The sequence below is a fragment of the Oryzomonas rubra genome (assembly GCF_008369015.1).
Lineage (GTDB): Bacteria > Desulfobacterota > Desulfuromonadia > Geobacterales > Pseudopelobacteraceae > Oryzomonas > Oryzomonas japonica.
In genome coordinates this window covers 115344-221410 of record NZ_SRSD01000009.1, presented here as the reverse complement: position 1 = coordinate 221410, position 106067 = coordinate 115344, and the positions used below count along the sequence as shown (strand labels likewise).

The 106067-nt window shown below is 60.5% G+C and carries 100 protein-coding genes, 1 tRNA gene and 3 riboswitches (1 of these 104 only partly in view); of the genes, 66 read left to right on the top strand and 35 right to left on the bottom strand.

Annotated elements, in window-relative coordinates:
• Positions 1-252: 252 nt before the first annotated feature.
• Together ET418_RS18205 and ET418_RS14945 are read right to left on the bottom strand one after the other, a co-directional pair.
• Positions 253-411, bottom strand: a complete 159-nt coding sequence (locus tag ET418_RS18205) for a hypothetical protein (RefSeq protein WP_188055602.1) — start codon at positions 409-411, stop codon at positions 253-255.
• Between the two features lie 25 nt (positions 412-436).
• Positions 437-1504: a threonine aldolase family protein gene (locus ET418_RS14945; protein WP_149308903.1), complete on the bottom strand. Its 1068-nt coding sequence runs from the start codon at positions 1502-1504 to the stop codon at positions 437-439.
• Between the two features lie 167 nt (positions 1505-1671).
• Between ET418_RS14945 and ET418_RS14940 the strand changes: the two genes are divergently transcribed.
• The gene (locus ET418_RS14940) at positions 1672-2553 is read left to right on the top strand and encodes a L,D-transpeptidase (RefSeq protein ID WP_149308901.1); all 882 of its coding nucleotides are present in this window, start codon (positions 1672-1674) and stop codon (positions 2551-2553) included.
• Between the two features lie 38 nt (positions 2554-2591).
• Positions 2592-3023, top strand: coding sequence for a hypothetical protein (locus ET418_RS14935; protein WP_149308899.1), 432 nt, complete (start codon positions 2592-2594; stop codon positions 3021-3023).
• Here ET418_RS14935 and hemB read toward each other — a convergent pair whose 3' ends face one another.
• Positions 3024-3998, bottom strand: coding sequence for a porphobilinogen synthase (gene hemB / locus ET418_RS14930; RefSeq protein WP_149308897.1), 975 nt, complete (start codon positions 3996-3998; stop codon positions 3024-3026).
• 261 nt (positions 3999-4259) lie between these two features.
• On the opposite strand from hemB, the gene ET418_RS18570 reads away from it, so the two are divergent.
• A complete protein-coding gene (locus ET418_RS18570; RefSeq protein WP_149308895.1) occupies positions 4260-5483 on the top strand; it encodes an OmpA family protein in 1224 nt (407 codons plus the stop codon).
• Between the two features lie 107 nt (positions 5484-5590).
• On the opposite strand, the gene ET418_RS14920 is transcribed toward ET418_RS18570, so the two are convergent.
• From ET418_RS14920 to ET418_RS14910, 3 genes are all read right to left on the bottom strand, one after another.
• Entirely contained in the window at positions 5591-6853 is a 1263-nt protein-coding gene (locus tag ET418_RS14920) for a lactate racemase domain-containing protein (protein WP_149308893.1), read from the bottom strand.
• 144 nt (positions 6854-6997) lie between these two features.
• Complete coding sequence (locus ET418_RS14915) at positions 6998-7243, bottom strand: YtxH domain-containing protein (protein ID WP_149308891.1); 246 nt, start codon at positions 7241-7243, stop codon at positions 6998-7000.
• A 161-nt stretch (positions 7244-7404) separates the two neighbouring features.
• Positions 7405-10380, bottom strand: coding sequence for an NAD-glutamate dehydrogenase domain-containing protein (locus ET418_RS14910; protein WP_149308889.1), 2976 nt, complete (start codon positions 10378-10380; stop codon positions 7405-7407).
• A gap of 217 nt (positions 10381-10597) precedes the next feature.
• Here ET418_RS14910 and cobO point away from each other — a divergent pair, with 217 nt between their 5' ends.
• From cobO to ET418_RS14895, 3 genes are all read left to right on the top strand, one after another.
• The gene (gene cobO, locus ET418_RS14905; RefSeq protein WP_149308887.1) at positions 10598-11125 is read left to right on the top strand and encodes a cob(I)yrinic acid a,c-diamide adenosyltransferase; all 528 of its coding nucleotides are present in this window, start codon (positions 10598-10600) and stop codon (positions 11123-11125) included.
• Between the two features lie 173 nt (positions 11126-11298).
• Positions 11299-11703 (top strand): cobalamin B12-binding domain-containing protein, encoded by a 405-nt coding sequence (locus ET418_RS14900; RefSeq protein ID WP_149308885.1) that lies wholly within the window; start codon positions 11299-11301, stop codon positions 11701-11703.
• Between the two features lie 161 nt (positions 11704-11864).
• Positions 11865-12581 (top strand): SDR family oxidoreductase, encoded by a 717-nt coding sequence (locus tag ET418_RS14895; RefSeq protein ID WP_149308883.1) that lies wholly within the window; start codon positions 11865-11867, stop codon positions 12579-12581.
• Positions 12582-12660: 79 nt separating this feature from the next.
• On the opposite strand, the gene ET418_RS14890 is transcribed toward ET418_RS14895, so the two are convergent.
• The 8 genes from ET418_RS14890 to ET418_RS14855 form a co-directional block, all read right to left on the bottom strand.
• Complete coding sequence (locus tag ET418_RS14890) at positions 12661-13014, bottom strand: toxin-antitoxin system HicB family antitoxin (RefSeq protein ID WP_149308881.1); 354 nt, start codon at positions 13012-13014, stop codon at positions 12661-12663.
• Positions 13011-13217, bottom strand: a complete 207-nt coding sequence (locus ET418_RS14885; protein ID WP_218043402.1) for a type II toxin-antitoxin system HicA family toxin — start codon at positions 13215-13217, stop codon at positions 13011-13013. Before ET418_RS14885 ends, ET418_RS14890 begins: the two co-directional genes overlap by 4 nt.
• 220 nt (positions 13218-13437) lie before the next feature.
• Positions 13438-13842, bottom strand: coding sequence for a hypothetical protein (locus ET418_RS14880; protein ID WP_149308877.1), 405 nt, complete (start codon positions 13840-13842; stop codon positions 13438-13440).
• 191 nt (positions 13843-14033) lie between these two features.
• Positions 14034-14939, bottom strand: coding sequence for a hypothetical protein (locus ET418_RS14875; RefSeq protein WP_149308875.1), 906 nt, complete (start codon positions 14937-14939; stop codon positions 14034-14036).
• A gap of 100 nt (positions 14940-15039) precedes the next feature.
• Positions 15040-15387 carry a DUF2845 domain-containing protein gene (locus tag ET418_RS14870; RefSeq protein ID WP_149308873.1) on the bottom strand — a complete coding sequence of 116 codons (348 nt, stop codon included), beginning with the start codon at positions 15385-15387 and terminating at the stop codon, positions 15040-15042.
• Positions 15388-15604: 217 nt separating this feature from the next.
• Positions 15605-16402: a cytochrome c3 family protein gene (locus ET418_RS14865; RefSeq protein ID WP_149308871.1), complete on the bottom strand. Its 798-nt coding sequence runs from the start codon at positions 16400-16402 to the stop codon at positions 15605-15607.
• A 17-nt stretch (positions 16403-16419) separates the two neighbouring features.
• Positions 16420-17523: a cytochrome b gene (locus ET418_RS14860; protein ID WP_149308869.1), complete on the bottom strand. Its 1104-nt coding sequence runs from the start codon at positions 17521-17523 to the stop codon at positions 16420-16422.
• Between the two features lie 16 nt (positions 17524-17539).
• Positions 17540-17959, bottom strand: coding sequence for a QcrA and Rieske domain-containing protein (locus ET418_RS14855; protein WP_149308868.1), 420 nt, complete (start codon positions 17957-17959; stop codon positions 17540-17542).
• A 247-nt stretch (positions 17960-18206) separates the two neighbouring features.
• Between ET418_RS14855 and ET418_RS14850 the strand changes: the two genes are divergently transcribed.
• From ET418_RS14850 to ET418_RS14755, 19 genes are all read left to right on the top strand, one after another.
• On the top strand, positions 18207-18722 hold the full coding sequence (locus ET418_RS14850; RefSeq protein WP_149308866.1) for a MarR family winged helix-turn-helix transcriptional regulator: 516 nt from the start codon (positions 18207-18209) through the stop codon (positions 18720-18722).
• 90 nt (positions 18723-18812) lie between these two features.
• On the top strand, positions 18813-20147 hold the full coding sequence (locus tag ET418_RS14845; RefSeq protein WP_149308864.1) for a dicarboxylate/amino acid:cation symporter: 1335 nt from the start codon (positions 18813-18815) through the stop codon (positions 20145-20147).
• Positions 20148-20225: 78 nt separating this feature from the next.
• Positions 20226-21503 (top strand): acetate kinase, encoded by a 1278-nt coding sequence (locus ET418_RS14840; RefSeq protein ID WP_149308862.1) that lies wholly within the window; start codon positions 20226-20228, stop codon positions 21501-21503.
• 260 nt (positions 21504-21763) lie between these two features.
• Entirely contained in the window at positions 21764-23191 is a 1428-nt protein-coding gene (locus ET418_RS14835; RefSeq protein ID WP_149308860.1) for a sigma-54-dependent transcriptional regulator, read from the top strand.
• 275 nt (positions 23192-23466) lie between these two features.
• Positions 23467-25188: a cytochrome b/b6 domain-containing protein gene (locus ET418_RS18455; RefSeq protein WP_246153116.1), complete on the top strand. Its 1722-nt coding sequence runs from the start codon at positions 23467-23469 to the stop codon at positions 25186-25188.
• A gap of 35 nt (positions 25189-25223) precedes the next feature.
• Positions 25224-26141: a hydrogenase 2 operon protein HybA gene (hybA, locus tag ET418_RS14820; RefSeq protein WP_149308858.1), complete on the top strand. Its 918-nt coding sequence runs from the start codon at positions 25224-25226 to the stop codon at positions 26139-26141.
• A gap of 2 nt (positions 26142-26143) precedes the next feature.
• The gene (hybB, locus tag ET418_RS14815) at positions 26144-27460 is read left to right on the top strand and encodes a Ni/Fe-hydrogenase cytochrome b subunit (RefSeq protein ID WP_149308856.1); all 1317 of its coding nucleotides are present in this window, start codon (positions 26144-26146) and stop codon (positions 27458-27460) included.
• 29 nt (positions 27461-27489) lie between these two features.
• Positions 27490-27879: a hypothetical protein gene (locus tag ET418_RS14810; RefSeq protein WP_149308854.1), complete on the top strand. Its 390-nt coding sequence runs from the start codon at positions 27490-27492 to the stop codon at positions 27877-27879.
• A 70-nt stretch (positions 27880-27949) separates the two neighbouring features.
• Entirely contained in the window at positions 27950-28270 is a 321-nt protein-coding gene (locus tag ET418_RS14805) for a hypothetical protein (RefSeq protein ID WP_149308852.1), read from the top strand.
• Between the two features lies 1 nt (position 28271).
• A complete protein-coding gene (locus ET418_RS14800) occupies positions 28272-30161 on the top strand; it encodes a V-type ATP synthase subunit I (RefSeq protein WP_246153115.1) in 1890 nt (629 codons plus the stop codon).
• A gap of 52 nt (positions 30162-30213) precedes the next feature.
• Entirely contained in the window at positions 30214-30426 is a 213-nt protein-coding gene (locus ET418_RS14795; RefSeq protein ID WP_149209253.1) for an ATPase, read from the top strand.
• A 155-nt stretch (positions 30427-30581) separates the two neighbouring features.
• On the top strand, positions 30582-31145 hold the full coding sequence (locus ET418_RS14790; RefSeq protein WP_149308850.1) for a V-type ATP synthase subunit E: 564 nt from the start codon (positions 30582-30584) through the stop codon (positions 31143-31145).
• A 3-nt stretch (positions 31146-31148) separates the two neighbouring features.
• Complete coding sequence (locus tag ET418_RS14785; protein WP_149308848.1) at positions 31149-32111, top strand: V-type ATPase subunit; 963 nt, start codon at positions 31149-31151, stop codon at positions 32109-32111.
• Positions 32108-32431 carry a V-type ATP synthase subunit F gene (locus ET418_RS14780; RefSeq protein ID WP_149308846.1) on the top strand — a complete coding sequence of 108 codons (324 nt, stop codon included), beginning with the start codon at positions 32108-32110 and terminating at the stop codon, positions 32429-32431. The genes ET418_RS14785 and ET418_RS14780 overlap by 4 nt, the downstream gene beginning before the upstream one ends.
• A gap of 67 nt (positions 32432-32498) precedes the next feature.
• Entirely contained in the window at positions 32499-34115 is a 1617-nt protein-coding gene (locus ET418_RS14775; RefSeq protein WP_149308844.1) for a V-type ATP synthase subunit A, read from the top strand.
• Positions 34116-34140: 25 nt separating this feature from the next.
• Positions 34141-35463 (top strand): V-type ATP synthase subunit B, encoded by a 1323-nt coding sequence (locus ET418_RS14770; RefSeq protein WP_149308842.1) that lies wholly within the window; start codon positions 34141-34143, stop codon positions 35461-35463.
• On the top strand, positions 35460-36080 hold the full coding sequence (locus ET418_RS14765) for a V-type ATP synthase subunit D (RefSeq protein WP_149308840.1): 621 nt from the start codon (positions 35460-35462) through the stop codon (positions 36078-36080). Before ET418_RS14770 ends, ET418_RS14765 begins: the two co-directional genes overlap by 4 nt.
• A 137-nt stretch (positions 36081-36217) precedes the next feature.
• Positions 36218-36293, top strand: a tRNA-Asn gene (locus ET418_RS14760).
• A gap of 888 nt (positions 36294-37181) precedes the next feature.
• Positions 37182-38744, top strand: a complete 1563-nt coding sequence (locus tag ET418_RS14755; protein ID WP_188055600.1) for a sensor domain-containing diguanylate cyclase — start codon at positions 37182-37184, stop codon at positions 38742-38744.
• A 50-nt stretch (positions 38745-38794) separates the two neighbouring features.
• Here the strand turns inward: ET418_RS14755 and ET418_RS14750 are convergent, their stop codons facing one another.
• From ET418_RS14750 to ET418_RS14740, 3 genes are all read right to left on the bottom strand, one after another.
• Positions 38795-39706 (bottom strand): L,D-transpeptidase family protein, encoded by a 912-nt coding sequence (locus tag ET418_RS14750; RefSeq protein ID WP_246153114.1) that lies wholly within the window; start codon positions 39704-39706, stop codon positions 38795-38797.
• Positions 39707-39933: 227 nt separating this feature from the next.
• Positions 39934-40236 (bottom strand): Lpp/OprI family alanine-zipper lipoprotein, encoded by a 303-nt coding sequence (locus tag ET418_RS14745; RefSeq protein ID WP_149308834.1) that lies wholly within the window; start codon positions 40234-40236, stop codon positions 39934-39936.
• Between the two features lie 79 nt (positions 40237-40315).
• Positions 40316-41635 (bottom strand): L,D-transpeptidase family protein, encoded by a 1320-nt coding sequence (locus tag ET418_RS14740; RefSeq protein ID WP_149308832.1) that lies wholly within the window; start codon positions 41633-41635, stop codon positions 40316-40318.
• 120 nt (positions 41636-41755) lie between these two features.
• Positions 41756-41832: riboswitch (cyclic di-GMP riboswitch) on the bottom strand.
• Positions 41833-41977: 145 nt separating this feature from the next.
• Positions 41978-42054: riboswitch (cyclic di-GMP riboswitch) on the bottom strand.
• Positions 42055-42406: 352 nt separating this feature from the next.
• Here ET418_RS14740 and ET418_RS14735 point away from each other — a divergent pair.
• The 3 genes from ET418_RS14735 to ET418_RS14725 all read left to right on the top strand — a co-directional run bounded on the left by ET418_RS14735 (position 42407) and on the right by ET418_RS14725 (position 45558).
• Complete coding sequence (locus tag ET418_RS14735) at positions 42407-43111, top strand: GntR family transcriptional regulator (RefSeq protein WP_149308830.1); 705 nt, start codon at positions 42407-42409, stop codon at positions 43109-43111.
• Between the two features lie 171 nt (positions 43112-43282).
• On the top strand, positions 43283-44878 hold the full coding sequence (locus ET418_RS14730) for an acetyl-CoA hydrolase/transferase C-terminal domain-containing protein (RefSeq protein ID WP_149308828.1): 1596 nt from the start codon (positions 43283-43285) through the stop codon (positions 44876-44878).
• A 68-nt stretch (positions 44879-44946) separates the two neighbouring features.
• A complete protein-coding gene (locus ET418_RS14725) occupies positions 44947-45558 on the top strand; it encodes an acetate uptake transporter (protein ID WP_149308826.1) in 612 nt (203 codons plus the stop codon).
• A 237-nt stretch (positions 45559-45795) separates the two neighbouring features.
• On the opposite strand, the gene ET418_RS14720 is transcribed toward ET418_RS14725, so the two are convergent.
• From ET418_RS14720 to ET418_RS14705, 4 genes are all read right to left on the bottom strand, one after another.
• Positions 45796-46599, bottom strand: a complete 804-nt coding sequence (locus ET418_RS14720) for an efflux RND transporter periplasmic adaptor subunit (protein WP_246153113.1) — start codon at positions 46597-46599, stop codon at positions 45796-45798.
• Positions 46600-46732: 133 nt separating this feature from the next.
• On the bottom strand, positions 46733-46933 hold the full coding sequence (locus ET418_RS14715) for a DUF1656 domain-containing protein (protein WP_149308822.1): 201 nt from the start codon (positions 46931-46933) through the stop codon (positions 46733-46735).
• On the bottom strand, positions 46923-49109 hold the full coding sequence (locus tag ET418_RS14710) for an FUSC family protein (RefSeq protein ID WP_149308820.1): 2187 nt from the start codon (positions 49107-49109) through the stop codon (positions 46923-46925). The genes ET418_RS14715 and ET418_RS14710 overlap by 11 nt, the downstream gene beginning before the upstream one ends.
• On the bottom strand, positions 49106-50530 hold the full coding sequence (locus tag ET418_RS14705; protein WP_274596137.1) for an efflux transporter outer membrane subunit: 1425 nt from the start codon (positions 50528-50530) through the stop codon (positions 49106-49108). Before ET418_RS14705 ends, ET418_RS14710 begins: the two co-directional genes overlap by 4 nt.
• Before the next feature lie 345 nt (positions 50531-50875).
• Here ET418_RS14705 and ET418_RS14700 point away from each other — a divergent pair, with 345 nt between their 5' ends.
• The 5 genes from ET418_RS14700 to ET418_RS14680 all read left to right on the top strand — a co-directional run bounded on the left by ET418_RS14700 (position 50876) and on the right by ET418_RS14680 (position 57746).
• Entirely contained in the window at positions 50876-52429 is a 1554-nt protein-coding gene (locus tag ET418_RS14700) for a sigma 54-interacting transcriptional regulator (RefSeq protein WP_149308816.1), read from the top strand.
• A gap of 240 nt (positions 52430-52669) precedes the next feature.
• Positions 52670-54196, top strand: a complete 1527-nt coding sequence (locus ET418_RS14695) for a B12-binding domain-containing radical SAM protein (protein WP_149308814.1) — start codon at positions 52670-52672, stop codon at positions 54194-54196.
• Positions 54197-54307: 111 nt separating this feature from the next.
• Complete coding sequence (locus tag ET418_RS14690; protein ID WP_149308812.1) at positions 54308-54919, top strand: TetR/AcrR family transcriptional regulator; 612 nt, start codon at positions 54308-54310, stop codon at positions 54917-54919.
• 65 nt (positions 54920-54984) lie between these two features.
• The gene (gene shc, locus ET418_RS14685; protein WP_246153112.1) at positions 54985-57135 is read left to right on the top strand and encodes a squalene--hopene cyclase; all 2151 of its coding nucleotides are present in this window, start codon (positions 54985-54987) and stop codon (positions 57133-57135) included.
• Between the two features lie 176 nt (positions 57136-57311).
• Positions 57312-57746, top strand: coding sequence for a hypothetical protein (locus ET418_RS14680; RefSeq protein WP_149308810.1), 435 nt, complete (start codon positions 57312-57314; stop codon positions 57744-57746).
• Positions 57747-57801: 55 nt separating this feature from the next.
• Here the strand turns inward: ET418_RS14680 and ET418_RS14675 are convergent, their stop codons facing one another.
• Entirely contained in the window at positions 57802-58239 is a 438-nt protein-coding gene (locus ET418_RS14675; protein ID WP_149308808.1) for a thioredoxin family protein, read from the bottom strand.
• Between the two features lie 258 nt (positions 58240-58497).
• Here ET418_RS14675 and ET418_RS14670 point away from each other — a divergent pair, with 258 nt between their 5' ends.
• The gene (locus tag ET418_RS14670; protein WP_149308806.1) at positions 58498-59031 is read left to right on the top strand and encodes a hypothetical protein; all 534 of its coding nucleotides are present in this window, start codon (positions 58498-58500) and stop codon (positions 59029-59031) included.
• Between the two features lie 79 nt (positions 59032-59110).
• Here ET418_RS14670 and ET418_RS14665 read toward each other — a convergent pair whose 3' ends face one another.
• Entirely contained in the window at positions 59111-59713 is a 603-nt protein-coding gene (locus tag ET418_RS14665; RefSeq protein ID WP_149308804.1) for an OmpW family outer membrane protein, read from the bottom strand.
• Positions 59714-59807: 94 nt separating this feature from the next.
• Positions 59808-59884: riboswitch (cyclic di-GMP riboswitch) on the bottom strand.
• Positions 59885-60047: 163 nt separating this feature from the next.
• On the opposite strand from ET418_RS14665, the gene ET418_RS14660 reads away from it, so the two are divergent.
• The 4 genes from ET418_RS14660 to ET418_RS14645 all read left to right on the top strand — a co-directional run bounded on the left by ET418_RS14660 (position 60048) and on the right by ET418_RS14645 (position 63989).
• Positions 60048-60488 carry a FecR family protein gene (locus ET418_RS14660; protein WP_149308802.1) on the top strand — a complete coding sequence of 147 codons (441 nt, stop codon included), beginning with the start codon at positions 60048-60050 and terminating at the stop codon, positions 60486-60488.
• Entirely contained in the window at positions 60488-61120 is a 633-nt protein-coding gene (locus tag ET418_RS14655; protein WP_149308800.1) for an OmpA family protein, read from the top strand. The genes ET418_RS14660 and ET418_RS14655 overlap by 1 nt, the downstream gene beginning before the upstream one ends.
• Positions 61121-61131: 11 nt before the next feature.
• Entirely contained in the window at positions 61132-63150 is a 2019-nt protein-coding gene (locus tag ET418_RS14650) for a CHASE2 domain-containing protein (RefSeq protein ID WP_149308798.1), read from the top strand.
• 65 nt (positions 63151-63215) lie between these two features.
• The gene (locus ET418_RS14645) at positions 63216-63989 is read left to right on the top strand and encodes a glucose 1-dehydrogenase (protein WP_149308796.1); all 774 of its coding nucleotides are present in this window, start codon (positions 63216-63218) and stop codon (positions 63987-63989) included.
• A gap of 64 nt (positions 63990-64053) precedes the next feature.
• Here ET418_RS14645 and ET418_RS14640 read toward each other — a convergent pair whose 3' ends face one another.
• Positions 64054-64398, bottom strand: a complete 345-nt coding sequence (locus tag ET418_RS14640; RefSeq protein ID WP_149308794.1) for a hypothetical protein — start codon at positions 64396-64398, stop codon at positions 64054-64056.
• Positions 64399-64634: 236 nt separating this feature from the next.
• Between ET418_RS14640 and ET418_RS14635 the strand changes: the two genes are divergently transcribed.
• From ET418_RS14635 to lhgO, 7 genes are all read left to right on the top strand, one after another.
• The gene (locus ET418_RS14635; protein ID WP_149308793.1) at positions 64635-65033 is read left to right on the top strand and encodes a PilZ domain-containing protein; all 399 of its coding nucleotides are present in this window, start codon (positions 64635-64637) and stop codon (positions 65031-65033) included.
• Positions 65034-65109: 76 nt separating this feature from the next.
• A complete protein-coding gene (locus ET418_RS14630; protein WP_149308922.1) occupies positions 65110-66825 on the top strand; it encodes a transporter substrate-binding domain-containing protein in 1716 nt (571 codons plus the stop codon).
• A complete protein-coding gene (locus ET418_RS14625; protein ID WP_149308791.1) occupies positions 66822-68243 on the top strand; it encodes a sigma-54-dependent transcriptional regulator in 1422 nt (473 codons plus the stop codon). Before ET418_RS14630 ends, ET418_RS14625 begins: the two co-directional genes overlap by 4 nt.
• Positions 68244-68300: 57 nt before the next feature.
• On the top strand, positions 68301-69104 hold the full coding sequence (locus ET418_RS14620) for a sulfite exporter TauE/SafE family protein (RefSeq protein WP_246153111.1): 804 nt from the start codon (positions 68301-68303) through the stop codon (positions 69102-69104).
• Positions 69101-69427: a DUF1634 domain-containing protein gene (locus tag ET418_RS14615; RefSeq protein ID WP_149308787.1), complete on the top strand. Its 327-nt coding sequence runs from the start codon at positions 69101-69103 to the stop codon at positions 69425-69427. Before ET418_RS14620 ends, ET418_RS14615 begins: the two co-directional genes overlap by 4 nt.
• A gap of 45 nt (positions 69428-69472) precedes the next feature.
• Positions 69473-69994, top strand: a complete 522-nt coding sequence (locus ET418_RS14610) for an FUSC family protein (protein ID WP_149308786.1) — start codon at positions 69473-69475, stop codon at positions 69992-69994.
• A 12-nt stretch (positions 69995-70006) separates the two neighbouring features.
• A complete protein-coding gene (lhgO, locus tag ET418_RS14605) occupies positions 70007-71230 on the top strand; it encodes an L-2-hydroxyglutarate oxidase (protein WP_246153110.1) in 1224 nt (407 codons plus the stop codon).
• A 145-nt stretch (positions 71231-71375) separates the two neighbouring features.
• On the opposite strand, the gene ET418_RS14600 is transcribed toward lhgO, so the two are convergent.
• The 5 genes from ET418_RS14600 to ET418_RS14580 all read right to left on the bottom strand — a co-directional run bounded on the left by ET418_RS14600 (position 71376) and on the right by ET418_RS14580 (position 74873).
• Positions 71376-71699 (bottom strand): hypothetical protein, encoded by a 324-nt coding sequence (locus ET418_RS14600; protein ID WP_149308784.1) that lies wholly within the window; start codon positions 71697-71699, stop codon positions 71376-71378.
• Complete coding sequence (locus tag ET418_RS14595; protein ID WP_149308782.1) at positions 71686-71979, bottom strand: BrnT family toxin; 294 nt, start codon at positions 71977-71979, stop codon at positions 71686-71688. The genes ET418_RS14600 and ET418_RS14595 overlap by 14 nt, the downstream gene beginning before the upstream one ends.
• A 110-nt stretch (positions 71980-72089) precedes the next feature.
• Entirely contained in the window at positions 72090-72395 is a 306-nt protein-coding gene (locus tag ET418_RS14590) for a YciI-like protein (protein ID WP_149308780.1), read from the bottom strand.
• Positions 72396-72509: 114 nt separating this feature from the next.
• Positions 72510-73148: a hypothetical protein gene (locus ET418_RS14585; RefSeq protein ID WP_149308778.1), complete on the bottom strand. Its 639-nt coding sequence runs from the start codon at positions 73146-73148 to the stop codon at positions 72510-72512.
• Between the two features lie 198 nt (positions 73149-73346).
• The gene (locus tag ET418_RS14580) at positions 73347-74873 is read right to left on the bottom strand and encodes a B12-binding domain-containing radical SAM protein (RefSeq protein WP_149308919.1); all 1527 of its coding nucleotides are present in this window, start codon (positions 74871-74873) and stop codon (positions 73347-73349) included.
• A 436-nt stretch (positions 74874-75309) separates the two neighbouring features.
• On the opposite strand from ET418_RS14580, the gene ET418_RS14575 reads away from it, so the two are divergent.
• The 4 genes from ET418_RS14575 to ET418_RS14560 all read left to right on the top strand — a co-directional run bounded on the left by ET418_RS14575 (position 75310) and on the right by ET418_RS14560 (position 80119).
• A complete protein-coding gene (locus ET418_RS14575; RefSeq protein ID WP_149308776.1) occupies positions 75310-76638 on the top strand; it encodes an anaerobic C4-dicarboxylate transporter in 1329 nt (442 codons plus the stop codon).
• 114 nt (positions 76639-76752) lie between these two features.
• On the top strand, positions 76753-76968 hold the full coding sequence (locus tag ET418_RS14570) for a hypothetical protein (protein WP_149308774.1): 216 nt from the start codon (positions 76753-76755) through the stop codon (positions 76966-76968).
• A gap of 117 nt (positions 76969-77085) precedes the next feature.
• The gene (locus ET418_RS14565) at positions 77086-78783 is read left to right on the top strand and encodes a methyl-accepting chemotaxis protein (RefSeq protein WP_149308772.1); all 1698 of its coding nucleotides are present in this window, start codon (positions 77086-77088) and stop codon (positions 78781-78783) included.
• A gap of 286 nt (positions 78784-79069) precedes the next feature.
• A complete protein-coding gene (locus tag ET418_RS14560; protein WP_149308770.1) occupies positions 79070-80119 on the top strand; it encodes an acyl-CoA thioesterase in 1050 nt (349 codons plus the stop codon).
• Positions 80120-80150: 31 nt separating this feature from the next.
• Here ET418_RS14560 and sixA read toward each other — a convergent pair whose 3' ends face one another.
• Entirely contained in the window at positions 80151-80684 is a 534-nt protein-coding gene (gene sixA / locus ET418_RS14555) for a phosphohistidine phosphatase SixA (RefSeq protein ID WP_149308768.1), read from the bottom strand.
• A gap of 303 nt (positions 80685-80987) precedes the next feature.
• Here sixA and ET418_RS14550 point away from each other — a divergent pair, with 303 nt between their 5' ends.
• The 9 genes from ET418_RS14550 (at position 80988) to ET418_RS14515 (ending at position 88405) form a co-directional block, all read left to right on the top strand.
• On the top strand, positions 80988-82190 hold the full coding sequence (locus tag ET418_RS14550) for a PP2C family protein-serine/threonine phosphatase (protein ID WP_149308766.1): 1203 nt from the start codon (positions 80988-80990) through the stop codon (positions 82188-82190).
• Complete coding sequence (locus ET418_RS14545; protein WP_149308764.1) at positions 82187-82795, top strand: ATP-binding protein; 609 nt, start codon at positions 82187-82189, stop codon at positions 82793-82795. The genes ET418_RS14550 and ET418_RS14545 overlap by 4 nt, the downstream gene beginning before the upstream one ends.
• Before the next feature lies 1 nt (position 82796).
• A complete protein-coding gene (locus ET418_RS14540; protein ID WP_149308762.1) occupies positions 82797-83111 on the top strand; it encodes an STAS domain-containing protein in 315 nt (104 codons plus the stop codon).
• A gap of 15 nt (positions 83112-83126) precedes the next feature.
• Positions 83127-83276: a hypothetical protein gene (locus tag ET418_RS18200; protein WP_188055596.1), complete on the top strand. Its 150-nt coding sequence runs from the start codon at positions 83127-83129 to the stop codon at positions 83274-83276.
• Positions 83277-83466: 190 nt separating this feature from the next.
• Positions 83467-84423, top strand: coding sequence for a methylmalonyl Co-A mutase-associated GTPase MeaB (gene meaB / locus ET418_RS14535; RefSeq protein WP_149308760.1), 957 nt, complete (start codon positions 83467-83469; stop codon positions 84421-84423).
• Entirely contained in the window at positions 84420-85187 is a 768-nt protein-coding gene (gene cbiQ / locus ET418_RS14530) for a cobalt ECF transporter T component CbiQ (protein WP_149308758.1), read from the top strand. Before meaB ends, cbiQ begins: the two co-directional genes overlap by 4 nt.
• Entirely contained in the window at positions 85184-86032 is an 849-nt protein-coding gene (locus ET418_RS14525) for an energy-coupling factor ABC transporter ATP-binding protein (RefSeq protein WP_149308756.1), read from the top strand. The genes cbiQ and ET418_RS14525 overlap by 4 nt, the downstream gene beginning before the upstream one ends.
• 71 nt (positions 86033-86103) lie before the next feature.
• Entirely contained in the window at positions 86104-87576 is a 1473-nt protein-coding gene (gene rfaE1 / locus ET418_RS14520; RefSeq protein WP_149308754.1) for a D-glycero-beta-D-manno-heptose-7-phosphate kinase, read from the top strand.
• A gap of 88 nt (positions 87577-87664) precedes the next feature.
• Positions 87665-88405 (top strand): PleD family two-component system response regulator, encoded by a 741-nt coding sequence (locus ET418_RS14515; protein WP_149308752.1) that lies wholly within the window; start codon positions 87665-87667, stop codon positions 88403-88405.
• Between the two features lie 146 nt (positions 88406-88551).
• On the opposite strand, the gene ET418_RS14510 is transcribed toward ET418_RS14515, so the two are convergent.
• The 5 genes from ET418_RS14510 to ET418_RS14490 all read right to left on the bottom strand — a co-directional run bounded on the left by ET418_RS14510 (position 88552) and on the right by ET418_RS14490 (position 97561).
• Positions 88552-89538, bottom strand: a complete 987-nt coding sequence (locus ET418_RS14510) for a peptidylprolyl isomerase (protein WP_246153108.1) — start codon at positions 89536-89538, stop codon at positions 88552-88554.
• Positions 89539-89635: 97 nt separating this feature from the next.
• Complete coding sequence (locus tag ET418_RS14505) at positions 89636-90577, bottom strand: peptidylprolyl isomerase (RefSeq protein WP_149308750.1); 942 nt, start codon at positions 90575-90577, stop codon at positions 89636-89638.
• 104 nt (positions 90578-90681) lie between these two features.
• A complete protein-coding gene (locus ET418_RS14500) occupies positions 90682-93258 on the bottom strand; it encodes a putative bifunctional diguanylate cyclase/phosphodiesterase (protein WP_149308748.1) in 2577 nt (858 codons plus the stop codon).
• Between the two features lie 105 nt (positions 93259-93363).
• A complete protein-coding gene (gene mfd / locus ET418_RS14495; RefSeq protein WP_149308746.1) occupies positions 93364-96864 on the bottom strand; it encodes a transcription-repair coupling factor in 3501 nt (1166 codons plus the stop codon).
• A 130-nt stretch (positions 96865-96994) separates the two neighbouring features.
• Positions 96995-97561: an MXAN_5187 C-terminal domain-containing protein gene (locus ET418_RS14490; protein WP_149308744.1), complete on the bottom strand. Its 567-nt coding sequence runs from the start codon at positions 97559-97561 to the stop codon at positions 96995-96997.
• Between the two features lie 240 nt (positions 97562-97801).
• Between ET418_RS14490 and ET418_RS14485 the strand changes: the two genes are divergently transcribed.
• From ET418_RS14485 to ET418_RS14450, 8 genes are all read left to right on the top strand, one after another.
• Positions 97802-98611 carry a pyruvate, water dikinase regulatory protein gene (locus ET418_RS14485; protein WP_149308742.1) on the top strand — a complete coding sequence of 270 codons (810 nt, stop codon included), beginning with the start codon at positions 97802-97804 and terminating at the stop codon, positions 98609-98611.
• Between the two features lie 61 nt (positions 98612-98672).
• Positions 98673-99344: a response regulator gene (locus ET418_RS14480; protein ID WP_149308740.1), complete on the top strand. Its 672-nt coding sequence runs from the start codon at positions 98673-98675 to the stop codon at positions 99342-99344.
• Between the two features lie 118 nt (positions 99345-99462).
• Positions 99463-100881, top strand: coding sequence for a DegQ family serine endoprotease (locus ET418_RS14475; protein ID WP_149308738.1), 1419 nt, complete (start codon positions 99463-99465; stop codon positions 100879-100881).
• A gap of 55 nt (positions 100882-100936) precedes the next feature.
• The gene (locus tag ET418_RS14470; protein ID WP_149308736.1) at positions 100937-101908 is read left to right on the top strand and encodes a 4Fe-4S binding protein; all 972 of its coding nucleotides are present in this window, start codon (positions 100937-100939) and stop codon (positions 101906-101908) included.
• 132 nt (positions 101909-102040) lie between these two features.
• Positions 102041-103210, top strand: coding sequence for a recombination-associated protein RdgC (rdgC, locus tag ET418_RS14465; RefSeq protein WP_149308734.1), 1170 nt, complete (start codon positions 102041-102043; stop codon positions 103208-103210).
• Between the two features lie 3 nt (positions 103211-103213).
• Positions 103214-104227, top strand: coding sequence for a GTPase ObgE (gene obgE, locus ET418_RS14460; RefSeq protein ID WP_149308732.1), 1014 nt, complete (start codon positions 103214-103216; stop codon positions 104225-104227).
• A 205-nt stretch (positions 104228-104432) separates the two neighbouring features.
• The gene (gene proB / locus ET418_RS14455) at positions 104433-105554 is read left to right on the top strand and encodes a glutamate 5-kinase (RefSeq protein WP_149308730.1); all 1122 of its coding nucleotides are present in this window, start codon (positions 104433-104435) and stop codon (positions 105552-105554) included.
• Between the two features lie 12 nt (positions 105555-105566).
• On the top strand, positions 105567-106067 hold the 5' portion of the coding sequence (locus tag ET418_RS14450) for a hypothetical protein (RefSeq protein ID WP_218043400.1). It continues 105 nt past the right edge of the window; only the first 501 of its 606 coding nucleotides appear in the window; it begins with the start codon at positions 105567-105569; the stop codon falls past the right edge of the window.

Sequence of the window (106067 nt, the reverse complement as noted above, 5' to 3'; positions counted from 1 at the left end):
GCCGATGATACTGCACGGGTAGCTGTGTGGGAAAGTAGGTCGCCGCCGGGAATAATTAAAAACAACGAGCCCTTCAGGATCATACCTGAAGGGCTCGCTTGCGTTTGGACTCACGGAAATCGTGAATGGTGAATCGCGAATGGTGAATCGTGAATGGTGAATCGTGAATGAGGTCAGGCCAGGTCTTCATTCACGTCTCACTATTCACCATTCACAGACTCTTCTGTCATTCTCAGACTTTATTTCCAGCCACTAGTAAATGATGATGTAACCGTGGGATTCCGCTATGCTGCGAACCTCGTCCTTATCCTTGAGCGTGTAGCTCTTCCCCTCCAGCGTGAAGAGGTAGCCACCCTTGCCGTCCGGCACCGCATCCTCCAACAGCGCCTCGAATGTCGCCGTCTTGACCATGATCTCCTCCCTCGTGTCCTCTATATTACTGTTCCCCGCAGGCTTGCCGGACCGCTGCGACCAGGTTGCGCACATCCTGCTCCGTGGTCAGCCAAGAACACATGAAGCGGGCGCCGCCGGTGCCGATGAAGGAATAGAAGTGCCACCCCGCCGCACGTAGCGCCGCGGTCGCTTGTTCCGGCATCTCCGTAAAGACCGCATTGGCTTGACAGGGGTACATGAGGCGCACGCCGGGGACCCTGGCCAGTTCGTCGGCCAGCAGCCGGGCTTGGCGGTTGGCGTTCTCTGCGTTGCGCAGCCAGGCCCCGCTCTCCAGCATCCCGATCCAGGGGGCGGAGATAAAGCGCATCTTTGAGGCCAGTTGCCCGGCCTGCTTGCAACGGTACTCGAACTCCTCGGCAAGCAGTCGGTCGAAGAAAACCACCGCTTCGCCGATGGCCATGCCGTTCTTGGCCCCCCCAAGGCAGAGTACATCGACCCCAGCCTTCCAGCTCGTTTCCGCTGGGGTTACGCCCAGGGTTGCCACGGCGTTGGCAAAGCGGGCTCCATCCATGTGGACCCGCAGGCCGTGGGAGTGGGCCAGGTCGCAGGCGGCGCCGATCTCGCCGGGCGTGTAGACGGTTCCCAGTTCCGTCGACTGGGCCATGCTCAAAACCCGCGGCTTGGGATAGTGGATGTCGCTGCGCCGGGTGATGGCAAGCTCAACCGCATCCAGGTCCAATTTGCCGTTGATGCCGTTAGTGTGCAGGATCTTTGTGCCATTGGAAAAGAACTCCGGTGCGCCGCACTCGTCGGTCTCGATGTGGGCCATGTCGTGGCAGACGATGCTATGGTATGAACGGCACAAGGATGCCAGGGCCAGTGAATTGGCCGCTGTGCCGTTGAAGACGAAGAACACCTGGCAGTCGGTCGCGAACAGGCGGCGGATGCTTTCGCAGGCGCGCTCGGTCCAGGCGTCGTCGCCATAGGAGGAGACATAACCGTGGTTAGCCTCCTCCATGGCGTGCCAGGCCTCTGGGCAGATACCGGCATAGTTGTCGCTGGCGAATTGGTTGAATAACGGTTGCGAGGTGTGCTGGTCGTCCGATGGCATCTCGTCCTCCTATAAACCGCCTGTCTGGTGTGCTTATGAAAACTAAATAGCATGGAGAGCCGGCGTGCCGCCAGAGATTTATTGTCCAACAAACAGCAAGGGGTTGAATATCTGGCGGCAAACGAATATTATAAGCATTTTACGTTTCAAGAATGGAAGGATTTCCCATGCATCCCAGCCGAATGCGACTTTCTCACAAGATCGTCCTGGTGTTCATTTTTACCTCCCTGCTGGTGGGGTTCACCGTACTGCGTACCCCCTCCGAAACCAGCGAGCCGGGCGCTTCGCCGGCCGACAAGGCGATGGAGGACCTCTCGCGGGTGGAGTACCCCAGTCTCAAGAACATCAAATGGCATCCCCATTTCATCCAGCCGAATCAGACCTTGGAATCGCTCTTTGGAAATGACTGGATTTGGGTAGCGCGCTTCAATCGCATTGACCGGCGTCACGTGTATCCCGGCATGACGATTAAGGTACCGGACAACATTGCCGATATCCGTGGCTATACGCCGCTGCCGCGCTTCTACGAACCTGCCCGGAGCCACGACAAATATATCCTTGTGGACCTTACCGAACAGTGGCTGGGCGGCTATGAACACGGCAAACTCGTCATATCCGTTCCGGCCGCCACCGGCAGGGCCGAGGCGCCGACCCCCACGGGGCAGTTCCGCATCAGCGCCCGGGATCAGAACCACACCTCGTCCCTCTACAAGACCCAGAACGATGAGGAACAGTATCCCATGGACAACGCCATGCGTTTTCATGTCGACGAGAAGAGCATTGGCTACTGGATTCATGCCCGGGACCTTCCGGGTCGCCCCGCCTCCCACGGCTGTATCGGGCTCTATGACGAGGCGATGCAGAAACGGGTCTTCGGGGCCCCAGACAAGCCGGTGTTGCTGGATTCTGAAAAGGTGTATGCGTGGGCCGTGGGGGAGGCGGATTACGAGGACGACAGCGGCAACCTTGAGGAGCTGGAAGACGCGCCGGCGGTCGAGATCCGCGGAGAGTTGCCGCGGTATCTGCCCCAGAGTCCGTTCCGGCGGTAGCACTTTGGCAGAGGATAATCCTGAAAGCGGGGGGTAACATGATGCGGATGATTATTACGGCTTTGGTATTGTTGGGCCTGGCGACGCCTTCCCTGGCGGCCAAGGTTTATCTGAAGGATGGCGGGGTAATCGGTGCGCGGTCGGTCTGGCGTTCCCCGGGTAAGGTTCATGTGCTGGTCAACCGGGATACCCTGACGGAGTATGCGCCGTCCGAGATCGACATGAAGCGGACCTTTCCCCGGCGGCACCATGTCGTGCGCCGCCACCCCCATGCTGTGATCCCGCATAAGGGAACGGCCGCCGTCGTGCCAACACAGGCGGCCGTACCGCAGAAAAAAACCGGCACGGGCATTTCGCTGCCGTCGCTGCCGACGAAACTGCCGGAGATGAGCCCCCCCTCTCTTGGTGGAAAAGAGGAGGGGACCATCAGGAAACAGAAGAGAGAGATGCAGGAACGGCTGAACGAATAGCTACTTCTTCAGCCAGCGGGCCACATCCTTGGCGTGGTAGGTGATGATGATGTCGGCGCCCGCGCGCTTGAATCCGAGCATGGTCTCCATGACAACCCGCTCCTCGTCGATCCAGCCATTCAGAGCGGCGGCCTTTATCATGCTGTACTCCCCGGAGACGTTGTACACCGCCAGGGGCAGGTTGTAGTCGTTGCGCAGGTCCCGCAGGATATCGAGATAGGGGAGACCGGGCTTGACCATGATGATATCGGCCCCCTCCTCGATGTCCGCCGCCGCCTCGCGCAGCGCCTCGAGCCGGTTGGCCGGATCCATCTGGTAGGAACGGCGGTCGCCGAACTGGGGGGTCGAGTCTGCCGCCTCGCGGAAGGGGCCGTAATACCCCGAGGCGTATTTCACCGCATAGCTCATGATCGGGATTGCATCGTAACCGTTGTCGTCCAGGATCTCGCGAATGGCCGCCACCCTGCCGTCCATCATATCCGAAGGCGCCACCATGTCGGCGCCTGCCTGGACATGTGAAAGCGCTTCCTTTGCCAGGAGTTCCAGGGTTGCGTCGTTGTCCACGTCGCCGTCCTTGATGATGCCGCAATGGCCGTGGTCGGTGTATTCGCACATGCATACGTCGGTGATGACCGCCAGTCCCGGCACCTCCTTCTTCAACGCCCGAATCGTCTCCTGGATGATGCCGGTATCCGAGTAGGCATCGCTGCCCACAGCATCCTTGGTCTCCGGGATTCCGAAAAGTATCACCGCCGGGATGCCCAGGGCGTACACCTCGCGGGCCTCCACAACGATATCGGCGATAGACTGCTGATAGATGCCCGGCATGGAGGATATCTCCTTCCGCGGGCCGTTGCCGAATGCTGAAAACATGGGGTAAATCAGATCGTTCACCGACAGGCTCGTCTCGCGGACCATCCTGCGGAATATCTCGCTGCCGCGAATCCTGCGTGCCCTGAACTGGGGGAAAAACATGGTTGCCTCCCTTTCCTCGACAAGATGTATCTGGAAATAATACTGCAACGTCCGGTCATAATGCAAGCAGCACGACTCGCCAACTGGTCCGGCAACGAAAAATAATCCTATCTTCTTGCCATGTGGCGGTTTTACGTTACAATCAGTAGAAATGAACACTGCGGTGTAAAAGATTGAAATTGTCTTTTGTGTTGTGTCACACCGCAGTTGGTGGTAAACAATACCGTGCTATTAAGAATGCTATGAAAGGAGAGTACATTTATGAGAAAAAGACTTGCATTGGTTGTGGTCGGTTCCATAGCAGCACTTGCAACAGCCGCATCAGCCGGAAACAAGGAGGGGGCGTTCTCCCTCTCCCCCGTGATCGGTGGCTACACCTATGACGGTGTGCAGCATCGCGACACCACCCCGGTGTTCGGCGCCCGGCTCGGCTACAACTTCACCAAGGCGTTCGGCGTGGAGGGGCTTTTCGACTACGCGCATACCGAGTCGACCAAGTCGGAAAAGAAATTCGACATGTACCGCTACGGCGGCGAGTTGCTGTATCATTTCTTCCCGGACAACAACCTGGTCCCCTATGTGGCCGCAGGTTATGCCGGTCTCAACTTCAACGACAACAAACCGCAGGGGGCCTTTGATTACGGCGCCGGCCTGAAGTACTTCCTCACCGACAACTTCGCACTGCGGGGCGATGTGCGCCATATCCTCTACAATTTCGAAAGCAAGACCATCAATAACGTCGAGTACACGGTCGGCGCCTACATCCCCTTCGGCGGGACGGCTCCGGTCGTAAAACCGGTTGAGGCCCCGGCTCCTGCTCCGACTCCGGCGCCCGAGCCCCCCAAGGCGGTGGAACCTCCGCCGGTAGCCCCGGCTCCTGTCGCACCCACGAGCACCCTGGCGGTTGCGCCCGCAGCCATCACCAAGGGAGAGCCCGCCACTTTGAGCTGGACTTCGCAGAATGCAACCGCCTGCGATATCCAACCCGGCATTGGGGCTGTCCAGCCCCAGGGTTCCATGAGCATCACGCCCGCCGATAACACCGACTACACCCTGACCTGTACCGGCGCAGGCGGTAGCGTCACCAGCGCGGCCAAGGTCGCGGTTACTGTGCCGAAACCGGCTGCCAAGCTGTGCAGCCCCACAACGCTGGGAATCCAGTTCGACACGGCCAAGTCCGACATCAAGCCCAAGTACCATGACGAGCTGAAAAAAGTGGGTGATTTCCTCACCGAGAACCCGGGCGCCAAGGGTGTCATCGAAGGACACACCGACAACGCCGGCTCCCTGAAGATGAATATGGACCTTTCCCAGCGCCGCGCCGAGAGTGTGAGGGCGTACATCATCAAGAACTTCGGCATTGCACCGGAGCGGATCAGCGCCAAGGGGTACGGCCCCACCAAGCCGGTTGCCAGCAACAAAAACGCCGCCGGCAAGCAGAAGAACCGCCGCATCGACGCAAACTTCACCTGCGACGGCAAGTGATCCCATAGTCTGTGGCCCTAACCTGGCCGCGGTATGAACGCACAAACGCCCTTCCGGATTATCCCGGAAGGGCGTTTGTGCGTTTGCGGGGGGGGCAGCGGGAGGGATCAGGGCGCCGCCACCGGCAGTACGCTCCCGCCATCGGGCATGACCAGGGCCCGCCATAGGGGCGGCAGCAGGGTTCCGGCCTTTTCCATGGCTGCTGCAAGCGAGGGGGCGGGGGTCATGCCCATCTCCTTGACTTGGTGGTCCGGGAACCGGGATACCAGGATGATGGTGAAGCGCTGCGCCTTCTGTAACAGGGAATAGGCGGTCTGGCCGTTGATCTCGTACTGTTCTCTGAGGGCGGCCTCGAACCGGTCAAGAGTGCGATGCCGGAACCAGTCGAAGAACGTGGCATTGCCGAAACCGTCACGGCACTCGGCCAGGAGGATCATCACGCCCCCGGGCTTGAGGGCCTGGGAGGCGTACTCCATGGACTTGTGCGCCTGGATGAGGTTGATGTCCCTGGGAAAGCCGCCGCAGGAAACGACGACCAGATCGGCCTTGGCCGCCACCGGGTAGGAAAACAACTCCCGGTAGGAGCGGCATCCCCGTTCGTGGGCTTCGCGCCACTCTCCGGCAAAGGCGGCAACGATGCGCTTGTCCGGGGAGAGGACCGTGTTCAGGAGCAGGTCCGGTTCGACCATGGCGCAGGCCTCGACCATGGCCTGGTGCACCGGGTTCCCCTCCAGGTTGCCGGTGGTGGCCAGCGGGTTCTTGCCGCTGCCCGGTTGGGGATTGAGTACGCAGAAGTGGCTCGCCATGCAGGCCTGACGGCTGGCGATGCCGGGCAGGATCGCCTTGCGCCCCCCGCCGAACCCGGCGAAGTAATGAAAGCCGATTACCCCGGTCAGAATGAGCCGGTCGGCCTCCACTGCCCGGCGGTTGAGGCTGACCTCGATGTTGGCGGAGGTCTTCCCCACCGTGACCAGTCCGGCGCGGTCGTCGCAGTCGTGGTCGCTGACCCTGATGCGGCCATGGAGCGGGCCCAGGATCTTTTCATGCTCATGGGGGGTCTGTTTGCGATGGATGCCGAGGGCGATCAGGATCTCGATGTTGCGGTCCGGTATCCCCTGGCGGTTGAGCCGTTCCACCAGCAGGGGGAGGTAAACCTCGCTGCCGGTGTAGCGGGTGATGTCGGAAGTAACGATGACGACCCGATCTCCCGGCGCAAAGTTCGCGAGCATGGGCTCGCAATCGTCGAGCGCCCCGGAGATGACCTCTTCGGGTGATTGGGAGGGGAGGGGGATAACTGGCTCGATGACGCCGGCCAGGCACTCCGGTGGGAGCAGGAGCGGAAACGAGGTTGATCCGTATTTGAGGTCCACTGATGTGCCTCCTTTGCCCCCCATAATCAAACAGGGATGAACGGGACGAGGGGGATGCGCAAACATCCTGTCTATCCAGTCCATCCCTGTAAAAAGGATTTTCCTCTGGTTATCTCCCTGGCATGCACGCCGGAAAGGGATCGCTTAGATCCAGGCGTCGCCGCCGTCGTACTGGAAGTCCCCGTTCTTTGCCTTGGGTGACACCTTGAATTTCGCTTCCCGGGCGAGGCGCCGCATCTTCTCGGCAGCGTTTTCCCCCAGGTCGGTCAGTTTCTCCCGCACCTCGCGTCCCGGTTTCGGGGTCAGGAGAAGCGCGGCGGCAGCGCCGATGACGGCGCCGGAGACAAAGGCAATGACTGCTGCTGCGGCATTATCGTTGGTGGTTGACATGGCAGACTCCTTTATCGCGTGGCAATCGTGATGGTAAGATCGTCAATGGATCGACTCCATATCTAGCACAGCAGGCGCTGCAACATAAAGCAAAATTTTCCCGGGCCGTAAAAAAGCGTACCCTCGGCACCCCTCCTCCCGGATCGTTTGGGGAACGGCCTTTACAGCGTTCGCGCCAGGTGCCTTCTCACCATCTCCTCGAAATCCGTATCGCGGTTGCCGGTGTAGACCAGGGACGAGCCGATTTCGGCGGCGAGGATCGCGCAGAGATATTTGCGGGGCAGGTTCCTGATGCGCTTCCGAAAGGCCGGCGTCTCCCGCAGGAGCCGGGGCAGGTGGTTGAGGATCGCCTTCCGGAAGGGCGGTTGCAGGCAGAGTTCCGGCCGGGCGGAGAAAAAGTCGAACAGCCGGGTGTAGAAGCTGTTGATGTTCAGGCTGATGGTGTCGGAGATCTCGGTGTACAGCAGGCTGTCGCCGGACTCGCGCCGCCGCCGCAGGATCAGGCGCGCCTCGTCCTCGGTCCGTTTTTCCAGGATGGCCAGCACGTCCTTGACATACGCCTCCTTGTGTTCCAGGAACTCCTCTTCGGACAGGAGCAGGTTGGCGATGATCTCGTAGGAGGAGGAGATGACGCCGCACTTGTTGGCCGCTGCGTCGCGCATGATCACCACCCCGTTCTTCTGGAGGTTGGTCCGGGCCTCGGGAGTGATGAAGGAGTTGGCCCCCTCCACGATCACCCGGGACGAAGGCGCCCCCGTTGCGTCGAGGAAGGAACGCCAGTTCTGGCCGTCGACGGTCTCGGGCCGCCCCCCGGCGGGGATGAAGAGATCTGCCTTTACCGTAAAGACGAGGCTGTTGTACTCGCGGTAGAAGTCGTCCACCTCCAGCCATTCCTCCACGAGGCCGCCCGTTGCCCTGGCTACCTTGCGGTGGGTCTCCTTAAGCCCCTCGATCCGCCGGCCGGTGCGGTAGATGATGAAGCCCCCCTCTCCCAGGGCGTCCGGGTTGAAGGCGTCCAGGTCGTGGGCCAGCACGATGCGCCGCAGTTCCCCGCGGTCGATGCCGTTGGGGTCGTACAGGGCGGCGGTGCCATCCAGGATCAGACGCACCTGCATGAGCGGGCAGCGTTCCAGCATGATGCGCAGGGCGTTGCCCGCCACGTCGCCGCCCGGGCCGCCGGTCATCTTGAGGGAGAAGGCGTCCCGGTTGATATGGATACCGGCCGTTTCGGCCATGGTGATTTCGGCGAATTTGACCACGCCGGTGGAGGTGACGCCATATTCCTTGTGGTTGATGCCGATCCGCTTGCTGGACATGATGCCGATGCCGAGCATGTACCCCCGTTTTTTCGACAGGTTGGCTATGGCCTCGATCATGCCGTCGTGCATATTTTCGTCCGGCCCGATCTCGATCGGCTCGTCGTCGCCGTAGTAGTCCACCACCCGCGGGTCCCGGGCCCGGCCGCGGTCGGTCACGAAGATGTCCAGGAAGGCGTTGGCGATGCCGTATTGCAGCTTGTAGAGCCGGCAGTTCTCCGCCTCGCCACCCGCCTGCTCCAGGTCCGAGGCGTCCAGCACCAGGGTCATCTTGGAACCGCCCTCGTAGATGTCCTTGTTCTTGAAGTGTTGGGTGTTGGCCAGGACGTACACCTCGCGGAAGAGGGTATTGGCGGCGGTGGTGTAGTCGTCGGCGCTCCGGGCGATGACCGTGCGCCATCCCCCCCGGGCGATATCCGAGAACCCCACGTGGTAGCCGGCACCGAAGCGGCTGAAGAAGAACGTCACCCGGAAGGGGAGGGTCTCGGGCAGGTCGGCGGTGAACTCGCGCCCCAACTCGCGCAGGTAGGCGGGGTCGAGACGGAAGGCCAGGGCCTGTTTGGCCACTACGAAGAAGTTGGTCTTGAGGGTGTGGGTGACCAGCAGCAGGCAGCAGCGGTAGACGGCCCGGCGTATGTCGTCCAGCCAGCGGTGGCCGGTGTTGTACTCCTCGGCCGCCAACCGGGTCTCGGCCAGGAGGTTGCCGTAGACCGCCTCCCGCCCGGCCAGGTCCGGGTCGAAGCGCGCCCGGAACAGGCTGATGAACCTCTGGGCCATCTCGGGATGGTCGTAGAAGGCCTTCTGCACATCCTCCAGGCCGAACCGGTCCGGCTGGCTATGGGCCAGGCTGGTGTGGCAGAAGGCGATGCAGGCGTTGACCAGGGCCGCGTCCTCGCCCGACATCTGCCCCTCGGTGACATAATCCCGGTAGGCAGGCGAGGAGGTGGCGATGATCTGGGTGGTGCACAGCTCGCGGGTCAGGCGCGCCGCCAGTTCGCTCTCCGGCGCTAGGATCTCCCCCTGGCGGTTGATGACGAAAAAGGCCCCCAGGAAATACGGATGGATGCCGTTGGAGATGGTGTGGCAATAGGCCCGGCGGATACCGATATCCAGGCGGTTGAAGATTTCCAGCACCTGGAGCAGGAATTCATTCTGGGGCGGGTTGCCCACGGCGAACAGCACCCGCGTTTCCGGGTGGTCTTCGCGCACCACCTCTCTGATGTCCAAAAAAAGGCCGCCCGCAGCGTTGCCCCGTTCAAAGAGCCAGATCAGCCAGGCCAGCCGCGACGGCGGCGTCATGCGGACAAAATCCTCGTCATTGAGCCAGAGTATCTTCAGCAGATGATCGAGTTTTTTCGGGTCGAACTCCGGAAAGGAACAGCGCAATTCGCTGCGAATCTTGCGCGTCAACGCGGGGGGGATGACCACCTGCCTGCTCAGGTCGATCTCGTGGTTCTGGCGGCGGTCGAACTCGAAACGCTGCACCTCCAGTTCATTCTCCATGGCGGGCATGGGCGCATTGGAATGGGAGAACATGGCATAGGAAATCTCCTGCTCTCCCACCCGGCGCAAGGTCTCGTAGAGGGAACCGGGCTGATTGACGCAGGCGATCACCAGGCGTTTCTCCCGGTCCGTCAGGATCAGGCTGCGGTTGTCGCGCAGGCGGCCCATCTCGCGGGCCAGCAGTGTCAACGCCTCTTGCTCGTCGGCCATGGCTTGAAAGAAGTAGGGGCTCATGTGCCGCTGGAGCCAATCGGCATTTTGCACGGTGATTTCACGCTCGGCCCTGGCCGAACGGCGGATAACGGAGGCAAGGTTCATCGGATTGCTCCTGGCGTGTGGGATGGTGGTCCGTGCCCCATAGTATACCGTCTCTCCGCCGCTCCGCAATGCCTTGCTCGCAATTTGCCGCGGCAATCCTTTGCTTGACCGCGCCCGGCCAAATTGCTATAGTCAAACACCGTTGTTTTATTCTGTTGTAATCGCCAGGAACCCAGCATCTACAAGGGGTTGGCGGAATTCTGACCGGGAGCGGCGTATGGCGTTGGAGCGTGGTTGCATACAGGTGTACACCGGCAACGGCAAGGGGAAGACCACCGCAGCTCTCGGCTTGGCCCTGCGGGCCATCGGCCGCGGGCTCAAGGTGTGCGTCTTCCAGTTCATCAAAGGGGGCGGCCCCTACGGTGAGCACCTGATCGCCGGCAATCTGGCCCCATTGTTCACCATCATCCAGACCGGCCGGCCCGGATGGGTCAATACCAAGGACATCACCGAGGACCGCCAGGTGGCCCAGGAAGCGTTGGAGCGGGCCAAGGGCATCCTCGCCTCGGGCGAGTACGATCTGGTGGTTCTGGACGAGATCAACGGCGCCGTGGGGTTCGGGCTGGTGGATGTGGAACAGGTCCTGGAACTCATCGGCCTCAAGCCGGAAAAGACCGAACTGGTCCTGACCGGCCGCAACGCCCATGAAAAGGTGATCGAGGCAGCCGACCTGGTGACCGAGATGCGCGAGATCAAGCATTACTATAAGGCCGGGGTGCCGGCCCGCACGGGAATAGAGATGTGACCACGAATCCGGAAAAAGTCCATCCGGTTCGTTGCGCTCATGATCGTCGCTGCGACGTACCGCACGGGTACGTCTCACTCCTCGCATTTCGCACGCCTGCCGGCTGGAGCTTTTTGCGGATTCGTTATTGAAACAGGATTGGGCTTATACATTTCATATCGGAGGTACCTTTCATGGCTTCAAGAACATTACGCGTGCTTGTGGGCAAACCGGGGCTGGACGGTCACGACCGGGGGGCGAAGATCATCGCCCGCGCCTTCCGCGACGCCGGTTTCGAGGTCATCTACACCGGCCTGCACCAGACGCCGGAGCAGATCGTCTCGGCCGCCATTCAGGAGGATGTGGATTGCGTCGGCCTGTCGATCCTGTCCGGGGCGCACAACACCCTGCTGCCCCGTATCTGCCAGCTCTTCAAGGAGAAGAACGCCGACGACATCAAGGTCTTCGGCGGCGGGGTCATCCCCGAGGACGACATCCCCGGTCTCAAGGCGGCCGGTATCTGCGAAATATTTACCCCCGGCACCTCCACGGACGACATCGTCTCCTGGGTGAAGGACAACGTCATACCGCGAGCATAACGGCCGTCGGTTCTTTATGTATGAAAAAACCGCCCTGGATTTACCGGGGCGGTTTTTTTGTCGAATCAGTAACGCGAATGTCACTTGATGTTGCCGCAAAAGACTATTATAGTCTTATTATGATGCAGCACCGACTCCCCTACCCATGAACGGAGAAAGCCATGAAACTCGAAAACAAAACCATTCTGGTAACCGGATCGAATAGAGGCATTGGCAAGGCTCTCGTTACAGCGTTGCTCAAACACCCGGTCACGAGGATCTATGCGGCGGCCCGCAAGACCGAAGACATCCCGGCATTCGGCGATAGCCGCGTGGTGCCGCTGAAACTGGACATTACCGACCTGGACCTCGTCCAACAGGCCGTCGCCCTGGCGCAGGATGTGGACGTCCTCATCAACAACGCCGGCGTTGCCGCATTCTCGTCCGTTGTCACAGGCGATCCCGACGCGCTGAAACACGATCTGGAGGTGAACTACCTGGGCACGCTCAATGTGGTCCGCGCCTTTGCGCCGGTACTGGAGAAGAAAGGCGGCGGCGCCATTGCCAATGTCATATCCGTTCTCGGCCTCTCCAGCATGTCCGCCGTAGGCGGCTATAGCGCTTCAAAGGCGGCGCTCTTTTCCGCAACCCAGGCGATGCGGGCGGAATTGAAGGCCAAGGGCATCTCCGTGCACGGCATCTTCCCCGGGCCGATCGATACCGACATGTCCCGCGACTTTGACATGCCGAAGGCCAGCACGCAGGAAACGGCGGAGAACATCATCAAAGGCATCCTAGCGGATCAGGAGGATATCTTCCCCGATCCCATGTCCGCGCAGGTGGGCGAATTGTGGGCGAAAGACCCGAAAGGCCTTGAACGCCAGTTCTCAGGCGTGTAATTGGTGGCTGGTTCATACACAACAAAACCGCCCTGGATCACCGGGGCGGTTTTGTTGTTCGAATGGACAAAAGGTTGTATCAGGCAGCTTTGCGGGCAAGGCCCTCCGCGATGTAGGTTGCGGCAAGGGTGTTGATGCTGACGCCCTCTTGACGCGCCCTGGCCTGCAACCGGGCATGAACGCTTTTCGGAAGCCGCTGCACGAATTTGCCCGAGTATGCGCCGAAGCTGCCCGGCTCCGGGACCGGAAGGCCCCGCTCTTCGAGCGTGGCAATCACGGCGGCTAAGGCCTTGAAACCCTCCGCAATCGCCTCCTCGATGGTTTCGCCGTCCGCTATGCATTCGTTGAAATCGAGAAACGTCACCAGATAGCCGCCCCCCTCTTCTACGGTGAGCGCCCGTGTTTCGAATGGATATGCCGTAATGTCTTTCATGGTTCCTCCAACAGCGCCAGAAATTTTCTGACGTAAATCATCTTGATCGGCTTTTTTGCCGGCACCGGAAGGGTCTTGCCGGCGGCTGTTATAAAAACGCAATGGCTCCCGCCATCATGACGCCACCCGATCCCCATGCGATTTGCGACAGCCTGGAGGTCTTCGATCCTCCACCCGTCCGGGTTGTTCCGCATTTTCTTCATCGTCTTGTCGGTTTGCGTCATAGAAATATGATACTATCTGTAGTATCAAAGTCAATGACAAAAAAACACCCAGGAACGGCAGGTATGGGATACTACTACAAGTAGCAGCCTTTTAAGCGACTCATAACGACAGGCTATTTTTTGTGAAAATGAGTGGGAGCGATTGGGGCTAAAAACAATTAATGAAATCAGTGGCAATACATGAGAGGGAGCCGACTTCTCAAACCTCCAGCCATTTCCTGCGGACATTGAATAAAGTCAGGAGAAATGGCACCTGACCTATGATTGAAAACTCAAAATGCATCTGCCCTCTTGTATGGGCAATTGCCATGCCAGCCAACGCAAACATTGTCCCAATAACCCCACACAAGATACCCATATCCAGAGCCCACCGTCTCCCCCAAAGCAAACCATATGCAGTAATTCCATGAACCATCAATACGATAGTCATCGCTATTGGCAGGGGGCTGAGAACAGGTCCGTAATAGGCCACTCCGTATAAATTGTACCGCATATTACCAACAAACAGGCCCACAAAAAGAATAATTGGTGCGCCTAAAAAGATTATGAAAATCCAGCAAAAGAAACGAATCCATTTGGGCAGAAGCTTTTTTCTTTCAACCATTTTGGGCCTCTAACGATTTGTAGGTGCACTGGAGGAGGGGAAAATCTCCGCTTTCCCCTTGACAAAACTTATCATGGATGTCCCTGTATTTTGGCGCGTCTCGAGTGGATATGCGGTAAGGTCTTGCATGGTTCCCCACAGTTGCTCAAAATCCTCTTTTCAAAGGTAGAACCCTCAGTGTCTTATACCGTCTACTTTTGTATGGTTATCTCAAACATTGCTCGTTTGTCTTCTGGAACACTCAGGATGTCATTGGTAGCTTGTGTGATGCCGAGTTCATTTTCCCAGATGTAGGGCGGTGGCGAATATTGTTTTCCGGTTACAGGTTTCACTGCATTGGGTTCCGATGTAATTGACCTAAGCGTATTTGCACTTGATGAAATGGCTGGCCGGTGAGCGGGTATAGAGAACGCACGTCCGCTTATTGCTGGAGTGGACTGACTGCTGGGTGGAAAATAGTCTTTGTTTTCTGCCTGTCCTTCCGCTTTTTCTTGGTCCGCTTTATTCGATGGAATCCCATTTTCAATATCTACTTGCGGGCGATAATTTTTTGCAAAAGACAGTGTGGTAATAAAACCTACTGATTTTAGGCCGTTTGATAAATTGTTTTCAATGCTAACCCTGACAACGGTGTTTTCCAGGGTCCAAGAAGAGGTGGTCGTATTTCTGACATACTCACCAAAAGTTTCAGTTCTTTTGTTTTCAACACGATTGTCACCGAATTTTTCATTACACCAACTCACATATTGTGTGTAATCATCAGTATTTACTCTGTTGATAGAATAAATAGCGAATGAATTTACTTCCTTGGTTTTGGTATTTACATACATGTTCATTGCTTCGGCGCTTAAATTACTTATGCTGATTGGTGTTGTATAATTGTCACTTATTTTGGTGTCTCCAATACCAGACCATCCTCCTGACTTCCATGGTGCCGACTTGTACAACTCACTGTCTTCAAAGGTCTCCCACTTGTATGTGGACCAGAAGTCCCTGCTTTCTAACAGTTTGGTTAATTCCGATGTCGCACCATTGGAAGCAGTGGCGGATGTAAGGATTGTCAATGTAACAAGTAAAAATCCCAGGAGTTTATTCATTATATGTCTCCTCATGCCGTGGAGCGTAGCGAAATGAAATGGGCACCAATAAGCAGCCTATCCCCTTATTGGTGCCCATAGCAGGCGAATGTTCTTTGGATCATTTGACAAAACCACCCGTTCGAACTTCTCTAAGACACCCTTGATAAAATACCAAAATATGTTGCAGTGAAGAGCCCTCAGTGTATATCCATTCTACATACGGCTCCTTTTTCAGCCAAGTATAGGGTTCACCACTTTTATAGCAAGGGTTCTCTTCCGGGTTAAAATGCATCGGGGCACTCATGTCATTCGTTTTGAAAGCAGGGGGATCGCATTTAGCTTCCACCGTGGCAATTTTGTCTCCGGTCGAGACAATAGCGCCGTTGGGACAGCTAAAGTTGTCGGCATATGCCAGCATGCCCGAGAAATAGAAAACAGCGGCTACAGCAATATCTGTCCATTTCATATTTTTCTCCACACGATTGGTTCCAGCATATGATTGGACGGTCCATTATCAGAGATATTTCGCAGAAAACAACTATGACATATTCTGTCTTGACCCTTGATTGTTGCTTCGGTGTTTAACTATCTGAATCGTAGAGGCGAACTGCTGTTCGCCCCATCAGGGCGCATGCAATGCACCCCTACACCGGGATGTGCATAGGTAATTGCCGAAGCATCACCTAATCAAACGTCTTCCTCAGCAAATGGGCGAACAACGCCAACAGCAGCATGGCCGAAACAACGACCGCCCCGGCGATCTTCCGCTTCTGGCGCGACTCGTCCAAAGCCGTGAGCTGATCCTGAATCTTCTTCAGGTCCGCCTGTATCCCGGCCGACTCTTTCTTGACCATCCCCACGTCCACGTTGTGGAACAGGGTGTGGAAGCGGTTGCGCACGGCGAATAACCCCTTCTCCAGGCTCTCCGTATCGACCCCTTGCACCTTGTAGGCCGCGATCCGCTTGTCGATGGCGACGATCATGGCCTCGGTTTCCTGCATGGCAGCACGGATCACCTTGGCTCGCTCGTAGCTGTGGCACTGGCTGCACCGTTTTTCGTTGATGATCTCCAGCGACGCCTTGACCACCAGATGGTTGGAGTGGCAGGTGACGCAGGTCGGTCCACCCTTGCCCAAGGCCTTGCCGTGGGCGCTGGCCAGGAAGTCCTTCAACACCCCCACGTGGCAGCGGCCGCAGAAGGCCGGGATGGCCGGTTCCTTGGGCGCGCCCAGGAAGCCGCGGGCCGGGCTCATGGCGTTGGCCGCATCCTTGGGGTCGCCGCCGTGGCAGGCGTTGCAGGCGATGCCGTTTTCCGCGTGGATGCTCCCCTTCCAGAGTTTGACCGGCTCCCCGATCTTGCCCGGCATGGCGCCGTGGCACTGGATACAGACGATCTCCTGCGGTTCCGCGGCGAATGAGGCCAAAGGCCACAGAACGGCCAGGGGTAAGAGCAGGACGAGCAGGCTTCCCAACAGGTTCATGACAGTCTCCCGGTATCTCATGAGTAGTGCCCCCAGACGCTCAGCCCGATCCAGAGCAGGATTCCCCCTACGGCACAGATCATGAACAACGGCCGTTTCAGGGGATGGCGCTCCCTGGTCCGGTCGATGAAGGGGAGCAGGGCCAGGAAGGTCATGGCGGCCCCCTGCACCGCGAGGCCGATGAACTCGTTGGGGAAGATCTTCAAGGTCTGATAGTTGGCCAGGAAGTACCATTCCGGTTTGATATGGGCCGGGGTCTGGAGCGGGTTGGCCGGGAGAAAGGAATCGCTGGTGAAGAACAGGTTGGGGGCGAAGAACACCACCGCCAGGAAGCAGGCCAGGTAGATGAAGATGGAGCGCAGGTCTTCCAGGGCATAATTGGGGAAGAACGGGATGCCCCCCGGATGGCTCTCGTAGCGGTAGCCGTCCCCCTGCCACTGGTTGGCGGTCTCCTTCTGCCCGAAAGGGGGCGTGGAGACGCCGGTGCGTTGCAGGAAGAACAGGTGAGCGCCGACCACGGCCGCCATCCCGGCCGGGATGAGCGCCACGTGCAGGGCGAAGAAGCGCCCCAGGGTCGGGGGGCCGACCAGCGTGCCCCCCCGCAGGAACTCCACCAGATACGGCCCCGCCACCGGGATGGCATTGGCGCTGTTGGTGGCCACGGTGGTGGCCCAGAAGGAGAGTTGGCTCCAGGGAAGGAGGTAGCCGGTTAAAGAGATGCCCTGGACCAGGGTGAAGAGGATGAAGCCGGTGAGCCAGTTGAACTCCCGCGGGCTCTTGTAGCTGTTCATGAAGAGCACGGAAAGCATGTGGAGGAAGAGCACCAGCACCATCATGTTGGAGCCGATGGCGTGGCACGTGCGGATGAGCCAGCCGAAGGGGACCTCGTTCATGATGAAGGATACGCTCTTGAACGCCTTGTCCGCATCCGGCACATAGTAGATCAACAGCAGGATGCCGGTGACCACCTGCAGGGCGAAGATGAAGAGCAGGATGCTCCCCATGGAATACCAGGCGTTGATGTTGCGGGGCAGGAGGTAGCCGGTCAGTTCCTTCGCCACTATCTCCCGGGCGCCGATGCGCACGTCGATCCAATCAATAAGCCGTTTGAGCAGAGCCATGCAGCCTCCTGGTGTTTCAGCCGACGGTGATGATGCCGTTGGCGACGCTAAAGGGAAGTTTTGCGAGCGGTTTGGGCGGGGGGCCGGCGGTGACCACTCCGTCGGGGGTGTAGTGGCCGCCGTGGCAGGGGCAGAGGAAGTCCTGCTTGTCTTTCTCCCACTGCACGATGCACCCCAGGTGGGTGCAGACGGCGGAGAGGGCGATCAGGCCGCCGCCCCGTTTGCGCACCAGAACCGCCGACGCGCCGTTGAATTCGAAGAACTTGGCCTCGCCTTCCGGGATATCCTTCTCCGGGATATCGACCCTGGCGGCCGTGGCCCTGGTGGAGCGGGGCGCCAGGTAGCGGTACGCCGGCCAGACGGTCACGGCGGCAACGGCCGCCGCCAGTCCGCCCAGGCACACTCCCAGGAATGTTCTCCTGCCGTTACTTTCCATGGATTCCTCCCGAGTGAAACATAGATGATTACTTATAGCAACCCTGTCGGTTTTTTCAAGGCGAGAGTTTCGGCGCCGGCCCGATTTTGCAGCGGGAATAATGCTGATGGGGAGAGGGGAAAAAGAATTGTTTACACAAAATTGCATCGCGGGCAATTTACAATTGTCGCTCAAATTTGTTTATGCTAGAATTATTTATATTAAAATTATTGCACTGTTAATTGTTTTCTACGAAGGGGGGAGAGGTATGACCAAAACCGTCAAAGTGGCAGAGATCATTAATAATATCCGCAGGGTATTTCAGGTTTTCAACGACTATTCCAAAAAGGCCAAACGGGAAACAGGCCTGACCGGTCCCCAACTCTGGGCGATCAAGATGATTGCGGAGAATGCGCCGGTCAAGGTGTCGGATCTGGCGCGGCTCATGTTCGTCCAGCCGGCCACGGTCGTGGGCATCCTCGACCGTCTCGAAAGAAAGGGGCTGGCAGAGCGGACCCGGTCGCGGGAAGACCGCCGGGTGGTAACCATCGAGTTGACCAAGGCCGGCAAGGATCTGGTCGTAGAGGCCCCGGAGGTCGTCCAGGGGCATCTGGTCAAGGGGCTGGAAACCCTGTCCGCGCACAAGCTCCTGCTTATTGAAGACGGCATGGAACAACTGGTGAAAATACTCGGTGCCCAGGAAATCCCCCCCAGGTTGATCCTGGCGCGGGAAGAGGAACTGGCCCAGGCGAAGAAAGCAGAGAAAAAAGAAGATAAGAGTTAACGGCATGGAGGGGGCATCCCCCCCGTCCAGGGAATAGACCCGCGGCACGTTTATGCCACGTCCCTAAAACCAATTTGAGAGGGAACCAGGATGAAAGGAAAGAGGATTTACCAGCATCTTTATTTTCAGGTTCTGACGGCAATCGCCGCCGGCGTGCTGCTCGGCTACTACTACCCCGCAAGCGGCGTGGCTATGAAGCCATTCGGCGATGGGTTCATCAAGCTGATCAAGATGATCATCACTCCGGTCATCTTCTGTACGGTCGTGACCGGCATCGCCGGCATGGAGGACATGAAAAAGGTCGGCCGGGTCGGGGTCAAGGCGCTGTTCTACTTTGAAATAGTCACCACGGTGGCTCTCATCATCGGCCTGACCATCGTCACCATTATCCAGCCGGGCGCCGGCTTCAACGCCGATGTCAGCAAGATCGACACCAAAGCCCTGACCGCCTTTACCACCCAGGCCCACTCAAGCAATACCGCAGATTTTCTCATGAACATCATCCCCACGAGCGTGGTCGATGCCTTTGCCAAGGGTGACATCCTCCAGGTGCTCCTGTTCTCCATGCTCTTCGGCTTTGCCCTCTCGGCCCTGGGCGAGCGGGGAAAGGTCGTGTGCAGGCTTGTGGAACAGATATCCCATATCCTGTTCGGCATCGTCGGCATCATCATGCGGCTCGCCCCCCTGGGCGCCTTCGGCGCCATGGCGTTCACCATCGGGAAGTTCGGGGTCGGCTCCCTGTCCAAGCTGGGGATGCTCATGGGGAGCTTCTACCTCACCTGCATCATCTTCATCTTCGTGGTGCTCGGCACCATTGCAAGGGTCACCGGTTTCAGCATCTTCAAGTTCATCCGCTACGTTAGCGAGGAGATCCTCATCGTGCTCGGCACGTCGTCGTCCGAATCGGCGCTGCCGCGCATGATGTCCAAGCTGGAGAATCTGGGGTGCAGGAAGTCGGTCGTGGGGCTCGTCATCCCCACCGGTTATTCCTTCAATCTGGACGGCACCTCCATCTACCTGACCATGGCCGCGCTGTTTGTGGCCCAGGCCACCAATACCCACCTTACCTGGACCCAGACCCTGACCATGCTCGCCATCCTCCTCCTGACCTCCAAGGGGGCGGCCGGGGTTACGGGGAGCGGCTTCGTGACCCTGGCGGCCACCTTTGCCGCCATCCCGACCATTCCGGTGGCCGGCCTGGCCCTGATACTGGGGATCGATCGCTTCATGTCCGAGGCGCGCGCCATCACCAACCTGATCGGCAACGGCGTCGCCACCGTGGTCGTCTCCAAATGGGAAAACGAGATGGACATGGAGCGGCTGCACTGCGTCCTGAACCGGGAGGCATGCCCGACGGAGGCCGATGAGGAGGGCCTGGTGGAGGAGGATGCATCTTTTCTTGAGCAGGTGCCGGTTAAAGAGTAAGATAGGGATGGAGCCGGCATTCAATGCATGGGGCGGATGCCTCGAAACTTCCGTGCCGGCAGGGAAAGCGGAGTGTACATGAATATTCTGACCCTGAGTTGCCGGACCCATTCCATAAAATTCCATCTCTTCACGTGGGGCGGCGAGTCGCTGCTTGCGGCGGGGGATGTCAAGCGGGTCGGACTCGGCGGGACGTCCATCAGCCTGAAGGTGACGGGCCGGGAGAATGAAACCCGGGAGGTGGAGTTTGTCGATCACCGCGGGGCCGTCTCCCTGATCCTCGCCATCCTGAACGATCCCCGGCACGGCATCGGGGACGAAGCGGTACAGATCGGAGCCGTGGGCCACCGGGTGGCCCACGGCGGGGAACAATTCCGCCACTCCGTGGTGATCGACGATCAGGTGCTTGACGCCATCCGGGACCTCCAGCAACTGGCGCCGTTGCACAATGCCGCCAATATCGCCGGGATCGAGGCCGCTGCAGCGTTGCTGCCCCATATCCCCCATGTGGCCATCTTCGATACCGCCTTCCACGTCACCATGCCGGATTTCGCCTATATCTATCCCTTGCCGTACGAATGGTACAAAAAGTTCGGCGTGCGGCGCTACGGGTTTCACGGGCCGTCCCACATCTACCTCTCCCGGCGGGCCGCCATGCTGCTGGGCAAGCCGGCCAATACCTGCAACCTGATCACCATCCATCTCGAAAAGGGCGTGTCCCTGTGCGCCATCAAAAACGGCATGTCTATTGACACCAGCATGGGGCTGACCCCCTTGGAGGGGGCGGTCATGGAGACGCGCAGCGGCGACTTCGACGCGGGCATCACCCCTTTCATCATGCAGGAGTTGAACCTTTCGGCGCGGGAGATGGAGAGCATCCTCAACCAGAAGAGCGGGATGCTGGGCATAACCGGGTGGAATACGGACCGCCGGCATATTCTGGAGGCCGCCTCCACCGGGCACACCCGCTGCAAACTGGCCCTGAAGATGGAAGCCTACCGCCTCAAGAAGTATATCGGTGCCTACCTGGCCGCAGTGGGGCCGCTGGATGCCGTGGTCTTCACCACCGGTGTGGGCGAGTGGGAGTGGCTCGCCCGTGAACTGACCCTGGAGGGGCTGGAATGTTTCGGCATCCTACCCGACCCGGAGAGAAACCGCGCCGCCCGCTCGAAAGGGGAGGAGGCGCTCATTACCACCGCCGCATCGCCGGTCAAGGTCTTTGTCATGCCCACCGATGAAGAGCTCGTCTTTGCCCAGGACGTGACCGCCATCCTTGCCGGGGAGTACAGCGACCACCTGCACTACGACTATTCCTTCGCCCGTCCCGATTTCGTCCCCCTCCAGCCTGCGGCATAGACCGCAGGCTGGTTCTCCGCTTCACCCCCCATGCTATATTTTCCGCTTTTTTGCGCTATAATTAGTTAGTCAGCCGATAAGCAGCGATCTCACGTTGAACCCTTCTCCGGGGATCAACCACCCCCTGACCCCTTTAGGCCCCAGAGGGTCCTCCTTATCAAGGAGGGGGAAGAGATTTGTGCGTTTTTCTCCCCTCCTGGTTCAGGAGGGGGCGGGGGTGGTAGCCGTCCCCGGCAGCAGCGCCACCCAAGGATGGATGCATGGCGAACGTTCTGATCATCGATAACGACGATGCGACCGGTTCCGCACTCTGCCGGACGGTGACCGACATGGGGCACGACGCCTCCTGGAGGAAAAACCTGCGGGAGGGGGTGCCGTTGGCCGTCTCCCAGCCGTTCGATGTCGTTTTCCTCGCTATCCACCTGCCCGACGGCAACGGGCTCGACCTGTTGCCGGTCATCCAGGCGACCTCCTCCACCCCGGAGATCATCATCATGACCGGGGCGGACGAACCGGACGCCGCTGAAACGGCCATTAAGAGCGGGGCGTGGGATTACGTGACCAAGGGGGCGGCCCCGGAGGAGGTCAAGCTGCCGCTGGTCCGGGCGATTCAGTACCGGCAGGAGAAGCTCTACTGTTCCCGAAAGAACGTGACCTCCCTGAAGCGGGACGATATCGTCGGCAGCAGCCGGAAGCTGACCGCCTGCCTCGACTTGGTCGCGCAGGCCGCGGTGAACGACATCCCCATCCTGATCACGGGTGAAACCGGCACGGGAAAGGAACTCTTTGCCCGGGCCATCCACCATAACAGCGGACGGGCGGCGGGCAATTTCGTGGTGGTGGATTGCGCCGCCCTGCCCGACACCCTGGTGGAAAGCCTCCTGTTCGGCCATGAAAAGGGGGCCTTCACCGGCGCGGAACACGGGCGCGACGGCCTGATCCTCCAGGCCCACGGCGGCACCCTGTTCCTGGACGAGGTGGGAGAGCTTTCCGTCTCCGTGCAGCGGGCCTTTCTGCGGGTGCTCCAGGAACATCGCTTCCGCCCCCTGGGGGGGAGCCGGGAGGTGGAGAGCGATTTTCGGCTCGTGTCCGCCACCAACCGGGACCTGGACGCCATGGCGCAGGGGGGGCAGTTCCGTAGCGACCTCCTGTTCCGGCTCCGCTCCTTTACCATCGAGATCCCGCCCCTGCGCGACCGGGAGGGCGACGTCAAGGAGTTGGTGCGCTACCACATGGACCGGCTGTGCGAACGCTATGGCCTGGCCCACAAGGGGTTTGCCCCCGAGTTTCTCCAGAGCCTGGCCGCCTATGCCTGGCCGGGCAATGTGCGGGAACTGATCAATACCCTGGACCAAGTCATCGCTTCCGCGCGCTACGAACCTACCCTGTTTCCCAAGCATCTCCCCAGCGACATCCGCATCAAGGCGGCACGGGCCGCGAACGGCCATAAGCGGCAGGGCGACGCCCCTCCGGCCGCCTTCCACGGGCTTCCCCCGCTGCACGATTTTCGGGACGAGACGGTGCAGCGGGCCGAAAACAACTATCTCCACGAACTGATCGCCCTCACCAGGGGGAATATCAACGAGGCCTGCCGCATCTCCGGGCTTTCCCCATCGCGCCTCTATGCCCTGATGAAGAGCCATGGTATCCACCGCCGTTATTTCGATCCCGATGCCGAGGGGGAATGACCCCCGGCATCGAGGGGGAACAACGCCGCGATTTCCTGTCCGGCAGCATATTTTCCTGTTCCGCAGTAATTCTCTTGTCCCGCAAGAAAAAACTTTCCACGCATAGTCGCGCCCCTGTTCCGCAACAATACGAAATAATTCGTTAATTTTCCCCTTATTTGCACCGTCCTTTTCGGTACGCCTGATGCTATGGCTAACGGTAGCGGGCCTGCGCCCCTGGTGCAGTGTGTGGGGGCTGCCGCAACAAACGGATCACGGCAACATGCGGAGGGGCTATGGGAACCAACGGCACGGGCATGGCACGGGGATGTTTCCTGGTGGTACTGGCAACGCTGCTCTTTGCGCCCGCCTCCTTCGGCGCGCGGGACAACAGCGAATGCCTCGAATGCCACGGCGAGCAGTCCATCATCCAGCAGGGTGGCGCCCGCCTCTATGTCGATCCGCTGAAATTCGCCGACACCAGCCACAAGGTCGTCGGCTGCACCTCATGCCACGACAGCGTGACCGGCAGGCATCCCGAAGACGGGACCAAGCCCTCACACGCCACCTGCAAGGAATGCCACGGCGCGGTTGCCAAGGAGTACGCCCAAAGCCTGCACGGCAGGAACGCCGCCTGCGCCGACTGCCACAACCCGCACCGGGCGCGGAAACCGGCCGATGTGTCGGGGGTGGAGATCAACGCCGTCTGCTCCCGTTGCCACTTGCCTCCGGCGACCCTGAAAAGCCATGAAAAATGGCTCCCCCAGGCGGGACGGCACCTGCATGCCATGCCGTGCATCACCTGCCATACCGGGTCAAAAGGGTATTACATCAACCTGTTTGTGGAGAAGGAGGACCAGAAGGGCGCTTTCCGCCTGGCGACCTACGACGAACTCGCGCGGCTGACCGGCGAGAGCGGCATCGCCTCCCTGGTGGATACCAACGGCGACAATTACATCTCGCTCTTGGAGTTGCGGAAATTCAACAAAAAAGCTCGTGACGACGGGATGCGCCTGCGGGGCATGATGATGCCCGAGGTGATGACCCACAGCTACCAGATTCTGGATAATCGCTGGGATTGCACCTTCTGCCACGTCTCCGGGACCAAGGGGTTGCAGACCAGCTTCGTATCCTTCCCCGGCAAGAATGGAGTCTACAGCCGCGTAGCCGTTGAAAAGGGAGCGATCCTGGATGTCCTCTACGGCACCCCCGACTTCTATATGACCGGAGCGACCCGCAGCAAGGGGGTCAGCATCATAGGCGGCCTCATCATCGCCTGTGGGATCGTCATACCCCTGGGACACGGGTTCATACGTTTCCTGACCCGCAGGAAGCGGGAGCACAACCACGACCAGGCCGCCCATGAGGTCATCGTCTACCTGCAGCCGACACCGGTCAGGATCTGGCACTGGATTCACGCCCTCAGTATCGTCACCCTCTGCGTCACCGGGGTGCAGATCCGCTTTCCCGAGGTCGTCAACCTGTTCGGAAGCTACCGGGCTGCGGTGACGCTGCATAACGTGGCCGGGATCGTGGTGGCGCTCTCCATGGTGTACTGGATTCTCTATTATGTCGTCATCTCCCACGCCATCGGCAGGATTTACTTCCCCACCGGCGACGAGGTGAGGCACGGGCTCATCCGGCAGGCGATCTTCTATGCCTTCAACTACTTCCGCGGCAAGCCGAATCCCTTCCACGCCACCCCGGAGAACAAATTCAACGCGCTCCAGAAGACGGCCTATCTGGTGATCATGCTCGTCTTCATGCCGCTGGTTATCGTCACCGGCTTCCTGCTGCTGGATATCCAGCCCCTGCGGAACATGCTGTTCCTGCTGGGGGGGATCAAGCTGATCGACGGGCTGCACTTCTTTACCGCCTGTTGCCTGTGCGCCTTCACCTTCTTCCATTTCTATCTGACGACTCTTGGCCCCACCCCGTTCTCCGAGATCAGGACCATGTGGACCGGGTGGGAGAAGGAGGAGGAACCGGAGGAGAGCGAGCCGTCAACGGCCAAGTAATTTCCGTTCTGGCTGCAAAAGGGAGGTCGAGAGTCATGAGAACGACCAGCAGAAGACAATTTCTCAAGCTGCTCGGGGCAACCGGCGCCGGGCTTCTGGCCGGCCGGCCGTGCGCCGCCGCCCAGGGGAAGCGGGCCGTCAACAATGACGAACTGGGCATGCTCTACGACGCCACGCGCTGCGTGGGGTGCAAGGCGTGCATGGCGGCCTGCAAGCGGGTCAACCGCGACTCAGGCGGCCTCGCCTACGAGCGGGCCCCGTTCGATCAGGATAAATTGTGGGATGCGCCGGCCGACCTGTCGGGCAACACCCGGACCCTGATCAAGCTGTACAAGGGGCCGCAAAACCGCTGGTCGTACATCAAGTACTCCTGCATGCACTGCCAGGAGCCTTCCTGCGTGTCGGTCTGCCCGGTCAGCGCCATGACCAAGGACAAGGCGACCGGCATCGTGGATTACGACAAGAACAAGTGCATCGGCTGCCGCTACTGCCAGATCGCCTGTCCCTTCAGCATCCCCCGTTTTCAGTGGGAACGGAAGGCCCCCCAGATTGTCAAATGCGACTTGTGCCGCAACACCAACCTGCGGGGCAAGGGGATACCGGCCTGCGCCGAGGTCTGCCCCGTGGGGGCCATAACCTTCGGCAGGCGCGGCGACCTGTTGCGGGATGCGCGTGGCAGGATCGACGCCAATGGCGGCCGGTACGTCAACTACATCTACGGCGAGCATGAGGTGGGGGGAACCAATCATCTCTACCTGGCTGGGGTGCCGTTCCCCAGGCTCGGCCTCCCCCGGCTGCCGGCCGAGGCGCCGGCCGAATTCTCCGAACGTATCCAACAGACCATCTACAGGGGGTTCATCGCCCCGGTCGCGCTCTACGGCATGCTCTGCATCATCGCGCTCAGGAACCGGAAAAAACGGGAGAGCAAGGGTATCCAGGAAGAGGAGGAATGACCATGAGGGAGCACGAACACAGCAAGGAATTCGTCCGGGTGCACAGCCCGATCCTGACCAAGCCCTTCTATTTCTTCCTGGTACTCTCCCTGGTGGGGGGCTACTTCATCATCCTCAGGTTCGTCAAGGGGATCGGGGCGGTTTCCAACCTGAGCGACGGCTATCCCTGGGGGATCTGGATCGCCTACGACGTGGCCACCGGCACCGCCATCGCCTGCGGCGGTTATGCCGTCGCCATCCTGGTGTATATCCGCAACCGCTGGCAGTACCATCCGCTCATCCGCTCCGCCATCCTGACCAGCCTGTTCGGCTACTGCCTGGCCGGCTTCTCGGTCATGGTGGACATCGGCCGCCCTTGGAACGCCTATGGGTTCTTCATGCCGTCCCGCTGGCAGCCCAATTCGGCCATGTTCGAGGTGGCCCTCTGCATCATGGGGTACTGCGTGGTGCAGATCATCGAGTTCTTCCCCTCCCTCCTCTGCGTCCTGGAGCACAGCAAGCTGAAATGGCTCCAGAAGGCCATCTACCACTTCCATCCGCGCCACACCCCCCAGGACGAGGCCCTGGTGCGGACGACCGTGGGATGGGTTCACTCGGCCACAGCCTGGTTTCATCCCAAGTTCAACAACATCCTGATCTTTATCGTGGCGCTCGGCCTCGTCCTGCCGACCATGCACCAGTCGTCCCTCGGCTCCCTGATGCTGATCGCCCCAACCAAGCTACACCCGCTCTGGCATACCGGCTTCCTGCCGCTGCTCTTTCTGATCAACTGCATGTACATGGGGTATGCCATCGTGATCCTGGAATCCCTGGTCTCCTCCTACCTGCTCAAGCGGGAGTACGAAGTAGATGAGTTGTCCGGGTTGGCCCACATCATCCCCTGGCTTGCCGTTGTCTGGCTGTCGGTGCGGTTGGGCGACCTCATCCAGCGCGACCAGGTGGCCCTCATCTTCAAGGGGGACAAGTACTCCCTGTTCTTCCTGCTGGAGTTCCTGCTCCTGGCCGGCGGCTCCCTGCTCCTCTTCGAGAGTAAACGGTGGCGGTCGCCGCGCTGGCTCTTCGCCACCGCCGCCATGATGCTCCTGGGCGGCGCCCTGTACCGTTTCAACGTCTACCTGATCGGGTTCATCCCGGGCACCGGGTGGCGCTATTTCCCCTCCTTCGCGGAGTTGATGATCTCGGTCGGCATCGTATCCATCGAAATCCTGGGGTACCAGGTGTTGATCAAGTTTTTGCCGGTGCTCCCCAACCCCCACATGCATCGCGATATTGCCCATGTGAAGCCGTCCAAGGCGGCCCCGGCCGTGGCCAGGGCATGATGCCGCCAGGGTGAAAGGATCGTAACGCCATGCAGATACTCCTGTTCGCACGGGACGGGGTCGGCGACCACATCCGCAACGCCGTGACCCGAACCGTGCCTGAAACCGAGGTCTTCAGCGCCATGGACGACTTGGTCAGCCGGTTCCGGTGCCCGTCCGGGGAACCGGTGGTGGCTGTGCTGATCGTCGGTTCCCTGAACGAGCTTGCCGCTCTGCGGCAGATGAAGGGGATACTGCACGATTGCCGCACCGTTCTGGTCCTGCCCGACCGGGAGGCGGAGACCGTGGCGGCGGGGCACCGTCTCCACCCACGTTTTCTCGGGTGTCTTGATGACGACGGGGAGGAGATCGCCGCCGTGCTGTGCAAGATGCTGGCTCAGCAGAAAAAGGACCTGGCGGAGCACCGCCCCGGTGGTTGAATATTCACCGTGCGCCGCGATTGCCGCCGGGGCGTCATGGAGGGGATGATGTCCCCGCAGGGGAACCGTCATGGAACAGGAAATCCTGAACACGGTATTTGAGGTGGAGCGGGAGATCCGGGAGATGGTCGCCGCCGAGCAGCAACGGACGGATGGCGATCTGGCCGCCCTGCGCCGGGAATGTGCGGATCTGGCGGCAGGGGAGGAGGCCCGACTGCGGGAGGAGTTGGCCGCCGGGGTCGCGGCCGTGGAGACGGGCGAGGCGCGCCGGCAGGCCGATGCCGCCGTGACGGAGGCCGAGGCCAGGGCCGGGCGGCTGGCCGGGCTTGGGGACGACCTGCTTGCGGGGTGGGTGCACCAGGGGATCAGGACCATACTACCGGGTGAATGACATGATCGTCGCCATGTCCAAGGTTGAGATCATCGGGCCGATGGAGCTTCTGCTCCCGGTGCTGGACCGTGTCCGGGCCCTGGGGCTGTTCCAGGTGGAACAGGAGATGCACGGCTTTGTGGACCGGGAGGATGAAAAGGCGTTCCGGTCGGTCCGGCTGGATAAGAAGACCCTGGCGGAACGGTTGTACTTCGACGACCTCCTGGCAAAGATCGACCAGTTGGCCGGCTTCCTTCCCAAGCTGCCCACCCGGTGCAGCTACCTTGAGCCGCACAGCGCCGTGGGGATCGTGGCCGAGGTGGTGGACAAGCACACACTCCTGTGCAGCGGGCTCTGCCGCCGGCGGGACGCCCTGGAGGGGGAACGGGGGGAACTGCTCCGGCAGACCGCCTTCCTCGACGCCCTGGAACCGCTCTTCAAGACGGCCGGGGAGGGGACCGGGCTCGATTTCATCGGCGTGTCCCTGAAAAACAGCGAGGCGGTGGATCACCTCTACCAGTTGATCGCACGCCTGACGGGCGACACCTTTGAATTCGTCACGACCAGCGGCCCGGAGGGGGCGATCATCGTGCTCATCACCCTGCCGGTCGAACTGGGGGCCAAGGTTCGGGACGTGCTGAATGGGGAACGCATCCCGGAGTTGGCCTTCCCGCCCTCCCTGAGCCAGCTCCCGTTCCCGGACAAGGTGCGCACGGTGCGCCGCCGGATCAACGACATCGGGGGGGAACTCGACCGGGTGAACGCCGAACTGCAGCGCTTCGCCTCCCGCTGGTGGCCCACCTATCAGTGCGTGCGGGAGTGGCTGTCGGACCGCCTGGCGCTGCTCACCACCACCGCGGCCATCCACAAGACCGACCTCTGCTTCTTCATCCACGGCTGGATGCCCTCGCCGGACGTGCCCCGGCTCCGCTCCGCCCTGAACGGGGAGTTCCAGGGGCGGGTGGTGGTGGAGGAGCAGGAGGCCCTGGAAGAGGAGATGGAGGCCATCCCCATCGCCATCAGGAATCCCCCTTATTTCCGCCCCTTCGAACTCTTTACGCGCATCCTGCCGCTCCCCTCGTACCGCTCATACGACCCGACCCCCTTCATCGGCATCTTCTTCCCGATCTTCTTCGGCATGATCCTGGGGGATGTGGGGTACGGCCTGCTGCTCATGATCGCTGCTCTGGTCATGCTGAAGCTGTTCCGCACGCGGCGCGACCTGCGCGATGCCGCCCTGATCCTGCTGGTCTCCTCCTGCTATGCCGTGGTGTTCGGCTTTCTGTACGGCGAATGCTTCGGCGGGACGGCCGGGGGATGGCGGCTTCTGGAACAGACCTGTGTCATCGAACGTAGTCGCTCGATCATGCCGATGCTGGCATTTTCCCTCTCCATCGGCGTCGTCCACGTCACCCTTGGCCTCTGTCTCGGCTTCTGGTCGACCCTGCGAAGGCGCTTGGTCAGGGAATCCCTGGCAAAGCTCGTGAACATCCTGCTCCTGCTCTGTCTCGCGGCCCTGGCCGTCTCCCTGTTCAGCCCGTTTCCCCCCCCGGTCCGAAGGGGGCTCAACGCGGCCGTGCTTGTCGCCATCCCGCTCATGCTCCTGACCGGCGGACTCCTGGCGCCGCTGGAGATGATGAAGAACATCGGCAATATCGTCTCCTACGCCCGGATCATGGCCATCGGGCTCGCCTCGGTGCTGATCGCCCAGGTGGCGAACCGGTTCGCGGGGCTGACCGGAGATGTGCTGACCGGCGCCGTGGCGGGCGGCCTGCTCCACCTGATCAATATCGCCCTGGGAATCTTCTCCCCCACCATCCATAGCCTGCGGCTTCATTACGTGGAATTTTTCGACAAGTTCATCGTCTATGGCGGCCGGAGGTTCGAGCCGTTCAAAAAGCCGCCCGGATAGCCGTCGTCCGGACGGTCAGCGGGGTTCCCCGTTCGAAAGGAGGGAAGGAAAAATGGAAAAGGTATTGCTCGGTTTTGCCGCTGCCCTTGCCGTGGGACTCTGCGCCATCGCTACCGGGTGGGCCCAGTCCCGGATCGGCTCGGCCGGCGCCGGCACCCTGGCCGAGAAGCCCGAGCTGTCGGGAACGATCATCATCCTGCTGGCCATCCCCGAAACCATGGTTATACTCGGCTTCGTGGTCGCCGCCATGATTCTCTATCTCTAAGTGGTTGTTGAAAAACAGCCATCAGGCCGCCGTCCTCGAAAGCCCTTTCGTGCGGCGTAGCGCTGCTACGCCTCCTCAGGGCATTCTGCGGGTGCGACGATCTGACTATTTTTGAACAACCTGAATTTTTCAACAGCCTGCTAAGGGGGAGCGCCATGGGATACCATGAGCTTGTCGCATCGTTGCGGCGGGATGGTGAGGAACGGGTCGCGGCCATCCGGCGGACGGCGGGAGCGGAGGCCGACCGGATCAGGGGGGATGCCGCCTTGGAGCTGCAGGCGCTGCGGGACGACTACGCCCGCCGCCGGGCGGACGCCGTTGCCGCTGCGGCCGGCAAGCTGGCGGCCGAGGGGCGGCGCCGGGCCGAGCGGATCAGGCTGCATGCCGAAAGCTCCCTGGCCGAGCGGTTGTACGCCGTGGCCCGGGCCTCGTTGCCCGAACTGCGTGATGAAGAGTATGCAACGCATTTCGCCAGCCTGGTCGGGGAACTCCTCCCCTGCGCCTGGGAAACGGTGTGGGTCAATCCGGCCGACGTAGCCCTGGCCCGGCGGCACTTTCCCGGCGCTCGCATAGAACCCGACAGTGCCATCTCCGGCGGCCTGAGGGTTGCGGGGGAGGGGGGGCGGCTCACCATCGACAATACCTTCGAGAAGCGGCTGGAACGGTGCTGGCCCGAGCTCGCCTCCCAGGTGGTGGCGGCGGTCCTGCCCACGGTGTGACCCATGAGGCTCCTGGTCGAACATGGCGGGAGCGGCGTGCCGCTCCCCTACCTCCTGGCGCGTATCATGGGGCGGCGTGCCTACCTGGTGGCGGACTGGCAGCGGGTGCTGGCCGCGGCCGAACCCCTGGCCTCCCTCCCCCCGTCCCCCTATCGCCAGGCCCCGGAGGGGGGGGCGGACGGGGGGCTGTGGGGCGGTCTCCAGCGGGAGTTCGCCTGGGTCCACCGCCAGATGGGGCAAAGCCTCCAGGGGATCTTCGAGCCGTTCTTTCTCACCCTGGAACTGCGCACCCTTTTCATGGCGCTGCGCCTCCGGTTCCGGGGGGAAGAGGGACGCACCCTGGAGGACCTGCTCCGCTTCAGCCTGCTCTGCGCCCCGGTAAAAAGGCTTCTCTGCGAAGGGGAGGATCTGCCGGCAATCCTGGCCGGGGTGGGGGCGCACGCGTCGTTTTGGCCGGACGCGGGGCGAACCTTGCCGGAGATCCTGCGGCACCAGGGGATGCGGGGGTGCGAGGAACGGCTGGTGGATGCCTGCTTGGAACACGCGGCCGCTCGTCGTCTCCATCCCGCTGTAGCTCGGTTTGTGACCCGGCTCATCGACCTGGAGAATCTCGTCGCCCTGGCCAAGCAACTGCGCTGGAGGATGGGGGAGTCCGGTTTTGTGGCGGGGGGGAGTATCGGTGTGGCGCTCCTCCGGGAGGCGGCCCGCGATCGGGAGGGGAGGTCGGCGCGCCGTCTCACTGCCCGCGTGCTGGGGATGGAGCTGGACCCCACCGCCGCCGAGCTGGTCCCGCTCCTGGCGGCCCGGCTCGGCTTGACCCTCCGCCGACAGGGGCGGGAGCCGGACGGGGTCGGCCTGATCCTGGACTACCTCTGGCGGCGTTTGACCGAGACGCGCAACCTGTCCCTGCTCCTCCACGGCGCTGACCTGGAGCGCGAGACCCTGGGAAGGGAGATGGTGCTGTGAAGAAGATCGTCTTCATCACCCCCGGGGATGCCCGACCCGGCTTCGCCCTGGCCGGTTTCCAGCAGCACACGACCACCGTCGCCGGGGTCGAGGAGGCGTTGCGCAGCGTGCTGGCCGACCCGGAGACCAGGGTGGCGGTGGTGGACGAACGGCTGTTGCCGGGCATGAGCGAGGAGCGCTTCAAGGAGATGGGCGCCCGGTGGCCCGGGGTGCTGGTGGTTCTCCCGGCGCCGGAGCAGAAGGGGGCGGAGAGCGAGGAAGACTACGCCCTGCGTATCATCAGGAAGGCAATCGGCTATCATGTGCGCTTGCAGCGGTAGGGGCAGGAGCGGGACCTATAGGTTTCATAAGACCGGAGTAGCTATCCTCACTGAAAAGGACCTCACCATGGACGGACGCATCACCGGCATATCAGGCCCCACGGTCACCGCAAAGATCGGCGGCGTGAAGCTGTGCGACATGGTCCTGGTGGGCCATGCCGGGCTGGTGGGCGAGGTGGTGCGGCTGGAGGGGGAACAGGCCGTCGTCCAGGTCTACGAGAATACCCTGGGACTGGGGGTAGGGGAACCGGTCGTGGGGACCGGGGGGCAGCTCACCGTCACCCTCGGGCCGGGGCTGGTCTCCACCATGTACGATGGCCTGCAACGGCCCCTGGAACGGGTGCGCGCCGCAGTGGGCCCCTTTATCCGGCCCTGCCGGGACATCCCTCCCCTGGACACCGCCGCGGAATGGCGATTCGAGCCGGACCGGAAGGCCGGGGACGAGGTAGGGGCTGGCGAGGTCATCGGGCGCATCCGGGAGGGGGCGTTCGTCCACCTGATAACCGCCCCGGTACCCGGCAGGCTGGGGGAGGTGCGGTCGGGGAGGTGCACCCTGGCGGAGCCGGTGGCCCGCTATGAGAACGGGAGCGGGATCTTTGCCCTCCAGAAATGGCCGGTGCGCCGGCCGCGCCCCTTCCGGCGCAAGCTCCCCCCGGTGCTGCCGCTCGTCACCGGCCAGCGGGTCATTGATTTCCTCTTCCCCCTGGTGCGGGGCGGCACCGCCATCTTTCCGGGCGGCTTCGGCACCGGCAAGACCATCCTGGAGCAGACCATCGCCAAGTTCGCCGACGCGGACCTGGTGGTGTACGTGGGGTGCGGCGAGCGGGGCAACGAGATGGCCGAACTGCTGGAGGAGTTCCGCACCCTGAAGGATCAACACACCGGCGCTTCGCTCCTGTCCCGCACCATCGTGGTGGTCAACACCTCCAACATGCCGGTGGCCGCCCGGGAGGCGTCCATCTACACAGCCGTCACCATTGCGGAATACTACCGGGACCTGGGGCTGCACGTGCTGCTCCTGGCCGACAGCATCTCCCGCTGGGGCGAGGCGCTGCGGGAGATCTCCTCCTCCCTGGAGGAGATGCCGGGCGAGGAGGGGTATCCCACCTATCTCTCGTCCCGGCTGGCGGCCTTTTTCGAGCGCGCCGGGGCGGTGGAGACCCTGAACGGCGCCATCGGCTCCCTCACCATGATCCTCTCCGTCTCCCCGCCGGGGGGGGACTTCTCCGAGCCGGTCACCCAGGCCTGCCTCCGCACCACCGGCGTGTTCCTGATGCTGGATGCCGCCCTGGCCCACAGCCGCCATTATCCGGCCATCAACTGGGCCCAGAGCTATTCCCTCTACGCCGCCGGGGTGACGGGGCACTTCACGGCCCAGGTAGCCCCGGCCTGGGGAGAGATGCAGCAGCGCTGCCGGGAGTTGTTGCAGCGGGAGGAGACCCTGCGGGAGGTGGCGGAGATCGTGGGGGCCGAGGGGTTGCAGGATGGGGACCGGCTCCTGATGATGACCACGGAGCGGATCAGGAACGAGTTTCTCTGCCAGAACGCCTACGGCGACGACGCTTTTTGCGCCCCGGAACGGACGGCGGCAAAGATGGGTGCCATCCTGGCGTTGCACGACCGGGCCGAGGCCGGCCTCAAGCAGGGGCTTTCCCTGGACGAGGCGCTGGCGGGCGGGGCGTAATCGTCCCAGACGACACGAGGTGGCTATGAGACTGAGCGAACATCGATACCGCACCGTCGCCTCCGTGGGGGGGCCGCTCCTCTTCGTGGAAGGGGTCGTGAACTGCCGCATGGGGGAGATGGTGCGGATCATCTACCCGGACGGCACGGCCGTGGCCGGCGAGGTGTTGAAGATCTCCGGCCGGACCGTGCTGATCCAGGTGTTCGGGGAGACCGCGGGCATCGACCTGGGGGCCGAGGTGATCTTCAGCGACGCGGTCCGCCGCGCGCCCCTTGCCCGTTCAATGGTGGGGCGGGTCTTCAACGGCTCCTTTGAACCCATCGACGGCCTCCCCCTGTTTATCCCCGAACAGTGGGGCGGGGTGAACGGCCTCCCCATCAACCCCACGGCCCGGGCCTGCCCCGAGGAGTTCATCGAAACCGGCTTTACCGCCATCGACACCCTCAACACCCTGGTCAAGGGGCAGAAGCTCCCCATCTTCTCCTGCGCCGGGCTTCCCTCCCGGGAGGTGGCGGCCGGCATCCTGCGCAACGCGCGCCTGGCGGGCGGTGGCGAATTCGTGGTGGTGTTCGTGGCCCTGGGGCTGACCCACCACGACTACTCCTTTTACATGGACGCGCTCCAGGAGATGCGCACCGGGTTCGTGGCCTTCGTGAACCGGGCCGACGAGCCGGTGGTGGAGCGGCTCCTGGCCCCCCGCTTCGGCCTGGCCTGCGCCGAGTACCTGGCCTTTTCCTGCGGCATGGACGTGCTGGTGGTGGTGACCGACATCACCAACTACTGCGACGCCCTGCGGGAGGTCTCCACGGCCCGGGAGGAACTCCCCGGCCGCCGGGGCTATCCCGGCTACATGTACTCCGACCTGGCCTCCCTGTACGAACGGGCCGGGCGGATACAGGGAACGGCCGGGTCGGTCACCATGCTGCCGGTGGTGACCATGCCGGAGGACGACATCACCCACCCGATCCCGGACCTGACCGGCTACATCACCGAGGGGCAGATCGTGCTCTCCCGCGAGTTGCACCAGCGGGGCGTCTTCCCGCCGGTGGACGTGCTCCCCAGCCTGTCCCGGCTCATGCAGCGCGGGATCGGCCCCGGCCACACGCGGGATGACCATCGCCGGATCGCCGACGCCCTGTACCGGCACTACGCCAAGGGGCGCTATGTGCGCGGCCTGGAGGCGGTGGTGGGGCGGGAGGGGATGATGGAGGCGGACCGGGTGATGCTCGATTTCGCCGACGCCTTCGAGGCCGAGGTCATCGGCCAGGGCGAGGCCCGGCGGGGGATCGGCGCAAGCCTGGACGCCGGCCTGGCCCTGTTGAAACGCTTCTCTTTGGAGCCGCCATGATCCACCCGACCCGCACCAACCTGCTGCTGCTCAAGGAAAAGGCCCGCTCCGTGACCGGCAGCGTCGGCATCCTCACGGCCCGCCGCCTGGCCCTGATCCGGGAGATCCTGGCCATCTCCACCCCCTTCCTCCAGTCCCGGGCCGAGGTGAAAAAGGCCTACACCAGGGCCCTGACCGAGATGGCGCTTGCCAGCGGCCTGGAAGGGGACGATTTCGTCGGGTCCCTCCCCATGGGGACTGCCCGGGATGTGGGGGTGGAGGTGGGGGAGCGGAACGTCATGGGGCTCCGTTACCGGGAGATCCAGGTCCAGGGGGAGGTGCGCCGCCCCCCGGACGAGCGGGGCTACGACTGCCGCTTCACCACGCCGCACCTGGAGGAGGCCATCGGCCTCTTCGAGGAGATCGTGGCGGAGATGCTGGAGATCGCCGCCTTCGAGGTGCGCATGAAGCGGCTGGGGGAGGAGGTGGTCCGGGTGACGCGGCGAATCAGGGTGCTGGAGGAGCGGGTGCTCCCCGGCCTGCAAAGCGAGATCAAGGCAATCGCCCACTATATCGGCGAGCGGGAACGAGAATCCTTCTACCGCCTGAAGCGTTTCAAGGAACAGCGGAGCGGATGAGCCGGGCGGGGCAAGTGGGATAAATAACATGATATCAATTGCTTTGGCCGTGACCTCCGAGCGGTAATTTTTTTGCGTACATTTTGAGTTGACACGGCCAATAATTCCATGCTAAAAAATCGGCTCTACATCGCTATTCCCCAATAGCTCAGTTGGTAGAGCAGGTGGCTGTTAACCACCTTGTCCCTGGTTCGAGTCCGGGTTGGGGAGCCAAACAAAACAAGGGCCTACAGATTATTTCTGTAGGCCCTTTTTGTTTGTGCCGCACTAACGCCGCCTCGGATGGAACTCCTCCTCGCCCTGCCGTCGCCCTCTTTCGTCCCTCCTTTTTCCCGTTGCGGGAATGCCGCCGCACGTCCCCCTGCGCCCGGCCTCGCATAACTTTTTTTGTATAAAGTGATACAGACGGCAGCGCCCGGACAGGTTTCGGGTGCCGTTTCTCGTGTTAAAACAAGGCGATAGATGCTTGCCGTGTTTGTGTTAAATTTATTAACATGTTGAAATTGCATTGAAATATGCGTTTTCATGGAGTAGAAGGGACAAGTGAAGGGACGGAGGACAAGGTGCGATACATGGCGATGGATGCCAAGGTCGGCCGGAGCGACAGCCGACGGCTGCTTCCATCGCCTGATCAGAAGAGTGATCGGTGCCTGCCCCTTTATTGCGCCCCGAGATAAGGAGCTGGGAAAGCTTGTAAAAAAGATGGGGGCCGCACTGGGTTTGTAAAATGTGTAGGTTTGACACCCCGATTGTTTGCATGTTTACCCATTCTTATTTAACAGAATCGGAATCTAATTACCAAATCTCATGTAAATGGCATCAAATTAAAATTTTGTATCAAAACGACACATTCGAAGGGGTTGGATACATAGTTTGCTATATTAGTTATGTGAAAACAGCTGAATATGAAATTGATCAAAAATGTTAATTTTTTTAACAATTTGAATTTGATTTGAAATTGATGTTCGAGTGATGTAGAAGGAGGAAGTTAACATAAATCACAATAGTATATTGCGTTATGGAAAATTACTCTGGGGAGATGATCACAACTGAAGAAAAAACGCTGATTAGAAATGAATCCGGGGAATGAGCAGGTATGAAATGCACAAATTTAAGTTAGAGGAGTATAGAGGTAACATCAAATGCCACCGTTTGTCTTCGTGGCTTTACCTCTGCTATGGAATTGGAATTTGTGCAATATTGCTGGCCATTTATGCTAAAATTAATGATTGTAAGTATGAGTTCAAGAATACTGCTCATTTGCTGGCAGAAGAAGTTGATCGTAAGCTTGCTGCAAACGAATCTGTACTCTCTGGATTTGCTGCTTTTCTACAGGCCGTAGACAAAGAGGATAAATATTCTGCCTGCCGTTATGCAAATGCTGCTCTTTTGCCCTACAAACATATATATATGATTGAGGTTGCCAAAAAAGTTAAACGCAGTAATCAAGATGATTTTGTTAAAGCTATGCGCAAGGGATGGCGGAATGACTTCAAGCTTCGCAACTTTGCTGAAGTTACTAAAACGGACAGGGTAAATCCATCGTCAAATTATATATGGCCAATTATCTTTATGTACCCATATTTGCCGATTGCCGATTCAATCTATGGAGTAAATCTAGATACGGTCCCTCATCTTTCACCCGCACTTAATAGGGCATATATATCAAACCATCCAATTGCCACCCCCCCATTTCAACTGATGGAAGGAGGCTCAGCATATATTTTACTTCAAAAAGTAGAACGACCAGAGAATAAAAATTCTGCATTAGAGCTAAATTTCTTTGGGAACGACATGGTTGTCATGTTGTTAGTTAAAACAAATAAGTTGCTACCGGATATTGTCGACCGTTACGTTGGTATCTCTGCAACAATATTTGATGATGCTACTTCAACATCTCACATTATTTTTAACCACCCTGCCAAAATTAAATCATGGTTTGATGGACTGTTTTTGCCACATTTTACAGGTAGTATTATATCGTCATCTTCATCACAACCCGTAAGAATAAACTTTGAGCACCAGTTAAGTTGGGCTGAGTTATTAGATATTAACCTGCTGGTCGTTATTGGGCTTATTTTAAGCACAACATATTTTATTTTACGCAATATTAGGCGACATTATCAAAACCTTACTCTTGTAACAGAGAGACATGAACAGGCTGAATATCTAGCCATGCATGATGAGCTGACCGGATTGGCTAATCGCCACCTATTGGTAGATCATGTGCAACAGACCATCAACCGTTGGCGCCGTAACGGCGTATTGGCTGCATTAATTGTCATTGACCTTGATAATTTTAAAGAAATCAATGACCGCCTTGGGCATGATGCTGGTGATGCTGTCTTGGTCGAAACGGCAAAACGAATAAAAGCACTGGTTAGGTCTACTGATACTGTCGCAAGGTATGGTGGAGATGAGTTTATCATAGTGATTAACGATATCCTCTCCGTTGAAGATGTAGCTGCAATAGCAGAAAAAACTCTTAAAAATATTTCCGAACCAATCTTCTGCGGTAAAGAGAAACTTGAAATTACATGTAGCTTAGGTATTGCCATATGTCCTCAAAACGGTCAAGATTATGATGCACTACGTTATGCCGCAGATAAAGCCATGTATAAGGCAAAGGAAAGTGGGCGTAATGCTTTCCGTGTTTCGAACTGATATAGCTTGCTTCTGATATTCCATCCGATTGAACGGCGTGCCCCTGCCCCCTACGGCCGTATCTCGACAACTGTATTGAGCGACACCAGCTTGTAAATTTCCTCTATCTCCTCGTCGGTCACGGCGATGCACCCTTTCGTCCAATCCTTGTTTGCCTGAAGATCGCCAACCCACGAGAAACCAGCCTTGATCCCGTGGATCATGATGTCGCCGCCCGGAGAAACGCCCAGCTCCTTTGCCCGTTTCTTGTCCCGCTCGTTTGGGTAGGAGACATGGAGGGCTTGGTGGTACTGGCTGTTCTTGTTCTTCCCATCGATGACGTAGGTCCCTTCGGGGGTTTTGTTATCCCCCTGCCGTTCCTTGGGGCCATCCGGATTTCCCCCCAGGGCGATCTTGTAGGTTTTGAGTACCTCACCCGTTGAGATCAACATCAGCCGTCGTTCTTTTTTTTCTATCACGATCCTGTCCACCGATCTCTTCCGGGTGGCAAAATCCAGAACATTCTGTTCGAGCGCCATTATCCGCTGGTGCAGCGTAGCTACTTCATTCTCCTTGCCTTTTGCCTCTTGATGGAGAACCCCGATTTGTGCCTGCTGCTCGGCAATCAATCGGTCCTTGAAAATAACATTGTTGATGGTAAAGACCATCATTTCGCTGTTTGGCCGGTAGTCACTCCCCGGATATCCCGTGATGAGCTTTTGGAAACAGTCCAGGGATTTCGCATAATCCTTGTGTTCATTCTTGGGGTGGGAATAAATGACACCCATTTCAAACAGGACCCGGTCTCTCGCTGTGGGCTCTTTTTCCAACATCTGTCCGTATTTGTTCAGAGAGGCCTGGTACTTCCCCTGGCTGAAGAGATCATTGGCCTCTTCGAAGGCGGCCTTGTCGTGAAAACCTCCCTGCATGCCGCTGCATCCGACCATGAGCATCGGCGTCAGTACGATACAGACAAGGAACAAGAAAAGGCGTCCATTCCTCTCCCCCTGTTTCCCGACCCCAGATGCCGAAGAACGTCTGAAGCCATCAGACCGTATGATTTGGCAGGCTCTCGGTTGCCCCATCTTTTCACCCCCGGGCGGATGCAACGGGACCATCCTGTCCCGATACGCGTACATGGCGAATGATGAAGCGGCAGGGGGGTGAGACCCTGCCGCTTCATCATCCTAAGCAGTCATCTGGAATCGACTCATTTCCTCATGGATCTCTGGAACACCGCGTCGGCTTTTTTTGCCTTCTCGTCGGCGATCTTTTCCCGTGCTTCAGCCTCCTTGGTTGCAGCATCGGCGCGGGCTGCGGCGGCATCTGCATTTAACTTGGCCGCATCGGCCGCCGCCTTGGCAGCCTGCGCATCCCGCAATGCCTGATCAGCCTTTGCATCAATCAGTTTTTGCTGGGCCTGCATTTTCTCCAGGTCACCGGTTGTGGCACAACTCATCAACGTTATCGCGGGGAAAAACATCATTGCCACCAGTAAAATACTTTTTTTCATCTCTAATTACCTCCCTTTCGTTGGTTTGCCCAGTTTCAATGTGTGACTTCAAAACAGGGCCCTGCTCCATAAACACGATTCACATCTTCCTGACCGGCTCAATCACGATACCGTCCATATCCAGATCAAGCTTCAGGCGTCTGGTCGCCTCCCTGGCCTCGCCGGCGGTGTTGAAGGGACCGGCGATAACACGGTAACTGTTGCTCTTTGGTATAACCTGCGCCGGGATCGGCGGTCCCTGGTGGTTGATAATGGCGGCCATTCTCCGGGCGTCGATCTCGTCATGCACATCGGCGGCCAGCACATACCACGCTGCCATGTTCAGCTCCGGCGGTTCCGGCTTGCCGTACAGTTTTGCCGGGTGCTCGACCTCCACCAGTTTGGGAATCCCTTCTTCACTCCCTGGGCTCGTTTCGAAGATGGGAACCGGAATCCCCCTGGCTTCGGCCTGTACCTTCTTGATCTTTTCCCAGTCGAGCGGGCGCGCCGACTTTTTTTCAATGGCTTTCAATTTTTCATAGATTTTCTGCAACTCTGCGGCGCCCGAGTCTTCCTGGGGCGTATGGGCTTCCAGGTACAGCACGCCATTGCGTTGGCCAAGGAGGTAGGGCTGATTGACAATGACGACCGGTGTAGAAACCGGAGTGTCGCTGAAGAGCGTCTTGATGTTTTCCGGGTAGAGCCTCATGCAGCCGTTGGTCGCCTTGAGGCCGATACTGGCCGGCTTATTGGTGCCGTGGATCAGATACCCCGATTTGCTGAGATAGAGCGCGTATTCTCCCAAGGGGTTCTGGGGCCCCGGCGGGACTGCCGCGGGCAGGATGTCCCCTTTTTTTCTATGATCCGCGGCAATCGAAGCGGGCACATGCCAGGTCGGCCGGGCTGCCTTGCGCTCCACGCGCATGGGGCCTTGGGGCGTGGGTCGCTCTCTGGTCCCGACCCCGACCGGGTAGGTGGCCACCACCGGCGACGTGCCATCCCCCTTATACTGAAAGAGCCTCATGGTGGCCAGATTGACCACAATGCCTTTTCTCGGAGCGTTCGGCAGGATAAAACTCAGGGGTAACATGGTACGCACACCGGCCTCGGGCGCCCAGACATCCACCCCCGGATTGGCGGCGCTGACGGCATTGAGCCCCAAGCCGAAGTGGCGGGCGATATCCGGCAGCGTATCCCCCTTTTCAAGTTTGACGACCGCCAGCCGACCAATGACATCGTCCCCTTTGGCGACCGGAAACCTGTTTCGTTCGATCTCCTTTTCCACATGGTCCGGGGCAAGCCATGAGTCCTCCTGGGGAGCTTTTACCGTCGCACATCCCTGGAGAGCTACGATGAATAACCATAGAGCTATAAGGCGAAACCACTGGGGCAAGAGTGACGGGGCAACGATTCGGCGCATGGGTAATATGGTACCTTTCTCACTGGTCTAAAAGTTATGCCGACAACAGCTTCCCCTTGGGAGGGGGCCGCAATGTCCGGGTCCGGACACAAAAAAACCGGGGCCGAAAAAGAGGTGAATTTCGGCAACCCGGCTGTCTCAGTGAGACCCTGTAGGCTTTCCGCCCCATCCTCGCGGATGGTTGAGTATTATCGTGTACCACCAAGCAGTTGTATGCCGTTTTCCGCCACCGACGCGAACCGGCATACTACGGCCCTATAAAGGTGCACCTCGTGTTGACTCGACCTCCAGTGCTGTTTTGATGACAAAAAAAAGCCGGGTTGCCGAATATCTTTGTGATATTTCGGCAACCCGGCTGTCTCAGTAAGACCCTATAGGCTTTCCGCCCCATCCTTGCGAATGGTTAAGTATTATCGTCTATCTCTAAAATTTGGGCCTTTCTACCAGTTCCATGGGGCGATGTCAATTTTATTCTAAGAATAAGGTTTATTTGACGCGCCCGTCACAAGCGTCCGTGAACAAAATACCCTTGTATTTCGTAATGCGTCAGAAGGTTTCATGACGGGAGAGGGGGTGGAAACGGGTGTTCAGATCTTGGGTGATTCTTCTTGCATGGGGGCATGCGGAACTCGAAATGGCAGGCGAAAAAGTTTTGCTGAGCGTAACGTTTGTGGAGCTATATTTTATTTAAAATAAAAGTGTCGACAGAATTGTCTTGATAAGACGTTTTTTGAGGTATAGTATCTCCTCAAAGAGAAAGGTGTCGACAGCATGACCGTGTTAAGTAACGAAACGAGCCCGTTATCGGCCCCCCTGACCGATCGTATTTTTGATCTGCTGCAGGATTCGATAATCAAGGGAGAGATCCCCGCGGGGAGCAAAATTTCAGAACCGGAACTGGCCAAGGCGTATGGTGTCAGTCGCGGGACCTTACGCGAAGCTTTGAGCCGCCTTGAAGAACGGCATCTCATCGTTCGGTCGCCAAACCATGGGGCAAGGGTCATATCGCTTTCTTATGAGGAACTGATTGATACGTACCAGATCCGTGAAGTCCTGGGAGGGTTGGCGTGCAGTCTCGCCGCCCAAAACATGACTGGTGATGAAATCGGAGAGCTGAGAAGGCTTCTTGATGAGCATGAGAAGAGTATCGAGGAGGACCATGGGCTCTCCTATTATCAGAAAGAAGGAGAACTTGACTTCCATTACCGGATTTTGCAGGGGAGCCGCAACAAAAAGCTCCTCGTCATCCTCGATGGCGGTCTTTACCAGTTGATCCGCATGTACCGGTATCAGTTCAGCACAGCGAGTCCCAGGCCCTATCTGGCCTTGAAAGAGCATCGTCGCATTGTTGATGCAATCGAAGAGCGGGATTCCGAGCTTGCCGACCTCCTTATGCGACGCCACATAAGAACCGCACGCATAAACGTTGAGGAACGGCACAAAAGTGCGATGACCAAGGATGCGGACAATGGCTGATCAAAGCTCCGCGGGGAACCTTTTCAGGCGGGCAATCGCCTCAGAAAAACAAACACGCAAGCAGAAGATTGAGGATTCCCGTCCACGCACCAGCATATTGATTTGCTTGAATTCAGCCACAGTTTATTAGTTGCTTTGTTGTATACATCAAAATAGAACAGGAGGCGGGGCATGTCTGAATACGGGACGTTGCAAGAACGGGTTCGCTGTAGATCGCTGTTGGACCGGGTGATGAAACCGGAGGAAACCATTCAGTTCTTTAAGGATGGGATGAGTCTTGGCTGGTCCGGTTTCACCCCGGCGGGTTATCCCAAGGCGGTACCGATCGCCCTTGCGGACCATGTGGAGAAGAACAATCTCCAGGGTAAAATGCGGTTTAGTATCTTCAGCGGCGCATCCGTCGGTGCGGAAACGGAGGACCGCTGGGCAACCCTCGATATGATTGACCGCCGCTGGCCTTACCAGACCGGCAAGAACATTGCGGCAGGCATCAATGAGGGGCGTATCCGGATGGGCGACAAGCACCTCTCCCTGTTTGCCCAGGATCTCGGCTATGGGTTTTATACCAAGGATACTCAAAGCGGAAAGTTGGACCTGGCCATTATCGAGGTCTCCGCCATCACGGAAGATGGCGGGCTTGTCCCGACATCATCCGGCGGGGTTATCCCGGAAATCCTCATGGCGTGTGATCGCATCATCGTCGAGGTCAATTTGGGGCAACCCTCCTTTGAGGGCATGCATGACAACATCGTCTGCAACACCCCCCCGCACCGTCAGGTCCTCCATATCACCAGGGCGGATTCAAGGATCGGCACCAGCTACGTCCCGTGTGATCCGGCCAAGATCATTGCGGTCGTGGAATCACGGTATCGCGACAACGGGCGCGCCTTTTCCGAACAGGACACGACATCCGAGGCGATAGCAAACCATATCATTGACTTCTTTACCCACGAAGTAAAGGCGGGGCGGCTGCCAAAGAACCTCCTGCCGCTCCAGTCCGGGGTCGGGTCCATCGCCAATGCGGTTATCGGCGGCTTGGCCAAGGGGCCGTTTACCAACCTCAGTGTCTACACCGAAGTGTTGCAGGACACCATGCTGGATCTGATCGACTCGGGCAAGCTGGATTGCGCTTCATCCTGCTCGCTCTCCCTCTCAAAAGATGAAGGCTTCCCGCGCTTCTTTGCCAACATGGATAAATATTCCGGGAAGATCCTCCTGCGGCCGCTTGCGGTCTCCAACGCACCGGAACCGATCCGGCGCCTGGGGGTCATCGCCATGAATACCCCGGTGGAGATCGATATCTACGCCCACGCCAACTCCACCTTGGTCGGCGGAACCAGGATGATCAACGGGATCGGCGGTTCCGGCGATTTTCTGCGCAACGGTTTCCTGAAGATCATGCATACCCCGTCCAGCCGGCCATCAAAAACCGATCCGAACGGTATCACCTGCGTTGTGCCCCACTGCTCCCATATCGACCACACCGAACATGATCTCGACTGTGTGGTAACCGAGCAGGGACTGGCCGATGTACGGGGGATGGCTCCGAAAGAGCGGGCAAAACGCATCATCGAAAAATGCGCCCATCCCGACTATAAGCCGATCCTCTCCGAGTACCTGGAGATTGCGACCAAAGACTGCATCGCACGGAAAGTCGGCCATGAACCCCAGTTGTGGGATAAGGCCTTCAAGATGCAGCTGAATCTGGCCCAAAACGGCACCATGAAAATAAAGAACTGGGACGTGAAAATAGATTTGTGTGAATAAGATCAGGGCACGGATGGATGGTCAAGCAGGACTTCGCACAACAACGACATAAAGGGAGACTCATTGATATGACCGCAAACACGCAAGATGCTGCTAACGTTGTTGCAATCAACGACACTACGGCAAATCCGGCCCCCCTCGGACTGCTCGGCTTCGGCATGACGACCATTCTGCTTAACCTGCACAATGCGGGACTGTTTCCCATGGATTCCATGATACTCAGTATGGGCATCTTTTACGGAGGCCTCGGCCAGATCATTGTCGGCATTATGGAGTGGAAGAAAAATAACACCTTTGGGGCGACCGCATTTACATCCTACGGCCTTTTCTGGCTGACCCTGGTGGCCCTGATCATCCTGCCCAAGACGGGAAGTGTACCGGCGCCTGGCGACTCAGCAATGACCGCTTACCTCGTGATGTGGGGCGTTTTTACCGGTGTTCTCTTTATCGGCACCTTTCGAATGAACAGGGCCATGCAGGTCGTGTTCGGTTCGTTGACGGTACTATTTTTTCTCCTCGCGGCCGGAGATCTGACCGGAAATCACATGATTAAATTCATTGCCGGCTGCGAAGGAATATTCTGCGGCATATCTGCCGTGTACGCCGGACTGGCGCAGGTGATTAACGAGGTCTATGGCAGAACCGTCGCCCCTCTTGGACTGGTCCGGCAACCGGGCTGAAAGCGCAGTTCGTCGGGTCCTTCTTCATGCGGAATTCCAAAGCCTTCTCGTGGTGTCATAACGAGAAGGCTTTCCCGTCATTGGGGCCTTTGACGGGAGATTATTACCTTGTCATCCGGTTGTTGCCGCATGCTCCTCAAAGGAGGGCCTGCCATGAATATACAGAAATTTCGCGGCCAGTTTCCCGGTGGGGAAACTGGCCGCCATGAGCGGAGCCCGGGTCATCCGAACAGAATGCTAGTGGGACGATGCGGCCTTTTTAGGAGGAAGGGTGGGGCACACGATGACGGTACAGGTCATGCCGGCTGCGATCTGAACTCCCGCGGGAAGCGGATCGAGCCGGATCCGTACCGGGAGCCGCTGTGCCAGCCGCACCCAGTTGAAAACAGGATTTACGTCGGAGAGGAGTTCGCGGCTCGTGGGATTATCATGGTCGGAGATGCCGCGGGCCAGGCTCTCGATATGTCCTTTCAGAACCGGCGCGTTGCCCAGAAGACGGATATCGACCTGATCCCCCAGGTGCAGCAGGTGGAGTTTGGTCTCCTCGAAGTAGCCGTAGACCCAGAACGAATTCCTGTCGATAACGGCCAGCTTTGCCTCACCTGCCGTCGCAAAGTCACCGGGATGAACGCTCAGGTTCGTGATGTAGCCCTCCACCGGTGAGCGCACTTCAGTACGGTTGAGGTTCAGTTTTGCCGTTTCCGCCATCACCAGGGCCTCCTGATACAGCGCCGCGGCGGAATCGGCCTGAGACCTGGAATTTTCAAGGATTTCGGTGGAAACTACGACGTTTTCCAAGCCCTCGCGTCGCCGCGCTTCCTGCTGCCGCATCGACATATCCGCTTTACGGGCCGCAAGAACGGCATTGGCCCTGTCCCATGCCAGCCGGTAGCGCTCCCGGTCAACGGTAAACAGGAGATCCCCCTTGTGGACCAACTGGTTGTCCTTGACCGCAACATGCACAACCATGCCGGACACGTCGGCCGCGACCTTGATCACGTCGGCGCGAACCCTTCCGTCACGGGTCCAGGGGGAGTTCATGTATCTATTCCACAACGCTCTGCTGAACAGCACGGCTGCAGCAAGAATGAGAATCGTGCACGTAAGTTGAAACAACGGCCTTACCTTCATGGGAAACCTCTTTAATTAAATTGTGTCGTAACGCACCGCGGCCTTAGCGGAGGATCAGCAGCCCGAACGCGCCGAAGATGCAGACAAAGACGCTGAGCCGGAATAACGGCGGATGCCAGACATGCCGATAGACTCCGCATCGCCCCATGATCCTGTCCAGTAAGGTATGGGAAACGACGCTCACCAGAAATGCGAGGAACAGGGTGGGCACAAGTGCGTCAAGCAGGGCAAATTCACGCGGCATGGGGAATTACTCCTAAAAGGTTGGTCGACGGACTGTCGACCGTAACGGCAACAAGGACATCCTCGTCCAGCAGTGCAGTCCGGATGAGGTGCAGCGAAGTAAGCATACGATTCAGAACATTCTGGGGGCACACGCATGCTGCTGCTGATTCAGTTTCGAGGCAGATCGTCTTGATGGCGTTGGTCACGCGGTCAAGGGCGGCATCATGAAAGGTTGCAGACGGCCGTCTGAAAAACAGCGCCGTGGAGGACAGGCCTTCCTGCACACTGTCGGCCAGCGGTTGAGGCATCCGGAGAGACCCGGCATCCTGGCGCAGATGGATTACGGCCCGGCCGATTTCGACGACCGAGAACATCAGGGCCAGCAGTCTCCGGTCCTGCTCATTCTCTATTTTTTGCACGGCAGCCTGCTTGTGCAGCAAATCACGAGTGCCGCTTTCGAAGCGATTCCTGAGACCGGCAAGGGGATCAAAGCAGGCCATGATCACCTGATGACGAATCTGGCGGGCCAAGCGTTGCTTGAGCCAGGAACCGGCCACGGGTATCATCGTGCGGTACATGACCCCCGCCACCACCACCCCCACGAGAACGCCACAACCGTCATTGATAAAGTCCACCGGGTTGAATTGCATGGTATTGCTGGGGTTTGTCATCTGGATGAAAAAAACGGTGTAACCGAAGCCGATATCGACGAGGCCGGGTCGGGTGCGGATATACAGTCCGACCATCAGAAAAGGAATCATACTTGCGCAGAGGAGTGCAAATCCGTCCATGTCGGGCATGACAAGGAACTTGTACACGAATGCGGCAACGAGGCCGGACAGATGGCCAATGAACATCCTGTTGGTGTTTCTCGATGGATCGGGGGCCGATGCGAACAGGGCGCTTGCGATGGCGACAAAGGTGAGGGCGCTTGTACCATAGGGCCATGCGGAAGCGATCCAGAACCACCCGATCACGATGATCCCGACAAAGGCCCTTCCCCCCGACAAGAGAGCGACTACCGGGTCGGTTCGAACGGAAAAGTCGATATCGTCCGGGGTATTCGGTTCGTTTTCAGCGCTCGGCAGTGTGGCATATGTTTGGGTGTAAGCATGCAACTCCCGCAGGAAGCGGTGCAGAAGTTCCACGGCTGTCGCAAAATCCAGCACTGTTTGGGGGTCACCATCAGCCGCGATGTTTTTCCGCACTTCCTCGATGCGGCGTCCCAGCACTGCGCGGAAAGCGGCGATTCGTCGTGCGGCCTGATGCGCCGCATCGGCATTCGCCGGGATCTCACCCTTGGTAACGACCGTCTCGCCGAATGATTCCCACAGGCCGGTGAGAGCCTGACCCGCTGGGGTTGCGTTTTTCGTCAGCCTCTTTAAAAGGTGCTGGAATGAACTGAAGGTGGTGGTTACCGCCATGAATTCGCTGTTGAGCTTCCGTAGCCTGAGGTCGCGGCCCCGTACTTCCGGGTCTTCCAGGACCGCATTGCTGCGAATCGATTCGAGTGAAAGCACATTGCCGACCAGTCGGAGTCGCATACTGTCGAGCTCGGCGCGTCCGGCCGCGCCGGAGAGCGATGCCCGGATGAAAGCGATGAATTCCATGTAGCGGTTCTGGACGTTACTGGTAATGGCATCGGAAAGGCGCCGCGGGAAGACGACGTCGCTGACGACGCCGGCACACAGGATGCCCAGGGTGATCTCGGTAAGCCGGGTGGAGGCGATGGAGAAGAATGTCATGGGCTCCGGTATGGAGAATTGGCCCATCATGGCCGCCGAATACCCGGCCAGGACGCATCCATAGGACCTGAAATTGCGGTAGAAAGCCGAGCCGGCGGTACAGAGCCCGACCCACACGGCCAGCCCGAGTACATAGAGCACCGGCTCCTGGGCAAACAGGCCCAAAAGCAGGAGACCGACGAGAATGCCGGCAATCGTGGCGCCGATGCGATAGATGCTCTTCACCAGGACCAGGCCGGTTTGCTGTTGCATGACGATGACTGCGGTCATCATGGCCGTGCGCGGCTGGTCGAGCCGCAGTTGCATGGATATCCACATCGCCAGGAATGCGGCCAGGATGATCTTGAACACGAATATCCAATCCAAGCCGTCGGTCCTGCCCCAAAAGGCCAGTTCCTGCCATACCTTGCCGAACGGGGATTTCACGGTATCCGCCCCGAAAGCGCTCATTGCTGCATCCTCTTCGCTGGCGGCGGCGTGACCGGTATTCCTCCTCCGATCGCTTGCATCAAGGCGGCGTATGCGTCGAGAAAACGCGCCTCCACCTGCGCTTTACGCTGGGCTTCGATCAGTGTCTGGTTCTGGGCATTGAGGACATTGAAGTAATCGGTCATCCCGGAACGGAAAGCCTTGAGCGCTATGTCGTAGGTGCGATTCGCAAGATCATGTGCATTGTTCGACTCCATGCGCTGAGTTTCCAGGGAGCGCAGGGTAACAATCTGATTGGCGACGTTTTCCAGAGCCCGGATCAGGGTGCTGTTATACGATTCCACCGCGATGTCGTAATCGGCAGTTGAAACGGCAAGCTGGCTGCGTAGCCGCCCGCCTTCGAAGATCGGCAGTGAAATCGCCGGGCCGAAGCCTGCGATCAATGACCCCGGAGAGAGGAATTGGGCAAAGCTGAGGGACTGCCACCCGGCAAAAGCCGTAAGGTTGATGTTCGGGTAGAACGCCGCCTTGGCGACGTCGATCCCGTTACCGGCCGCCTCGACCATCCAGCACTGGGCTACCACGTCGGGCCGGCGTCCCAGCAGATCGGCAGGCAAGGCGGCCGGCAGGCCGACCGGCACGTTGAGGGACAGGGAGGGCCGGTGGATACTCTCCCCATCACCCGGCCCTTTGCCGGTAAGCGCACTCAACTGATTTCGCAACAACTCGATCGACTCGGAAATACGCTCGATCTCCGCCCGTGCCGCCGGCAACGGCGTTTCCGTCTGCCTCAGGTCGAGTTCCGTCGCGAGCCCGGCAGTCAGGCGCTTCCGGGTGATATCAAAGATATTCTGGCGTTGGTGCAGCGTCGAGCGGGCGATGTCCAACAACACATGCTGGAGCGACAACTGCACGTAAACCCGTACCACCGTTGTCTGGAGGGCCAGACGAATCTCCTGGGCTTCGGCCGTTGCCACCTGGACGTAATCCAGGGATGCCGCAAGCGCTTTGCGGTTTTTCCCCCACAGGTCAAGTTCGTAGAAGAGATCGAGTGTCGCCCGATTGTTCCATGACCAATTGCCGGCATAGGGCGCCGGAATGAATTGATGCTCCGTGAACTGCTCCCGGGTGAAGGCGGCGTCGGCCTGGAGGGAGGGGAACTGTGCCGATCCTGCGATTCCGCTCAGTGCCTGCGCTTTTGCAACGCGGGCCTGCGCCATGCGTATGCTCGGATTCCCGGAGGTCGCCTCCTCGACCAGGCGGTCAAGCTGCGGATCGGCATACGCCTTCCACCATTGCTGCGACGGCCACGGGGTCGGCTGTTTTGCGGCCGATTTCAGCGTGCTGCCTGCATTCAGCTGATTGGGATCGAGCATGTGTGAACGCGGTGAGGTATTGGGAGTATTGTGAGGCAAGCTGGCACAGCCGCCGATGATAAGCACCAGTGCGGCTTTCAAGCAATTGGCTACGTTAATTTTGTTTCGAGGGGAAAACAGACTGATCTCCTAAAGCTCTTGAAGGTTGATATATCTCTTTAATCGGTAACGGGACTGTTTCAGCCTTGGGGTGGCAGAAAATCGCAACATCGTGTATATTGCTTATATGCTAAAGCTATAATCGTGCCAAGACATTAATATAAATAATATCATGATTTTGTGTTGTTATGCTGCCTCGTAGTGGCAATATGCTGCTAATATTATTGCAATATGTTGCTTAAAGTATAATAATTGCAAAATATTGCGTTAAATTGAGCGGCCGCACACCAGCGAGCCGGAAAGAGAGGCCATATGGGTAACCGGGACGATTTTTTTAGAGAGGTTACGATCAGGATCTGCAGCAGCCTCGATATAAAAACAGCGCTCAGGAATGCCTTCGACTATCTGAAGCTTTACTTCCCCCTGGATACCCTCAGCCTGACCATTCACGATGCCAATATCTCATCCATCAGGAGAATAGCCAACGTAGCGGCGGACAATGTGGATCTTCCGGATGAGATCATTGCCATTCCCAAGAAGCTTTGGAAACAGGTACAAGCATGGAAACCCATTGTTCCTACCATTATAAGCTCTGATCGCGACGATTTTTTCCGCATCTTGGCACCATTCATCAAGCTTGAAGGAAATTCAAAAATTTTCGTGCCGCTCCTGATCGAGGGAAAATCACTGGGGTCGCTGATATTATGCGCGCGTGGCGAGGGAAGATATAATGCCAGGCATTTAGGGCTCCTTGCGACGGTCGCCACCCCCTTTGCCATCGCCCTGGCCAATGCCTTGTCGTACGAAAAGCTTTTGAAATATCGGGATCGCCTTATCGACGACAACCACTTTCTGAACAAGGAACTCTCCACACGAGCCGGAGGCCAAATAATCGGAGAGGATTCGGGGTTGAAAAACGTCCTGGATATGGTCCAGCACGTGGCGCCGCTCAACAACACGGTATTGCTTCTGGGGGAAACGGGGACCGGCAAGGAAGTGATTGCCAACGCAATTCATTTTGCCTCGCCACGCAAAAACGGACCATTCATCAAGGTCAACTGCGGGGCGATCCCGGGGAGCCTTATCGACAGTGAACTGTTCGGCCACGAAAAGGGGGCATTTACCGGAGCGGTCGATGAAAGGCGCGGACGCTTCGAACGCGCCGACGGCGGGACCATCTTTCTGGATGAAATCGCGGAATTGCCGCCACCTGCCCAAGTGCGCCTGCTTCGCGTCCTCCAGAATCGAGAAATCGAACGGGTCGGGGGCAACAAACCAATCCCCGTCGATATCCGCGTGATCGCCGCAACCCACCGCAACCTGGAAAACATGGTTTCGGAAAACAGATTCAGGGAGGATCTCTGGTTCAGGCTGAATGTGTTTCCCATTATCATACCGCCGCTACGGCAGCGCAAAGGAGACATTCCGCTCCTGGCGCGCTATTTTGTGAGGGCAAAGGCCATGGAATTGGGTTTTGCCCTCACGCCCGCCATTGCACCGGGAGCCATGGCGCGTCTGGTGAATTACGATTGGCCCGGCAACGTCCGCGAATTGGAAAACCTGATGGAGCGCGAGGTGATACTGCACCAGGGGGGGCAATTGATGTTCGATGCGCTGCTGCCGGGTGGAAGAAAAAGTGAAAACACGGTCCCCAAAGAGGTAAGCAACTCTCCCGCCCCCTTGAGGCTTGATGAAGCAATGGCCTTGCACCTGAGTGATGTCATGCGAGTGGCCAATGGCAGGATCCATGGACCTGGCGGTGCGGCTGAATTGCTTGGCATCAATCCGAGCACCTTACGGTGGCGGCTGGATAAGCTCGGCATAAGACACGGCCGCTCTAAAAAAACATCTGAGCCGTTACCATGATACGTCATCTCTGGGGTAGCCCCGCCATCCGTGTCGCCCCGTAGCAAATCCCCACAAGGGCTTGCCGTTAATCGCTGTGAGCCCTTTTTTTCTGCCTCTTGGGCCTCCCGTGGCGTGCCGGCATTGAATCGGAAAAACGCCCCGTCTTCTTAACAGGGCGAAGTGGTTGTGTAAACCACCAAAAGCCCGTATAAGTAAGCGCAACAAAAATCCACCACATTTCAGCGCCGAGGCATACCCATGAAGGTTTTTCTGATCTACATCCGGGATGAGGACTTCTACCGGCTTCTCCCTGCCGAACTCGGGGACTCCCGATTCAGCAAGGATCGCGTCCAGGTGATGGCCTTCCCCCCCATCGGGATCGAAACCCTGGCGCCGATTATTCGTCAGCACGGCCACGAGGTGCGGATGTTCGACACCTGCCATCCGCAGATGAAGGCGGAACATATCGCCTGTGCGGTGCGCACCGAGAAGCCGGACGTGATAGCGCTCTCGTTCCTGTCGACCACCGCCTATCCCGCCACCCGCAGCATGGCGCAGCAGCTCAAACAGGCCGCCCCCGACACGCCGATCATTGTCGGCGGCGTGTTTGCGACCATTAACGCCAAGGAGATTCTTGCGGACACCCGGGACATCGACTACGTTGCCCGGGGCGAGGGGGAGGAACTCCTCCCGGAATTTCTGGAGAACCTGGGGTCGCCCGGCACGGTCGGCGGCCTGGTGTGGCGCTCGGGGGGCGACATCGTCGAGAACGCCCCGCGCCCGGTTATCGAAGATCTGGACCAGTTCCCCTACCCGGACCGCAAGAGCCTGCCCATCGACTACATCGAGTCCATGCCGCTCGACGTTCCCGCCGTCCTCTCCCTGGATCGCTTCTGCACCATGCAGACGTCCCGGGGCTGCCCCTACCAGTGCATCTACTGCGGCATCCCCTCCCTGGCCAACCGCAAGTGGCGTCATCGTTCCCCCGAACATGTCCTGGGCGAGATGCAGCAGTTGAACGACGAGGGGTACCGCTCCATCTATCTCACCGACGACCAGTTTTTACTCGACCGCAAGCGCATCGGCGCCATCTGTCAGGGGATCATCGACCGCAAGTTTGCATTCAACTGGGGCTGCGAAGGGCGGGTCGATTCGGTCGCCACCGACCAGTTTCCCATCATGGCCAAGGCCCATTGCAACTTTCTCGCCTTTGGGGTAGAGGCCGGCACCCAGAAGGTGCTCGACCGTATCGGGAAGATGCAGACCATGAAGCAGGTGGAGGACGCCGTCAGCTTGGCCAAACGCCACGGGATCGAAACCATCCACGGCTTCTTTCTGGTCGGCTCGCCGGATGAGACCGCGGAGGATATCCTGGAAAGCTTCCGCTTTGCCGCCCGCCTCAAGCTGGACACCTTCGGCTTCAATCGCCTCTGCGCTTACCGCGGCACCCCCCTGTGGCAGGATTACGTCGAGCGGGGGATTATCGACGATAAACGCGACTGGAACAAATGGTTCAAGTGCTCGGACATCGACCCGAGCATCCTGCCGGGAGATGTGGTGAACCGGGCCCGGCAGAAAGGCTACATGCTGTTGTTCGCCAACCGGCTCTTCCTGCGCCCCTTTCAGACCATCAAGCTCCTGCGCCGGTTTGGCCGGTTCATGAAAAAGGGCGATATCATGAAGCTGCTCATGAGCCCTTTCCGCAAGCGGGTCCTCACCCTCAAACCGTCCCTGCCGTCACCCATGATCGACCTGGGGCTGATCGCCCCGGTCCGCAAGGTCTAAACCGCCGTGCAGCCAAACCGTGGGCGCGTGGTTGTTCCTTCTCTTGCCATATCCGGTTCGGTGTGATATCAAGTACGTTACTTTTGGTAATTACAGTTAACGGTGTTAATGATGGGGCTGAAGGAACGGCGCATACAGCACAAGGAACAGTTCCGCGCGGAGATCCTGACCGCAGCGCGAGAACTCTTTTCCCAGGAGGGGTATTCCCAGTTCTCCATGCGTAAGCTGGCCGCCCGGATCGAGCATTCCCCGACCACGATCTACCTCTATTTCCGCGACAAGGACGATCTGCTCTTTTATATCTGTGAAGAACTCTATGCCGCTTTTCTCAAAGCTGTGGTCGAAATCAGGCAGGCCGAGCCCGACCCGGGGAAAGCGCTCCGTCATGTCCTCCACCACTATATCCGGTTCGGCGTCTCCCACCCCGAACACTACAAGACGGTATTCTTCACCAGTCCGGTCGTCTACGGCTCGCCGGACAGCTTTATGACAAAGGACACGATCGCCTTGCGCTCGTACCGGGCTATCCTTGATCTCATCAGTGATTGCATGCGGTACGGCGTCCTGCAGAAAACCGACGGCCCCATGCTCGCAATGGTGTTCTGGAGCGCCATGCACGGCTTGGTGACCAGCATCATCTTCACCAGGGATTTTCCCATGCCCGATACCGCGCTCATGGCCGAAACCTTGATAGACGGGCTCTTGAAAGGGCACGCCGCGTAATTTTTTGCCCATCTGGTTAACGCAGTTAACTACGCGTAGCTGTGTTATTCAACGGAGAAACAGACATGATGCATAGCAAAACGAAAACGAAACTGAATGTCATAGAAGGGGGCAGGGGAGCCAAACAGGCGGAAGCGGTAGCATCCGCAAACACCTTCCTGCATGTCGAGTCGGTCCTGGAAAAGGCCGCGCACCAGCTCGCCGCATTGCAAAACGAGGACGGGCACTGGGTGTTCGAGCTGGAAGCGGATGTCACCATCCCGTCGGAATACATCATGCTGCAGCGGTTTCTCGGCCGCAGCGTCGACGAAAAAACCGCTTCCCGCCTTTCCTCCTATCTCCTTGACCGGCAACTGCCGGACGGTAGCTGGCCCTTGTACGCCGTGGACGGCAATGCCAACATCAGCGCTTCGGTAAAAGCCTACTTTGCTCTCAAGCTGCTCGGCCATGACAAAAATGCGTCGTACATGGTAAAGGCGCGGCAGATCATCCTCTCCCTTGGCGGTGCGGCACGGTGCAACGTCTTCACCAGGATCACCCTGGCGCTCTTCGGCCAGGTCCCCTGGCATACGCCACCCGCCATGCCGATAGAGATCATGCTGCTCCCGCGCTGGTTCTTTTTCCATCTCAGCAAGATATCCTACTGGTCGAGAACGGTCATCGTGCCGCTGTTGATCCTCTACGCGAAACAGCCGGTCTGTGCGCTGCGCTATAATGAGGGAATCACCGAACTGTTTACCACGCCTCCCGATATGCTGGGCAACCTGGATCACTTCCGGCACCGGGCCTGGCGGAAGAATGTCTTTATCGTTCTCGACCGCGTTCTCAAGCGCACGATGCACCACATCCCGAAAAGGATCGGGGCCCACGCCCTGCGCCAGGCCGAACAATGGACCCGGGCGCGCATGCAGGGGGAGGGGGGCATCGGGGCCATCTACCCGGCCATGGCCAACGCCGTGATGGCGTTGAAAACCCTCGGCTGCCGGGAGGACGATCCCGACTATGTGCGGGGGATAGCGGCTCTCGACGATCTGCTGATCCATCGGACGCCTGCTCCTGACGCGGTACCCCACAACAGCCCCTTTGGGGGAGGGATCGACCGCTCTTCGGCGGCCCCTGACCTCCTGCTGTCGCGGCATGCGGCGACAGCCCGGGATGACCATTTCAGTCTCTGCCAGCCGTGTAACTCGCCGGTATGGGATACCTGCCTGAGCCTGTCGGCCCTGGTGGAAGCGGGGATACCGGGGAATCTGTTCTCTGCGGACGAAGCCATGAAGTGGCTTTTCGACCGTCAGATCAGCACGCCGGGCGACTGGTCGGGCAACTGTCCCGGCCTGGCGTGCGGCGGTTGGGCGTTCCAGTACGAAAACACCCTGTATCCCGATGTTGACGACACCTCCAAGGTTCTGATGGGGTTGTTCCGGGCCGGGGCGCTGGAGCGGGAGGAATACCGGGAAAAGATCGCCAAGGCGGTCAGGTGGGTCATCGGGATGCAGAATTCCGACGGCGGCTGGGGGGCCTTCGATGTCGACAACGACTACCTGTATCTGAACGATATCCCCTTTGCCGACCATGGCGCCTTGCTCGACCCCAGCACCTCCGATCTCACCGGGCGCTGTATCGAAATGCTGGGGATGCTCGGTTACGGCCCGGATTTCCCTCCGATAGCCAGGGGGCTCGCCTATCTGGAAAAGGAGCAGGAGGCGTTTGGGGGGTGGTTCGGTAGGTGGGGGGTCAACTATCTCTACGGCACCTGGTCCGTGCTTTCCGGTCTGCATGAGGTGGGAGAGGATATGCAGAAGCCGTATGTCAGGAAGGCGGTGGAGTGGCTCGTGGGGTGCCAGAACGGGGATGGCGGCTGGGGAGAAACGTGCGCCAGTTACGATGACCCGTCATTGGCCGGCAGCGGCGCCAGCACCCCGTCCCAGACCGCCTGGGCGCTCCTGGCGCTCATGGCTGCCGGAGAAACGGACCGCCCGGAGGTCCAGCGGGGCACGCAGTACCTGGTCGATCGCTACCACAACGGCTGGGAGGAGCGGCATTTTACCGGGACCGGCTTCCCAAGGGTCTTCTATCTGCGCTACCACGGCTACCGGCTCTTCTTCCCGGTGTGGGCCCTGGGGGCGTACCTGCGGCGCCGGAGAGGGGCGACAACGGTACAGGACGCGGTGCGCAGAAAATATATGGGGGGAGTCTCCTGGCTCAAACTGCAGTAACCCGGAACAGGTACAGAAGAGGGCCCAGGACTTTTTTGACACGGCAAAGAAGCCGGAGAACTCCCTGTCCTGAGGCGTGCCATACTACACTGATGCGGCGGCTCCCCGGGTGGCTGTGAACTCTAACGTTAGTTCGTTCATGCGCCTAAGTACATCGTTCTTGAGAGAGATCAGATATGGAAATTATACGTTCATTCGTCGTGGTGTCGGGACTGGTGTCGCTACTGGGAGGCTGCGCTTCGTGGGGGGGGGTGGCGCTTGGAGAAAAGAACGTCACCAGATGTTTTCTCGCGAAGAATGTGTCAAAGATGCAGGGCCCGACCGGGGTTGCCGATACGTTCGTCCGTGGGGGGAAGGTGTACGTCATCACCACGTTCTCGTGGGATGACCCGGAGCAGGAGGGGGGCCCCCATGTCATGACGTACCGCTGGTATACGGGTGACCGGTTGGTGTTCCAAGGGTCCATGAATGTTGAGTCGAGCCTTCCGCCCCTCAATGTCTGGTCCGGCATTCAGGCATCCGTACTGGGGGTGGGCAAGCACCAGGTCAAGGTGTACGTCGATGATGCCTTTGCCGTCTCCAGGGATTTTGTCGTTCTGGAACAGGAATAGGCGCCTGGAAGTTGATCTGTCGGGCATGGCCCCGATTCAAGTCCACTGCGAAACCCTACTGCTGTTGGCGGAACCAGGCCAGCAGGGCCTCAACGCTCTGCGCCCCGGCGAGCCGGGCGACGACCCTGCCGTTGCGGAGCAGCACGACGTCCGGTATGCCCCGCACGCCGAACCGTGCCGCAAGGGCCGGATTCTGCTGGGTATCGACCTGGCAGACGGCCGCCTTTCCCGCCAATCTCTCCGCTGCTGTTCGCACCGCCGGTGCGAATGAGACGCAGTGCGGTCACCATGGTGCCCAGAACTCCACCAGTACCGGCCCCGGGTAGTTCTGCACGAAGGCGTCGAATGTCTGCTCCGTGAGCTGCTGCGGGTGGTGGTACAACGGCGGGAGGGGGGCGCGGCAGGTGCCGCAACGCCCCTTTTTACCCTCCTTGTCGGCGGGGATTCTGTTGGCTGCGCCGCAGGAGGTGCAGATGACGATATAGTCAGACATCGTACGTTCTCCTCATACCCTCGTTTTAGTCCAAACCCCTCCCTGCGGTCAAGGGGCTCACGCAAAAAAATCTGGACCAGGGCCTGTTTGCGCCGAAAGTGCCCGGTTCGGGAGCGCCATTTGTGGCACGGCCCATGTTTGCCCTTGCAACGATCCCGGAGGTGTTGCAAAATACTCCGCCGACTTTTCAGCCGAGTGGGAAAGGCCGGCTTGCATTGTAACAGCCGATAGACGTAAACCTGCGGACCGGGAGCAGAGATGGCGGTTATCAAAAAGAGCGCGCTCATGGTGGAGCTGATGGTGACGGCTGGGCTTGTGTGCTGTCTTGCCGCCTGCATGGGCGATCTCGTCTACCGGCCTGAAAAGAAGATCGCACCGGCCGCCCCCACGGTTGCGGAGATGAACCCCCACCTGCCGCCCATGCCGGATATGGCGGCCAACAACGCCACCCTGGCGGGGATCGATACCAGCGGCATCGGCGTGCGTGACGATGTGCAGATATGGATCTATACAAACTATACGACGAATGTGAAACGCACCGTTCTCATGACCATGGCCAAGACCATTCAGGACGTGATGGCCGCCCCACCAAAGACGGCTGAGGAGGCGAAGAACCTGGATCAGTCCTTCAAGGATGCCGCCATGATGCTCAAGATCGTTCGGGGACTCACGCAGCGCGAGGCCGACGAGATGGATCGGCTCCTCTATACGCAGACGGTCAATACGCCGGAACGCCTGAAGGCCTACCTACAGTACGATTTGCTGCTGGGAGGGGGTACGATCAAGCGCTGAGAGGGGACCGGCACCCCAGGATTTCATACAAGACCCCCGCCGTGCATGGCGGGGGTCTTGTTGTTCGGGACGGTTGTTTTTAGTTGAAAAAGTATCTCGCGCCAAAGGTCGTGGAGATGCTCATGGGGTCGATATTGCCGACTTTATTGCCCTGGTAGTTGATATCGGCGTTGGGCGCCAGGATTGCCTTGAGCTGGGCGGTCAGGGCCACCTGTTTGGTCACGAAATAGTCGACGCCGCCGCTGATATGGACGCCCAGGCAGGTGTCCACGTCGGTCCTGGTCCCGTCGGAGTAGGTGAAGTCGTTGACCAGGATATCCAGGCCGGCGCCCACATAGGGGGTCAGTCGGGGGACCGCGACGTCAAAACGGTACTGGGCGCCCAGGGAGAAGTTGTTGGTTTCGGCGTTGCCGCCCTCACCGTAGCCGTGGACATCGTAGTCGGTGTGGGTGATATCTAATTCTGCCGCGATGTTTTTGGTTATGCCGTAGATGAACCCGCCGCCGCCGACGAAAGCGGTATCCGTACTGGCGCTACGTCCCGATAGCTCGCTGTCGGCAGGGACCAGAAAGCCGAGTCTGCCGGTGACGCCGAGCCTTCCCCTGATATCGTCCGCCATGGCGGGGTTGACGGCAAAAAACAGCGACAAGGCCAAACAGCAGGAATAGATGGTCTTCTTCATAATGTTCTCCTTTGGGGATAGTGTTTGTTCATCCGCCCATTGCGTAAGGGGTGGGATGAAATGAAAAAACCGGGTTGCCGAATATCTATGATATTTCGGCAACCCGGCTGTCTCGGTGAGACCCTGTAGGCTTTCCGCCCCATCCTCGCGGATGGTTGAGTAGTATCGGTTATCACATACGCTTGTTTTCAGCGGCGACTATTTATGCACATGAGGCGCTGAATGTCAATGGCCGGGGTGCGTTCTTTTTTTGTCCCTCTTTTGGCGAATCTTTGTTTATAATGGTATCCTTATGGGTAACGGGCTGAATTACTGAGAAAAAGGGAGACGCGCAATGAAAACAATATTCTTCGGACTCCTTCTCCTGTTCTCCGCCGCTTCGGCCTTCGCCGCGCCGACGGATGTGATCGGTCATGTACAGACCCTGAAAGGGTCCGCGTCTTTCCTTCGGGGCACTCTTACGCAACCTGCCGCAATCGGGGGGGCGGTACATCGGGGCGACGTGATCAGAACCGCAAAGGATGGCTCTTTGGGTATTGTCTTGGCGGATGACACGACGCTTTCCCTGGGTCCCAGCAGCGAACTCGCCATAAAGGAGTACGTTTTCGACCCCAAGGACGGTAAATTCACGTTCCTGGCGCGGATGGCCAAGGGGACCTTTGTCTATCTCTCCGGGCTCATGGCGAAATTGGCCCCGCACGCCATCCGGCTGGAAATCCCCGAGGCGACCATTGCCGTACGGGGGACCAGGCTGCTGATCGAGGTCCAGGAATAGTGCCGCGCAGCGATGGCCATACCGGGCCGACGGGAGTCATCCTGTCGGGCGTGCTGATGGTGGCGCTCCTGGCTTTGGCAGACGGTTGCGCCTCCCGGCGGGCGGTCGTTCTGATGCCCGACCCGGACGGACATGTGGGCAAGGCGGAGGTGACCACCGAAGGGGGGAAACAACTGCTGGAAAAGGCCCAGGAGATGACCCGCGTCTCCGGCCGTTCAAATTCCCCCTCTCCCCCGGCACCGGCCGACCCTTCCTATATTGCCGCGACCTTTGCCGAGGCATTGGCGGTCGAACCGCTCCCATCGGAAAAATTCATCCTCTTTTTCGAAACGGGCAAGACCTGCCTGATGGCCGAGTCCCGGGCCGTCATCCCCACCATCCTTGCCGCCATCAAGCGGCGTAACGCCATCAACATCAGTATCAGCGGGCATACCGACGCGGTCGGCTCGGTCCAGCTCAACGACAGGCTTGCCTACGAACGTGCCCAGGCGATCAGGGACCTGCTGGTACGGAAGGGGGTCGATCCGCAACGCCTGACCGCATCCTCCCATGGCAAGGGTAACCCTCGGATCCCAACGCCCGACGGGGTTGCTGAACCCCGAAACCGGCGCGTTGAGGTTATCGTGCGCTAGGCGTAGCCGGTATGTTCCCTGTCGCCGCCCACTCCCGCACCACCCCCCAACGCCTCCTGCCGCTCCGGGGAGGGCGTCCCGCGCTGATTGCCGCGGGCCTTGCCCTTACGCTCTGCGCCGGATTGCTTCTCATCTTCTCGCCGCTGTTCATACAGGAGACGGAACTTCGCCTCTACGACCTCATGCTCGCCGGTCGGGCCGCTCCCCAGAAGAGCGGCGTTCCGGTGATCGTGGGGATCGACGAGGAGAGCCTCAAGGCCTACGGGCAGTGGCCCTGGCCCCGTTACCGCCTGGCCCGCCTCGTGGAGCGGCTTGAGGCGTCGGGGGCGAAGGTCGTCGTGCTCGACTTCCTGATGCCGGAGCCGGACCGTACCTCTCCCGATGTCATCATGGCGGAACGGCGGCGCGACCTTGGGCTGTCCCCATCCCCACCCCCGGCCGTCGTCACGGACGTCAACTCCCAGCGCCTAGCCAAGGCCCTGGCGGGAGGTCCTACCATCCTTGGATACTATCTGGACCTTGCCACGGGAGTGAGGTCGGGAGCCGGAGGCGCTCCCCGCCTGCCCGCCGGCATGATCGTGGCGGCCATGCCGGGAGCCAGTGCCCAGTGGCCGACGCCTACCGGGATGATCAGGGGGATTGGGGTGCTGACCGCCGCTGCCGGGGCCGAGGGGTTCACCAATGCCCAACACGACCTGGACGGGGTCCTCAGACGGGTTCCCCTGCTGATGCACTACGAAGGCGCCTATTACCCCTCCCTGGCCCTGGGGGCCGTCCTGCTCGCATCCCAAGAACGGCGCCTCCGCATCGACCACGATGCGTCCGAGACCCTGCTTAGCTGGGGAGAACGCCGTATCCCCCTGGACCGCCTGGGGGATACCCTGATTGACTTCCGTACCCGGGATTCCTTTCCCTATTTTTCGGCACGGGCGATTCTGGACGGTCACCCGGCGGCCGGGAGCCTGCGGGGAAAGATCGTCCTGATCGGTGCCTGGGCCAAGGGGCTGGGCGATGTCCATCAAGTCCCGTCCGGGCAGGAGATCCACGGGGTCGAGGCCCATGCCGCCGTTATCGACACGATCCTGTCCGGCACGTTCATCGCCCAGCCCACGTGGGCGCGGGGCGCCGGGCTGTTTGCCGTCCTCCTGCTGGGGGGGATGAGCACTTGGCTGCTCAGCCGCCCCGGATACGTGCTGTCGCTTCTGGCCGTTATGGGGATGAGCGGCGGGTGCTACTGGGGGGCGAGGGCGCTTTTGCTGTCCCGGGAGGGGCTGTTCATTCCGCCGCTCATCCCCATGGCGACGCCGATCCTCGTGATGACGGTTTTGAGCCTTGTGAAATACGGGATCGAGGCCCGCAAGGTGCAACAACGCAACCGCGACCTGATCCAGGCCCAGGATACGATCATCGTCAGCATGTCGACCCTCACTGCGGCCCGGGACAAAGAATCGGGGCGGCACATCCTGCGGACGCAACGCTACGTGGAAGTCCTTGCCCGGCAGCTTGCCACGCTCCCCGGTTACGCCGTACTGGACGAAGCGAATATCGAACTCCTCGCGAAATCCGCGCCGCTCCATGACATCGGCAAGGTCGGCATCCCGGATCACATCCTGTGCAAGCCGGGTGCGCTGACCGCCAAAGAATACGACATCATGAAGACCCACACGCTCATCGGCGCCCAGGCCCTGTCCAAGACCATGGGCGGGACCGAGCACCCGGAGAAGCTGGCCTTCCTCAATTACGCGCTCCAGATGGCCGAATCGCACCACGAAAAATGGGACGGCAGCGGCTATCCCCTCGGATTGAGCGGCAGGGCCATCCCCCTGGCCGGCCGGCTGATGGCCCTGGCGGATGTGTACGACGCCCTGGTCAGCAGGCGCGTCTACAAGCGGGACTTCTCCCATGAAGAGGCCCAGGAGTGGATTCTGGCGAGGTCGGGCACACATTTCGACCCCGAGGTGGTCGGGGCGTTCGTGGCCCAAAGGGGGGAATTCATCCGCATAGCCAGAGAGTTGGCCGACGAAGAGTGAGGGGCGCTCCGCCATGGCCCAGCACGATTTTATCGTAATTTTCAAGACACTTCAGGAGACGCGGTATGACACAACAAACCGCCGGTAGGGTGGCGCTGGTGACGGGGGGCGGTCAGGGGATCGGCAAGGGGGTCGCCAAACGGTTGCTGGAAGAGGGGATGGCGGTGGTCATCGCCGACAGGGACGTAGCGGCGGCCCAGGAAACGGCCGGGGAGTTCGATTCCCTGGGAGTTGTGCGTGCCGTGACGCTGGATGTGGCCGACGAAGCAGCGGTGGTAGGGGCGCTGGACCTGACGCTCTCCCGCTTCGGCCGCCTGGACGCCCTCATCAACAATGCGGGCCACGGCAGTTCGCCTCCCGGCCCGGTGGAACTGCTGGAGCTCTCGGAGTGGAACCGGGTCCTGGGGACCAACCTCACCGGGGCGTTTCTCTGCGCCAAACACGCGGTGCCGGCCCTGCGGAGCGCCGGGGGGGCCATCGTCAACATCGCCTCGACCCGGGCCCTCCAGTCCGAAGCCGATACGGAGGCCTACTCCGCCAGCAAAGGGGGGCTGGTGGCCCTGACCCACGCCTTGGCCGTCAGCCTGGGACCGCACATCCGGGTCAACTGCGTCAGCCCCGGCTGGATCGCCGTGGACGACTGGAAAAAGAGCGGCAGGCGCACGGCGCCGGAACTGCGTCCTGAGGATCACGGTCAACATCCGGCGGGGCGCGTCGGGCGGCCCGAGGATATCGCCGGGATGGTGGCCTACCTGGTCTCGCCCCAGGCCGGGTTCATCACCGGCCAGAATTTTATCGTGGATGGCGGGATGACCCGCAAGATGATCTATGTCCCCTAGGGGGGCAGGAGGGCGCCTCAGTCGGGAGTCGTTTCTTCGGGCGGGTACGCCCTCCTGCCCGGCCTTACTGAAACAGCGGGGTCTGTTCCCGTTGGATCATGATACCCCGCTGCCGCTCTTCCTCGATCCTGCGGGTGTCCTTATGGCGCTGCTGTTCCAGGAACACTTCCTGCCGGTAACGTTCCTGGCTGAACTGCCGCCGTTGCTGCTGCCACACCAACTCCTGCACAGCGTCCTCCTGCCACAGCCTGGCCTGGTGCGCCGGCTGAAGCAGTTCTACCAGATCCGGTTGCTGTTGTACCTGCTGCCGGGCTCCCCGCAGATTCAACTGAACCAGGTCGTTGTTGCCCAGGGCATACGCTCCGCATGAAGACGCGAGCAGCGCCACTACCAACGCAATCCTCAGCATACCAACCCCCTATCGTCGTACATGACCACCCGTGCCCCCAAACTATAGCAGATTACGGCCATGGCGGCCATTGTTCTTTGCGTCGCTGTTCACCATCCCCCATGGCCGTGGTGTGGCTGCATCCCGCCGTGGAAAGGTGGTATAACCAATTTATTGTCCTTGTCCTGATTTTATGAGAAACTGAAGCCATGTGTGGCTGAACCGGTGTGAATGTGTGTCGTGAAAGGGCCAATCCTATGCGCGAAAAGAGATCGTCCCGCCGGATCGTTTTTGTGGCCAATGGGGTGTTGCAGTACCAAAGCCAGCGTTTCCCCTGTTATGTTGAAAATATTTCCCTGCACGGGGCGCTGGTCAGTTCGGACGACGCTGCCTGTGATGTGGTCCGCCAGGGGGAGCGGTGCGTGCTGACGCTGCAGCAGGGCGACGGTCTCCCTCCGCTCGATGTGACAGCCCAGATCATCCACTACGGGTTTGGCCTGGTCGGCCTGCGGTTTGTCGAACCGGATGCCGCCATGGAAACCGCCCTGGCGGCCATTGTGGGGCGGGCGGCTCAGGAAGAGATGGCGGGCGGCAAGGATTCCTCCCGCCTGTATACCCGCCTGGGGATCAATACGGACCGGGGCCGCTGGAGATAACGACGTGACCTTGGGAAACATACTACCATCGCGCAACGGTGTGCCCTTCTTATCCAGGTTTGCCGCCGTGCTCTTCATGGCTATGGCGGCCCTCGCCTGCCTGCTTTCCGGCGCCGCCCCGGCCGATACGCTCCAAGGCACTCCCCAGAAGGTGATCATCGTCGGCGGGGACCGGGAGTACCCCCCCTACGAGTTCATCGACAAGAACGGCCAGCCCTCGGGCTATAACGTGGAGCTGACCCGCGCCATCGCCGATGTCATGGGGATGAAGGTCGAATTCCGGCTCACCGGTTGGGCGGAGGTGCGCACTGCCCTTCAGACCGGAAAGGTCGACGTGCTCCAGGGGATGTCCTACTCGGAGGAACGCTCCCGTGAGGTGGATTTCTCCCTCCCCCACACCATCGTGAATCACGCCATATTTGCCCGCCGGGAGTCCCCCATGATCAACACCTTCGACGAGATCGAAGGGAAGGTGGTGGCGGTTCACCGGGGCGGGATCATGCACGACTACCTAGTCAAAAAGGGGTTCAGCGGCAAGCTGATCCTGACCGCTACGCCGGCCGACGCCCTGCGTCTTCTGGCCGCCGGCAAGACCGACTTCGCCATCGTCGCCATCGTGCCGGGGATGTACATCATCCGCGAACTGAAACTGACCAACCTGATTCCGGTGGTCCGTAACGTGGCCACCCACCGCTATTGTTATGCCGTGAACCGGGGCAATGCGGAGCTGATCTCCCGCTTCAACGAAGGGCTGGCCATCCTCAGGAAGACCGGGCAATACCAGGCCATCTATGAAAAATGGCTCGGCGTGCTGGAGCCGAACCGCGTGGAATGGGCCACCGTCACTCGGTATGCCGCCATCGTGGGAATCCCGCTGGTGCTCCTCTTGGGCGGGTTTGCCCTCTGGTCCCGCACCCTGCACCGCCAGGTGGCCCTGCGCACCGCCGACCTGACCCGGGAGATCGCCGAGCGGCGCCATGCCGAGGAGGAATTGCTCCTCAACCAGCAGCAGTTGGTCCAGGCGGACAAGATGGCCGCCCTGGGGGTGCTGGTGTCGGGCGTGGCCCACGAGATCAACAACCCCACCGGCCTGATCCTCCTGGAGGTCCCAATCCTCAGGCGGTTTTTCCAGGACGCCTCCAAGGTGTTGGAACGGTACTATCAGGAAAACGGCGATTTTACCTGCGGCGGGCTCCCCTATTCGCGCATGCGGGAGGAGATGCCCCGCAGCCTGGAAAAGCTCCAGGAAGCGGGCAAGCGCATCAAGCGGATCGTGGACGACCTGAAGGATTTTGCCCGGCGGGACGATACCGCCTTCAACGACACCATTGATCTCAACGCCGTGGCCCAGGCGGCCGTCCGGCTGGTCGAACCCTCCATCCGCAAGGCGACCAGCCGTTTCAGCACCGGGTATGCCGAGGGGCTCCCCACGGTCCGGGGCAATGCCCAGCGCATCGAGCAGGTGCTGGTGAATCTGATCATCAACGCCTGCCAGGCGTTGCCGGACACCGGGCGGGGCATCGAATTGGCCACCCTGTACGATGCCCCCCGCGGCCTGGTGGTCTTCCGTCTGCGGGACGAGGGGAGCGGCATCTCCCCCGAGCACCTGTCGCGTCTGACCGACCCGTTCTTCACCACCAAGCGTGACATGGGCGGTACCGGCCTCGGTCTCTCCGTATCGGCCGGGATCGTCAAGGAGCACGGCGGCACCCTGGAGTTCGATTCGACCCCGGGCAGCGGGACCACCGTCACCCTGACCCTGCCCGAGTACCGGAAGGAGAACGTAACGTGAGCGAGCCCCTGTATCCCGATTTCGGCATCCTCCTGGTGGACGACGAGCCGGACTGGCTCGGTTCCCTTTCCCTGACCCTGGAGTCGTGCGCCGGTATCACCAATATCGCCACCTGCAACGACAGCCGCCAGGTCATGGCCATCCTGGACCAGGGCCAGATCGGCCTGGTGCTGCTGGACCTCACCATGCCGCACCTGTCGGGGGAAGAGCTTCTGGAGCAGATCGCCGAGCGCCATCCCGAGATCGCCTCCATCGTCATCAGTGGCCTGAACCAGGTGGAGACCGCCGTCAACTGCATGCGACGGGGGGCGTTCGACTATTTCGTGAAGACCGACGATGATGACCGCATGGTGAACGGCGTGCTCCGGGCCGTGCGCATGCAGGAGTTGCAGCGGGATCACCGGGAGATGGCCAGCCGGTTCGGTTCGCCCGAGGTCCGGCACCCCGAGGCCTTCAGCGCCATCGTCACCAACGACCGGGCTATGCAGGCGGTCTTCACCTATGCGGAAGCGGTGGCCAGGAGCCCCCAGCCGCTTCTGATCACCGGCGAGAGCGGCGTGGGCAAGGAGTTGGTCGCCCGCGCGGTCCACGCCCTGAGCGGCTGCCGGGGCAAACTGGTGACGGTGAACGTTGCCGGGCTGGACGATACGGTTTTCGCCGACACCCTGTTCGGCCACGTGCGGGGGGCCTTTACCGGCGCCGAGCAGGTGCGGCGCGGCATGGTGGAGGAGGCGGCCGACGGCACCCTGTTTTTGGACGAGATCGGCGACCTGAGCATCCCTTCCCAGGTAAAGCTGCTGCGGCTGCTCCAGGAGGGGGAGTATTTCCCCCTGGGGTGCGACCTGCCGAAGCGGCTCAAGGCCCGCATCATCGTCGCCACCCATCAGGACCTGGCGGTCAAGGAGACGGCGGGGGCCTTCCGCCGGGATCTCTACTACCGGCTGCGGACCCACCATCTCCATGTGCCGCCGCTGCGGGAACGGCGCGGGGACATCCCTCTGCTGCTGGACCATTTCCTGGAGGAGGCGGCCCGGGCCTTGGGCAAGAAGAAGCCGACCCCGCCAAAGGGTTTGGCGCAGTTCCTCGCCACCTACACCTTCCCCGGCAATGTGCGGGAACTCAAGGCCATGATCTACGACGCCGTCAGCGTGCACCGGGACCGGATGCTCTCCATGGAGTCGTTCATCAAGGCCGTGGAGCGTTCCCAGAAACAGGGCGGGGGGGGAGCGGTAGCTCCGGCGGCCCGGCAGAACCCCTTTGCCGGGTTCGACGAACTGCCCACGTTCAGCGATGCCGCCGCCTTCCTGGTCATGGAGGCGCTTGACCGGGCCAACGGCAACCAGACCCTGGCCGCGCGGCTTCTGGGCATATCCCAGCCGGCGCTCTCCAAACGCCTGAAGATGCGGCAGCCGGGCTAAACGAAAGAACAAAGGAGAACAACCATTCTGCTCACCACCACCATCGAGATATTCGTCATGGCCATCGGGGCCGGGGTCGTCGGTTCGGTCCTGGGGCTCGGCGGCGGCATCATCATCGTCCCCGCCCTGACCATCCTGTTCGGCGTGTCCATGCGCACGGCCGTGGCCGCCTCCACGGTCTCCATCATCGCCACCTCCACCGGCGCCGCGGTGGCCTTCCTGCGCGACCGGCTGACCAATACCCGGGTGGCCATGTGGCTGGAGATGGGCACCTCCGCCGGGGCTCTGAGCGGGGCCCTGATCGCCGGCTACCTGCACCAGCGCTTCCTGTACATCCTGTTCGGCCTGCTTCTGGCCTATTCGGGCTACAATATGTTCAGAACCCGCAAGGCCGAATTGCCGGGCGAGGTCGTGCCCGACCGCCTGTCGAAAAAGCTGAACCTGGCCGGCTCCTACTACGACCGCATGCTGGGCAAAAGGGTGGAATACCAGGTCACCCGGACCCTTCCCGGGCTGGTCCTCATGTATTTTTCCGGGGCCGCAGCCGGGCTTCTGGGCATCGGCGCCGGCATCTTCAAGGTGCCGGCCATGGACCAGGTCATGCGCATGCCGTTCAAGGCCTCCACCGCCACCTCCAACTTCATGATCGGGGTCACGGCGGCCTCCGGCGCAGTGGTCTATTTCGCCCGGGGCGACGTCAAGCCGCTGGTGGCCGGGCCGGTGGTGCTGGGGGTGCTGCTGGGGGCGGTAGTGGGGGCCCGGCTGATGGTCCGGCTGAAAACCTCCACCATCCGCAAGCTCTTCATCCCGCTGATCGTCTACACGGCCATCGAGATGATCTACCGGGGGGTGCGGGGATGACGACCGAAACGCACCACGAGACCCCATCCCCCCACGAGCCGATCGAACTGGTCCTGGCGCGCCTGTTGCGCATCGGCTCCATCATCGCCGCCATCCTCCTGGCCCTTGGCATCGGCGCCATGCTGCTGGGGGGGCATGCGGTGGTTGGCCCGCGCCTGATCACCGCCGGCCTGCTGGCGCTTCTGGCAACGCCGATCATGCGGGTGATGGTGGCGGGGGTGATCTTTGCCCGGGAAAAGGATTGGCGCTTCGCTTTCTTCTGCCTGGTAGTGCTCTGCTCCATCGTTGCCGGCATCCTGCTAGGGCATGAACATGGGGGGTAGTGCCCCATATTATGTGAATCCCGTAACCATGCGACAGGTGGCCCCATGATAGACAAGGAAACGATAACGACACTGTTCCACAGGTTCGGGGTATTCACGGTTCTGCAAAATGCCGTGGTCTGCTTGGTGGCCTACCCCTGCGGGGAATACTCCACCGGCATCTTCCACGGCGAGTCGGCAAGCATGGGGGGGCTCTGGTCCCTCATCTCCGGGCTGGTGGTGCTCCAGGCCACGACCCGCGACACCTGGACGTCGGCAGGGCTCCGGGTGCTCGGAACCTTCATCGGCGCGTTCGTCAGCGGGCTGTATCTCTCCTTTCTCCCCTTCAGTCCGGTCGGTATGGCCGTATCCATCGGCGTGACCATTGCACTGTGCCAAATCCTGAAGGTGCCGGAACACAGTCGTCTCGCCGCCATAACCGTGGCGGTCATCATGGTGATTTCACATATGAATCCTACGCTTAACCCGGCCATGAATGCGGTGTTGCGTTTCGGCGAGGCGTGCATCGGCTCCGTCGCCGCCCTGGCCATCGTATTCGTGACACCCCGGTCTGAAACCCGATCCTGAAGAGGCAAAGCGATGCCGACGCAAAGGGGGCTGGATATGCAACTGGACAAGGCGGAAATCCTGATCGTGGGGGCGGGGATCATCGGGCTGACCATTGCCCGGGAACTGGTCCGGGCCGGGTACGGCGACATCGTGATCATCGACAAGGAGCCGGAGTTGGGCAGGCACGCCTCGGGGCGCAACAGCGGCGTCCTCCATGCCGGGATCTACTATTCCCCCGACAGCCTCAAGGCCAAATCGTGCCTGAACGGCAACTTCCTGATGCGCGCCTACTGCAAGGAAAAGGGGCTCCCCCTGCTGGAAAACGGCAAGGTGATCGTGGCCCGCACGGCCGGTGAGTTGCCGGTGCTGGACGAACTCCACAGCCGGGCCATGGCCAACGGCGCCAAGGTGGAGATGATCGACGAACACCAGCTGGCGGAGATCGAGCCCAACGCCCGGACCGTGGAGCGTGCCCTGTTCTCCCACTACACGGCCGTGGTTGACCCCAAGGCGGTGCTGAAGAGCCTCAAAAACGACCTGGAAGAGAGCGGCCGGGTGCGCTTTCACCTGGAGTGCCCTCTGACCGGGCTGAAAGGGAGCGGCACCGCTCGGACCGGCAAAGCGGAAATCGGTTTCAGCCGCTTCGTCAACGCGGCGGGCGCTTACTGCGACAAGGTGGCCCGACTGTTCGGCGTGGGGGCGAACCTCCGCCTCATCCCCTTCAAGGGGCTCTACCGGCTGCTGCGCAAGGAGGCCCCCTTCACGGTCAATTCCAGCATCTACCCGGTGCCGGACATCCGAAACCCCTTCCTGGGGGTTCACTTCACCCGCAGCGTCCACGGCGACGTCTACCTGGGCCCCACCGCCATCCCCGCCTTCGGCCGCGAGAACTACGGCATCCTGGCCGGGATCGACCGGGAGGGGTTCGGCATTGCCTTGGAGGACCTGACCCTGTTCCTGGCCAATCCCCTGTTCCGCAGCGTGGCCCTGAGCGAACCGCTGAAATACCTCCCTTCCTATTTCTACCGGGACGCGGCCCGGCTGGTGAAGGAACTTGCCCCCACGGACGTGCTCCCCTCCGCCAAGGTCGGCATCCGGCCCCAACTGGTGGATTGGGAGACCAAGCAGATGATCATGGATTTCATGGTGGTAGCGGACGGGGCTTCGCTCCACGTATTAAACCCCATCTCCCCGGCCTTCACCTCGTCCATGGACCTGGCCCAGGGGATCGTGGCGGCGCATTTCAGGGGGTAGGGGGGATCTCTCTCGTTCGTAGGGGCGCATTGCATGCGCCCTATACGCCCATATCAGGGACAACGTACGTTCATGGAGACGCACTGCGGTGGGGGAATTGGGGGGTACGACGGGTGGGGATTAGAGGGTGCACATCAGTGCGCCCTTACGGTATGCGGGGATTTTTACCTCGCCCGGTTGTGCGGGTTGCCAGGCGTGAAGGTGTTTCGACCAGTCTGCCGCTGACATATTTATGTAGAACGCTGGCAATAAGTGTTTGATAAGGAACGCCATCCTCCAGTGCCCGTGCCTGGATATCCAGCAAATCCGGAGAAGAAAGGCGGATATTCACGCGGCGGTCTTTCAGGGAGGTGGCTTGCGCGGCCGCCTTATATTTTTCTTTTTCCTTCGTGGACGGCTTTGTGGAGATCAGATCACCCTTCTCATAGGCGTCCAAAATATCTTTTTCGAATTCATCATGATTTTTCATTTCTCGTGCCTCCTGCCAAATAATCTCTCGTTGCCTTGCGGCTGGGAATGATTGTTTTCAAAAAATAGTAATCAGCCTCTTCGACAAACGGAACGAGATAGATATAACCATCCAGGGCCACAACCAGAATGCATTGGTTTGGATATTTTGATTCGTTGGGGTGCCGCAAGATGTCGAGAAGACCGTCTCCTTCCAGGGCAAGCACTATTTCTTCAAACGAGACTTCCCGCTCCACTTTGAGTTGTTCATTTTTTTCATGATTCCATCGAAATGTCTTCATGGCAAAATCATACTCCAGTGTGTGCCTATTGTCATCACAAAGTTCTGCTCTTTCGTTTTTAGAGGGGCGGGGGACACAATTGCTTCTTGTCTGCTTTGGCACCCGCTATGTTATGCCTCCGGCCTGACGGGCGAAGTTGCATCTTCACCGACGACCGTTGTCCAGGGGCGCACGCGCCAGCTTGTAACGAGACCGTTTTTAACGTAGGGATCGGCAGATGCGAACCGTTTGACAACATCATCCGACTCTGCTTTGAACAGCAGGACCGAACCGTCTACCGGGTCAGCCAGCGCCCCGCCGAGAATGAGTTCGCCCCGCGCCTGCGCCTGCCAGGCAAGGGAGAGATGTTCTGCCCGAAACTCGGCTCTGCGCTCCAGATAGTCGGAGGAAACGTCGTAGAACAGCAGGTAGTGCATAAAAGCTCCTTGAAAGACAACTAAGATGTCACCAATTAAAAAGCTGCTGTCAGGCCTACAACCAAGATTTTTGAAATTTGTAGACCCTCATTTTCCCTTCTCTGATGGTTATTCTTAGAGGTACTTCTGTTTGAGCTGGTTCGCTCTTTCCTGTGCCTTTTCAAAACTATCGATATCGAACAGATCGATTGGTGTTGGTAGCGTTTCGACCTCTAGGATCTGGTCAGACTTGAATACGATTTCCTTATTCCAGTCTATGTGCGGCGAGTCCCCCCGAGGTTTATAGATTTTCGGTCGATAACCTTCAATCATTACACTGATCTTCTTTTCATTTTCGTCGTCTATGTTTGCACTTTCGAATTCAAAAACGTCGGCATCCACCTGTTTCCCTTTTTTGAAAATGACGATATGATGGACGCCTGCACGACAGAGTGCTTCCATTCTCTTGAAATTGTCGACGATGACATCTCCGTACTCTTCCCGGTCTTCTGCTTCCTGTATCGCCCTTTGCTGTGCGAGGTATGCATTATCAAGTGCCTTGATTCTTGGGTCTTTCTTCGCATCGTTCACCATTTGCCAGATATCGCGACTGCTCATTCCTGTTTTAACTTCCAGGCCGAGCCTATCACATTCTTCCAGTTGGGCCTTGCTTGGGTGTTTGAAGGGTTGCTCTTGGTTATTTTGAGATGAAGACGCGGGGACTAACTCCACATGACCACCATCGCCAAATAAGACTTTCAAAAACTTGAGCATATCTCCTCCTCAAGAATAACAATTAATTAAACAGCATATCAGCCGCAATATATTACGGGTCATCTTCCGAGGAACACTCAAATTCCATCAACAAAAAAAATATTATAATGTATGTCCAGTAAGCCACTCTGGACCGATATACAGCTTTTTATCAGAAGAGTCCATCGCAAGTTTTACCTGCGAAATTACTGCAACAGACTACTCGCGCAGCCCACCAGCCCCACCAACAAAAAACGCAGCATGATTGGACGTAAACAGGGGCGGATCGTTCCTGAGGATCGCCCCCACGGCCGGGTCGCGCTTGAACTCCTTGTCCAGAAAGCCCCGCACCTGTTTGCGGTCCCAGCCGTCGGGATGGCGGAACGCGGTGTAGAGGGACAGGTCCCCCTCGTAGAACGGGTCGATGCCGTATCCGGCCGCCTCGTCGCCGCAGATCGGCATGTTGAACAGGGCCAGGTTCATGAAGGTGATGGCCTCGTGGTGGCGCACCACGAACTCCAACGTCCGCCGCGCCTCGGCCTCGGTCTCGGCCGGGGTGCCGAACAAGAGATAAAGGTAGACTCCGATCCCCGCCGCTTGCAGATTTCGCAGAACTTTGGACGCCTCTTCGATATCGATCCCCTTGTGTAGCCGGTCCAGCACCCCCTGATCCCCCGATTCCAGCCCCAGCTTGAGCATCACGCAGCCCGAGCGCCTGAGGGCCCGGCAGAAATCCGGGTCGGCCAACTCCCTGCCGAAACGGGCGAAGCCGTACCAGGGAACGCCGGGCGGGTCCGCGGCTAGGGCCCGCAGGAACGCCGGGCTCAGGGCGTTGTCCAGCAGGTGCAGCAGCACCGGCTGGGTGTGGGCGGCGAGGGCGTGCAGGTCGGCCAGGGCCTCCGATACCGGCAGCGGCGTGTAGCGGTTCCCCTCGGCCCGCTCCGGGCAGAAGGAGCAGTTGTTCCAGTAGCAGCCGCCGGCAGTCGCGTAGGGGAGGATGAAGCCGGGCGCGAGATAGTCGCCCATGGGCAGCAGGGTGTAGTCGGGCCTGACGCGCTCCTGGTCCGGGGCGGCGGAGCCTTGGAGTTCCAGCAGGGGGGCCTCCCCCGGTCCCGCTATCAGGTGGTCCACCAGCCCGCCGAAGGGGTTCCGCCACCCCGGCTGGCGCAGCCACGAGGTGACCAAGCCGCCCCCCAGGACGACCCGCAGGTTGGGGAAGCGTTTCCTCACCTGGCCGATCATGGCAAAGGTGGTGAGCGCCTGGCTCAGGTAGTTGAGGGAGAAGCCGACCGTGGCGATGCCGTCGAGCCATGCCTCGAACCGGGTGCTGAACCAGGGATAAAAGGGGTTCTGTTCGGGATGTTCGGCGGCGAAGAGCAGGTCCGCGCTCCGCAGGGGGGAGAGGTGGACGTGCTGGTAGTCCGCCAGACCCACGACCGCGCCGTTTGCTTGGCCGGCCACGGCCAGCAGGCGGTTCAGGTCGCGCACGGCCCGGCTGTAGCGGTTGGGGGAACGGTACAGGTCGCCGCCCCGCAGGTCGGCCAGGTGGCGTGCGCGACCCTTGATGGCCCGGCGGCTCCAGGTATCGTCGGCTGTAGCGGGCTGTTCCAGAAGCCAGAGCAAGCCCTCCAAGTTGGCGTCCAGCACCCGGCAGGGGAGGCCGCGGCTGTGCAGGGCGGCCGCCAGTTGGACGATGCCGGCCGGCGGTTCGCACGGCTTGGCTACGGGGGGGAATATGAGGAGCATGCCGCCATTATGATGAATAGAGGGCGTCATGGCAAGCGCCGTGAAAGGCTACCACCCCCGGCCCTTTAGGCCCCAGAGGGTCCTCCTAAACTAGGAGGGGAGGAACACGCCTCTTCCCCCTCCTTGATAAGGAGGGGGAAGAGGGTGGTAGCTTGATTTAAACCCCCATAACCAACGGTTATATCCAAACCTACGGTTATGGGGGTAGCTATCTTGTTGAAATGACAATGTCTACGGTATCTTGTGCCGCTCCTCCATAACGAAAGGTTATGACGGTTATGGTGCGTAATTTTTACGACAGTGTGAATATAGTCATTAATTACTGGATGTTACATTAATAATGCATTGCTGGCATTGACTGTGCTTTAGCAACGGATAGAGTTTATACGCGGATCATGTGAATCCGCTAATTTATCCCTCAAGGTGGAGGTTCGTCATGGCAATGTTCTGGATCCAATTTGTGCTCGTACTGGGTGCCGTACTCATCGGTATCCGCAGAGGTGGCGTTGCACTTGGTATGATCGGCGGTCTGGGCGTGTCACTGCTGGTGCTGGGCTTCCGCAGCGCCCCCTCCGAGCCCCCCATCGCCGTCATGCTGATCATCCTGGCGGTGGTCACGGCGTCGGCGACCCTGCAGGTTGCCGGCGGCCTCGATTACCTGGTGCAGTTGACCGAGAAGATGCTGCGCGCCCATCCCAAATACGTGACCATCCTGGCGCCGCTCTCCACCTTCTTCCTGACGGTCTGCTGCGGTACCGGCCATGCCGTGTACGCCCTGCTCCCGGTCATCTCCGACGTGGCCCTGAAGACCAAGATCCGCCCGGAGCGCCCCATGGCCATCTCCAGCGTCGCCTCCCAGATGGGCATCACCGCCAGCCCGGTTGCGGCGGCCGTGACCTTCTTCCTGGGATTCGCCGCCAAGGCCGGACACCCGGTCACCCTGATCGACATCATCATGGTCACCATGCCGGCCGGCATCATCGGCGTCCTGGCCGCCGCCGCCTGGAGCTTCAACCGCGGCAAGGACCTGGACAAGGACCCCGACTTCCAGGCACGGCTGCAGGACCCTGACTTCAAAAAGAACCTGGACGCCGATGTCACGACCCTGGGCAAGGAGATTTCCACCACCGCGAAGATTTCGGTACTCCTGTTCTTCGCCGGCGTCGGCTCCATCATCCTGCTGGCAAGCTGTCCCCAACTGCTCCCCCTGGGGTTGGATAAGAAGCCGATCCCCATGACCACGGTGGTTCAGTTCGTCATGCTTGGCTACGGCGCCTTCATCATGTTCTCCGCCAACGTCAAGGCCAAGGAAATCGCCCACTCCAGCGTGTTCATCGCCGGCATGATCGCGGTCGTGTCCATCTTCGGTATCGCCTGGATGAGCGATACCTTCATCACCGCCAACAAGAAGTTCCTGGTGGAGAACATCGGCATCATGGTCAAGATGGCGCCCTGGACCTTCGCCATCGCCACCTTCTGCATCTCCGCCTTTGTGAAGAGCCAGGCAGCCACCCTCGCCATAACGCTCCCCCTGGGCCTGGCGCTCGGCCTGCCGATCCCGCTGCTCCTGGGCCTGATGCCGGCCAGCTACGCCTATTTCTTCTTCGCCTTCTACCCCAGCGACCTGGCCGCCATCAACATGGACCGCACCGGCACGACCCACATCGGCAAGTACCTGCTCAATCACAGCTTCATGATCCCCGGCTTGATCGGCGTCTCGGTATCGACCGTGGTGGCCTATACCATCTCGCAGGTGATGTTCTAGGCCGGAATTTCATCCGCGGCCCGGAGCCGCCTGTTTGTCCCGAACATGGGAGATCACAACGGAGTTGATCGCTCCATATTGAAAAGGTGGGCACGACAACGTGCTCACCTTTTTTTGGCCGAAAATGGAATCCATACCCCCGGGGGGGCCGTTAAGACAATATACAACCTGCTCACCCAAAAATACGTCTCCGTGGTCAAGGTCAACGGCAAGGAGATGCTCCACGTGGATACCGCAAAACTTGCCAATACCGTCATGCGGGATGCGAGCTTCATGCCCCGAACGGCACAGCGTGCCGTCACACAAAATGACAAGTGGCAAATCTTTTAGTATCATCTCTTCACCGCCGTTGTTGACGGCATGCCGTGATCGGGATGCACCGCCTGTAGCGCCTGACCTGGATAACGCATCGGAATGATACCACATCACCATTTGACGGAGGTTCGCATGGGCATTACAGGTAGCAAAATCAGCTTTTCCGCCAAGATACTCATCATGGTGCTGGCATCCAGCATCGGCCTGGCCGCGGTCACGGGCCTGATCGCCCTGAAACAGTACCATGCCGGCTACACCAGCTTTCTGAAGTCCTACCGCCAGTCGCTCTTCAACGATTTCGATTCCCAGGCCAAAAGCGAGGTGGAAACGGCCGTAACCCTTTTGAAACGGCTCCACGAACGGAGCCTGAAAGGGGAGATCACCCTCGATGAGGCCAAGTCCCAGGGGGCCGACCTGCTCCGGTCGCTTCGGTACGGTAAGGAGGGTTATTTCTGGGCCGACACCACCCAGGGGGTCAATGTGGTCCTGCTTGGCGGCCCGGCCGAAGGCAAGAGCCGCATCAACAAAAAGGACGCCAAGGGGAAGTACAATATCCAGGAGATTATCAAAGCCGGGATGCAACCGGGCGGCGGCTTCAGCGACTACTTCACCACCAAGAAGGACAGCACGGTGCCCCAGGCGAAACGAAGCTATTCGCTCCTGTTCGAGCCCTTCGGCTGGGTGGTCGGGACCGGCAACTATGTGGGCGACCTGGAGGCGTTGGTCGCAAAGGCTACCGAAGAAAATCGCAAGCAATTGATGGCGGGCATCTACACCATTGTGACGGTGATCGTGGTTCTGGTTATCCTCATCTCATTTTTGTCGGTGTTCATGACCCGACGCCTGCTCAGCTCCCTGGGCACCGAGCCGGATTATCTGGCCGAGATTTCCGGGCGGGTGGCGGAGGGGGACCTGACGTTGCACCTGGAGCCCGGACGGGGCGGGGTCTACGAGTCTATGCGGCGCATGGTGGAGAACCTGCGGCAGATCATGGAGCGGGTCAATCAAAACGCCAAGACCGTTTCATCTTCGTCGGAGACGCTTCAGAACACCGCCGGGCAGACCGCCGCCAGTTCCCTGCGGGTGGTCGGTCAGGCCACCACCGTGGCCACCGCCAGTGAAGAAATGTCCGCCACCAGCTCGGATATCGCCAACAACTGCCACATGGCGGCGGAAAGCTCCAACCGGGCCAGCGCCACCGCCCAGCAGGGGGCCGGCATCGTGGAGGCGACCATCGAAGGGATGGGGCGCATCGCCGACAAGGTCCGCGGCACGGCCCTGGTCGTGGACAAGCTGGGCACGCGCTCCGACCAGATCGGCGAGATTGTGGCTACCATCGAGGATATCGCCGACCAGACCAACCTCCTGGCCCTGAACGCGGCCATCGAGGCGGCCCGGGCCGGCGAGCAGGGGCGCGGCTTCGCCGTGGTGGCCGACGAGGTGCGGGCACTGGCCGAACGGACCACTCGGGCGACCCGGGAGATCGGCGAGATGATCAAGGCAATCCAGTCCGAGACCAAACAGGCCGTTGCCGCCATGGAGGAGGGGGTCACCGAGGTGGAAAAGGGCACCACCGAGGCCGCCCGCTCCGGGCAGGCGCTGTCCGAGATTCTCGGCCAGATCAACGAGGTGACCCAGCAGATCAGCCAGATCGCTACGGCCGCGGAGGAACAGACCGCCACCACCCGGGAAATCAGCAGTAATATCCAGGATATTTCCGATACCATCCAGAAGAGCGCCCAGAGTTCCCAGGAGGTCAGCCAGGCGTCCTCGCAGCTTTCCCGTCTGTCGGTGGAGTTGCAGGATGTGGTCGCCAGCTTCAAACTATAGGCAGGGCAGCCGGGGCGGGATACGACAAAAAAATCCCCGCGACCAGGAGGGGACCGCGGGGTGCCGTATGGGCCAGTCGTGTTATGCAGGGTAGACGATTCGTTTCCCGTTTTGGTTACAAAAAAGTTGCAGTGCCATGATTTTTTTACGCGTGGCCGGAAAAGCGCGGCCAGGACCTGCGAGACAGTTGCCGGAGCAGCGATAATGCTTTACTATTAGTACTACGTCGGGAAAAAACGGCCTGTCTCCGAAACGCTGGCTCCGGTGCAGGCGAGAGGACCCCCCTATGAACGAAAGCGAAAAAAACGGTGCAGCCATTACCCCGCACGATACGAGATACCTGTTTGTGCTCCCGTTCTCCACGGACCCCGTCCTGGCCAGGCGTTTTCTGGCGAGCGACCGGCATATGGTCGGCAATATCCGTTTCGGCAAGATTCTGGAAACCCTCGACAAGGTAGCCGAGAACACCACCCTGGCCTACGTCAGCCGGTTTTACCCGGATGCCCGGGTCGTCACCGCCGCCATCGACAGCGTTGTGATCAGGAACCTGGCCGACACGAACCACGATCTGGTCTTTTCCGCCCAGATCAACCATGTGGGGCGTTCTTCCATGGAGGTGGGCATCCGGGTCGAATCCCTGGGGGCGGGGTGGGGGCATCTTGCCACCTGTTACTTCACCATGGTCGCCCGTTCGGCGGATAGCGGCGAGGCGAGGAGTCTCGCCCTGCCGCCGTTGACCTACGCCGAGGAGATCGAGGTAAAACGCTACAAGAAGGCCGAACAGCGGCGCCAGGCGTACCGGGAGAGCCTGGCGAAGGCGGAGGAGATGCCGTCCCTGGACGAGTACCTGTTCCTCAAAAAACTGCACAAGGAGCAGGAGGCGGAGGGGTTCAGCGGCATACGGGTCGGGCAGCTGGTGCTCGCATCGACCCAGCGGGCGTACCCGGAGCAGGAGAACGTGCCCAAGACCGTGTTCGGCGGCTACCTCGTCCGCAGGGCCTATGAACTGGCGGCCCTGGCCGCGGAAATGATCGCTCCCGGCAGGGTGGTGCCGTGCCAGGTGAACCGGATCAATTTCAACCAGCCGGTGTTCCTGGGCGACCAGCTCAAATTCATCGCGCGGGTGGTCTACACGGGCAAGACGACGATCACCGTCCAATCCGACATCGAGCGCTTCAGCCGGGACGCGGGCGACAAGGCCCTGTCCAACTCATGCCTGTTCACGTTCAGAAACGTGGACAGTGACCTGCAGCCCCAGCCGGTGCCCCCCATCTACCCGGTCACCTATGCCGAGGATGCGCGCTATCTGAACGCCTACCGCCAGCGGGTGGATTGACGGCATCGGGAGTGAGGGCCGGGGCCGGTTCTCATTTCGCGCCTTTCCCGGCAAAGGCTTTCTTGCGGGACTTCACAACCTTTTTGCCGGGCGCGATGGACCAGAGGAACGTGGCGGCTTTTTTCAACGTTGCCTCCCCCTTGTCGATGTCCAGTTCCAGGGCCACGCAGCCCCCCTTCTTCAGGGCGACCGGGGTAGGGCTGTCCAGCAGGCTCGCCACCAGGGAGCCGAGCAGCGGCTCGTGTCCCACGACCATGACCCGTTTCGCATCCTTCTGTTCCAGGATGTGACGGGTGAGTACCTCCAGGTCGCCGTCGGGCTGGAGCGGTTCGGCGATGATGGTTTTATTCTTCCGGCAGGCCTGTTGGGCCGCGATCTCCGCCGTCTGGACCGCCCGCACGAGCGGGCTCGACAGGATCAGGCGCGGTTTGTGCCCACACTTTGTTACCCGCTCGACGACCTTCCGGACGTCGGCTCTCCCCTGTTCCGTCAGGTAACGCCACTCGTCGCCAGCCCCGTCCGTTCTCTCCACCGCTTCCCCATGTCTCAAAACGTATAATATCATCGGTTCCCCCTGTGTTTCGTTATGGATCAAGTATAGGCGCGCCAAGGTTTTTTGCAACCCGCGCACCTGTCACAGATTGGCAACAAGGCGCGCCGATCCAGGCCCCGCCTGGAAACAGACGACCTTCCCCCCCGCGAATTATCCCCTTTTCACCCGTGCGCCCGTGCCGGAATGTCGCAAATAACTTTCCCGGCTGCAACCCGATTGTAGCAATCGGCAGGTATGGTAGTGCCCAAGCCGGTTCATTGCGGCACCCCATTCACGTAGCAGTCGATACAGCAGGCGGATGGCGGGATTGGGATTATGACAGGTCACGACAACCAGCAACTCCCCACCATCGATGGGGTCATGAGAAGCGTCACGCCGGTGCTTTCCGACATGCCGGTCCGGGAGGTGGTCGCCATCTTCCAGGGTAACCCGGATCTGGTGATGATACCGGTCGTGGGCGCCGGCGTATTCGAGGGGGTCATCAGCCGTCGGGATCTCTTTACCCGCCACCTTTCCCGGCCGTTTGCCATGGAACTGTTCGGCAAAAAACCGATCAGCTCCCTGATGAATTGCGCGCCGCCGGTCATCACCCCGGGATGCAACGTGAACGAGGCATTGGTCATGCTGCTGGAACACGACCCGGGCCTGGATACGGATTCCTTCCCGGTCATCCGCGACGGGGAATGCGTCGGGATCGTGCATGTGGCCGAACTCCTGATGGCCATATCCCGGTCCCAGGCCCGCCTCCTCGCCACTCTTGAGACCCTGAACGCCAGGATCCATGAAGAGGTGGAAAAGGCCCGCCAAATCCAGCGGGACCTACTTCCTCCGGCGGCCTGCCGCTACGCCGGTCTGGTGCTGGACGCGGTGCTGCTCAACTCCTCGGAGATCAGCGGCGATGTGTATGATTACTTCTTCATCGACCAGGACCGTCTGGGGGTCATGGTGGGGGATGTGAGCGGCCACGGCATCCAGTCCGGCATGGTGGCCACCGCCGCGAAGGCGGGACTGCACCTGCTGCTGGACAGTGGTGTGACAACGCCGGGAAAGCTGCTCGGCGGGATGAACAAGGCCGTGACCGCCACGGCGTCAAATTCCCTGATGATGACCGCCGTTGTGGCCGTCATCGACCGGCAGGCAAACAAGCTGTTCCTCGCCAATGCCGGACATAACTATCCATTCCTGTACCGGTCGGCCGACGAAACGGTTGCCATGCTGGACGGGACCTCCGGTTTTCCCCTCGGTTTCGACCGGGACAGCGAATACGGGGAGATCGAGATCGATTTCAGGAGCGGCGACCTCCTGGCCCTCTACAGCGACGGCATCATCGAGGCCAGCAACGGGGAGGGGGAGGAGTTCGGCTATGAACGCTTCGCCCACTACGCCCGGCATAACTCCGGGGAAAGCCCGGAATCCTTCCGGGGCGGGCTGCTTGACGAGGTGCGCGGTTTCACCGGCGCCGAATCCTTCGAGGACGACGTAACACTCCTGGTGGTTGCTGCGGAGCAGGTTCCATGATCGCCGGACTTCTAAAAAAATATCAAAGAGAGACCATCAATATGTTCAGTCTGAACGCCCATGGCGGGATCATCTGCTCTCCTGCCCCCCCCATCTCCTTCAGCGGGTTTCCCCAGGTGCACGAGTGGCCGGTCCTCTCCTCCGAGGACAAGGAGGAACTCATCGGCCGCGTGGAGCGCGTTGTCGAAGGCGACGGCCCCTCCCACGAGTTTTTGCGGCAGCGCGCCGCCCTGATGGCGGATGAGATGCTGGAAAACGCCCTGTACGCCGCGCCCCGTGATACGGACGGCAACCAGATTTACGCCAAGGGGGAACGGCGCAGCCTCGTCCCCGGCGAGGAGATCGTGCTGCGTTGCGCCTTTGACGGCGAACGGCTCTTCCTGGAGGTCAGCGACAGCTGGGGGCGGCTTTCCCCCGAAACCGTGCAGGGATTCCTCGCCATCAACCTGGCCCACGATACCTCCACCGACCGGGCCGGCCGCGGGCTCTACTTCATGTGGAAATTCATGAAAGATTTTTACGTCAATTTTGTGCCCGGCCTGAAAACATCAGTAGGGGGCTATCTCCTGCTTAATCCCGATTCATACGAATATGGAGCGATCTGACATGGAAAATTTCAAGATTGAGATCAAAAGCGGCAGCATCAACGACACGGTTCATTTTCACGGGAACATCGACAGCCACGCGGACAGCCACTTCGAAGAGCTGAACCAGAGGATATCCAAGAAGTCGGTGGTCTTCGACTTCAGCGGCGCCGGCCGCATAAACTCCATGGGCATCGCCCTGCTGCTCCGTTCCATCAAGAGCATCAAGACGGAGAAGCAGGCGGAGATCAGTATTCAAGGGGCCAGCCAGATCAATACCATGCTCTTCAAGATGACCGGTATCTATCTGCTGGCACCCGAGGCAAAGCGGTTATAACCAGGAGTCATTGCCATGTGGAACCCCAGGAAGTGTTGGCGGGTCTTCGATTATTCGGACCTTGACCTGCAGATCGAAAAGTTCAGGGAACTGGCCGCAGAGTACAAAAAGAGCAACACGAGCTATTACGGAGAATACCTGTCGCGCATTCTGTTCGGCGAGTAGTTTCGCCGCACAGGGCGCGGATTTTGTCCCGCGGCCCCGCATCCGCGGTCCGGTGCGCCCCGCCTTTGTGCTCCTTTCCGGGGGCACCCCGTCCCCCTTTACCCGTCAGCAGAGGCGTTGTATTCACTCCCCGCCCGTGATATATGTACCCATTCAGGTTGTGCATATCTTTCTTTGGGGAAGGTGTCCCATGTCCCTCGCAGATCAGGTTTTGAACGGTGATATCCGTGCCGCGGCGCGCATGATGCGCGATATCGACGACAACCGGCCCCTCGCGGTCGAGGAGTTGAAACGGCTCTACCCCCACACCGGCACGGCCTACATCATCGGCATCACCGGCCCCCCGGGGGCCGGCAAATCGACCCTGGTGGACCAGTTGACCGCATCCTTCCGCAAGAAAGGGAAGAAGGTGGGGGTGGTGGCCATCGACCCCACCAGCCCCTTCACCGGCGGCGCCATTCTGGGTGACCGCATCCGCATGAACCGCCACGCCTCCGACGAGGGGGTCTTCATCCGCAGTCTGGCGACCCGCGGCGCCCTGGGCGGCCTGTCCCGTTCCACCTCCGATGTGGCGCTGGTAATGGACGCTTTGGGCATGGATATCGTTATCATCGAAACCGTCGGCGTCGGCCAGGACGAGGTGGATATCGTCAAGACCGCCCACACCACCTGCGTCGTCATGGTACCGGGGCTGGGAGACGACATTCAGGCCATCAAGGCCGGCATTCTGGAGATCGGCGACATTTTCGTGGTCAACAAGGCCGACCGCGACGGCGCCGACCGCACCGCCCGGGAACTGACCACCATGCTGGAGATGCGCAACGCCCCCGAGGGGGGGTGGAACCCCCAGGTCCTCAAGACCGAAGCCCAGCGCGGCGTCGGCATCGATGAACTGTCGGGCGAGATCCTGGCCCACCGGGACTTCCTCTTTACCAGCGGCCGGATCGCCGATTTCGTCCGGGAGCGCAACCAGCGGCATTTTGTGGATATCCTGCGGGACGGCCTCTACCGGCACGCCCTGGCGTTCATGGGGCGCGACGGGAGCCTGGAGCGGATCGTGGACGGCATGGGCGACAACGCCCTCGACCCCTATTCGGCGGCCGAGGCGGTGATCTCGCGCATGACCGGAGGCGTGGCCGAACCATGAGACACCTGCAGCGACAGGGCACCACGGGCGGGGTTGCCGCGGCTGTCGACCCGCGCATCCGCCTGCTGGCCGCCGGCGTGTTGCTGGCGCTGGTCGTCAGTTCCACCGGCGCGCTCTTCCCTTGGATCGTGGCGGCCTTCTGCCTGCCGGCGGCCCTGGTGCAGGGCATGGGGCTGCGGACGCTCCTGTTGCGCCTGCTGCACCCCCTGTTCATCGCCGCGGTGGTCCTCCTCCTGAAATCGTGCATGGGGGCGGGGAGCGCGGTCGAGCTGTTCAGGCTCGGCTCCTTCGGCGTCGCCTTCCACGCCGACGGCTTCCGTGCGGGCCTGGTGATCGCTGCCCGCATCATGGGTGCGGTGTCGGTGGCGGTGCTCCTGGGCCAGGTGGCGACCTTTACCGAAACCATGGCGGCCCTGGCCTGGCTGCGGGTCCCCCGCGCCCTGGTGGAGGTGACCCTGTTCGCCTGGCGCTCCCTGTTCATGCTGTACGACGATGCCGCCACGGTCTATACGGCCCAGAAAAACCGCCTCGGCTACTGCGGCCTGCGCCGCGGCCTCCGCTCCTTCGGCACCATGGCCGGCATGCTGGTCATCCGCGCTTTCGACAACAGCGATGCCATGACCACCGCCATGACGCAGCGGGGCTACGACGGCTCCCTGCCGCTTCTGCGCGGCGCCCGGCTGAGCATGGCCCAGGTGGCCGGGCTTGTCGTCTTTACCGTCGTGGCAACCGCCGCATGGAGCGTACAGAATTGGCCGCGATGACCCCGCGCCTTAGCGCACAGATCGCCTCGTTCCGCTATCCCGACGGCACCGTCGCCCTGAACGATATCCGCCTTGAGGTCATGCAGGGGGAGTTCTGCGGTATCTTAGGTTCCAACGGCTCCGGCAAGACCACCCTGCTCAAGATTCTGGACGGCATCGTCAAGGAGTTCACCGGTCAGGTGCTCCTGGACGGGGACGAGATCCGGCGGCTTTCCCCCCGGGAGATCTACGGCAAGATGGGGCTGGTGTTCCAGAACCCGGACGACCAGCTCTTCGCCCATTCGGTGTACGAGGATGTGGCCTTCGGCCCCCGCAACATGGGGTGCAGCGAGACCGAGGTGGGCCGCAGGGTCTCCGAGGCGCTGGAGGCGGTGGAGATGGCCGGCCTGGCCCACAAGGACATCCAGAATCTGAGTTACGGCCAGAAAAAGCGGGTCTGCATCGCCGGGCTCCTGGCCATGGGGCACGAGATCCTGCTCCTGGACGAACCGACCGCCGGCCTGGACCCCATGGGAGAACACCGCATGATGGAACTCTTGACCCGTCTGAACCGGGAGTCGGGGGTGACCATCGTCATGGCGACCCATAGCGTGGACCTGGTGCCGGTCTTTCTCTCCCGCCTCCACGTCCTGAGCCGGGGAGGGCTGGTACGCAGCGGCACACCGGAGGAGGTCTTCCATTCCCCGGAGGAGTTGGCAAACGTCAAGCTGCGTCTTCCCTACATCGCCGAGCTGATCCACCGGCTGAGGATCGACGACCATCTCCCCTTCAAACGGCTCCCCCTGACCATCGGCGCGGCGCGTCGGGAGATCCTGGAGACCATGGGCGGGCACGGTCCGGCATGATTTTGAAAAAGCAATCTTACAAGGAACAAGGTCGTTGAGAAACGACGTATCCTGACGTATCTGGAGTCGCTGTGGACCGAAAATCCCTGGAATCGCTGTTTAATCGCATTGGTGAGGTCAAATGCCTGGTCATGGGCGACCTGATGCTGGACGAGTACCTGTGGGGCAAGACCGAGCGCATCTCCCCCGAAGCCCCGGTGCAGGTGGTGGATGTGCTGCGCGAGGAATTGCGCCTGGGGGGTGCCGGCAACGTGGTCAACAGCCTGCGGGCCCTGGGGGCGCAGGTGACGGTCTGCTCGGTCGTGGGACAGGACGCCAACGGCGAAGTCTTGTTGTCCGCCCTCGGACGCCAGGCGGCCGGTACGGAGGCCGTGTTCCGCGATCCGGGGCGGCGCACCAGCCGCAAAACCCGGGTGGTGGCCTCCAACCAGCAGATCGTGCGCATCGACCGGGAATCGCGCACCCCCCTGCCCAAGGATGTGGAAGAGCAGGTCTGCGCCTGGATCGCCGCCCACGCCGGGGAGTTCGGCGTCATCCTGCTCTCCGACTATAACAAGGGAGTGCTGACCCAGCGGGTCATCGAGGCCGCCGTCGCCGCTGCCGCCAAAGCCGCCGTCCCCGTGCTGGTGGACCCCAAGGGGGCGGACTTTGCCCGCTACCACGGCGCGACCATCCTGACCCCCAACCGCAAGGAGGCCGAAACCGCTTCCGGGATGGCCATCCACGACATGGACTCCCTCTCCCGGGCCGCCGAGTCGATCATGGAAACCGCCGGGCTGGAACATCTGCTGATTACCCGCAGCGAGGAGGGGATGTCCCTGTTCACGCGCCACGGCACAGCGGTCCATATCCCGACCGTGGCCCGGGAGGTGTTCGACGTCTCCGGGGCCGGCGACACGGTCCTGGCCACCCTGGCGGTGGGCATGGCCTCCGGGCTGACCATGGCCGAGGCGGCCGGGCTGGCCAACGTGGCCGCCGGCATTGCGGTCGGCAAGCTGGGGACCTCCACGGTCGCGCCAGGCGAGATCATCAATGCCGTGGCGCTCGGCCACCACGACAGCGAGTCCAAGATCAAGAACCGGGATGTGCTCCCCGCCATCATCGAGGCGGAGAAGGCCAACGGCAAGCGGATCGTCTTCACCAACGGCTGCTTTGACCTGCTGCACGCCGGGCATGTCAAATACCTCCAGAAGGCGCGCCGCCTTGGGGATATCCTGGTGCTGGGCCTCAACAGCGACGCCTCGGTGCGCCGGCTCAAGGGCCCCAAACGCCCCCTGATCGACGAGGATGAGCGGGCCCACATCCTGGCGGCACTGGACTGCATCGATTATGTGGTGATCTTCGACGAGGACACCCCCCTGGAACTGATCACGGCATTGAAGCCCCATATCCTGGCCAAGGGGGGGGACTACACCGCCGACGGGGTCGTGGGCAAGGATGTGGTAGAGGCCTACGGCGGGCGGGTGGAACTGGTTTCGTTTGTGGACGGCAAATCCACCACCAACATCATCGAACGGGTGCTGGAACGCTACTCCGGCAACTGACCGGAGTTGCATTAGCCGGTTTTTATCCTACAATTCTAGCAGGACATGAAGACTCAATCTTACTTGGTGTGATCGAAGAGGAGTGGTTATGTCAGAACAAGCCGTCACCGATCGGGAACTGTGGATTCTGGGGGTACAAGCGGAGAGCGGTCGCGGGCAGGTCCTCACGTCATACCTGGAGAGCGGCGGCTACAAGAATCGCCTGGAGCGCCTGGAAAACGTGGCCTCGGGCCGCCCCCTCGGCATCATCCTGGACATCTCCCCCTTTTCCGACGACGGCTGGGGCCTGCTCCGCCAGATAAAGAGCGATCCGGCGACCCGCAACATCCCCATCCTGCCGGTGTTTTTGAGCGAGAAGGGCGCCATAGGGGGCGTGTTCCCGGTGGCCGGCTTCTTTACCCTGCCGGTGGATGACCATTACCTCCTGGAGCGGTTGGCGGTGTACGGCCTGACCGAGGACGCCGAAACATGGGACCTGCAGGCGCTGATCGTCTCCCGCTCGGGAGAGGAAAACCTTGCCAGGGCCGTGGAATCGGTGGGGTTCGAGATCGTCAAGGGATATACCGGCAAGGAGGCCATGGCGTTGATCTCCATCAGGCCCAAGTACCTGGTCTTCAGTAACCTGATGCTCCCGGACATGTCGGCCTTCGAGCTATTGGAAAAAATCCGCCTCTACCCCTACAGCCGCAATACCCCCCTGTTCGTGCTGCTCAAGGAGGAGATGAAGGAGGGGGAAAAGAAGGCCATGGCGCGGGAGGTGGCGAATCTGGTTTCCAAGAAGCAGCTTACCTGCGAGGAGTTTCTGGGGTATCTGCGACGGCGGGAGTGAACGGAAAAGGTATTGTAGGGGCGCACCGCCGTGCGCCCTATTAACTTCCAATCTCCAAAATATCGAACCACCTGAAACGCAAACAGCCGCTCTCCCATCAGGAAGAACGGCTGTTTCATTGTTGTTACATCACCCCGCGGTAGCGCCTACAAAAGCCCCTTCAAATCCTTGATCTCCACGCTGGCCCTGCTGCGCAACTCCTTCGCCCACTGGCTGAAGCGCTCCTCGGATTTCTTCCGGTAGATGGTGTCCTCGATCTCGGTTTTGACGCTCTCGAACGGCTTTACCTTGCCCTTGATCCGCTCCTCCAGCTTGATGATGTGAAATCCGGCCGGTGTGGAAACCAGTTCGCTCACCTCGCCCGGCTTCAGGGCCAGGATGGTCTGCTCCAGTTCCGGCAGCATGTCCCCCTTCTTGAACACCCCCAGATCGCCGCCGTCTTTGCGGGCCGCCGGGTCTTCCGAGTAACTCTTGGCCAGTTCGACAAAGTTCTTGCCGCTTTTGGCCTCGGCCAGCACCATCAGGGCGGTGGTCATGGCGCGCTTGATCTCCTCGGCCGGGGCCTTTTCGCTGGTGCGGAAGAAGATGTGCCGGGCGTGGAAACTCTCATCCTCCGTGTATTTCGCCTGGTTGGCCTCGTAGTACTCCCGCATCTCCGACTCGCCCACCTGGATCTTGGCGCGGACTTCCATGCTGACCAGCCTGAGTCGTTCAAGCTGGTCCCGTAACTGGTCCCGGTACTGGTCGAAGGTGAGCCCCTGGGTGGCCAGGGCGGACACCAGCGCCTCCTGGGAGGGGATCTTGTTCTGCCGCTTCACATCGTCGATGGCTTGACGGATCTCCTCGTCGCCGATCTTGATGTTCAACTCCCGTGCCTTCTGTTCGATCAGCTTTTTTTCGACCAACTGGTTCAGGACGGCGTGACGGATCTTACTGCGGCCGGCGTCGTCCAGGGGCGACTTCTGATCAGCATCACGCAGGGCCGGCTGGGCTTCGCGGTTAATCTCGTGCAGGGTGATGATCTCGTCGTTGACGATGGCGGCAATGGCGTTGACCACCTTGGCATGGGCTCCGGCGGGCGCCAGGAACAGGCAGATGAGCAACAGGGTACAGGTGTTTCGTCTCATAGGCATGGGTCTCTCGTCGGGGAAAACGAGAAAGGGCGGGCAGAGCCCACCCTTTCTGTTGTTGGCGTTATATGCGGATATGGTCCGGGCCGGTCACGGGCTGTTATTTGCCGGGTGCGGCCGGAGTTGCCGGGGCTGCGGGGGCTGCCGCAGGCTTGCCGTCGCCTTTGGCGCCGCCGATGCTGTTCAGCACGTCTTCCTTGATGTTGATCTTGGCGGTTTTCTTCAACTCGTCCTTGATCTTCTGGAAGACCTCCTGCTGTTTGCTCGGCATGACGGCGGCCTTGATCTGCTCCTTGACCTCTTCGAAGGGGCGTACGCCGGCGGAGCGTTTGCCGGTCAGCTTGATGATGTGATAGCCGAAGTCGGATTTAACCACATCCGAGACCTGGCCTTCCTTCAGCGCAAGAGCGGCCTTTTCGAAAACCGGCACCATGGAGCCTTTGTTGAACCACCCCAGATCGCCGCCCTGTGCTGCGGATGCGTCAACGGAGTTCTTCTTGGCCAGTTCTTCGAATTTACCGCCGGCCTTGATCTGGGCCAGGATGTCCTTGGCTGCCTTTTCGGTTTTGACCAGGATGTGGCTGGCTCTCATCTGATCGCCGGTTTTGAACTTATCCTTGTTCTGCTCGTAGAATTTTTTCAGGTCCTCGTCGGAAACCTTGGCGTCGGTCTCGACCTTTTTCTTCAGGAACGACTCGACAATCAGGCGCTTCTTGAGGTCGGCCAGCTTTTCGGCGATCTCCGGGCTCTTGTCCAGGCCGTCCTTGGCCGCTTGCTGCAGGATCAGCTCGCGGATCACCATGGTGTCCATCATCTCCTTGCGTCCCTGGGGGGTATCGGCCATGCTCTTGAGGTACTCGGGGAGATTCTTCAATTCGCGGGTGAAGTCACCGGTGGTGATGGTGCTGCCGTTGACCTCGGCCACGACCGGGCCTTCCTTCTTTGTTTCCGTTGTTGATCCTGTTGACCCCTTCTGGCAACCGAAAAGGGCTGCTATGCAGAGGGCGGCGGCGATGGTTTTGGTGCTGGCGATAGCTTTCACGGAATCTCCTTTATTATTGAGGCGATGAAGTTGTTAAAAACCTCAAAAAAATACCACACACCGAACAAGGTGGCAACTCTTTTCGTGCCGTTTCCGACGGCTTTTCACACTATCCGGGGCGGCTCCGCAAAGCCGGGCGTCGGCATGCCGGTATGGTACCCCTGGGCGTAGTCGATCCCCATTTTCCGCACCGCCTCGAACAACTCCTCGTTTTCGATATACTCCGCGACCGATTGGATGCCGAACTCCTTGGCCAGCACGGCAAGAGTCTTGACGAAGGCCATATCCTTGGGGTCGTGGAGCATGTTGCGCACAAATACCCCTTCAATCTTGACGAAATCCACCGGCAGCCGCCGGATGTACTGGAACGAGGAAAAGCCCGACCCGAAATCGTCGATGGCGAACTTGAAGCCTTCGAGCTTCAACTCCTCCACGAACCGTTCCAGCAGGGTCATGTTCTTGACGGTTTCCCGCTCCGTCAGTTCGAAGACGATCTTCTCGTGGGCGATGCCATAGGTGCGGGTCAGCCTGATGATGGTCGGGATGAATTCATTGAGGATGAGCGATTTGGGGGAGAGGTTGATGAAAAGTATCCCCTCGTGCCGTTCCGCCCGGACCTTCTGAAAGACCTTTTCCATGAGGATGTAGTCCAGTTTGCTGATGATGCCGAGGGCCTCGGCCATCTCGATGAATTCGACCGCGGGAAGGACCTCGTTTCCGATCTCGATGCGGCAGAGCACCTCGTGGCAGGTGACGGCGCCGTCGGATGTGGCGACGATGGGCTGAAAATAGGGGGTGATCCGTTTCTCGTCCACCGCCTTGATGAGTGTGCGGGAGAGTTCGCCGTTCTTCTTGAAGACCTCGATCACGTCGTCTTCCGTCGGGACGACCAGCCGGTTCTTGCCCGAGTTCTTGGCCTTGTAGGTCATGTTGTCGGCGAAGATGAACAGATCCTTTTCGTTTTTGGCGTGGATCGGAAAGATCGCCATGCCGATGGAGGCGGTGCCGCGGACCGTGATACCCTCCGAGGAGACCACCGCCATCTCTTCCAGGGCCTCCCTGATCCGGTTCGCCACCATGTAGACCTGCTCCTTGTCCGCCTCCACAATGGCGACGGTGAATTCGTCGCCGCCGTAGCGTGCCAGGATGTCCCCCTTGCGCAGGCATTCGTGGATGGTGGCCCCGACCTTGGTCAGGAACTTGTCGCCGAAGAGGTGGCCGTGGGTGTCGTTGACGTACTTGAAATTGTCCAGGTCGATCAACAGCAGGCCGAAACTGTAGTCGTGCCGCTCGGCGCGTCCCACCTCGTATCCGAGCAGTTCCCAGAATACGCGCTGGTTGTAGAGGTTGGTCAGGGGGTCGCGGGTGGCATAGTACTCAAGGTCCTTGGTGTACTTGTAGATGGCCTTGATGGAGCCGACCACGTTGAGCATGGTGGTGAGGATGCTGTCGATGACCAGGGAGCGGATCGGGTCGGTGGCCATTTTGGATTGGAAACCGATGCCCACCACGCCGCCGATCTGGGGTGCCTTGAGGAGCAGGGATTTGGTTTGCAGTTCGATCGCGGCCCGGTCCAGGTGGAGGGGCGCGTCCTGGCTGCCGACGATGTTGTGGACCACCTTGATGGAGGCCGGCATGTCGATCTTGACGCGCTCCTCCTTGATCCTCCCCCGGATGATCTCCTCCATGATGCTCTTGGTCTCGGCGGTGGGAGGATGCTTCCAGAAAATCTCGATATCGAAAACCTCGTCATCCACCTGGAAGATGCAGAACATGGTGTAGACCTGCATGACCTTGCCGACCTCGGTCAAAAGGTACGCGACCCGCTCCTTCCAGTCCTTGATGGACTCGGAGGTGATGATGAACCGTTCCAGCACCTGGATCTCGAACTCCAGCATCTCCTTGCCCACGGCAACCTTCCTGATCCGCTCCACGATCCTGCCGAACTCGCCGAAGATGTTGTCCAACTCCGCAAACCCGGTGTGCTGGTTCCCCAGTTCCAGGGTGGTGAGGTCGGTGACCCGGTTGACCGTCTGCACCTTGTGGCTGAGTATGTCGACCGCCGCGCCGATGCGGCGGTTGATGTAGCCGGCGACCAGGAAGGACATCACGAGGGGGAAGGGCGAGAACAGGGCGAAGATGACGAAGATGTCGTGCATCGCCTTCTGTCGCATGGCGCGGAAATCCTCGGTGACCCTCACCACCCCCAGGACCTCTCCGGTGCGGGCCGTCAGGTGGCAGGTCCGGCATTGCTCTTCCGCCTTGAAGGGATAGTACTGGCTGATCAAGTCCCCGTCCCGCCGGGAGTGGGGCGCGCCCTTGGCAAATACCCGCTGGGCGCCGCTGTCCGTGATCTCGGTCGAAGGGGTGCCGTACTGGCGGTTGATCGCCTCACTGCGGAATACCGCGGCGGTGAAGGTTTCGGGAAAGGCCCGGCGGAACTGGGCGAGGAATCGGTCGATGTCGATGCGGGTCCAGCCCCGTTCCATGCCCTGGTGTATGGAACTGAAGATCTGCTGGGAGATGGAGCCGGAAAGGCGGGTCAGGGAGTTTTCAAGGTGTTTTTTGTAGATATAGGAGCTGACGGCCAGGACGATCAGGAAGGTGACGCTTGACACGGCCAGGCTGGCGATAACGATAAAGCGTTTCAGCGTTATGGGACTGGATTGGTTGTTTTTCATTGCCGGGGTCCTGCAAGGGTGGAGGATGTGCGAATCGGAAATAATAGAGGACAATGTATATCCTGTTTATCCCGATAATTCAACACGGGGCGTCATTATTTTTCGTTAAGGAGCGGAAGCGGGCGGCAGCAGGCGCAGCAGCAGCTTGCGGGCCGCGTCCAGGATGTCCTCGAAGGCGCTGCCCTTGATGGCCGCCACCAGACGATAGTCGGGGGTGAACTGGTACTTCTTCGGCTCGTTGCGCATCATGGCGATGATGATGTCCGGCGGGGCCGGGGTGCGGGGGTGGAAGGAGACGACGATGTTCTTGCCGTCGTAGTCGATCTGTCGCACCAGCAGGCGTTTCAAAAGGACCCGCAGTTTCATGATCTCGAACAGGTAGGCGGTGGCCAGGGGGTAGGCGCCGAAGCGGTCGCTGACCTCGTTCTGCACGTCCAGCACGTCCTCCTCGTTCTCCGCCTGGGTCAGTTTCTTGTAGATCACCAGGCGTTGGCCGGTCTCCTTGATGTACGCCTCGGGGATGAAGGCCGGCACCTTGAGGTTAATCTCCGGCTCGACCCGTTCGGTCATCTCCTCGCCCCGCAGGCGGCAGATGGTCTCCTCCAGCATCTGGTTGTACAGTTCGAAGCCGATCTCCACCACGGTGCCGGACTGGCGGCTCCCCAGCATGTCGCCCGCCCCGCGGATCTCCATGTCGTGAGTGGCGATGCGGAAGCCGGCCCCCAGTTCGGAGATATCCTGGAGGATGCGCAGGCGTTCCCGGGCATCGCCGCTGATGGAGCCTTCGCCCGGCACGAGCAGATAGGCGTAGCCGCGCTGGGTCGAGCGCCCCACCCGGCCGCGCAGTTGGTAGAGCTGGGACAGGCCGAACTTGTCGGCGTGGTCGATGATCAGGGTGTTGGCGTTGGGGATATCCAGGCCCGATTCGATGATGGTGGTGCAGAGGAGCACGTTGGTTTCCCCGTGCATGAAACCGAGCATGACCTTCTCCAGATCGTGCTCGTTCATCTGGCCGTGTCCCACGGCGATCCTGGCCTCGGGCACGATGGCGCTGAGCTGTTCCAGGCGCTTGGCGATGGTCTGGACCCGGTTGTGGACGAAAAAGACCTGGCCTCCCCGGCGCAGTTCGCGCATGACCGCTTCCCGGACCAGCTCCTCGGAGAAGCGGGCCACGAAGGTCTTGACGGCCAGGCGGTCCACCGGCGGGGTGTCGATGATGGACAGGTCGCGGATGCCCATCATGGACATGTACAGGGTGCGGGGGATCGGGGTGGCGGTCAGGGTCATGACGTCCACCACGGCCCGGAAGGCCTTGAGCCGCTCCTTGTCCTTGACGCCGAAACGCTGTTCCTCGTCGATGATCAAAAGCCCCAGGTCCTTGAAGGCCACATCCTTCTGCAACAGGCGGTGGGTGCCGATGATGATGTCGATGTCCCCCTTCTTGAGGCGCTCCAGGAGTTCCTTCTGCTCCTTGGGGGTGCGGAAGCGGGAGATGACCTCAACCGTGACCGGGTACTCCTTGAGCCGTTCGTGGAAGGTCTCGTAGTGTTGTTGGGCCAGGATGGTGGTCGGCACCAGGATGCCCACCTGCTTGCCGTCCAGGGCCGCCTTGAAGGCGCCCCGCAGGGCCACCTCCGTCTTGCCGTACCCCACGTCGCCGCACACCAGGCGGTCCATGGGACGGGAGCGCTGCATGTCGGCCAGCACGTCCTGGATGGCGGAGAGCTGGTCGGGGGTCTCATCCCAGGCAAAGGCGGCCTCGAACTCCCGGTACATCTCGTCCGGGGGCGAAAAGGAGAACCCCTCGCAGATCTGGCGCTTGGCATAGATCTCCAGCAGTTCGCCGGCCAACTCCTCGATGTCCTTCTTGGCCTTGCCCTTGGTCTTTTCCCACGAACTCCCCCCCAGCTTGTCCAGGGCGGGTTGGCTCCCCTCGGGGCCCACATAGCGCTGCACCAGCCCCAGGCGGTCCATGGGGAGGTAGAGTTTGTCGCCGCCGGCGTACTCCAGGAGCAGGAAGTCGCCGCCGATACCGGCGATATTGACGTGCTGAAGCCCCCGGTACAGGCCGATGCCGTGGTCCACGTGCACCATGTAGTCGCCCGGCTTGAGCTCGGCCAGGGAGGCCAGGATCTGTTTCTTGCGCACCTCGGAGATGCCCCGCCGCTTGACCCGCTTGCCGAACAGCTCCTCCTCGGCCACCAGGGCCAGGCGGGAGGAGGGGAGACGGAAGCCGCGGGAGACCTCCCCCAGGACCATGGTCACGCCTGCGGGGGCCCCGGAGATGGTTTCGGAGAAGGTCGCCTCGCTGATAACGCAGGGGATGGCGTAGGGGGCCAGCAACTCTTTGAGCCGTTCCGCCTGGGGGCGCTGGTGGCAGGCGACCAGGACGCGGAAGTCCTGGTCGAGCCACCCCCGCAGGGTCTGGGAGAGGGGGGCCAGGGCGTGGGTGGTCTCCTTGGAGACGGAGACCCGCAGGCCGGCGTTGTCCTCGCAGGGGATGGCGATGGTCGTGGCCTCTCCCCCGCCGTCCAGCGCCAGTCCGGAAAGCTCCAGGCGGCTTTTGCCGGCCAGGATGCCTTCAAGCTGCCCGGCGTCCAGGTACAGCTCTTCCGGCGGCGAATGGGGCAGGCGGCCGGCGCGGGCCTTGTCCTCGCCCGCGGCGATCTCGTCGGCGAAGCGGGCCGCGGCCTCGCGGATCGCCTCGGGGTCGAGCAGGACCACCGGCGCGGCCGGCGCATAGTCGAAGACGGTCTCCAGACCGGGGTGCAGGAGCGGCTGGAGGTACTCGATGCCCTGGAAGTAGACGGCGTTGCGCAGATCCTCCAGGATCAGGCGCCGCCGGTCGGCCGGGATGTCCAGGTCGTCGCAGCACTGCTTCAGCCGGGGAGAGATATCGTCCAGGACCTCGTCGGTGAGGAGCAGTTCCCGGGACGGGAGCAGCACCAGTTCCTCCACCGGCTGGAGCGAGCGCTGGGTCAGGGGATCGAAGGCGCGCATGGTCTCCACCGTGTCGCCGAAGAACTCGATCCTGACCGGCGTGCTGAAGTTGGGGGGAAAGATGTCCAGAATGCCGCCCCGGACGGCAAAGGTGCCGCGGTCGTCCACCAGGGGGACGCTGGAGTAGCCGAGCCTGACCAGTTTGCCCAAAAGCTCGTCCCGGTCGAACTCCTCGCCGGCCACCAGGTAGCAGGCGACCTGGTTGAAGACGGTCCGGGGCAGGACCTTTTGCAGGGCCGCCGCCACCGGCAGCACCACCGCCCGGGCCTGATTGCCGTGCATGCGGGAGAGGGCGTCGAGCCGTGCGCCCGAGATGTCGGGGTGGGGGGAGGCCGCCGCAAAGGGGGCGCTGTCCCAGGCCGGGAAGGAGAGGGGGGGGACGTCGCTGCCGAAAAAGGCCAGTTCCCGGCAGAACTCGTCGGCGGCCTCCTGGTCGGCGGTGATGACCAGGAGCCCCTTAGGGGACGAACCGAGCAGGCCGGCAACCACATAGGCGGCGGCGGAGCCCTTCAGGCCGGGCAGAACGATACGCCGGTCGCCCCTGCGCAGGGCAGCCAGGCAATCCACTAATTGGGGCGGCAGGGAGATTGTTGTCGGAGAGGTCATGGGGGTACCATCATGCACGGCGCCTTGCTTTGGTCATGCTTTCGTCGGCTCGTTTGGAAGCTCTTTCACCGGAGAGGTTACGCCGTGCCGTCGTGCAGGTGTCCTGATTCCGGCGCGTCGGTCTACCGGGTCATTTTTTCAGGCCGGCCTTGATCTTGGGTTTGCCGTCTTCTACCACCACCCGGAATGCCAGGTCGTCGGTCCCCAGCTTCCCCTTGAGGGCCGGTTTTTGTTTCTCGATGGCCGCCCGGATCTGGTCGCGGCTGATGCCGTCCGTCGGCAGGTTGCAGCTTTTGCGGGCTTCGCAGTATTCCCGGTAGACCCGCTCCACCTGATTGTCCGGCCCGGCAGGCGTTGGCCGGTCGGGCTCCGCCTTTGCCGGTGAAGCGCCGCCGCGCTGCCTCTGATGCAGGTCGCTGATGAAGCGGTCGCGGGAATACTTCCCCTCTTCCATGAGCCGGAGGATACGGTTCCAATGTTCCCGATAGGTGTTGAAGCGGGCGACCAGGGTGGCGAATTTATGTTTGAGCATGGTGTTGTTGATGGGCGTGCCGATATAGCGCCGCACCGTCCTCTCCACCTCGCCACGCAGGGGGAGCGGCTCCCGTTTTTCCAGGCCGGAGAAATACTGTTCATAGCGCAGGACCAGATCGGCCAGCGCCTGTTCGAGTGTTGCGAAATCCTCGGCCATTCCCATGCAAAACCCCAATTCCCTCTTTCCTACGGCCGCCCCGAACCTGCCCGGAAAAAACAGGGTGCGGGCCATCCGGCGGCCATGCACCGCAATTAAACAAAATATAATCAATCACCCCGATATGTAAAGCGTTAATAAGATTTTTCCCGTAAACGAAAACTCTTGACATATTACTGTGCTGGCGATATTTAATTAGAAAAATCGTCTTTAAACTAATGAGACTGGCAAGGTTGCGGCGAGATAATGAAAACGATCTACGTCTTTTCCGACTCAACCGGCGAGACCGCCGAACGGGTGATCAAGGCGGCTCTTTCTCAATTCTACGAAGAGGACGTCAAGGTCAACCGTGTGTTCCAGGTCCGTTCCCAGAACGACCTGCAACAGGCCCTTGCCGTGGTGGTGCGCGAACCGGGGATGCTGGTCTATACCCTCGTGGACCCGCACCTCTCCGAGGCGGTCGAACGGGTCGCCGAGGAGCAGGGCCTCATCGCGGTGGACCTGCTGAGCAGTCTGATCTACAACCTGTCGCGCTATCTGGGAGCCCCGTCGCGGGAGATTCCCGGACTGCTGCACCGCATCGACACCGACTACCACAAACGGATCGAGGCGGTGGATTTCACGGTCAAGCACGACGACGGCCAGGAGACCCGGCACCTGTACAAGGCCGATCTGGTCCTGGTGGGGGTGTCCCGGTCGTCCAAGACCCCCCTCTCCATGTATCTGGCTCACAAGGGGTATAAGGTGGCCAACGTGCCGCTGGTAAAGGGGATCGAACCCCCCGAGGAGCTGTTCCAGATCGACCCGGCCAAGGTCGTGGGGTTGATCATCGATACCCGGCGCCTGGTGGAGATCCGCACCTCGCGTCTGCTCAACATGCGGCAGAGCCCCCGCGGGAGCTATGCCGATTATCAGCAGGTGGAGGACGAGGTCGCGTTCTGCAAAAAACTGTACCGGCAGCACCCGGAATGGCTGACCATCGATGTGACCAACAAATCGGTGGAGGAATCGGCATCGGAGATCATGCGGCGCCGGGATGAACCGCCCGTCTATTGAAGCGGTTTCCCGAGCGTTTTTCACATAGATGTACCGGGTCGATATTATGAGGGAGGTACACATGAACATTCTCGTGGTTGAAGACGAAAAGAAGGTCGCCAGCTTCATCAAGCGCGGTCTCGAGGACGACAACTACAAGGTCGCGGTGGCCTACGACGGCCTCGATGGCTTCAGGCAGGCCCGGGACGGCGACTACAACCTGGTCATCATGGATATGATGCTGCCCAAAAAGGACGGCATGACGGTGGTCAGGGAGTTGCGGGAAGCGGGAAACCGCGTGCCGGTGCTGATGTTGACCGCCCGCGACAATATGGAGGATATCGTGTCCGGACTGGACGCCGGTTCCGACGACTATCTTACCAAGCCGTTCGCCTTTGCCGAATTGCTGGCCCGCGTCCGTGCGCTCCTGCGGCGAGGCGAGCAGGACCGGGGCGCCGAAATCCGTTTCGCCGACCTGCGGCTCGATCCGGTCAGCCACAAGGTGTGGCGCGGCGTTAAGGAGATCGACCTGACGTCCAAGGAGTATGGCCTCCTGGAGTACCTGATGCGCAATCCCAACGCCGTCCTCTCCCGGGCCATGATCGCCGAGCATGTGTGGGACTACGCCTTCGACAGCTTTACCAACATCATCGACGTGTATGTCAACTACCTGCGCAAGAAGATCGACAAGGATTATCCCGGCAAACTGATCCACACCGTCCGCGGGCAGGGGTATATCCTGCGGGAGGGGTAGCGGGGGGCTTGATTTTTGCCGGTTGATGGATTATTTTTCCAGAAAACGGATCAAGGGCGGCGTCGTGGCTGGTAATGCGATCCGCCCTTGTCGGTTACAAAATCTGGGAGGTCAGAACATGTCCACACCATTCGTGTCCACGGTCCGTCTTCTGGTCGCCGGTCTGATTGCCACCCTGGCAATCCCGGTCATGTCCATCGCCAAACCGATCAGTCCCGACTTCGTCGCCTTGGCGAAACGGCTCAAACCTACCGTCGTCAATATACGGACCACCAAAAACATCAAGCCGCGGCAACGCGCCCGACACCCCCAGCTTCAGCAACCACCCTTCGGCAATTTCTTCGACGATTTCTTCGGCCGCTATTTCGACGAGGCACCGCAACAGCGGCCGCGCCGTGAGCAGGCCCTGGGCACCGGTTTCATCATCAGCGCCGAAGGGTACATCCTGACCAATAACCACGTGGTGAGCGGCGCCGACGAGGTGATGGTCAAGCTTTCCGACGGCCGGGAGATCAAGGGGGAGCTTAAGGGGAGCGACGAAAAACTCGACCTGGCGCTGATCAAGATCAGCGAGAAGGAAAAGTTGCCGGTCGCCGAACTGGGGGACAGCGACAACCTGGAGGTCGGGGAGTGGGTCATGGCCATCGGCAACCCCTTCGGCCTGGCCCAGACCGTCACGGCCGGGATCGTCAGCGCCAAGGGGCGGGTGATCGGCAGCGGACCGTATGACGACTACATCCAGACCGACGCCTCCATCAACCCCGGCAACTCCGGCGGGCCGCTCTTCGATGCCAACGGCCGAGTGATCGGCATCAATACCGCCATCATCGCCGGCGGCCAGGGGATAGGGTTTGCCATCCCCATCAATATGGCAAAGGACATCGTGGCCCAACTCCGGGACAAGGGCAGGGTCACCAGGGGCTACCTGGGGGTCCGCTTCCAGCCGCTGACCGCCGACCTGGCCAAATCCTTCGGCCTGGATTCGGACAAGGGGGCCCTGATCGCCAGCGTGGAGAAGGACACCCCGGCCGATAAGGCCGGACTCAAGGCGGGCGACATCATCCTGGAGTACGACGGCAAACCGATCACCGAGGGGAATGAACTGCCCCGCTACGTGGCGGTCACCCCCATCGACAAGAAGGTCAAGCTGGTGATCTTCCGCGACGGCAAGAAGCAGGTGGTAGGGGTGACCATCGCCCGGCTGAAGGATGGCGAGGCCCAGGCCGCTGCCGCTGGCACCACCGAGAGCGCCTCCATCGGCATCGTGGTGCAGGAACTGACCAAGGAGTTGGCCTCCCGCCTGGGAATCAGGGACACCAAGGGGCTGATCGTCAGCGAGGTGAAGCCCGGCTCGTCCGCCGAGGAGGCGGGGATCGCCGCTGGCGACATGATCATCGAGGTGAACGGCCAGGGGCCGGACACCCAGGAGAAATACAACGCCGCGGTCGCCAAGCTGAAAAAGGGCGACGTGGCCCGCCTGCTCCTGAAGCGCCCCGATGGCGCGCTTTACTACGTTGCCGTAAAGATCGACCAATAACAACGGAGAGGGCGGGCCGCAGGCCCGCCCTTCTCATTTCATCCCGGGAGTCCCCATGTCCGCTCGTTACGTCCAGCCGCTGCGCATCCTGATCCAATTCTGCTTTCTCGCCTTCATGCTCTGGCTGGGGCTCAGGTTCTACCAGTTCGTCCAGTATCTCCGCGTCGGCGGCACTTCCGCCCCCGTGCGTCCCGACGGCGTCGAGGGGTTTCTCCCCATCTCCGGGCTGCTGGGCCTGGCCGGCTGGCTCAAGGGGCTGGGCATCAACCCGGTCCACCCGGCGGCGGTGGTGATCTTCCTGACCATACTCGGCGTATCGCTGCTGCTGCGACGCTCCTTCTGCTCGTGGGTCTGCCCGGTGGCCACCATCTCGGAATGCTCCTGGAAGGGCGGGTTCAAGGGACTCAAACGCAACCTCCGTCTCCCCCGCTGGCTGGACGTAACCCTGCGCGGCCTGAAATACCTGCTGATGACCTTCTTCATCTACTCCATCGCCATCGCCATGCCGGCCGAGGCGCTACGCGACTTCATCTTCTCCGACTACCACAAGGTTGCCGACGTGCGGCTCCTGGACTTCTTCCTCAATATCTCCCCCACGGCCCTGGTGATCATCCTGGTGCTGGTGGCGGCCTCCCTTATCCTGCGCAACCCCTTCTGCCGCTACCTCTGTCCCTACGGCGCGCTGCTGGGGCTCGCGGCCCTGCTCTCGCCGGTACGGGTCACCCGCGACGGTGGCCGCTGCGTCTCCTGCGGGGTCTGCAACCAGGTCTGCCCCACCTATATCGACGTCATGCACAAGCAGAGCGTCAATTCCCCCGAGTGCATCGGCTGCTGGCGCTGCGTCAGCCACTGTCGGGCGGAGGGCGCGCTCTCCATGCGCGTCGTCGGCCGGTTCGTCATCCCCGGCATCGTCTTTGCCGTTTTGGTGGTGCTCTTCTTCTGGGGGGGGACCCTGGCGGGCAAAGTGACCGGCCACTGGCGCACGGCGCTGGATGCCGCCGAGTACGGCAGGCTCCTGGGGAGGTAGGGAGACGGGACCTATAGGTCCCATAGGACTTATACGTCCCATTAGTCCCATAGGTCCCATAATCGTGGCGCAACCCATGAAAATATGTCATACTAACCGACTATTTCAGATACGAAAGGATGCACCCGAATCATGGGAGTTTACGCCAACACCGTCAGCATCACCCAGTACACCATAACCGGCGACCTGCCGAAGAACGACCAGTTCCAGTGGTTTTCCGAAAAACTGTCGGCCCGCGGGTTCCAGTCCATCGAAAACTCCGCCGAAGAATCCTCCGAAGGGTGGACCCTGGTGGACCATCCCGATAACGCCGACTTCGAGGTGCCGTCCGATTTCTGGCGCGACAACTACGTGGTCTTCTCCCTGCGCCGGGACCAGCGCAAGGTGCCGGCCGCCCTGCTCAAATCCCACGCCGGCCGGGAGGAGGGGGCTTTCCTGGCCCAGCACCCCAACCTGCGCCGCGCGCCCAAGAAAAAGCGGGAGGAGATCAAGGAACTGGTGCAGTTGCGCCTGTTGACCAAATCCCTGCCGGTTCCCTCCAGCGTGGACGTGGTCTGGGACCAGAGGAGCGGCGTGCTGACCCTGTTCAGCCTGGGGACCAAGGTCCTGGAGCGCTTCGAGGAGATCTTCCGCAAGACCTTCGATGGGTTCAGCCCGGTGATCGTCCACCCCTTTGCCCGGGCCCGGATGCTGGTGGAGGGGCCGATGCTGGACAAGCTGGAGGCCGCCAACCTGGCCGGATCGGACGCGGTGGCGGCCCAGATCCGGGACAACCAGTGGCTGGGGTGGGATTTCCTTCTCTGGCTCCTCCAGCGGGGGGTGAACGGGGAGGGGGATTTCTCCGTCAGCCGTCCGGGCCATCTCGGCACCGGCGAGCGTTTTTCCGCCTGGATCGACGACCGTATCCAGTTTCAGGGCGGGAGCGAGGAGGGGAGCATCCAGAAGGTCTCCGTCTCCGGTTCCCAGGACAGCTATCTGGAGGCCATCTCGGCCCTCAAGGGGGGCAAGCGGATCACCAGTGCCACCATCTGCATGGAAAAGGACGAAAATCCCTGGAAATTGACCCTCAAGGGGGAGACCTTCGGTTTCGCCTCCCTCAAATGCCCCCAGGTCCGTATCGAGAAGGACGCCACCGTGGATCAGATGAGCGAGCGGGAGGCGGTCTTCTACGAGCGCATGTTCCTGCTGGAGCAGGGCGTCCAGCTCTTCGACAGCCTGTTCGCCGCATTTCTCAACGAGCGCCTGACCGATGCCTGGGGAGCGCGCCTCCAAGCCATTCAGGCTTGGCTGGACGGAAAGTAGCCTATGAAATTCATTGATGAAGTAACCCTGTTCACCGCCTCCGGGCATGGCGGCGCCGGCTGCGTCGCCTTCCGCCACGAGAAGTTCATCGAGTTCGGCGGCCCCAGCGGCGGCGACGGCGGCAAGGGGGGGGACGTGATCTTCGTGGCCACCTCCGGCCTCTCGACCCTGCTGGAACTGCGCCACCGGCCGCACCAGAAGGCCGAAAAGGGGCACAACGGCATGGGCAAGAACCGCCACGGCGCCGGGGGGGAGGACCTGGTGATCAAGGTGCCGGTGGGCACGGTGGTCAAGGATGCCGAGACCGACGAACCGCTGGCCGACCTGACCGAGGACGGTCAAAAGGTGATCCTGCTCAAAGGGGGGCGGGGAGGGCAGGGCAACGCCCGTTTTGCCACCGCCACCAACAAGGCGCCCAAATTCTCCCAGCCGGGGGAGGAGGGGGAGGAGCGTAAGCTGCGCCTGGAGTTGAAGCTGATGGCCGACGTGGGGCTGTTGGGGCTGCCCAATGCGGGCAAGTCGTCCCTCATCAGCAAGATCTCCGCCGCCCGCCCCAAGATCGCCGATTATCCCTTCACCACCATGGTCCCCAGCCTGGGGGTGGTGGCATACAAGAATTACCGTTCCTTCGTGGTGGCCGATATCCCGGGCATCATCGAGGGAGCCCACGCCGGTGCCGGCCTGGGGCACCGTTTCCTCAAGCACCTGGAGCGCTCCGGCATCCTGCTGCACCTGGTGGACATCTCCTGGATGCCGGACCGGGACCCCCTGGCCGAATACCAGGCGGTCTGCCGCGAACTGGCCCTCTTCAGCCCCGAGCTGGCCGCCAAGGAGCAGGTGGTGGTGATCACCAAGACTGACCTCCCCCAGACCCAGGAACGGCTCGCCGAGATCAGGGCGTGGTTCGAAGGGCAGAAGATCACGGTGTTCCCCATCTCATCCGCCACTGGCGAGGGGGTCGAGGCGCTTCTGGACGAGATCGCCCGGCGCTTGTGGGCGGACCGGGATAAGGGATAGACTCTCTACGACAGTTTTGCCACAGGGCCACAGAGGCCCGGAGAAAATCTTTGAGCGAAACGTCCCCCCTCCCTTGACGGGAGGGGGTTAGGGGGTGGGTGAAGCTGCAATCTTGCCCGTTGCATGGCAACCTCCCCCCCACCCCGACCCTCCCCCACAAGGAGGGAGGGGGCTTCTTATTACTAAAGCGTCCAGGACACTGATGATGCGTAAAGAGATATTGAAATCCGTGAAGCGGGTGGTGATCAAGATCGGCAGCCGGGTGCTGACCGATGCCGACGGTGCCCTGGATCTGGCGGTCATCGGGCGGATCTGCCGCGATCTCGCCGCTTTGCATGCCCGGCACCTGCAGGTGGTGGTGGTGTCGTCCGGCGCCATCGCCGCCGGCAGGAGCGAGCTGGGGTTGACGGAAAAACCCCGGACCATCCCCCACAAACAGGCGGCGGCGGCCATCGGCCAGTCGCTCCTCATGCGGGCCTACGAAGAGGCCCTGGAGCCCCACGGCCTGAAGGCGGCCCAGATCCTTCTGACCAGCGAGGATCTGGTCAACCGGCAGCGGTTCCTCAATGCCCGCGCCACCATGGACGCCCTCCTGGGCTTCGGCATCATCCCGGTGATCAACGAGAACGACACCGTGGTGGTGGACGAGATCAAGTTCGGGGACAACGACAACCTGTCGGCCCTGGTCACCAACGTGGCCGAGGCCCATCTGCTGCTGATCCTGACCGATATCGAGGGGTTCTACAGCGCCGATCCCCACCATGACCCGGAAGCCCGGCTGATACCCCTGGTGAAGGGGATCACCCGTGAGGTGGAACGGGCGGCGGGGGGGGCCGACTCCACGGTCGGCACCGGCGGCATGGCCACCAAGGTGGCGGCGGCCAAGAAGGCCGGCAAGAACGGCGTCCCGACCATCATGGTGGACGGCAAGCGCGACGGGATCATTGCCGCGGCCCTGCGGGGCGACGAGGTGGGCACCCTGTTCCTTCCCGCCGCCGTGGGGCTGAACCGGCGCAAACACTGGATCGCCTACACCCTCAAACCGTCCGGCAGGGTGATGGTGGACGAGGGGGCGCGGGAGGTGCTGCTGAAGCGGGGCAAGAGCCTTCTGCCGTCAGGCGTGGTGCGGGTCGAGGGGCGTTTCGACCGGGGAGGGTGCGTGCGGATCTGCGGTCCGGACGGCGTGGAGTTCGCCCGGGGGCTGTCGGATTACTCCAGCGCCGAAACGGCCCGGCTGGTGGGGAAAAAGAGTAGCGAGATCGACGATATCCTGGGGTATCACTACGGAGATGTGATCATCCACCGGGATAACCTGGTGGTCTTGTAACACAGGATTCCCATGACCACATTTCCACTGTCCGAACACATTTTCGGCCTCGCCACGTCCACACCCGCCATGCTGCCGGTGCTGAAGCTCTTCCTCCTCCCCGTCGGTGGCGGCATCCCCGCCGGTGTCATGCTCGCCAGTTCCAAAGGGTTGGCCTGGCCCATCACCACCCTGCTCTACCTGGTCTCGGATGTTGTCCTGGCCCTTGCATTTGAACCGATCCTTCGGCTTTTCGCAACAGTGTGCGGAAAAATTCCCGTATTAACCCGTCTCAGCAAAGCTTTAACGGCCGCAACGGCCCGGAGTGCGGCACATTTCGGCGGCACCGGCGCAGGTCCCGTTACGCTCGTTATGATTGCCTTTGGCATCGATCCCATGACCGGGCGGGCCTCGGCGCTCGCCGCCGGTCACGGCTTCCTTGCCGGCTGGGCCTTTGCCATCGTTGGCGACATGCTGTATTTCGCCGTCATCGCGCTCACGACGCTGCGTCTGAACTCGTACTTTCGGGACCCG

Bases quoted from the DNA above. Each gene is read 5' to 3' on its own strand.
- ET418_RS18205 (WP_188055602.1), bottom strand. From the start codon at position 411: ATGGTCAAGACGGCGACATTCGAGGCGCTGTTGGAGGATGCGGTGCCG.
- ET418_RS14945 (WP_149308903.1), bottom strand. From the start codon at position 1,504: ATGCCATCGGACGACCAGCACACCTCGCAACCGTTATTCAACCAATTC.
- ET418_RS14940 (WP_149308901.1), top strand. From the start codon at position 1,672: ATGCATCCCAGCCGAATGCGACTTTCTCACAAGATCGTCCTGGTGTTC.
- ET418_RS14935 (WP_149308899.1), top strand. From the start codon at position 2,592: ATGATGCGGATGATTATTACGGCTTTGGTATTGTTGGGCCTGGCGACG.
- hemB (WP_149308897.1), bottom strand. From the start codon at position 3,998: ATGTTTTTCCCCCAGTTCAGGGCACGCAGGATTCGCGGCAGCGAGATA.
- ET418_RS18570 (WP_149308895.1), top strand. From the start codon at position 4,260: ATGAGAAAAAGACTTGCATTGGTTGTGGTCGGTTCCATAGCAGCACTT.
- ET418_RS14915 (WP_149308891.1), bottom strand. From the start codon at position 7,243: ATGTCAACCACCAACGATAATGCCGCAGCAGCAGTCATTGCCTTTGTC.
- ET418_RS14910 (WP_149308889.1), bottom strand. From the start codon at position 10,380: ATGAACCTTGCCTCCGTTATCCGCCGTTCGGCCAGGGCCGAGCGTGAA.
- cobO (WP_149308887.1), top strand. From the start codon at position 10,598: ATGGCGTTGGAGCGTGGTTGCATACAGGTGTACACCGGCAACGGCAAG.
- ET418_RS14900 (WP_149308885.1), top strand. From the start codon at position 11,299: ATGGCTTCAAGAACATTACGCGTGCTTGTGGGCAAACCGGGGCTGGAC.
- ET418_RS14895 (WP_149308883.1), top strand. From the start codon at position 11,865: ATGAAACTCGAAAACAAAACCATTCTGGTAACCGGATCGAATAGAGGC.
- ET418_RS14890 (WP_149308881.1), bottom strand. From the start codon at position 13,014: ATGAAAGACATTACGGCATATCCATTCGAAACACGGGCGCTCACCGTA.
- ET418_RS14885 (WP_218043402.1), bottom strand. From the start codon at position 13,217: ATGAAGAAAATGCGGAACAACCCGGACGGGTGGAGGATCGAAGACCTC.
- ET418_RS14880 (WP_149308877.1), bottom strand. From the start codon at position 13,842: ATGGTTGAAAGAAAAAAGCTTCTGCCCAAATGGATTCGTTTCTTTTGC.
- ET418_RS14875 (WP_149308875.1), bottom strand. From the start codon at position 14,939: ATGAATAAACTCCTGGGATTTTTACTTGTTACATTGACAATCCTTACA.
- ET418_RS14870 (WP_149308873.1), bottom strand. From the start codon at position 15,387: ATGAAATGGACAGATATTGCTGTAGCCGCTGTTTTCTATTTCTCGGGC.
- ET418_RS14865 (WP_149308871.1), bottom strand. From the start codon at position 16,402: ATGAACCTGTTGGGAAGCCTGCTCGTCCTGCTCTTACCCCTGGCCGTT.
- ET418_RS14860 (WP_149308869.1), bottom strand. From the start codon at position 17,523: ATGGCTCTGCTCAAACGGCTTATTGATTGGATCGACGTGCGCATCGGC.
- ET418_RS14855 (WP_149308868.1), bottom strand. From the start codon at position 17,959: ATGGAAAGTAACGGCAGGAGAACATTCCTGGGAGTGTGCCTGGGCGGA.
- ET418_RS14850 (WP_149308866.1), top strand. From the start codon at position 18,207: ATGACCAAAACCGTCAAAGTGGCAGAGATCATTAATAATATCCGCAGG.
- ET418_RS14845 (WP_149308864.1), top strand. From the start codon at position 18,813: ATGAAAGGAAAGAGGATTTACCAGCATCTTTATTTTCAGGTTCTGACG.
- ET418_RS14840 (WP_149308862.1), top strand. From the start codon at position 20,226: ATGAATATTCTGACCCTGAGTTGCCGGACCCATTCCATAAAATTCCAT.
- ET418_RS14835 (WP_149308860.1), top strand. From the start codon at position 21,764: ATGGCGAACGTTCTGATCATCGATAACGACGATGCGACCGGTTCCGCA.
- ET418_RS18455 (WP_246153116.1), top strand. From the start codon at position 23,467: ATGGGAACCAACGGCACGGGCATGGCACGGGGATGTTTCCTGGTGGTA.
- hybA (WP_149308858.1), top strand. From the start codon at position 25,224: ATGAGAACGACCAGCAGAAGACAATTTCTCAAGCTGCTCGGGGCAACC.
- hybB (WP_149308856.1), top strand. From the start codon at position 26,144: ATGAGGGAGCACGAACACAGCAAGGAATTCGTCCGGGTGCACAGCCCG.
- ET418_RS14810 (WP_149308854.1), top strand. From the start codon at position 27,490: ATGCAGATACTCCTGTTCGCACGGGACGGGGTCGGCGACCACATCCGC.
- ET418_RS14805 (WP_149308852.1), top strand. From the start codon at position 27,950: ATGGAACAGGAAATCCTGAACACGGTATTTGAGGTGGAGCGGGAGATC.
- ET418_RS14800 (WP_246153115.1), top strand. From the start codon at position 28,272: ATGATCGTCGCCATGTCCAAGGTTGAGATCATCGGGCCGATGGAGCTT.
- ET418_RS14795 (WP_149209253.1), top strand. From the start codon at position 30,214: ATGGAAAAGGTATTGCTCGGTTTTGCCGCTGCCCTTGCCGTGGGACTC.
- ET418_RS14790 (WP_149308850.1), top strand. From the start codon at position 30,582: ATGGGATACCATGAGCTTGTCGCATCGTTGCGGCGGGATGGTGAGGAA.
- ET418_RS14785 (WP_149308848.1), top strand. From the start codon at position 31,149: ATGAGGCTCCTGGTCGAACATGGCGGGAGCGGCGTGCCGCTCCCCTAC.
- ET418_RS14775 (WP_149308844.1), top strand. From the start codon at position 32,499: ATGGACGGACGCATCACCGGCATATCAGGCCCCACGGTCACCGCAAAG.
- ET418_RS14770 (WP_149308842.1), top strand. From the start codon at position 34,141: ATGAGACTGAGCGAACATCGATACCGCACCGTCGCCTCCGTGGGGGGG.
- ET418_RS14765 (WP_149308840.1), top strand. From the start codon at position 35,460: ATGATCCACCCGACCCGCACCAACCTGCTGCTGCTCAAGGAAAAGGCC.
- ET418_RS14755 (WP_188055600.1), top strand. From the start codon at position 37,182: ATGCACAAATTTAAGTTAGAGGAGTATAGAGGTAACATCAAATGCCAC.
- ET418_RS14745 (WP_149308834.1), bottom strand. From the start codon at position 40,236: ATGAAAAAAAGTATTTTACTGGTGGCAATGATGTTTTTCCCCGCGATA.
- ET418_RS14740 (WP_149308832.1), bottom strand. From the start codon at position 41,635: ATGCGCCGAATCGTTGCCCCGTCACTCTTGCCCCAGTGGTTTCGCCTT.
- ET418_RS14735 (WP_149308830.1), top strand. From the start codon at position 42,407: ATGACCGTGTTAAGTAACGAAACGAGCCCGTTATCGGCCCCCCTGACC.
- ET418_RS14730 (WP_149308828.1), top strand. From the start codon at position 43,283: ATGTCTGAATACGGGACGTTGCAAGAACGGGTTCGCTGTAGATCGCTG.
- ET418_RS14725 (WP_149308826.1), top strand. From the start codon at position 44,947: ATGACCGCAAACACGCAAGATGCTGCTAACGTTGTTGCAATCAACGAC.
- ET418_RS14720 (WP_246153113.1), bottom strand. From the start codon at position 46,599: ATGAACTCCCCCTGGACCCGTGACGGAAGGGTTCGCGCCGACGTGATC.
- ET418_RS14715 (WP_149308822.1), bottom strand. From the start codon at position 46,933: ATGCCGCGTGAATTTGCCCTGCTTGACGCACTTGTGCCCACCCTGTTC.
- ET418_RS14710 (WP_149308820.1), bottom strand. From the start codon at position 49,109: ATGAGCGCTTTCGGGGCGGATACCGTGAAATCCCCGTTCGGCAAGGTA.
- ET418_RS14700 (WP_149308816.1), top strand. From the start codon at position 50,876: ATGGGTAACCGGGACGATTTTTTTAGAGAGGTTACGATCAGGATCTGC.
- ET418_RS14695 (WP_149308814.1), top strand. From the start codon at position 52,670: ATGAAGGTTTTTCTGATCTACATCCGGGATGAGGACTTCTACCGGCTT.
- ET418_RS14690 (WP_149308812.1), top strand. From the start codon at position 54,308: ATGGGGCTGAAGGAACGGCGCATACAGCACAAGGAACAGTTCCGCGCG.
- shc (WP_246153112.1), top strand. From the start codon at position 54,985: ATGATGCATAGCAAAACGAAAACGAAACTGAATGTCATAGAAGGGGGC.
- ET418_RS14680 (WP_149308810.1), top strand. From the start codon at position 57,312: ATGGAAATTATACGTTCATTCGTCGTGGTGTCGGGACTGGTGTCGCTA.
- ET418_RS14670 (WP_149308806.1), top strand. From the start codon at position 58,498: ATGGCGGTTATCAAAAAGAGCGCGCTCATGGTGGAGCTGATGGTGACG.
- ET418_RS14665 (WP_149308804.1), bottom strand. From the start codon at position 59,713: ATGAAGAAGACCATCTATTCCTGCTGTTTGGCCTTGTCGCTGTTTTTT.
- ET418_RS14660 (WP_149308802.1), top strand. From the start codon at position 60,048: ATGAAAACAATATTCTTCGGACTCCTTCTCCTGTTCTCCGCCGCTTCG.
- ET418_RS14650 (WP_149308798.1), top strand. From the start codon at position 61,132: ATGTTCCCTGTCGCCGCCCACTCCCGCACCACCCCCCAACGCCTCCTG.
- ET418_RS14645 (WP_149308796.1), top strand. From the start codon at position 63,216: ATGACACAACAAACCGCCGGTAGGGTGGCGCTGGTGACGGGGGGCGGT.
- ET418_RS14640 (WP_149308794.1), bottom strand. From the start codon at position 64,398: ATGCTGAGGATTGCGTTGGTAGTGGCGCTGCTCGCGTCTTCATGCGGA.
- ET418_RS14635 (WP_149308793.1), top strand. From the start codon at position 64,635: ATGCGCGAAAAGAGATCGTCCCGCCGGATCGTTTTTGTGGCCAATGGG.
- ET418_RS14630 (WP_149308922.1), top strand. From the start codon at position 65,110: ATGGCTATGGCGGCCCTCGCCTGCCTGCTTTCCGGCGCCGCCCCGGCC.
- ET418_RS14620 (WP_246153111.1), top strand. From the start codon at position 68,301: ATGGCCATCGGGGCCGGGGTCGTCGGTTCGGTCCTGGGGCTCGGCGGC.
- ET418_RS14615 (WP_149308787.1), top strand. From the start codon at position 69,101: ATGACGACCGAAACGCACCACGAGACCCCATCCCCCCACGAGCCGATC.
- ET418_RS14610 (WP_149308786.1), top strand. From the start codon at position 69,473: ATGATAGACAAGGAAACGATAACGACACTGTTCCACAGGTTCGGGGTA.
- lhgO (WP_246153110.1), top strand. From the start codon at position 70,007: ATGCCGACGCAAAGGGGGCTGGATATGCAACTGGACAAGGCGGAAATC.
- ET418_RS14600 (WP_149308784.1), bottom strand. From the start codon at position 71,699: ATGAAAAATCATGATGAATTCGAAAAAGATATTTTGGACGCCTATGAG.
- ET418_RS14595 (WP_149308782.1), bottom strand. From the start codon at position 71,979: ATGAAGACATTTCGATGGAATCATGAAAAAAATGAACAACTCAAAGTG.
- ET418_RS14590 (WP_149308780.1), bottom strand. From the start codon at position 72,395: ATGCACTACCTGCTGTTCTACGACGTTTCCTCCGACTATCTGGAGCGC.
- ET418_RS14585 (WP_149308778.1), bottom strand. From the start codon at position 73,148: ATGCTCAAGTTTTTGAAAGTCTTATTTGGCGATGGTGGTCATGTGGAG.
- ET418_RS14580 (WP_149308919.1), bottom strand. From the start codon at position 74,873: ATGCTCCTCATATTCCCCCCCGTAGCCAAGCCGTGCGAACCGCCGGCC.
- ET418_RS14575 (WP_149308776.1), top strand. From the start codon at position 75,310: ATGGCAATGTTCTGGATCCAATTTGTGCTCGTACTGGGTGCCGTACTC.
- ET418_RS14565 (WP_149308772.1), top strand. From the start codon at position 77,086: ATGGGCATTACAGGTAGCAAAATCAGCTTTTCCGCCAAGATACTCATC.
- ET418_RS14560 (WP_149308770.1), top strand. From the start codon at position 79,070: ATGAACGAAAGCGAAAAAAACGGTGCAGCCATTACCCCGCACGATACG.
- sixA (WP_149308768.1), bottom strand. From the start codon at position 80,684: ATGATATTATACGTTTTGAGACATGGGGAAGCGGTGGAGAGAACGGAC.
- ET418_RS14550 (WP_149308766.1), top strand. From the start codon at position 80,988: ATGACAGGTCACGACAACCAGCAACTCCCCACCATCGATGGGGTCATG.
- ET418_RS14545 (WP_149308764.1), top strand. From the start codon at position 82,187: ATGATCGCCGGACTTCTAAAAAAATATCAAAGAGAGACCATCAATATG.
- ET418_RS14540 (WP_149308762.1), top strand. From the start codon at position 82,797: ATGGAAAATTTCAAGATTGAGATCAAAAGCGGCAGCATCAACGACACG.
- ET418_RS18200 (WP_188055596.1), top strand. From the start codon at position 83,127: ATGTGGAACCCCAGGAAGTGTTGGCGGGTCTTCGATTATTCGGACCTT.
- meaB (WP_149308760.1), top strand. From the start codon at position 83,467: ATGTCCCTCGCAGATCAGGTTTTGAACGGTGATATCCGTGCCGCGGCG.
- cbiQ (WP_149308758.1), top strand. From the start codon at position 84,420: ATGAGACACCTGCAGCGACAGGGCACCACGGGCGGGGTTGCCGCGGCT.
- ET418_RS14525 (WP_149308756.1), top strand. From the start codon at position 85,184: ATGACCCCGCGCCTTAGCGCACAGATCGCCTCGTTCCGCTATCCCGAC.
- ET418_RS14515 (WP_149308752.1), top strand. From the start codon at position 87,665: ATGTCAGAACAAGCCGTCACCGATCGGGAACTGTGGATTCTGGGGGTA.
- ET418_RS14510 (WP_246153108.1), bottom strand. From the start codon at position 89,538: ATGCCTATGAGACGAAACACCTGTACCCTGTTGCTCATCTGCCTGTTC.
- ET418_RS14500 (WP_149308748.1), bottom strand. From the start codon at position 93,258: ATGAAAAACAACCAATCCAGTCCCATAACGCTGAAACGCTTTATCGTT.
- mfd (WP_149308746.1), bottom strand. From the start codon at position 96,864: ATGACCTCTCCGACAACAATCTCCCTGCCGCCCCAATTAGTGGATTGC.
- ET418_RS14490 (WP_149308744.1), bottom strand. From the start codon at position 97,561: ATGGGAATGGCCGAGGATTTCGCAACACTCGAACAGGCGCTGGCCGAT.
- ET418_RS14485 (WP_149308742.1), top strand. From the start codon at position 97,802: ATGAAAACGATCTACGTCTTTTCCGACTCAACCGGCGAGACCGCCGAA.
- ET418_RS14480 (WP_149308740.1), top strand. From the start codon at position 98,673: ATGAACATTCTCGTGGTTGAAGACGAAAAGAAGGTCGCCAGCTTCATC.
- ET418_RS14475 (WP_149308738.1), top strand. From the start codon at position 99,463: ATGTCCACACCATTCGTGTCCACGGTCCGTCTTCTGGTCGCCGGTCTG.
- ET418_RS14470 (WP_149308736.1), top strand. From the start codon at position 100,937: ATGTCCGCTCGTTACGTCCAGCCGCTGCGCATCCTGATCCAATTCTGC.
- rdgC (WP_149308734.1), top strand. From the start codon at position 102,041: ATGGGAGTTTACGCCAACACCGTCAGCATCACCCAGTACACCATAACC.
- obgE (WP_149308732.1), top strand. From the start codon at position 103,214: ATGAAATTCATTGATGAAGTAACCCTGTTCACCGCCTCCGGGCATGGC.
- proB (WP_149308730.1), top strand. From the start codon at position 104,433: ATGCGTAAAGAGATATTGAAATCCGTGAAGCGGGTGGTGATCAAGATC.